This window comes from Rubripirellula tenax (assembly GCF_007860125.1).
GTDB lineage: Bacteria > Planctomycetota > Planctomycetia > Pirellulales > Pirellulaceae > Rubripirellula > Rubripirellula tenax.
On record NZ_SJPW01000001.1, the window covers coordinates 1,301,900 to 1,417,242 of the forward strand.

The 115,343-nt window shown below is 57.2% G+C and carries 81 protein-coding genes (1 of these 81 cut by a window edge); 28 read left to right on the top strand and 53 right to left on the bottom strand.

The window, feature by feature from the left end:
• Window positions 1-512: 512 nt before the first annotated feature.
• Window positions 513-1,376: an HDOD domain-containing protein gene (locus Poly51_RS04875; RefSeq protein WP_146454747.1), complete on the bottom strand. Its 864-nt coding sequence runs from the start codon at window positions 1,374-1,376 to the stop codon at window positions 513-515.
• Between the two features lie 333 nt (window positions 1,377-1,709).
• Between Poly51_RS04875 and Poly51_RS04880 the strand changes: the two genes are divergently transcribed.
• Both Poly51_RS04880 and Poly51_RS04885 read left to right on the top strand, forming a co-directional pair.
• The gene (locus Poly51_RS04880; protein ID WP_246114262.1) at window positions 1,710-3,293 is read left to right on the top strand and encodes an AAA family ATPase; all 1,584 of its coding nucleotides are present in this window, start codon (window positions 1,710-1,712) and stop codon (window positions 3,291-3,293) included.
• Between the two features lie 44 nt (window positions 3,294-3,337).
• On the top strand, window positions 3,338-3,577 hold the full coding sequence (locus Poly51_RS04885; protein ID WP_186775343.1) for a thioredoxin family protein: 240 nt from the start codon (window positions 3,338-3,340) through the stop codon (window positions 3,575-3,577).
• A 292-nt stretch (window positions 3,578-3,869) separates the two neighbouring features.
• On the opposite strand, the gene Poly51_RS04890 is transcribed toward Poly51_RS04885, so the two are convergent.
• From Poly51_RS04890 to araD, 3 genes are all read right to left on the bottom strand, one after another.
• On the bottom strand, window positions 3,870-4,991 hold the full coding sequence (locus Poly51_RS04890) for a hypothetical protein (RefSeq protein WP_146454752.1): 1,122 nt from the start codon (window positions 4,989-4,991) through the stop codon (window positions 3,870-3,872).
• 220 nt (window positions 4,992-5,211) lie between these two features.
• Window positions 5,212-6,117 (bottom strand): dihydrodipicolinate synthase family protein, encoded by a 906-nt coding sequence (locus tag Poly51_RS04895; RefSeq protein ID WP_146454754.1) that lies wholly within the window; start codon window positions 6,115-6,117, stop codon window positions 5,212-5,214.
• A gap of 35 nt (window positions 6,118-6,152) precedes the next feature.
• On the bottom strand, window positions 6,153-7,886 hold the full coding sequence (araD, locus tag Poly51_RS04900) for an L-arabinonate dehydratase (RefSeq protein ID WP_146454756.1): 1,734 nt from the start codon (window positions 7,884-7,886) through the stop codon (window positions 6,153-6,155).
• Window positions 7,887-8,563: 677 nt separating this feature from the next.
• Here araD and Poly51_RS04905 point away from each other — a divergent pair.
• On the top strand, window positions 8,564-10,336 hold the full coding sequence (locus Poly51_RS04905; RefSeq protein ID WP_146454758.1) for an Ig-like domain-containing protein: 1,773 nt from the start codon (window positions 8,564-8,566) through the stop codon (window positions 10,334-10,336).
• 109 nt (window positions 10,337-10,445) lie between these two features.
• Here the strand turns inward: Poly51_RS04905 and Poly51_RS04910 are convergent, their stop codons facing one another.
• The 6 genes from Poly51_RS04910 to Poly51_RS04935 all read right to left on the bottom strand — a co-directional run bounded on the left by Poly51_RS04910 (window position 10,446) and on the right by Poly51_RS04935 (window position 18,103).
• The gene (locus Poly51_RS04910; protein WP_146454760.1) at window positions 10,446-11,702 is read right to left on the bottom strand and encodes a PQQ-binding-like beta-propeller repeat protein; all 1,257 of its coding nucleotides are present in this window, start codon (window positions 11,700-11,702) and stop codon (window positions 10,446-10,448) included.
• Between the two features lie 664 nt (window positions 11,703-12,366).
• A complete protein-coding gene (locus Poly51_RS04915; protein WP_146454762.1) occupies window positions 12,367-12,960 on the bottom strand; it encodes a class I SAM-dependent methyltransferase in 594 nt (197 codons plus the stop codon).
• 31 nt (window positions 12,961-12,991) lie between these two features.
• Entirely contained in the window at window positions 12,992-13,228 is a 237-nt protein-coding gene (locus Poly51_RS04920) for an RNA 2'-phosphotransferase (protein WP_146454764.1), read from the bottom strand.
• A gap of 57 nt (window positions 13,229-13,285) precedes the next feature.
• Window positions 13,286-13,768, bottom strand: coding sequence for a tRNA (adenosine(37)-N6)-threonylcarbamoyltransferase complex ATPase subunit type 1 TsaE (gene tsaE / locus Poly51_RS04925; protein ID WP_146454766.1), 483 nt, complete (start codon window positions 13,766-13,768; stop codon window positions 13,286-13,288).
• Window positions 13,761-16,037 carry an efflux RND transporter permease subunit gene (locus tag Poly51_RS04930; RefSeq protein ID WP_246114264.1) on the bottom strand — a complete coding sequence of 759 codons (2,277 nt, stop codon included), beginning with the start codon at window positions 16,035-16,037 and terminating at the stop codon, window positions 13,761-13,763. The genes tsaE and Poly51_RS04930 overlap by 8 nt, the downstream gene beginning before the upstream one ends.
• A gap of 77 nt (window positions 16,038-16,114) precedes the next feature.
• Window positions 16,115-18,103, bottom strand: coding sequence for a redoxin domain-containing protein (locus Poly51_RS04935; RefSeq protein WP_246114265.1), 1,989 nt, complete (start codon window positions 18,101-18,103; stop codon window positions 16,115-16,117).
• A gap of 115 nt (window positions 18,104-18,218) precedes the next feature.
• Here Poly51_RS04935 and Poly51_RS04940 point away from each other — a divergent pair, with 115 nt between their 5' ends.
• Window positions 18,219-19,502, top strand: a complete 1,284-nt coding sequence (locus tag Poly51_RS04940) for a Gfo/Idh/MocA family protein (RefSeq protein WP_146454770.1) — start codon at window positions 18,219-18,221, stop codon at window positions 19,500-19,502.
• A gap of 13 nt (window positions 19,503-19,515) precedes the next feature.
• Here Poly51_RS04940 and yidD read toward each other — a convergent pair whose 3' ends face one another.
• On the bottom strand, window positions 19,516-19,737 hold the full coding sequence (gene yidD, locus Poly51_RS04945) for a membrane protein insertion efficiency factor YidD (protein WP_186775344.1): 222 nt from the start codon (window positions 19,735-19,737) through the stop codon (window positions 19,516-19,518).
• A 129-nt stretch (window positions 19,738-19,866) separates the two neighbouring features.
• Here yidD and Poly51_RS04950 point away from each other — a divergent pair, with 129 nt between their 5' ends.
• The gene (locus tag Poly51_RS04950; RefSeq protein ID WP_222435785.1) at window positions 19,867-21,186 is read left to right on the top strand and encodes a 3-keto-disaccharide hydrolase; all 1,320 of its coding nucleotides are present in this window, start codon (window positions 19,867-19,869) and stop codon (window positions 21,184-21,186) included.
• Window positions 21,187-21,439: 253 nt separating this feature from the next.
• On the opposite strand, the gene Poly51_RS04955 is transcribed toward Poly51_RS04950, so the two are convergent.
• The 6 genes from Poly51_RS04955 to Poly51_RS04980 all read right to left on the bottom strand — a co-directional run bounded on the left by Poly51_RS04955 (window position 21,440) and on the right by Poly51_RS04980 (window position 30,036).
• A complete protein-coding gene (locus Poly51_RS04955) occupies window positions 21,440-22,819 on the bottom strand; it encodes a hypothetical protein (RefSeq protein WP_146454772.1) in 1,380 nt (459 codons plus the stop codon).
• Window positions 22,816-24,852 carry a hypothetical protein gene (locus tag Poly51_RS04960; protein ID WP_146454774.1) on the bottom strand — a complete coding sequence of 679 codons (2,037 nt, stop codon included), beginning with the start codon at window positions 24,850-24,852 and terminating at the stop codon, window positions 22,816-22,818. The genes Poly51_RS04955 and Poly51_RS04960 overlap by 4 nt, the downstream gene beginning before the upstream one ends.
• A complete protein-coding gene (locus Poly51_RS04965; RefSeq protein ID WP_146454776.1) occupies window positions 24,852-25,487 on the bottom strand; it encodes an RNA polymerase sigma factor in 636 nt (211 codons plus the stop codon). Before Poly51_RS04965 ends, Poly51_RS04960 begins: the two co-directional genes overlap by 1 nt.
• Window positions 25,488-25,646: 159 nt before the next feature.
• Complete coding sequence (locus Poly51_RS04970) at window positions 25,647-27,224, bottom strand: MBL fold metallo-hydrolase RNA specificity domain-containing protein (RefSeq protein ID WP_146454778.1); 1,578 nt, start codon at window positions 27,222-27,224, stop codon at window positions 25,647-25,649.
• A gap of 232 nt (window positions 27,225-27,456) precedes the next feature.
• Entirely contained in the window at window positions 27,457-28,374 is a 918-nt protein-coding gene (locus tag Poly51_RS04975; protein ID WP_146454780.1) for a hypothetical protein, read from the bottom strand.
• 129 nt (window positions 28,375-28,503) lie between these two features.
• Window positions 28,504-30,036 carry a C25 family cysteine peptidase gene (locus Poly51_RS04980; RefSeq protein ID WP_186775345.1) on the bottom strand — a complete coding sequence of 511 codons (1,533 nt, stop codon included), beginning with the start codon at window positions 30,034-30,036 and terminating at the stop codon, window positions 28,504-28,506.
• A 117-nt stretch (window positions 30,037-30,153) separates the two neighbouring features.
• Here Poly51_RS04980 and pdxA point away from each other — a divergent pair, with 117 nt between their 5' ends.
• From pdxA to Poly51_RS05005, 5 genes are all read left to right on the top strand, one after another.
• Window positions 30,154-31,125: a 4-hydroxythreonine-4-phosphate dehydrogenase PdxA gene (gene pdxA / locus Poly51_RS04985; RefSeq protein WP_146454784.1), complete on the top strand. Its 972-nt coding sequence runs from the start codon at window positions 30,154-30,156 to the stop codon at window positions 31,123-31,125.
• 4 nt (window positions 31,126-31,129) lie between these two features.
• Window positions 31,130-32,722, top strand: coding sequence for a DUF6798 domain-containing protein (locus tag Poly51_RS04990; RefSeq protein WP_246114266.1), 1,593 nt, complete (start codon window positions 31,130-31,132; stop codon window positions 32,720-32,722).
• Between the two features lie 111 nt (window positions 32,723-32,833).
• Complete coding sequence (locus Poly51_RS04995) at window positions 32,834-33,805, top strand: CPBP family intramembrane glutamic endopeptidase (protein ID WP_146454786.1); 972 nt, start codon at window positions 32,834-32,836, stop codon at window positions 33,803-33,805.
• A 50-nt stretch (window positions 33,806-33,855) separates the two neighbouring features.
• Window positions 33,856-35,274, top strand: a complete 1,419-nt coding sequence (locus Poly51_RS05000) for a sulfatase family protein (RefSeq protein ID WP_246114267.1) — start codon at window positions 33,856-33,858, stop codon at window positions 35,272-35,274.
• Between the two features lie 202 nt (window positions 35,275-35,476).
• Complete coding sequence (locus Poly51_RS05005; protein ID WP_186775346.1) at window positions 35,477-36,409, top strand: CBS domain-containing protein; 933 nt, start codon at window positions 35,477-35,479, stop codon at window positions 36,407-36,409.
• 45 nt (window positions 36,410-36,454) lie between these two features.
• Here Poly51_RS05005 and Poly51_RS05010 read toward each other — a convergent pair whose 3' ends face one another.
• The 5 genes from Poly51_RS05010 to Poly51_RS05030 form a co-directional block, all read right to left on the bottom strand.
• Window positions 36,455-40,963 (bottom strand): choice-of-anchor Q domain-containing protein, encoded by a 4,509-nt coding sequence (locus tag Poly51_RS05010; RefSeq protein ID WP_186775347.1) that lies wholly within the window; start codon window positions 40,961-40,963, stop codon window positions 36,455-36,457.
• A gap of 160 nt (window positions 40,964-41,123) precedes the next feature.
• On the bottom strand, window positions 41,124-44,252 hold the full coding sequence (locus Poly51_RS05015) for a PVC-type heme-binding CxxCH protein (protein WP_146454792.1): 3,129 nt from the start codon (window positions 44,250-44,252) through the stop codon (window positions 41,124-41,126).
• Between the two features lie 253 nt (window positions 44,253-44,505).
• Window positions 44,506-46,290 (bottom strand): lamin tail domain-containing protein, encoded by a 1,785-nt coding sequence (locus Poly51_RS05020; RefSeq protein ID WP_146454795.1) that lies wholly within the window; start codon window positions 46,288-46,290, stop codon window positions 44,506-44,508.
• A 157-nt stretch (window positions 46,291-46,447) separates the two neighbouring features.
• Window positions 46,448-46,801 (bottom strand): hypothetical protein, encoded by a 354-nt coding sequence (locus tag Poly51_RS05025; protein ID WP_146454797.1) that lies wholly within the window; start codon window positions 46,799-46,801, stop codon window positions 46,448-46,450.
• Window positions 46,802-46,852: 51 nt separating this feature from the next.
• On the bottom strand, window positions 46,853-47,857 hold the full coding sequence (locus Poly51_RS05030; RefSeq protein WP_146454799.1) for an AAA family ATPase: 1,005 nt from the start codon (window positions 47,855-47,857) through the stop codon (window positions 46,853-46,855).
• A 234-nt stretch (window positions 47,858-48,091) separates the two neighbouring features.
• Between Poly51_RS05030 and Poly51_RS05035 the strand changes: the two genes are divergently transcribed.
• The gene (locus Poly51_RS05035) at window positions 48,092-49,282 is read left to right on the top strand and encodes an alpha/beta hydrolase family protein (protein WP_186775348.1); all 1,191 of its coding nucleotides are present in this window, start codon (window positions 48,092-48,094) and stop codon (window positions 49,280-49,282) included.
• A gap of 28 nt (window positions 49,283-49,310) precedes the next feature.
• Here Poly51_RS05035 and Poly51_RS05040 read toward each other — a convergent pair whose 3' ends face one another.
• Window positions 49,311-51,038 carry a DEAD/DEAH box helicase gene (locus tag Poly51_RS05040; RefSeq protein ID WP_146454803.1) on the bottom strand — a complete coding sequence of 576 codons (1,728 nt, stop codon included), beginning with the start codon at window positions 51,036-51,038 and terminating at the stop codon, window positions 49,311-49,313.
• A gap of 1 nt (window position 51,039) precedes the next feature.
• Window positions 51,040-51,603, bottom strand: a complete 564-nt coding sequence (locus tag Poly51_RS05045) for a hypothetical protein (RefSeq protein ID WP_146454806.1) — start codon at window positions 51,601-51,603, stop codon at window positions 51,040-51,042.
• A gap of 334 nt (window positions 51,604-51,937) precedes the next feature.
• Between Poly51_RS05045 and Poly51_RS05050 the strand changes: the two genes are divergently transcribed.
• Window positions 51,938-52,396 (top strand): hypothetical protein, encoded by a 459-nt coding sequence (locus tag Poly51_RS05050; protein ID WP_146454808.1) that lies wholly within the window; start codon window positions 51,938-51,940, stop codon window positions 52,394-52,396.
• Window positions 52,397-52,449: 53 nt separating this feature from the next.
• Here Poly51_RS05050 and Poly51_RS05055 read toward each other — a convergent pair whose 3' ends face one another.
• Window positions 52,450-54,306, bottom strand: a complete 1,857-nt coding sequence (locus tag Poly51_RS05055) for a cation:proton antiporter (protein WP_146454810.1) — start codon at window positions 54,304-54,306, stop codon at window positions 52,450-52,452.
• A gap of 272 nt (window positions 54,307-54,578) precedes the next feature.
• On the opposite strand from Poly51_RS05055, the gene Poly51_RS05060 reads away from it, so the two are divergent.
• Complete coding sequence (locus tag Poly51_RS05060; protein WP_146454812.1) at window positions 54,579-55,454, top strand: glycosyltransferase family 2 protein; 876 nt, start codon at window positions 54,579-54,581, stop codon at window positions 55,452-55,454.
• A 42-nt stretch (window positions 55,455-55,496) separates the two neighbouring features.
• On the opposite strand, the gene der is transcribed toward Poly51_RS05060, so the two are convergent.
• Window positions 55,497-56,834: a ribosome biogenesis GTPase Der gene (gene der / locus Poly51_RS05065; protein ID WP_146454814.1), complete on the bottom strand. Its 1,338-nt coding sequence runs from the start codon at window positions 56,832-56,834 to the stop codon at window positions 55,497-55,499.
• A gap of 117 nt (window positions 56,835-56,951) precedes the next feature.
• Between der and Poly51_RS05070 the strand changes: the two genes are divergently transcribed.
• Both Poly51_RS05070 and Poly51_RS05075 read left to right on the top strand, forming a co-directional pair.
• Window positions 56,952-57,878: a uracil-DNA glycosylase gene (locus tag Poly51_RS05070; protein ID WP_146454816.1), complete on the top strand. Its 927-nt coding sequence runs from the start codon at window positions 56,952-56,954 to the stop codon at window positions 57,876-57,878.
• Window positions 57,879-58,101: 223 nt separating this feature from the next.
• Window positions 58,102-59,634 (top strand): Mur ligase family protein, encoded by a 1,533-nt coding sequence (locus Poly51_RS05075; protein WP_186775349.1) that lies wholly within the window; start codon window positions 58,102-58,104, stop codon window positions 59,632-59,634.
• Here the strand turns inward: Poly51_RS05075 and Poly51_RS05080 are convergent.
• Window positions 59,631-60,017: a response regulator gene (locus tag Poly51_RS05080; protein ID WP_186775350.1), complete on the bottom strand. Its 387-nt coding sequence runs from the start codon at window positions 60,015-60,017 to the stop codon at window positions 59,631-59,633. The two genes, Poly51_RS05075 and Poly51_RS05080, sit on opposite strands and share 4 nt — an antisense overlap.
• Window positions 60,018-60,128: 111 nt before the next feature.
• On the opposite strand from Poly51_RS05080, the gene Poly51_RS05085 reads away from it, so the two are divergent.
• Both Poly51_RS05085 and Poly51_RS05090 read left to right on the top strand, forming a co-directional pair.
• On the top strand, window positions 60,129-61,127 hold the full coding sequence (locus Poly51_RS05085; RefSeq protein ID WP_146454819.1) for an AAA family ATPase: 999 nt from the start codon (window positions 60,129-60,131) through the stop codon (window positions 61,125-61,127).
• 15 nt (window positions 61,128-61,142) lie between these two features.
• The gene (locus tag Poly51_RS05090; protein ID WP_146454822.1) at window positions 61,143-62,543 is read left to right on the top strand and encodes a DUF58 domain-containing protein; all 1,401 of its coding nucleotides are present in this window, start codon (window positions 61,143-61,145) and stop codon (window positions 62,541-62,543) included.
• Window positions 62,544-62,685: 142 nt separating this feature from the next.
• Here the strand turns inward: Poly51_RS05090 and tyrS are convergent, their stop codons facing one another.
• From tyrS to rpsL, 9 genes are all read right to left on the bottom strand, one after another.
• Entirely contained in the window at window positions 62,686-63,969 is a 1,284-nt protein-coding gene (gene tyrS, locus Poly51_RS05095) for a tyrosine--tRNA ligase (protein ID WP_146454824.1), read from the bottom strand.
• Window positions 63,962-64,705 carry a 2-C-methyl-D-erythritol 4-phosphate cytidylyltransferase gene (gene ispD / locus Poly51_RS05100; RefSeq protein WP_315853656.1) on the bottom strand — a complete coding sequence of 248 codons (744 nt, stop codon included), beginning with the start codon at window positions 64,703-64,705 and terminating at the stop codon, window positions 63,962-63,964. Before ispD ends, tyrS begins: the two co-directional genes overlap by 8 nt.
• Window positions 64,706-64,755: 50 nt before the next feature.
• A complete protein-coding gene (locus tag Poly51_RS05105) occupies window positions 64,756-67,563 on the bottom strand; it encodes a DNA translocase FtsK (protein WP_146454826.1) in 2,808 nt (935 codons plus the stop codon).
• 173 nt (window positions 67,564-67,736) lie between these two features.
• On the bottom strand, window positions 67,737-70,814 hold the full coding sequence (locus tag Poly51_RS05110) for an FG-GAP-like repeat-containing protein (RefSeq protein ID WP_146454828.1): 3,078 nt from the start codon (window positions 70,812-70,814) through the stop codon (window positions 67,737-67,739).
• 150 nt (window positions 70,815-70,964) lie between these two features.
• Entirely contained in the window at window positions 70,965-72,689 is a 1,725-nt protein-coding gene (locus Poly51_RS05115; protein ID WP_146454830.1) for a GspE/PulE family protein, read from the bottom strand.
• Window positions 72,686-73,168 carry a hypothetical protein gene (locus Poly51_RS05120; RefSeq protein ID WP_146454832.1) on the bottom strand — a complete coding sequence of 161 codons (483 nt, stop codon included), beginning with the start codon at window positions 73,166-73,168 and terminating at the stop codon, window positions 72,686-72,688. The genes Poly51_RS05115 and Poly51_RS05120 overlap by 4 nt, the downstream gene beginning before the upstream one ends.
• 181 nt (window positions 73,169-73,349) lie before the next feature.
• Entirely contained in the window at window positions 73,350-75,443 is a 2,094-nt protein-coding gene (fusA, locus tag Poly51_RS05125) for an elongation factor G (protein ID WP_146454834.1), read from the bottom strand.
• A 193-nt stretch (window positions 75,444-75,636) separates the two neighbouring features.
• Window positions 75,637-76,113 carry a 30S ribosomal protein S7 gene (rpsG, locus tag Poly51_RS05130; protein ID WP_146454836.1) on the bottom strand — a complete coding sequence of 159 codons (477 nt, stop codon included), beginning with the start codon at window positions 76,111-76,113 and terminating at the stop codon, window positions 75,637-75,639.
• A gap of 37 nt (window positions 76,114-76,150) precedes the next feature.
• On the bottom strand, window positions 76,151-76,519 hold the full coding sequence (gene rpsL / locus Poly51_RS05135) for a 30S ribosomal protein S12 (RefSeq protein ID WP_146454838.1): 369 nt from the start codon (window positions 76,517-76,519) through the stop codon (window positions 76,151-76,153).
• 504 nt (window positions 76,520-77,023) lie between these two features.
• Here rpsL and Poly51_RS05140 point away from each other — a divergent pair.
• Window positions 77,024-77,206: a hypothetical protein gene (locus Poly51_RS05140; RefSeq protein WP_146454840.1), complete on the top strand. Its 183-nt coding sequence runs from the start codon at window positions 77,024-77,026 to the stop codon at window positions 77,204-77,206.
• A 95-nt stretch (window positions 77,207-77,301) separates the two neighbouring features.
• Here Poly51_RS05140 and hisA read toward each other — a convergent pair whose 3' ends face one another.
• Window positions 77,302-78,105, bottom strand: coding sequence for a phosphoribosylformimino-5-aminoimidazole carboxamide ribotide isomerase (hisA, locus tag Poly51_RS05145; protein WP_146454842.1), 804 nt, complete (start codon window positions 78,103-78,105; stop codon window positions 77,302-77,304).
• An 89-nt stretch (window positions 78,106-78,194) separates the two neighbouring features.
• Here hisA and Poly51_RS05150 point away from each other — a divergent pair, with 89 nt between their 5' ends.
• Genes Poly51_RS05150 through Poly51_RS05160 form a run of 3 tightly spaced genes read left to right on the top strand, consistent with a single transcriptional unit; the run spans window position 78,195 to window position 83,360 of the window.
• The gene (locus Poly51_RS05150) at window positions 78,195-80,519 is read left to right on the top strand and encodes a polyketide synthase (protein WP_146454845.1); all 2,325 of its coding nucleotides are present in this window, start codon (window positions 78,195-78,197) and stop codon (window positions 80,517-80,519) included.
• A complete protein-coding gene (locus Poly51_RS05155) occupies window positions 80,516-82,234 on the top strand; it encodes a hypothetical protein (RefSeq protein WP_246114268.1) in 1,719 nt (572 codons plus the stop codon). The genes Poly51_RS05150 and Poly51_RS05155 overlap by 4 nt, the downstream gene beginning before the upstream one ends.
• A 46-nt stretch (window positions 82,235-82,280) precedes the next feature.
• On the top strand, window positions 82,281-83,360 hold the full coding sequence (locus Poly51_RS05160; protein ID WP_186775351.1) for a hypothetical protein: 1,080 nt from the start codon (window positions 82,281-82,283) through the stop codon (window positions 83,358-83,360).
• Here Poly51_RS05160 and Poly51_RS30945 read toward each other — a convergent pair.
• Window positions 83,340-83,489 carry a hypothetical protein gene (locus Poly51_RS30945; protein WP_222435786.1) on the bottom strand — a complete coding sequence of 50 codons (150 nt, stop codon included), beginning with the start codon at window positions 83,487-83,489 and terminating at the stop codon, window positions 83,340-83,342. The genes Poly51_RS05160 and Poly51_RS30945 overlap by 21 nt on opposite strands.
• A 94-nt stretch (window positions 83,490-83,583) precedes the next feature.
• On the opposite strand from Poly51_RS30945, the gene Poly51_RS05165 reads away from it, so the two are divergent.
• On the top strand, window positions 83,584-87,204 hold the full coding sequence (locus Poly51_RS05165; protein ID WP_146454847.1) for a S1 RNA-binding domain-containing protein: 3,621 nt from the start codon (window positions 83,584-83,586) through the stop codon (window positions 87,202-87,204).
• On the top strand, window positions 87,201-87,695 hold the full coding sequence (locus tag Poly51_RS05170; protein WP_146454849.1) for a hypothetical protein: 495 nt from the start codon (window positions 87,201-87,203) through the stop codon (window positions 87,693-87,695). The genes Poly51_RS05165 and Poly51_RS05170 overlap by 4 nt, the downstream gene beginning before the upstream one ends.
• Window positions 87,696-87,873: 178 nt before the next feature.
• On the opposite strand, the gene Poly51_RS05175 is transcribed toward Poly51_RS05170, so the two are convergent.
• Together Poly51_RS05175 and Poly51_RS05180 are read right to left on the bottom strand one after the other, a co-directional pair.
• Window positions 87,874-88,800 carry a sugar phosphate isomerase/epimerase family protein gene (locus Poly51_RS05175; protein WP_146454851.1) on the bottom strand — a complete coding sequence of 309 codons (927 nt, stop codon included), beginning with the start codon at window positions 88,798-88,800 and terminating at the stop codon, window positions 87,874-87,876.
• A 54-nt stretch (window positions 88,801-88,854) separates the two neighbouring features.
• On the bottom strand, window positions 88,855-90,468 hold the full coding sequence (locus Poly51_RS05180; RefSeq protein ID WP_146454853.1) for a hypothetical protein: 1,614 nt from the start codon (window positions 90,466-90,468) through the stop codon (window positions 88,855-88,857).
• 368 nt (window positions 90,469-90,836) lie between these two features.
• Here Poly51_RS05180 and Poly51_RS05185 point away from each other — a divergent pair, with 368 nt between their 5' ends.
• From Poly51_RS05185 to mutS, 3 genes are all read left to right on the top strand, one after another.
• The gene (locus tag Poly51_RS05185) at window positions 90,837-93,734 is read left to right on the top strand and encodes an Ig-like domain-containing protein (protein ID WP_146454855.1); all 2,898 of its coding nucleotides are present in this window, start codon (window positions 90,837-90,839) and stop codon (window positions 93,732-93,734) included.
• 261 nt (window positions 93,735-93,995) lie between these two features.
• Entirely contained in the window at window positions 93,996-94,742 is a 747-nt protein-coding gene (locus Poly51_RS05190; protein ID WP_390621744.1) for an NIPSNAP family protein, read from the top strand.
• Window positions 94,743-94,905: 163 nt separating this feature from the next.
• Window positions 94,906-97,539 carry a DNA mismatch repair protein MutS gene (gene mutS, locus Poly51_RS05195; protein ID WP_146454859.1) on the top strand — a complete coding sequence of 878 codons (2,634 nt, stop codon included), beginning with the start codon at window positions 94,906-94,908 and terminating at the stop codon, window positions 97,537-97,539.
• A gap of 55 nt (window positions 97,540-97,594) precedes the next feature.
• Here the strand turns inward: mutS and Poly51_RS05200 are convergent, their stop codons facing one another.
• The gene (locus Poly51_RS05200) at window positions 97,595-98,404 is read right to left on the bottom strand and encodes an MBL fold metallo-hydrolase (protein ID WP_390621738.1); all 810 of its coding nucleotides are present in this window, start codon (window positions 98,402-98,404) and stop codon (window positions 97,595-97,597) included.
• A gap of 658 nt (window positions 98,405-99,062) precedes the next feature.
• Here Poly51_RS05200 and Poly51_RS05205 point away from each other — a divergent pair.
• Complete coding sequence (locus tag Poly51_RS05205) at window positions 99,063-99,998, top strand: TIM barrel protein (protein WP_246114269.1); 936 nt, start codon at window positions 99,063-99,065, stop codon at window positions 99,996-99,998.
• Window positions 99,999-100,084: 86 nt separating this feature from the next.
• On the opposite strand, the gene Poly51_RS05210 is transcribed toward Poly51_RS05205, so the two are convergent.
• The 11 genes from Poly51_RS05210 to Poly51_RS05260 all read right to left on the bottom strand — a co-directional run bounded on the left by Poly51_RS05210 (window position 100,085) and on the right by Poly51_RS05260 (window position 113,787).
• Complete coding sequence (locus tag Poly51_RS05210; protein WP_146454863.1) at window positions 100,085-101,350, bottom strand: hypothetical protein; 1,266 nt, start codon at window positions 101,348-101,350, stop codon at window positions 100,085-100,087.
• Between the two features lie 170 nt (window positions 101,351-101,520).
• Window positions 101,521-102,021, bottom strand: a complete 501-nt coding sequence (locus Poly51_RS05215) for a hypothetical protein (RefSeq protein ID WP_146454865.1) — start codon at window positions 102,019-102,021, stop codon at window positions 101,521-101,523.
• A 314-nt stretch (window positions 102,022-102,335) separates the two neighbouring features.
• Window positions 102,336-103,439 carry a 3-oxoacyl-ACP synthase III family protein gene (locus tag Poly51_RS05220; protein WP_146454867.1) on the bottom strand — a complete coding sequence of 368 codons (1,104 nt, stop codon included), beginning with the start codon at window positions 103,437-103,439 and terminating at the stop codon, window positions 102,336-102,338.
• A complete protein-coding gene (locus Poly51_RS05225; RefSeq protein ID WP_146454868.1) occupies window positions 103,436-103,906 on the bottom strand; it encodes a PaaI family thioesterase in 471 nt (156 codons plus the stop codon). Before Poly51_RS05225 ends, Poly51_RS05220 begins: the two co-directional genes overlap by 4 nt.
• A 140-nt stretch (window positions 103,907-104,046) precedes the next feature.
• Window positions 104,047-104,970, bottom strand: coding sequence for an SMP-30/gluconolactonase/LRE family protein (locus Poly51_RS05230; protein WP_146454870.1), 924 nt, complete (start codon window positions 104,968-104,970; stop codon window positions 104,047-104,049).
• A gap of 146 nt (window positions 104,971-105,116) precedes the next feature.
• A complete protein-coding gene (locus Poly51_RS05235; protein WP_146454872.1) occupies window positions 105,117-106,100 on the bottom strand; it encodes an NAD(P)H-dependent flavin oxidoreductase in 984 nt (327 codons plus the stop codon).
• Window positions 106,097-106,582, bottom strand: coding sequence for a DUF4442 domain-containing protein (locus tag Poly51_RS05240; RefSeq protein ID WP_146454874.1), 486 nt, complete (start codon window positions 106,580-106,582; stop codon window positions 106,097-106,099). The genes Poly51_RS05235 and Poly51_RS05240 overlap by 4 nt, the downstream gene beginning before the upstream one ends.
• Window positions 106,579-108,435 (bottom strand): acyl-CoA dehydrogenase family protein, encoded by a 1,857-nt coding sequence (locus Poly51_RS05245; protein ID WP_146454876.1) that lies wholly within the window; start codon window positions 108,433-108,435, stop codon window positions 106,579-106,581. Before Poly51_RS05245 ends, Poly51_RS05240 begins: the two co-directional genes overlap by 4 nt.
• On the bottom strand, window positions 108,432-110,585 hold the full coding sequence (locus Poly51_RS05250) for a 3-hydroxyacyl-CoA dehydrogenase NAD-binding domain-containing protein (RefSeq protein ID WP_146454878.1): 2,154 nt from the start codon (window positions 110,583-110,585) through the stop codon (window positions 108,432-108,434). Before Poly51_RS05250 ends, Poly51_RS05245 begins: the two co-directional genes overlap by 4 nt.
• Window positions 110,586-110,741: 156 nt before the next feature.
• The gene (locus Poly51_RS05255; protein WP_146454880.1) at window positions 110,742-112,025 is read right to left on the bottom strand and encodes a thiolase family protein; all 1,284 of its coding nucleotides are present in this window, start codon (window positions 112,023-112,025) and stop codon (window positions 110,742-110,744) included.
• Window positions 112,018-113,787, bottom strand: a complete 1,770-nt coding sequence (locus tag Poly51_RS05260) for an AMP-dependent synthetase/ligase (protein WP_222435787.1) — start codon at window positions 113,785-113,787, stop codon at window positions 112,018-112,020. Before Poly51_RS05260 ends, Poly51_RS05255 begins: the two co-directional genes overlap by 8 nt.
• A 553-nt stretch (window positions 113,788-114,340) precedes the next feature.
• Here Poly51_RS05260 and Poly51_RS05265 point away from each other — a divergent pair.
• A complete protein-coding gene (locus Poly51_RS05265) occupies window positions 114,341-115,297 on the top strand; it encodes a helix-turn-helix domain-containing protein (RefSeq protein WP_146454884.1) in 957 nt (318 codons plus the stop codon).
• A 43-nt stretch (window positions 115,298-115,340) separates the two neighbouring features.
• Here the strand turns inward: Poly51_RS05265 and Poly51_RS05270 are convergent, their stop codons facing one another.
• Window positions 115,341-115,343 carry the end of a hypothetical protein gene (locus Poly51_RS05270; protein WP_146454886.1) on the bottom strand. It continues 1,365 nt past the right edge of the window, so only the last 3 of its 1,368 coding nucleotides appear in the window; its start codon lies off the right edge, out of view; it ends in the stop codon at window positions 115,341-115,343.

Genomic DNA, 115,343 nt, shown 5'->3' on the forward strand with positions numbered 1-115,343 from the left:
AAGACTCCAGCGATTCGCCATTTTTTCGTTTCAACCAACCCGAGCAAGCTCGAGTCAGCATCACGAGAAATGACCTCGCAAATCTGAACTCAACAGAAGTTTCATCACCAAATTGTCAAAGATCAATAAACCTTCGGGACTGGTTGATTCGGCTCCGTTAAGAACCGGCCAGGGGGCCGAAGGTTGGTGCCGTAGTATCCGGCGTTTTGTTTTTTCGTCAACCGGCTGAAGCGTTTAAAAAGCAAGAAACTTTCGCGTCACTTCAGCTGACTTTCGCTAACGTTGATTCCCCGTTCCAAGTCTTGGCGGCGGGCAACCGGTGTCAGCGAGGCGGAAAGATAGAGGGACATCTTCGGACTCGCAAGAGGCATTGAAGCAATTCTCGCGAATTTTCTAAGAAGACGGTTTTGAAGGCCCATTCCATCGGTCCTGAAGCCTTACAGATCGGTCCGTCAATGGGATGACGCCACAATATTCTGGGCGTTTTGTTGACAAGTCTCGAAGAGAATGTGCTACCGCAAATCGGAGACCGAATCGAGTGCCAACGACAATTGGGTCCACAGCACGGTCAACAATCCGGCGTCGATACCCAAGCGTCGAAATACGCTTTCGGCCGGCGCAATGATCGCGTTTGACCCCGTCGATGCCCAACCGCTTCGGCTGCAAAGGTAGTTGGCAACCGCAACGCAGCCCACGGTGGCGGCGTGTTCGGAATCGATGACTTGTTCAGGGATGTGGTGATAGCGAGCGGAATACTGAATCGCTTCGGGCATCCCCCACTGATCCAAGATCGCGGCGCCGAGTTGGCTGTGGTCCCAACCGAGCAAGTCCTTTTCGACTTCGTGCGTCGGGGACAATTCATCGGTTTGGCTGACCACTTCGCGAAACGAATCGGGGTCGAGTCGTTCGCTGGCGCAAAGTCCGATGTCATGCAGAGCGCCCGCGATGAAGACCAACCCGGGATCGCCGGCGTTGCACGTGCGGGCGATCAACATCGCCACCGCGCCAACGGCGATGCTGTGACTCCACAGCCCTTCGCGACTGTAGATGTCAATTTGGGCATCGGGCAGAAACATGCGTCGGACCCAAGCCAACACAGCCAATCGGGCCAAATCGCAGCCGTCCATCACTTTGGCGGCTTCTTCGAGCGACGGGTAAGGACGCGATAGGTTGTACAGCGGCGTGTTGCACCATCGCAAAAGCCGCTCGGACAGTTCGGGCTCGCTGCTTAGCCAAAGCACCAAGGTCTCGTTGTCACGCCCGTCGAAATCGCCAGATGCGATCAACCGCCGCGCACCATCGGGCAGTGCGAGCTGCCATTTGGCTTGGTCGATTCGCAATCCAAGGCGGGCGGAACTGGAGACGGGCTTCGACATAATTTAGCGGTTGCCGAGGATGAGAGGGCACTAACGGAACTGTTACACACCGTTGGCACCGCGGCAGCCTCGTCTTGCTTCGCTGACCCTCGCGGGGAGACAAAGCTTGCTGGATCGACCGAATCTAACCCCCGTTACGGTTGTAGGGACTGCGTGGGGTGTTACGCCCCGTGGCTTGTCGTCCACCGAATTTGTGGAAACGACGCACCTGCCCGGTCGATGAATCAAGAAGATTCTTGCAACGCGGGGCGGCGTACCGATCACTGAGTCAGCGATCGCATCGAAAAATGGAATCCGTTCACCCTATTCGATAGCTGGTTTTACGAGGCCATCATGAGCAGCGACGTCGACAGCAAGCTCGATTCACTGATTTCTCGCATCCAATCGCTCAGCAACGGCGGCGGAAGTGGGGGCGATGCGGTGGCCAGGTCATCCGCCCCCGCCACAACGGCTGCTACAACCGCTGCCGCGACGGTTGGTCCATCGGCATCCCCGTCCGCCGGTCTGCCATCGCCTGCACCCGCCGGTTCCGGCACCGCGGTGGCCGCGGCAAATCGCCCGAAGGTGGAAACATTGGGGAAGGACGGCGACGACGCATCCGAATCACGGCCGGTTGCCCGCGTCGCGTCGCCGATGGGTTTCAAACCGTCCCGCGACGAACCGTGGCGTCCGGCCGAACCGGCTGACCTGGCGAGCGCCGGCGTCAACGAAACACTGCTGGAAGCAATCATCTATCGCTTCATCCGTAACATCGGGGAAGCTTCCGGTCGCCGCATCTCGGACCAAGTCAAGCTGCCATTCGGCATGATCGAACCGATGCTGACGCGATTGAAGATGGAGCAAAACGTCGCTTACAAGAGTGCGACGACGACGAACGACTATGTCTATATGTTGACCGAGAATGGCCGAAACATCGCCCGCGGTCACATGCAGGACTGCACCTACTATGGTGCTTGCCCGGTGCCGCTGCGTGATTACATCGCCAGCGTGAAAAAGCAAACGATCGAGGGCCAGTATCCTAAGAAAAAGGATCTGATGACGGCGTTCAAGGATCTGCTGATCAATCCGGCAATGCTGAACAAACTTGGCCCGGCGGTCGCCAGCGGTCGCGGAATGTTTCTGTTCGGGTTTCCCGGCAACGGCAAAACGTCGATCGCCGAACGGGTCACGGGCGCCTTCGGAAAGTACGTTTGGATCCCACGTGCGATCGACATCGACGGTGACGTGCTGCGAGTTTTCGACCCCATGTGTCACGAATTGGCAATGCCAGAGTTGAGCACGGGATTGTTGGACGTGGGCGGGTTCGACAAGCGATGGGTGCGCATTCATCGACCCACCATCATCGCCGGTGGCGAGTTGACGATGGACATGCTGGAAGTGCAAAGCAACAGCGAAAGCAACATCAGCGAGTCGCCGCTGCAACTGAAAAGCAACTGTGGAACGCTGGTCATTGACGACTTCGGACGACAACGAATGCGCGTCGACGAACTGCTCAATCGCTGGATCGTACCGCTAGAAAAACGTTATGATTTTTTGAACATGGCCAGCGGAAAAAAGATCCAGGTCCCGTTTGATCAATTGGTTGTTTTCAGCACCAACCTAGAACCCAAAGACTTGGTTGACGACGCGTTTTTGCGCCGAATCCCTTACAAAATCGAAGCCGAAAACCCTCCGGAAAGCGACTTTCGCAAGCTGTTCGAAATCATGTGCAAGGTCGTCAAGATCCCGCACGACCAAGACTCGATCGACTACTTGATCGAGAAACATTACAAGGCGGTGGATCGCCCGATGCGGATGTGCCAACCGCGTGACTTGCTGCTGCAAGTCAAGAATTTCTGCCTCTACAACGACCTACCCATCGAACTCAAGCGTGAGTACATGGACTTTGCCTGCGAAAACTACTTCTCGGTCATGTAGGGGGAAGGGGAATAGGTGACAGGCGTCAGGAAACAGGTTACAGGTTGCTGGTAAAGCTCGGTTCAACTTCGTGCGGGCCGTGTAACCGTTTGGACACGGAGTTGGCACCCTTGCAATCCTCGGGCGTGAAGGACTTAGAAATTCGCTGTTTGAGCGTGAGTGCCAACAAGGACATGGCCGAAAAACATCAAGTCAACGGTATCCCACGCATGATTCTATTTCGCAACGGCGAAAAGCTCAGTGACGTTGTAGGCTTTCAAAGCCAGGACCAAATCCTGCGTTGAGTCTCGGCCCACGGGGCCGCTGGCAAAGATGCCGGCGACGTTCATTCGAACCCTTTTGCTACGTAGAACGCTCGGGGGCGAAAGAGAAGACCGCCCCAGCCTATCGAACGACGTGCGATCGCGAATGACGGAGCAGACGAGGTGGCAGGCAACAGGAGATACTTGCGCGGCATCCCTGCTACCTGCTACCTGCTACCTGCTACCTGCTACCTGCTACCTGTTACCTGTTACCTGTTACCTGTTACCTGTTACCTGTTACCTGTTACCTGTTACCTACTCTCGTTACCTACACTCACGGGGCGCGCATCAGAACGCCGACGGCCTCGAGGTATTTGGCCACGACTTCGATATCGACCTTTTCCCATTTGTTGGATTTGTGACGAAGGATCGCCAACTTCATCATCTCGATCGCGTCGGCTAGGTCATCGGGCAATTCCGGTAAGCCCGCGAACGGTTGCACCAACGAGGGTGCCGCTTCGGCATTCTCAGGCGGTACACCGAGTCCGCCCGGGTTGGGCAATTCGGTACCGCCGGCCAAGGATTGCAGTTCTTCTTCGTCACCGAAGTCAGCGTCCTCGTAAGTCTTGCCCATCGCCGTGCCCGGTTCATCGCCGTACTCGCGAGTGCCACCGGCACCCTGAGCCGGCTCGACGACGTCTTCGTCGGTGTCAACCGAAACGATCTGGCTGGCCGTCGGACGCTGGGAGTCGACGGCGCCGTGAGCCTGCCATCGCTGTTCACGCATACCGGCGACACTCCACCCGGACTGCACCGCGCCTTCTAACCAAAGAGGCGCGTCTTCCCACTCAAGGGCAGCCAGAAAGTGACTCCAGTACAGCCCCGCGTACGTCGTGAACGTTGACCCGAAGTGATCGTACACGCGGCGCAATCGTCCGACGTGTGGCGCCGTAACACCGCCGACTCGGCGAGCCCACGCTTCGTCGCTGTATTGGTCCGATCCGACACCCGAAGCAATCAACGCGCCTCGCCAATCACTGATGATCCGGCCTTTCTCCCAATTCGTCGTGCTGATCAGTTCGTTCCAGCGACCGACGAACGGCGTCGCCAGTTGGGCAAGTTGTTCTTCGGCGTCGTCGTCCGCGACGCTCTCGACGGAACCCTCTTCGGCTTCGCCAACTTCCGAGGTGACAGCTTCGGCGGCGACGGCTTCCACTTCGGTGGCTTCAACTGCAACGGACTCTTGCACTTCGTCGTCGACATCCTCGTATGCATCGTCGTCGGTTTCAAAGGCGTTGCGTGCCTTCTGTACTTCTGGATCGATAGCGGACTTATCCGCCCTATCGATTTCAGGGCTTTCGCCCTCATCGCTGATTGCGGCCTCGGCATCAACCGAGGTAACGCTGTCTTGGCTGGCTTCGTCAAACGGGGCTTCGTAGGAATCGTCGGCGGTCATGTGCATCCATCGCGGAGAAAAAGAATCTGCAAACGAGAGTCACACTACGCTACCGACTGGCCCACCGATTCGTGAAGTCTTGATGCGTCCAGATCGACAATCCATGGCGAATTCCAGGCCGATCAAGCCGCGTGCGGAAAATATGACGTGTGGAAAAGATGTCGGGTCAGCGACTTTCGCCATTCCGCAACCCGTTCACCACGCCAAGCGGTGAAAACGCCTACTCGACCATGCCCTTCACCGCCGCCGAGATCTTGGCAACCTGATCCGCCGACAAATCGCTTAGCATCGGCAGCAGCGGCCCCGTCTTGGCGATCCCCGCCGCTTCCACGGCATGGTGCAGCACGCGGATCGGGTTGATGCCGTTTCGCAAATCTTCCAGCGGCAAGAACCACTTGCGAATCGACTCGGCGGTATCCAAATCGCCCGCGTGGATCGCATGCATCATCTCCATCGACTTCGCCGGCGCGACACAAACACATCCGCTGGTGAACCCGTGCATGCCCATGTGGTGAACATGCTCGATCGCCGGTTGCTCGCCGATGCCCGAGACCATGCGTTCTTTCGGAAACACGTCCATGACTTCCTTGGCGTACGGATCGTCCATCGGATCCTCCAACACCACCGCATACTTGATCCACGAAATCACTCCGTCGGCTTCTAGCGACTTGATGATCGACGGATCAAGCCAACGATCAAACTTCAAGTACAACACGATCGGCTTGCCAAGCTTTTCGGCAATGTGACGAATGCCCGACGCGATACCGGCTTGGTCGACGATGTCTCGCGACGGCAACAACATCACCGTCGGAAAATCAAAGTCATTCAGCACGTCGACTTGGTCCATCGACAATCCGTACGCTGGCCCAACCGAAGGCACCACGACCGTGTCATCACCAGCCGCATCAGCCAACATCGACAAAAGCGCCGCGTACTCGGAAAGCCGTGCGTGATAGAAGACTGCGTTGCCGCCGTACAGCAAGCTACGAACGCCACCGGCTTCGATGTGACGGATGATCTTTGCGTTCTCGGCAGCATCAATCTTCAAATTCGCGTCCCTCGCAAGCGGAGGAACGGCGATCACGGACTCGCGAAGTTGGGCAGCGGAAAAGGGTTGTGTGTTCATGTTTTCAGTTCAGAAGGGAATGGTTTGTTGGCAGTTTAGTGAATGCTCGGTTCCGCGCCGGGGCTGCGTCCGACAAGGAAGTCAAAGTCACATCCCTTGTCGGCCTGCGTCACGTGCTTGGCGTACAAGTGGCTGTAACCCCGCTCGGGCAACGGAATCGACGTCGGCATGGTCTCGCGCCGCAATTCGATCTCGGCATCCGATACGTGCCAGTGAATCGTTCGCTCGGGAATGTTGATCTCGATCTCGTCGCCCGTCTTCACCAGCGCCAGCGGACCACCCGCCGCACTTTCGGGCGCAATGTGAAGCACGCACGTGCCGTAACTGGTGCCGCTCATCCGCGCGTCGCTCATCCGGACCATGTCGCGCACGCCTTTGGCCAACAATTTTTGCGGAATCGGCAACATGCCCCATTCCGGAAAACCCGGCGCGCCCAACGGACCGGCGCTGCGAAGAATCAACACGCTGTTTTCGTCAACATCCAAATCGGGATCGTTGATGCTGGCCTTCATCGCCGGATAGTTGTCGAACACGACCGCGCGACCGCGGTGTTGTTTCAGTTTCGGATCGGCGGCCAAACTCTTGATGACGCATCCGCTGGGAGCCAAATTGCCTTTGAGCAAGCACGTGCCACCGGCCGACGAAACCGGATTCGATCGTGGCCGAATGACTTCGTCGTTGATCACTTCGGCGCCCGCGATCTGCTGGCCCAACGTGACTCCGTTGACCGTTTGACAGTCCGTGTTGATCAAATCCGTCATGCGCAACAGCATCGCGGGCAACCCGCCCGCGTCTTGAAAATCTTCCATCAAAAATCGGCCGCTCGGACGAATATCGGCCAACACCGGCGTGATCCGCGACAGTTCGTCGAAACGATCCAGCGACAAGTCGATCCCAAGCCGTCCGGCGATCGCGATCAAGTGAACGATCGCATTGGTGCTGCCCCCGATCGCAAGTGAAGTCATCAATCCATTGTCGATCGACTTCGCCGTCATGAACGTCGATGGTTTCAAGTTCTCCCAAGCCATCTCAACCGCTCGGCGGCCCGTTCGTGTTGCCAAACGGCAATGTTCCGCCATGACCGCCGGGATCGTTGCCGCGCCCGGTAAACTGAACCCCATCGCTTCGGTCACGCACGCCATCGTCGACGCGGTCCCCATCGTCATGCACGTGCCGGCCGACCGGGCGATGCAGTTTTCGATGCCTTTCCAGTCGCTGTCGCAGAGGTTGCCCGCGACACGTTCGTCCCAGTACTTCCAGGCGTCCGATCCGCTGCCCAGGGTCACGTCCTTCCACAACCCCTTCAACATCGGGCCAGCCGGGAAAAAGATCGATGGAATGTCGGCGCTGATCGCGCCCATCAACATCGCGGGCACCGTCTTGTCACATCCGCCCATCAACACCGCCGCATCGACGGGATGACAACGCAGAACTTCCTCGACCTCCATCGCCAACAGATTCCGATACAGCATCGTCGTCGGCTTCATCATCATCTCGCCAAGCGACATGACAGGAATCTCGACGGGAAAACCACCGGATTGAAGAATCCCACGCCGCACTTCATCGGCCCGGTTGCGGAAGTGCGAGTGACACGTGTTCATCTCGCTCCACGTATTCAAAATCGCGACCACCGGTCGATCAGTAAAGTCGATGTCGTCGAATCCCATCCCCTTCATCCGCGATCGATGCCCGAACGAACGAACGTCGTCCGGCGCCAACCAGCGATGAGAACGTAACTTGGTCGGGTCGCGATCGGGTGAGTTCGTCATGGGAACGGCAATCGAGGAGTCAGGGCGGGTTTTGCGAGGGCAAGTTTAACGGCCTCCCGTCACAGCCGCGATTGCCCATGTAGCTCCATCTCTGCTTCCATCCAAAGTGAGTCACCCTAAGTGGACCCGCGACTCCGTTCGCGGGACATAAGCTGCAAAGCAGCTTATGAAACGAGGGGTACACCCAGCGAACGGAGTCACAGAGCCACAATGGGTGATCCCAAAACGGGCCACCCGATGTGGACCCGCGACTCCGCTCGCGGGACGTAAGCTGCAAAGCAGCCGACGAACTCGGGGTACACCCAGCGAACGGAGTCACAGGGCCACGAAGGGTGATCCAAAACGGGCAACCCTACGTGGACCCGCGACTCCGCTCGCGGGACGTAAGCTGCAAAGCAGCCGACGAACTCGGGGTACACCCAGCGAGCGGAGTCGCAGGGCCACGAAGGGTGATCCAAAACGGGCAACCCTACGTGGACCCGCGACTCCGCTCGCGGGACGTAAGCTGCAAAGCAGCCGACGAACTCGGGGTACACCCTGCGAGCGGAGTCACAGCGCCACGAAGGGTGATCCGAAACGGGCAAACTCCCGCGAAAAACACTTGACCCCACTTTGCAATCAACCTAAAACAGACGTAGCGTCTTTTCTGTGTCAATGCTTCTCTCGGGGGCCGTCCGATGATCCGTACTTACCTGTTGCTCGCCAGCCTCGCTGTCGGGGCGTTCACCTTCGCTGGCGACCTGATCGATTCCGTTGATGACGCGGCGATGGCCAAACTCAACGGCGGCCAGCTGACCAAGTCCTTTGACGTTCGAGTCACCGACGGCGACGGCGAACCGATCGCCGGCGTGACGGTAACGCCGTGGGCGCTGCGATCATCGCAAGGACATGGCCGCTGGCCCGACGGAGACGACCGCGCCGACATGTCGCCTGAACCGGTGACCACGGACGATAATGGCATCGCAACGATTCGATATCCGTTCTATCGCGACATCGCTGAACTCACTCGCGTGTTCAGCGTGTCGGTGAACCTCTCCCACCCGAACTTCACTATCGAAGATTCCGTTGACATCGACGTGCCGATGATGGACGACGGACCGCACAAGATTGAAATGAAGCAAGCGGCTTCGATCGCCCTCGTTCCGCAATCCAGAGCGGCAGACTTTCATATCGACCAGATCCATGTTGTGTCTTCCGACGTGTTGAACACGAATAGCAACTCACCCAAACGGTCGTCTGGGCAGATTGTGCTAGAGACACTCAGTCCCGCTCCGTTTCGTGCGATGTTGGTTCGCCTCGTTGATGGGAAGGCGGTCGAGTTTAGTGATCCGATCGAGCTGACCTTAAAGTCTGGTCGCAACGAGGCGGTCACGCTGGCCATGCACCCGGCCGTCAGTATCCGCGGACGATTCGGCGACGAGGTGCCGCGTCCCGTCGTGGCCGGACGGGTTTGCGCGATCGCATCACCTCGCAAACATCCGCTGCCGAATTTTGATTGGACCCAATGGGCGCCGGTCGATGAGCACGGCGACTTCGTAATTGAGGGTTTCCCGCGGTCCGAGACAATGCAGGTGATCGCGCTTTGCGAACACTTCATTGCGAAGAATGGTTACGAACCCATTGCGGACGCTTCCGCTGCAGATGCGAACCAATCCAATCCGTTGGGCGGTTTGCAAACGATGTTCGAGATGGCCAAAGAACTTGCCAAGCCAACTGCCAAACCATCCACGCGCCCGCAAGTATTCGGGCCGAACCCGGAGCAACCCATCACGATCAACATGTCGCCACTGGTTCGATGTGAGGTTTCTGTAACCGACCCCGATGGCAATCCGTTGCGAAACATCCTTGTCGGTGCTTGCCCGAACGTATTCTGGTGGAATTGGGGATCTCAGCTTTATGGCGTCCAACTGATGCGATCGACCGAATGGTTAATGGGGATCGCTGTCGAAGAACCCTGGGATAGCGATTCAGTTCGCGGCTACGACATACCTTTTTTCGATCATAGCAACGACGATGGGTTCGCGACTCTGTACCTGCCGCCGGGCAATCAAGACATGCTCGCAGAATCCAAGGCCAAGGACTATCGATTGCCGATCTTCATGGGCCGCCGCGACCATCAAGTCACCATCGTCCAAGGCGAAACGTTGGACGTAACGTTGCAGCTCGAACCGGCCGGCACCGAAGCGTTGGGCGAGTACGACAAGCTGGCCGGCGTTGTCTTTGGATGCTCCACCCGCGAAGGCAAGCAAATTTGTGCCTTGCCCGAGGTACGTCAAAAGATGGATGACTTTGCTCGCCGACTGCGTGAGGCCAAGAACCCACGCGACCCCGCCGTGCTTGCCGAAGCTTTTGCCGTCGTTGCCGAAGCATTCGACAACGCCGGCGACGCGAAAGAATCGGCAAAGTGGAAAGCCAAAGCGGACGCCGAAGCCGCCAAGGCGAAGCTTTAACGAGTGGCGTAGGCTTCTAGCCTGCGATTTCCAACATTTGCGCATTGGCAGGCAAGATGCCCACCCCACATTCAAATCTGGATGAAGCACTACGTCGCTTCAAAAACCATCATTCGCCAATGCAGTGCAGATGCTTTGCCCCGCGGATGAAAATTTGATTCCCTGCGATCGCCGGCGTCGCATCGACACCTTCGCCGACCGAATTGACACGGACGACGTTGAACTTCGCCGCATCATCGATCACGACCGTCGCGCCGCTTCGACCCGTCAAATAAACGTGACCACCGGCCGCGACCGGTGATGCGTACGTCGTGCTGATATCGGGCAATCGAACCGTTTGAAAATGCGACTCGCCGGACTTCGCATTCAAGCAAGTCAGCAATCCCGTCTTGGCTTTGAAAAAGTACAAGCGGTCACCTGATAATAGGGGCGATGCAATGTCCGGCGTGTCACGATCGACCGACCAAACGATTGCATCGGTGCCTTCGACATCGCCTCGCCCGTCCGGCTTGAACGCAGCCAAGAACGAACCGCGGAAGCCGCTTCCGACGTAAACGACTCCATCGTGAAAGACTGGCGAAGCGACGGGCCGCTGAGTCTGGCCGCCACACGCCCACAACTCTTTGCCGGTTTCCAAATCGTAAGCCCGAGCCATCGTTTGTCCGTTCATGATCACCTGAGGCCCCGAAGCCGACGGGATCACCATCGGCGTCGCCCAACACGTGGGTTCGTCGCGCGGTGTCCTCCAGATTGTTTCGCCAGTCGCTTTGCTCAGCGCGTACAAGAACGAAGGACCTTCGTGATCCCATGGCACTAAAATCTTGTCGCCAGCGATCGTCGGCGAACTGCCTTCGCCAAAATCGTTTCGCGTGGTCATGTTACCGAAGTCATCTCGCTTCCAAACCAATTCGCCATCCATCGTGTACGCGTACAAACCGCGTGAACCAAAATGCGAATACACATGCTCGCCATCGGTACATGGTGAAGCCGATGCGAATCCGTTGGTTTCATGAGTCGCTTGGTGAGGCGTCGCTGTCGTCGCCGTCTGTTTCCAAAGCAACTTTCCGTCCGCCCGATGGAAACAGAAAGTCACGAAGTCCAACTCGGGCAACCGTCCCGACGACTTTCCCGTCGGCACGCCCGAAGTAACAAACACCCGGTCTTCCCAAACCACCGGTGACCCCGATCCGGCGCCAGGCACTGCAACTTTCCACTTCACATTCTCAGTCGCCGACCATTTCACAGGCGGCGTGGCGTCGAGCGCAACTCCATTCCCGTCGGGCCCCCGCCAATGCGCCCAATTATCAGCCGACGCGGAAACCGAAAAAGCGACCATCAACAGGGTCACACTTACCAAACTTCGCATGTCTTCTTATCCCAAGAAAGAAACTCAAAACATAAACTAAAACGTCCGCTCCATTGACAAACGGCCTAGCACACCGCGTACGTTAAAACTTCGATCGCGACTTGACCAACAAATCCGCCGACAGCAAACGCCATCAACGCCCAGGATGATTGCCATGACGTGATCCGTTGTCAGTCAGAGAGGTGGGAATTGAACGGCTGTCGTACGACGCCAAGTCAACAAGAAACCACACTGACCATCGACAACCAGTCTAAGGCAAAGACCGCACCAGCTTTCGGTAGTGACAGACTTATTTCCTGCATCGCGAAGGCTCCGACTGCCATCCGAGCCCAGAGTCGAGCCGTCAACGAGGTTCGTATCGCAATTGTTTCCAGTGCGTTGTCGGAGCTTGATTTTAGATTTGGCACTTTCGATCGGGGGTAGGCTTCCAGCCTTTTTATACCCCACAACTCGTGCAAGCGATTTGGCTCACGGTTTTCCGGCCCAACGGGCCATTGGTTTGCCTAGCCCAGGCCATCGGCCTGGGAAACGATCGGACCGATACGCCGCCCAGGGCCAAAGGCCCGGCAGTTTGCGATGGATGACGTCACGTTCATCATCGGAAAACTGACGCGGATCAACGATCGATTTTAGATCGCCATCGATTCCTCGTGCAAATCGCCATCTATTCGTTGCGTACCAGACGCATTCCGGTTCGGCCTTGATACGTCATCAGTAGTGTTCCCTTGGCGGTCAGGGATTCCATCAGGGCGTCGAAGGCGGCGCGTTCTTCGGGCCAGGGGTAGGCGAAGATGAAGTGCATTCCAGTTAAAGGGATGCCGATCTGTTCGTAGATGTCGGCGCCTTGGTTGATGTTGCCGGCGGTGTCTTTCATGCCTTGCGGGATGTAGCTGCCGCAGTGGAACTTGGCGGCGCTTCCCAGCTCGCTTGCCAAGCGAACGGATTGCTCGACCAAGATGGGTTCGATCTCGATTCCGATCGCCTCCATTCCATGGATCGTCGCCAGCATCGCGCCGACGCCGAAGCCGGACCCGAGTTCACAAAATCGGTTACCAGCCATCAAATCGTTTTGCACGATCCACGTGATGGCTTGGTCGAGCAAGTGAAAATCACATGCCACAAAGTGCTCGAACTCAGCATCGCTGTTTAGCCAGAATGCTTCGATCGCGTCGTTGGCGACGTCGATCAAATGCTCGGCTTCGGCGCGAATGGGAGTCTGTTTGATCGACGCCGGGATCGGGATCGGTTGCCACGCCATGGATTTCGATTCGCAATGCCTATGTAGGTGTTCAGACGGCGCGGATTCGCGAACCGTCGGCGGTCAATTCAAACAACGGCGGCTCGTGGCCGGCAACGACTTCCGCGACTTGGTCTCGAGTGATCGTTTTCCCCGTGGCGTTGGCTCGCCCCACCAATTCATCCACATTCAAATAGCGATCCGCGTCCAGCTTCAGTCCGATCGAACCCGGCTCGTGACGCAGAATGAAGGTCAAGTACTTGCTGATTTTTGTAAGTCGTTTGTTCATCCGAGGCAGCTTAATCCAAGAATGCTTTTCAGTCGCGGGGATACCGGCCGACACATGCTAGAGTTCCATTTTCCCAATCGATTCGGCCACCCCGGCATCGGTCGTCCAGGCGGTGACATGACGAGTATCAGAATCACGGGTCAGCGAAATTTTGAGCCAGAGGCTTTCATCGGGCAAGCACGCCCGAACTCGATCGGCCCATTCGATGACGGTCCAGGCGTTGTCTTCGTCGAACAATTCTTCCACGCCCAGTTCGATGAATTCGTCGTCGTCGGTGATCCGGTACGCATCTAGATGATGCAGCGTGATTGGGCCCAACTTGGAATGGTTGCCTTGGTGACTTTGCAGCAGCGTGAACGTGGGGCTGGTCACGTCGGCCGATTCAATCCCGATGGCTCGAGCGATCGACTGCGTCAGCGAAGTCTTGCCGGCGCCCAACGTGCCGACCAAACCGATCGTGACATTGGCAGGCAATGCCGTGGCCAATCGATCAGCGAACGTTTGCAGTTCGTCGAGGCTTGCGATTTGAAACTCAATCATTGGGACTGCTTTTGGGTTTGGCGAATCGAACCAGCATCGCGGGCAAAAAGACTAAGTCGGCGAACAGCGCGCTGCCGATCGTCAAAATCCCCATCGACGCAAAAATTCGGTGGTCGCGTGCGTCACTGATCAGCGCGGTGGCAAAACCGACGATCAACACGATCGTCGTCATCACCAGTGCGGTACCGACGCCGATGAAGGCGCGGCGGATCGCGGCGGCTTCGTCATCGCCTCGCGACAACTCTTCTTGGTAGCGCGTCAAAAAATGGATGGTGTCGTCGACGGCGATCCCCAGGCAAACGGTAAAGGCACACACGCTGACAATTTCAAGGTTCATGCCGACCATCCACAACAGGCTGCCCGTCATCGCCAGCGGAAACAGATTCGGCACCGTCGAAATCAACCCCAGTCGCAGCGATCGATAGACAACCGACAAGACACCAAAGATGATCAGGCTTGCCGTCCCCAGACTGAGCGCCAGGTCGACGACGATTTGGTACAGATTCTTCCATCGCCAAACCGCGCCGCCATCTAGCTTGATATTCAGCCGTGGATGCCGACTCTCGATTTCGGCCAACTGAACTTCAATTCTTTCGAAGACTTCACCGTACGCCGCGATGCCAAGGTCTTGCAGCCGAAACCGTACCGCCGCCCGGTTGTTGACGGGGCGATAGTAGGCCTGCTTCAGTGGTGGCGGCAACAATTCGAGCATCGACATTCGCGCCGACGTCTGGCCTTCGCCCGGCAATGCCGCGATTAAGTTGACGATCGATAACGGGTTACCGATCAACGGTTCGCTTAACAAGACTTCGTTAACTTCGTCGGCGACTTGTCCGATTTCGGGATCCCCCGCCGCGACCGATGAGTCCCACGAAATGTCGACCTCGGCGGTTTCCATGCCTCCGAAATCGCGGTCGATCTGGGCCAGTGCCCGTGTGGCTTCGCTGCCGGCGGACAAATTGCTGGTCAAGCGTTCGTCAGGACGCAATTGCAACGTGATCAAACTCAAAACCGCGGTCGCGGCGATGGCAATGATGCTAACGCTGCGCGGCCGGGCTAGCACGAAGTCGATGATGACCGAAATACGACTGAGGTTCTTGTCGATCAGGTTCTTTCCGTATCCCGAATGCACGCGGCGTCCCAGCGGCGTCGCGCACGCCAGAGGGATCACGGTGATCACCGACACGAACGTCATCAGCACGCCGATCACGCAACAGTACCCGAATTCACGAACGGTTTCGTGGTGGGCCAGCGCGAGCGATCCGAAACCGATGGCCGTGGTCAACGAAGTCAGCCAACACGCCAGACCGACTTCGCGGATCGAACGCTTGGCGGCATCACCGGCCGACATCCCATCGGCGCGATGACGACGAATCTGGACCATCATGTGGACGCCGTCGGTGAACCCGACCATGCACAACAGCACCGGCACGATGACGCTGTTGAACGGGTTGTCATCCAGGCCGATTAAGTGCAGCAGCCCCAACGTCCAAAACACGCCCATCGTCGGCGCCAGCGCCACGATGACGACACTGGAGAGACCGCGAAACAGAATAAATGCGATCAGCAGGGCGATCGAGTAACCGATCGCTTGATACTTGCGTTCATTGGACCGCGTGCTGGACGCACGGCTGACCCGAATGGGAACCTCGCCCGTCACCGCAAACGAGATGTTCGCGCCGGGAACCTTCGCGGCGGCCGCCGCCGCGACGTCGCGCAGCCGATCGGTGGCGTCGGCGTCTTCGGTCACAAACAACCAATCGATCGTCACCATCAACAACAGCGTTTTGGTATCGCGTGACATCAATTGGCCGGCAACCAACGGATGATTCAGCGCCCGCTCGCGAGCATCGACGAACCGCGTGGCCGACGCGTTGCGTCCCGGCAGAATCGGTTCGGGCAAACCGAAGATGTTCAGCGGCGGCGCATCGTCCATCCAAAACACGCTTTCGACGTGATCCAGGGACTCGAGCGCCGCAACGGCATCGCGAATGCCTTCGGCTCCGTCGGGCGTGAAAAAGTGATCGCTATGGGCAACGACAATCACATCGCCACTTGCGACACGGACGGGGTTGACGTTCGATCCGACGGATGCAGGCAGCGGTGCGGATTTCGATTGAGCCTGACGACGGTCTGGTTCGAATTTCGGCTCTGGCAAAATCAGCCGCGGATCATAGTGCCCGATCGCCATCAATACGGTCCAAGCGGCCAAGAGCACCGCCGAGAGCCAGCGGTGGTCGATGATCCATTGGGCGAGTCGAGAAAACAAGGGGGAGGAGCAGGTATTAGTGTTTAGGTGCTGGGAATTAGGTATCGAAGACTTGCTCTGCGACGATCGCCGTTCAACTACTGATTTCGCCAGTCCGATTCGGATTGGATTTCATCTTTGGTGATGCTTTGGTCGCGGTTGTGGTCGAAGCTGTGGAAAGCGAAGATTCGGACGCTGTGGGGCAGCTCGTCCTCGTGAATCGCGCCGTCATCGTTTTTATCGAACTTGGCGAAGTAGTCGTCGGCAAAACGAATCGCTTTTTCACGACGTTTCGTCTCGGCGACGGGATCAGGCACCGATCCAGCGACAACCGTCTGCACCGGAGTCGCATTGCGATGCACTATTTGGCGAGGCACAGCGACGGCGACGAACGTGACCGCCATTTCTTGCCACGTCTGATCGCCCCATGTCACGTATTCGGTCGGGTCGGGGTTCGTCGGATTGTCGGTCGAATTGTCGAACGTTGCGGTGAACGACAGTTCGTCGACGTCGGCGAGCTTCACCGAATCGGCGAAAGCGTAATTGTGTTGCCAATTGAAATCGTAGGCGGGAACTTCCAGCAACGTCCGCGACTGCGTCCCGCGAACAACCGCAAACGAAAACGATTTGCCACGCAGGTGCATGTGGGGCATGATCGACAACAATTCTCCGTTGCGAGGAAAATACCCGATGGTTCCGTTCACCGTATAACGAGCTTCGCCGGGTGGAATTTCGAAATCCTGTTCGATACCACCCAACGTGACCACTTCGTGCGTCACATCGGATTCTTCGGCAAACACCAAACCGATGCGAGTGATATCCGTTTCCGGTTTTCCCGTGGGCGTGTAGTGCATTTGGAAGATGATTCGCGAACCAGCGGGAATTCGTTGGGCATAACCATCGGGCAGTTCGCTGCGTCGTTGGCCGGGCACGTACGCGGACAACAATCGAATCTCGCGAAAGTCGGCACCGTCGGGCGGGCGGACGAAAGCGATCGAATGATGCACGGCAGCGCGGTTGCCCGGAATGACTTCGGCGGCTTTGACCCAACGATCGGTTTCAAAGTCAGCGTCGACGACATAGTACTGATACTCAACGGTCTGGTCCGCCGGAATCTCGAACGGCGTTTTGGACATCGCCAAGACCAGGTCGGGTTGCTGCGGCAATTGCCAACCGTCGACATAAGTTGTTGGCTCGGGTCGATCGGCAGCGCTGCCATAGGGCATACCGGCGTCCACCCAGTCCCGCAGCAATTTCTTGTCCGACTCGGGCATCGATCGGGCGTTGGCCAGCGGCGCGTGACCTTCGGCGGCGTGCCATGGCGGCATGCGGTGCTGGTCAATGACTTCAAGCGACATGTCCGCCCAACCGACGACTTCATCATAGTCGTCCAGCGCGAACGGTCCGATCTCGCCGGCGCGATGGCATTCGACACAATGCTTTTGCAGCACGCGACTGATTTGGTCACAGTACGTCACCGACGCATCTTGTTGCACGGTCCGCGGCAATGCGATCAAACAACCGACTGGCGTCGTTGTGGGATCGGCAACAACCTTGCCGGCGACCAACGATTCGATCGCGTCGCGCAAGTCGTGCCTGGTGGCTTCATCGCGAGCGATGCCGGGTTCATATTGGTCGTCGATCCGACCACGATAGCGCACGACACCGACGCGGTCGATCACGATGACTTCGGGCGTGCGTGTCGCGGCGACGGCAAGGGCAACGGATCGGTCATAGTCTTTGGCGAGCGGAAACCGAATCTCGTGAACCTTCGCATAGTGGCGAATCTCGTCCATCGAGTCCTGAATGTTGCTGTTGACGCCTACGAAACGTACGTCGGCGTCTGCGAATTGATCCGCCATCACTTGCAAGCGAGGACCGTACAACCGAGCCAACGGACACTCGGTGCCCAGGAAACACAGCACCGTAAAATCGGCCGCATCGTCCGGAGAAACCGTAACGATCTCACCGTTAATATCGGGCAACGAAAACGGCTTCACCACCGATGGCAAAATGGGGTTTGCGTCGGTTGCGAAAACGGTGGCCGATGCAAGAAGCATCAAGCCGAAGCAAACGAGCGTTCTCATGATGGGGTATATTTGGGGTGCACCGAAAAGGGATTGACCGATGGGACAGGCTGTCCACGCGAACGACACAGAGCAAACTTTTCCCAAACCCTTTGCCGTATTGGACTCTATTGGCATGTCTGAAAGCTTGAAGTCTACCCCGAATACGGATCGCCGTAAGTTCTTAAAATCGGCATCCATCGCCGGTGGCATCTTGGCATCGGGATTGCCGAAAGTCCATGCTGCATCGAGCGAGGTGATCCGCGTGGGCTTGATCGGCTGTGGTGGACGGGGAACCGGTGCGGCGGTCAACGCGATGGAGGCCGATCCGGCGGTCCGAATCGTTGCACTGGCGGATTTGTTCGGCGCCTCGATGCAGAGTTGCCGTTCGTCGCTATCGAAGCGAAATCCAGATCAGTTTGTGGTCACGGACGAAACATGTTTCGAGGGATTCGACGGCTACAAAAAACTTCTCGACAGTGGCGTCGACGTCGTACTGCTGGCTTCGCCGCCGCATTATCGACCGGACCACATCGAAGCATCGGTGGATGCGGGCAAGCAAATTTTCTGCGAAAAACCGGTCGCAACGGATGCCGTTGGCGTTCGCCGAGTCGAGGCGGCTTGCAAGAAAGCTGACGAAAAAGGGTTGAACGTCGTCAGCGGACTGTGTTGGCGGTATGCCCAGGGGATGAAAGAAACGATCGCCCAGATTCACGATGGCCGATTGGGCACGATCGTATCCACGCAAACCAATTACTTGACCAGCCCGCTTTGGATTCGGCCGCGAAAACCAGATGAATCCGAAATGGAGTACCAGTGTCGCAATTGGTACTATTTCAATTGGCTCTCGGGCGACCACATCGTCGAACAACACATCCACAGTCTCGACAAAATGTTGTGGCTGCATCACGATGTTCCGCCCGTCAAAGCGTACGGTTTGGGCGGTCGTCAATTGCGAAACGATGTGACTCAGGGCGACATCTACGATCATTTCTCGGTCGTCTTTGAATGGGCCGACGGGACTCGCACGTTCGCGTACACGCGCCAGATGGCGGGCTGTTTCAATCAGACCGAGGACTTTGTCTACGGGACCGAAGGCGTGGCTCGCTTGGTCAAGCACCAAATCGAAGGCGGCAAAGCGTGGAAGTTCCGAGGCAAGGAAGTGCAAATGCACCAAGCCGAACAGAACGAATTCTTCAAAGCGATCCGCGGCGAGCGTGAACGCATCAACAATGGTGACTACATGTGCCGCAGCACGCTGATGGCAATCTTAGGCCGCGAGGTGTGTTACAGCGGACAGGAACTCGCCTACGAACAAGTCGCCACCAGTAACCAAGACCTTTCGCCAAAACAATACGCTTGGGGCGACGCGCCGCCGGTCGACGTGCCGCAACCCGGTTCGTATCGATTCCCTGGCTAGCGCGGCCGAACGATTACGGCGGGTCGTATCCGCCAGGGTTCCAGGGATGACACCTCAGGATGCGGCGGAAGCCACGGTACAGACCACGCAGGACGCCGAATTTGCGTACCGATTCGATCGTGTATTGGCTGCACGTCGGCGAAAAACGGCAATTCGGCCCCAGCATCGGGCTGATCGCGAGTTGGTAAAACCGAATCGGCGCGATGACCAAATTTGAGAAAACACGTCGGATCACCGCAACATTCCGCTCTTAAAAATTGTTCCTGGAAGTCCCCATCGTACCGCACCCGGCGAAGCCGACTACAATCCTCGATCGGAAACTTATCGTCTCCACCGTGTCCCATTGCTTCTGACCGGAAACATCATGCTCAATCGATCCTTCGCCACCCGTTTTCACTTTGCCGCGATGCTGTGCGCTGGCACATTCACCTTGAATGCGTTGGCCGATCATCCGCCCGCTGGGTTCGCACCGATCTTTGATGGAACGTCGCTGGACGGGTGGCATGCCCAACCGCACATCGGACCGGCCGCGCTTGCAGAGATGGCGGACGACGAACGTTCTGAAAAAATGGCCCAGTGGATGAGCGAAGCGAAGCAGCACTGGAGCGTCGAAAATGGCGAATTGGTCAACGATGGCAAAGGCCCGTACTTGGTCACCAACAAGGACTATACCGATTACGAATTGAGACTCGAGTATAAAACGGTCCCCTTGGCCGACAGCGGCATCTACTTGAAGGGGACGCCCCAGGTTCAGATTTGGGACTACACCGACGAAGCCAAATTCGACATCGGTGGTGATCTCGGCAGCGGCGGACTGTGGAACAACAGCGACCGCACCGACGGTAAAGACCCGTTGCTTCGCGCCGACAAGCCGCTGGGCGAGTGGAACGCGTTTCGCATCGTTCAAGTGGGCGCCCGCACGACGGTGTACTTGAATGACGTCTTGGTGGTCGATAACGCGATCATGGAAAATTACTGGGACCGCAAGTCGCCTTTGTTCCGCAGCGGCCCGATCGAATTGCAGACTCACGGCGGAGAGATTCGGTGGCGTAATTTGGCGGTCAAAGAACTTTCGGCTGACGAAGCCAATGCTTGGCTTTCCGACAAGAAAGCGCAATCCTTCACGTCACTGTTCAATGGCAAGGACTTGACCGGGTGGCAGGGCGCGACCGACAACTATGAAGTCGTGGACGGCGCGATCGTGTGCAAGAAGGGCAGCGGTGGCCAACTGCTTACCGAAGACGAATACGCCAACTTCGTCGCGCGGGTCGAGTTCCGGCTGCCTCCGGGCGGCAACAACGGGCTGGCGATTCGATCCGACGGGAAGGGCGACGCGGCTTACGACGCGATGACCGAATTGCAGGTGCTCGATTCCGAACACGAGAAGTACGAAAACCTCGACTCGCGACAATATCACGGCAGCGCCTACGGGATGGCCGCCGCCACGCGAGGCTTCCTACGTGACGCTGGCCAATGGAACTTCCAGGAAGTCACCGTGGATGGATCCAAGATCAAAGTCGAACTCAACGGCACCGTGATCCTGGACACCGACTTGTCGACGGCCAAGGATTTTCTTGCCGACAAAAAGCACCCGGGGCTGACGCGAACGAGCGGCTACTTCGGATTCGCTGGCCACAATGACCCGGTGGAATTTCGCAACGTATCGATCAAGCGACTGCCCTAGTCAAGCGTCAACTTGGTTTCCGTTCAAGCCACTGCGAAGTCCGTAGCAGCCTGTTGAAAAAGGGGTCTGACCCTTTGGAGACGCTGCTGAAACACTGTGAATTCGAAACGTCGGAGAGGGCCAGACCCCCTTTTTAACAGGCTGGTAGGCCGTTTCTTGGATTGAGCGAGCCGCGACGCGTAAGCGACCGGGTGCCCGACGATACCCGAGGCTTTACGGCCGACGGCTCAATCATTTCAAAAATCCAGATAATTCAACGCACTGGCGTGAACGCAGTCACCACCCTTGCGGCGATCCAGGCTGGGATGAAGATCGCAGCAGCATCGGCGAATCGTCCCAGCGGCGGACTGGTCAGGATCACAAAACCGATCTGGACCACGAAGTACGACAGCCCCACCAAGAACAACATCGCCAAACCGGGTTCGAAACCGGCCGGGATGATGGGCGAGGCAGTCAGCAAGCGAAACGTCTGCCAACAAACGGCCAAGCCGATCGCCAGCAGAAAAATCGGATGCATCACAATGTCAGCCGTCGATGCCCAAGCCGCCCGCCGCGCCGCCATCGCAATCCATTTGACGTACCGCAACGGATACCGCTTGATGATGTCGCGGTTGAGCTCGGCAATCGCATTGTGATTGGTGATCGTATCCGTGCCATGCAACTTCATCGCCGCCGGTGTCACGGTTTGATAGATCAAATCGTTCCAACGTCCTTCGATCGTCATCGTTGACGCGGGGTCACCGTCGGTGAATCGAAAACCTTCGTCGATCTTTGCATCGCGCCAGCGAATGATTTCCGCGGCCAGTTCTCCGGCGCGTCCTTCCGTTGCGATCAACTCGTCGTCGCTGACCAATTGGATCGTGATACCGGCCAAGTTCTGGTGACCGAACGGCAAGATGCCAAAGTCACCGACGCCCCAACCGCGAAGCCCGATCCACGAGATCAACCCGACGGCGACGATTGCGGGTGCGACCATCCATCCGAATCGATGCTTGACACTGTCCCGCGTGATCGGTGCATAGCGAAGTACCAGCCCGACCAGCACCATCCAAGGTGCCAACGCCAAATATGCCGGACGAAACGAGATCGCCAACAGGGCGAGCACAGCAATCGGAATCGCCGCACGTGCGGTTTGCCCCAAGCGAGCCCAACGCATCATCGCGACGGCCGACATGACGCCGATCGATGCACCCGGCGCATCGGTCGCGATCGTCGAGACATGATCCATGAACGTGCATCCCAGCGCCACGGCCAGCGCGGCTGCCGATGCAGCCGCCAGCGCAACCCGCCATCGCCGCAGCTCGATCCACAATGTCCAAGACGCGACGGCATGAAGTGCGATCTGCACCCATGGAATCGCCCCCACGCCGACCAAGGACATGATCGAACGGATCATGAAGGGATAGCCGGGCGTGCGCGTGTCGCGCAAGACAGCATCAAGCGAATCGAAGGAATAGTTGACGTAGCTGGGCGTGTCGTCGACCGAGTGTGGCTGTAGTCGTCCGGTCAGCCCCGCAAGACTGAACATGATGACCAACAGCACAAAAAGTCCCAGTGCAGCCTGCGCAAACGGAACCGCCTGTGCGGGCCGATCCCCACATGGTGTGCTGGGTTGGGTTGGATCGTGAATCAAGGATCCGCCAGTTGAGTTTGGTAGCTTTGTTTGGTTTCGCGAATTTGTCCGTCGTCGGAGTTGGGGTCAAATTCCGGTGGATCAGAAACGTAATAACGCAGCATGACATCGCCAAGACCTCGTACGGCCGGGCTTGGCGAATCCAAACTGCGAAGCATCGCCTGCAATTGCGTCGAGTTCGGTTGGCCGCCCGTTCGAACGAGTCGCATCCAACTTTCGACTTGCGATCGCATTGCGGGATTCGCAACCGATCGCTCGATCGTGGCCCAGACCGTCTCGTAACGAGGATCGTTCTTCGACAGCAAGGCGATCGATTCCACAGCCGCACGACGCACGCCATCGAAACGATTCGCGACCAACCCAAAGATGCGATCGCTCGACAGCGACAGTCGCATCTGGATCAACTTTGCAAGTTCCGTCGTTTGCGAATCGGTCAACCTTGCCGACGCAGAGAGACGATTGATCTGTGTCGCAAGCGAAGCGGCCAAGTCAGACGAGTCGCCGATTTGGCCAAGGTAAACTTTGTCCAGCGTCACAGGGCCTTTTGAAATCCACTCGGCCGATCGATCAAAATCCCCAGCAATTTTTGTCGCACCGGCCGCTGTCACGCGAAGCGCCGGGCCACTGAACCAACCGTCGTCCGTTTTGACCGACGCACCGGCAAGTGATAACTCGATACCACCTGCGATTGCTCGTGCGATCACCATCGCATCGGCATTGAACACGATTGTGCCCAGCGGTGTTGCACCTCGTCGAATTCGCAGTGCGGACCCGAGGGGCACGTCGCGGATGGCGATTTCTCCATGCCCGACGTCCACTTGCATCGACGTTTCGGCGTCGCCTTGACCGATCGTTACCAACGTATCTTCGTCCAACACGATCTGGCCGCCGCCCGGGATTCCGGCAACGGCTCGCGACAACTTCGTGGTTTGAAAACGCTTCGGCGAATCAAACGCATGTTCCGCATCGACCATGACTCTTTGATACTGGGGTACCACAAGTACCGCGAGCGTTTCCGCCGCCCCATCGCCGGCGACGGGCGGCTTGGGATAGACGGCAGATCCGGCCAATCCTGTCACCTCGGACCACTGAACCCCGGTCCAACGGGGCACATCGGCGATCGCATAGTCGGGCTTGGCGAGACGAGTGCCTTCCTTAGGCTCTGATTTCGCCGGAGGCAAATCGACGACACCCACCTCGGGTGCATCCCCATGGTTTTCGGTTGCACCAGGAGCCATCGGCAACGCGACATCCTCGGCCAAACCGACCTTCTCAGAAACGACATCCTCGGGAACAACAGGGTCCGCGTCCGGAGCAGCTTTCGCCGGTTCCATCAATTCGCTTTCCTCAGGTTCACCCGCCAGCGGTTCGCTCGGAAGCAGGGCGTCCGCCACGAGCTCTTCGACAACGACCTCGTCGGTTACAGTAGGCAAAGGGGCAACACGGTCGGCTGAGTCAACGATCGCGTCAGGATCAACTGGATCTGCCACCAAGTCGACCGACGCAGTCTCGACAATGCTCGCGGGCCCCGCGGTCCATTGCTTGAATAGGACGATGCCCGCGATCACCGCTGCCGCCGCCAATGGCAACAACCACCGAAGCCAAAATCGTCGCTCGGATGCGACCGGTTCGTGCATCATCCTTGCGATGTCCTTGGATGAAATCAGTTCCGCCGGATGCGTCGCCATCAATCGTTGAGTCAACGATTCGGGGACAGCGGGCAAATCGGCCATGGGTGTTGAAGTGGTTCGCACCGCCGCGATCAATTCCGCCAACACACCGTTGTCGATCAAGACAGCACGACAAACGGCGTCGATACGTTCGGCGTCTAAATTGCCATCGACGAATGCGGCGACCTGCTCGATGGGTATCACGCGGGCCACCGTCGCGGGATCCGGCTTTTCGCGGCGCAGTTCACCAGCGACACGGACGACCAGATCGCTAAGCGACACAGGACGAGAGGAAGTGGTTGACTCGCTGGCGACTTTTTTTAGTTGTCGTTGGATCGTTTCGATAATCGTTGTGCGTTTCATCAGCCCTGATCCTCCATCAAACGCCGCAAACCCTTTTCGGCTTGTCGCAGTATTGGGCCGATCGAGCCGATCGGAATTTCCAACTTCTCGCTGATCTGGGCATAGCTTTGACCCTGCAAGTGAAAGAGCGACACGACGCTGCGCTCTTTGGGTGGCAAGCGGTCGATCAGTTTTTGAATGCGTTTTTGCTGACCGGCATTGATGACGCGAGCGACGTGATCCTGGTGATCGTGATTTACCCCCGATTCCTGTTCGCCTTCGCTCGTGTCGGGTTCATCGTCGTGTATGACCAAGCGATTGCGAGCGAAATACCGAGTCGCGCTTCGCGTCGCGATAACGGCAACGTAAGTCGCCAGCGATGACTGTCCTTGATACGCCCGCAGCGGAGCAGATTCGTGCGAGACGAGAGCCGCAAACACTTCGGCTGTCGCGTCGTCGATCGCTTCGTCATCTTCGCCACGCCCGAATGCCGATGACACGTCCGCAACTCGCAATCGCACAAGGGATTGGTAACCGTGAACGAATCGCCGCCAAGCCGCCGCATCCCCACTGACCACATCGCCGACCATTTCTCGATCGGCGGAATGCAGTGGTTTGGAAGCGGACCTTTCGGCGGGCGCTGGAGCGGTAGACATAGCAAGGAACTCAGCTGGGGAAGAAGCCGCAGAGACAAGAACCTCATTCTACACCGACCGATCACGGCATGCTCTGAACAGCCGAAAAGACGACGATTTCGCGTCGTCCTTCGGATCCCCGCTCCAACCCACCCGAATGTCCCAGACCGCCAACGCGACCTATTTCAGTACCTCGCTCAATCGGGCGATCAAGGCTTGTCGATCATGGGCCGTATCGGTCGACTGCAACTTGTTGCTGAGGCTCATCATGAAAGCGGCGTAATCATTGTGCCAATCGCGTTCCAATTGAGTCGTATCGATTCGCGGTTCAGGGCGATCGACGGACGTCGTTGGGCCACCGGCGACCAAGTCAAAACTCTCGTCAAATTGTGGCATATAGATTTTGCTGCGGTCATAACCCTTGGTCGCCGCCAAGTCGGCCAACACCGCGCGCGAATCGTCTTCACCGTGGTTCAAGAACAGTCCACCCGTCACCGGCCCTCGCTCGACCAACCATTGCAACAATTCCGGTTGGTCGGCGTGTGCGCTGTAGTTCCCCAAACGACGAATGTCGGCGCGAACTTTGTATTCTTTGCCGTGGATCCGCACGGCCTTCGCGCCGCTGGTGATGATGTCACCGAGAGTCCCGGGCGACTGATAGCCGACAAACAAAATCGTCGACTCGGGACGATGGATATTGTTCTTCAAGTGATGCTTGATTCGCCCCGCCGTGCACATGCCGCTTGCCGAGATGATGATCGCGCCCTTCTTGACGTTGTTGATCGCTTTGCTCTCGTTGACGCTTTCGACGATGCGGAAGTTTTTGTGGCGAAACAGTTCAGCCGGCTTCAACTCGATGTCTTCCATCTGGCCGGCGTACTTGATGAACACCTCGGTTGCTTTGCTGGCCATGGGCGAATCCAGAAAGACCATCGCGTCGGGAATCTCGCCCGAATTTAGCAACACAGCAATGTCGTGCAACAGTTCCTGGCTGCGTTCCACCGCAAAGGACGGGATCACGACGTTTCCGCCTCGCTTCAACCCGCGGCAGAGTTCGACCTTCATCGCTTCGCGACGCTGCTCCAGCGTATAGGCTTCTCGATCACGGTTTCCGTAGGTGCTTTCGCAAACGATATAGTCGTATCCGCTCGGCGCATCGGGTTCCGGGTGAAACGCTTTCTCTTCGGGGCCCAGGTCGCCGCTGAACAGCAGACGCAATGTGCTGGTGCCCTCGGTCACGTGGACTTCCGCCGACAATGAACCGAGCAAGTGTCCGGCATTCCAAAATCGAGTTCGAACACCGTCGACGGGTTCAAACCACGTCTCGTATGGTTCAGTGCGAATCTGCTTGAGCGTATTCTTTGCATCTTCGATCGTATAGATCGGTTCGACCGGCGGTTCGCCTCGGCGCTCGTTCTTCTCGCTCTGGCGAATCGCGTTGGATTCTTGGATGTAGGCCGAGTCCAGCAACATGAACTCCAACAAATCCTTCGTTGCGGGCGTCGTATAGATCGGGCCGTTGAAACCCGCCTTGGTCAACTTGGGCAGCAAGCCACTGTGGTCGATGTGCGCATGGGTCAAGATCAGAAACTCGACCTTCGTCGCGTCGAAGGGAAATGGGACCAGGTTCAGTCCCTGCGTTGTGCGATTGCCCTGGAACAATCCGCAATCGACCATGAAGGTCGCCGGCTGAGTTCGAAGGTGGCTGCAAGACCCGGTCACCGTGCCCGCGGCGCCGCAAAATTTCAACGTGGCCATGTATCGCTCGAAAGAAGGAACTGAAATGCGGAACCCAACTGTGTGGTTTCGTTTGAGTCATTGTAAGTCAAACGCACCGCTCGCAGGACCACCTGGACCTTGACGTCTTGAATCGCTCATTCGTTGATCGATGCGGGCAGACGAGACAACGAGGTCGCCGAATTTTCGTGATTTTTACATGAACCGAAGACTGGCTACGATCGCGAGCGTCCATTCGCATACTTGCCGAAAACTAACTGGCATCGCGATGTGCTTGGTGGCATGACATGCATTCGCTTTTGATCTGCGAAAGGATAGCCGGCGAATCTGGCGATCCCGATCGAATGGCCGACTCCAATTCGTTCGATTTTTCGAGTGATCGCGCGAACCGTTTTCGAAATTCTTGAGCCGCATCGTTGCCATGCTCGCCACGCAGCAGTTCGGTGAAGTGCTCGCGCAGCAAGACGGCTTGTGGAATCGATTGCTCGCGATCGCCTGACTTCACCAACGTGGCGAGCTGATCAAATGTCTGCTCGAGCTCCACCATCCAAGTCGTCAATGGCGGCACGGGAGCTTGCGGAAGAAAATCCGTTTGAATCGACTTCAGCTCGTCCACGTCAACAGCCTGCGCGCGCTCCACGGCCTGGTAAAGCCCGACATATTCCGCACCCGTCCCCGCGATACGAAGCAATTCAATGCCGTCGTCCGGCGTCATTCGTCCCGACGTGATACAGGCCACTGCCGCGGCCGCCGGCGATCGATGTTTGCCGTGATGACAATGGATGTAGATCGGCGTGGGCAGTTCCAAGATCGCTTTGGCCAACTCCTTCGCGCGAGTCGATCGGATTCCATCGTATCCATGCGGAAGATGGATGTAACGCAAACCATGCCGATCGGCGGACTCGACATCGGGACGGGCACCATCGACGCTGATGATGGTTCGGACACCCAAATCGACGAGCGCCGCAAGACCCGCGTCGCCATCGGGCACCCCACCCGAGATGACACGATCGCTAACGCGATAGGCATTGGGAAGCGTCGCGATCGAAAGCGGCGTGACCGATGGCGAAACGGAATCGTCGGCGCGGACGACGCCGACCGCCGTCGACAACGTGACAACGTGACAACCAGCAACCAGCAACCAGCCGAACCAAGCAGATGACGTTTTCATGGCCAGATTATAGCTGAAAATGCCAACCAAACAGCCCGTTGAAAAAGGGGTCTGACCCACTCCGACGTTTCGAATTCACAATGTTTCAGCAACGTCTCCAAAGGGTCAGACCCCTTTTTCAACGGGCCGCTAAGGTGCTCGCATGATCGTTTGCGTCGCGCCCGCCGCCCACGAGTATTCGCCCGCCACCGACACTCGCACGATCAGTGGCCCGATAGTATCCAGCGGCAACTTGAAAGCCATGATCATTTGCTTGCCGGCCAACGCTTGGGTCTGAATGCTGGCGACCGTCGTGTCATTGGCGTCGCCCTTTGTCGCCGCACCGAGCGGTCGGTCGATGCGGATTTTCACCTCGCCCGAAACGGGACTGCTCCAACCTACGACCACATTGTCACCGGCTTGGTGGCTTGCCGGGACATTCAACTTGATCGTTTGCGGATGATGCATGGTCAGGGTGGGATCGCCGATCAGGTTATAAAGCAGCATGTGTTCGCGGCGTTCGTCGGAAAGCACCGTTCCGGCCGGACTGATCATCGTCGCCAGCGCGTCGATCATCATTCGCGAGTTCGCCGGATCGGGCTCCGTTTCGCGATGCATGTCCCCGAGCGTGCTTAGCCAAGCGTCGCCAAGTCGCGGCAATCGCTGGTCAAACACGCCGTCGATCAGCCCCATCGCCGCGGTTGTATTTCCATAGGGCATCGTCACACGACTGCCGGCGATGACAGCGATCGGCCCACCCTTGGCCAACCACATTGACTCGGCGATCGAGTCATCGGGCGCGTCCATCGCGCCGGTGTAACACGCCAACAGCACCGCGATCGGTGATGCAGCGGCGCGACAATCCAGCCGCGCCGCGCTGGTTGGGTCCAGCACCGGAATCCCGTCTTCGGTTTGCGGGAACCGATCCAATTCAGTCACTTGACCGTGCCCGGCATAGACCCAAAACCTTGCACCGGAGCGATAGTTCGCAAGCACCGATTCGGTGAACGGTTGTCGAACCGGACAAAACGGATGCCCTTCGCTGGCGTAAGCCACATTGGTTCGCGTTGCCATAGGCAGAACGCCGGTGATGACGCTTCGCGTGACGGACTCGATCGCTGCGTCGGCCATCATGCCGAACCCGCCCATGCCGCAAACCAACTGAACTTCGTTTCGCCAATCGCCAAAATCATCACTGGCTTCGTAGGCGATGATTCGCTTGATCGCTTGCTGCAATTCAACAGGCGTGTCGACCGGCATCCGTCCCACCACCGCTTCGGGAACTCCATCGTCGTCGAAGTCGCCGTAGCTCAGGTCGCTCGATAGCGTCGGCGTGGATCCCCATTTTGCCGTGACCGTTGTCGGCCAATAATTGATCGGGATACACTTGGCCGGGTCGCACGGACTGCCGATCACCGGTGCATCCCCAACCAGCACGACGTAGCGGGTCGAATCGTCCGCCGCTTCGCGAATCGATCGACGGACTTGGTGGACGTCCGACGACGACGCGACGACTGAAATTGTCATGCCTTCGCCCCGACGATGTTCTAGCCAGGGTTGCAGATCTGGCTGGAACGATTCAGCGCAAACGACAATCGTGTCGACGGCACGGGCCGAACCCAGCATCCAGGTTTGAAACAGGATCAAATGCGCTAGTCCGAAAAGGATTCGCGAAGTGGTCATTGGGAGCTCGCCGGGGAATGAGTTAAGCTTGGCCTTTTGATTGTGACGCATCACGTCCCCGCTGCACCAGACCAATCACGATCCTCCTTAGCCGAATGCGTTAGCACGCTGCCCACCATGCCACAAGAACTCGATTCCCATTCGGAACGTCGACCGCGCATCGCGATCTCGGTTGGTGATGTTGCCGGGGTAGGCCCCGAATTGGCGATCCAGTGCGCCCAAATGCCGGCGGTGACCCAGCGCTGCCAACCCATTCTATACGGCCCGCAAAACGTTCTCGTACGTGCCGCGGATCACTTGGGCATCGCGTTGACAGCGGAGATTCATGACGTCGGGGAACTGGACGCGGCGAGCGTTGTTCCCGGACAGTTCAATGCCGCCACCGGCCGCACGTCGTTCGAAGCGTTCGACAAAGCGATTACCGATGCGATCCGTGGCGATGTCGCGGGAATCGTGACGGGTCCGATCCAAAAAGAAGCCTGGCACGCAGCCGGAATCCGTTTCCCCGGCCACACCGAAGTGTTGGCCGATCGCACGGGAATCGCCGACGCGTGCATGATGTTGACCAGCAACATCATTTCCTGCGTTCTGGTGACGGTACACATCCCGTTGGCAGATGTGGCAGAAGCACTTTCGACGGAATCGATACTGCGCGCGATTCACTTGGGCGCGTCCGCGTTGGGGCGACGCGAGAAACGACCGGCGCGCGTGACCGTTTGCGGACTCAACCCACACGCCGGCGAGAACGGGTTGATCAGCCACGGCGAAGAAACCGCGATGATCATTCCGGCGATCGAATCGGCACGCGCCGCTGGTATCGCCGTCACTGGTCCGCTACCGCCCGACACCGCGTTCACGCCATCTAACCGCGATCGCACCGATGTCTACGTTTGCATGTATCACGATCAAGGTCTGATACCGCTGAAGGCACTTGCGTTCGACGACGCCGTTAACGTGACCCTTGGGCTGCCGATCGTGCGGACCAGCGTCGACCACGGCACGGCGATGGACATCGCATGGCAAGGCAAGGTGAATCGAACAAGTATGTTGGCGGCCATCGACATGGCGATCGACTTGTCCGATGGTTGATGCGATGACGAAACCAACGACGCTCGCGTCCCAGAACGATGTGACACACCCGAGCGTCCTTGCGCCGACGTGCCTGCTTGTGTTGCTTTTTTTCGTCTACGCCGGCGACGCCGCACCGATGATCAACGAGGCGCACTATTTGGTGAAGGCCAAGAACTTCTGGCAACCCGATTGGTGCCAGTACGATCTGTTTGCTTCGTCGGGTAAAGCCCATGCCACTTACTATGTCGCACTGGGTTGGTTGACGAAGTTCGTATCGCTGGAAACGACCGCATGGGTTGGTCGTTTGATCGGATGGTGTTTGGTGGCAACGGGATTGGCTCGACTTTGCCGAGCGTTATTTCGCAATCGTTGGGCATCGATCGTCGTCGCCATCGTCTGGATGGCGGGCGTCGAGTACGGCAACCTGGCCGGTGAATGGGTGATTGGCGGCACCGAAGCAAAAGTACCGGCGTACGGATTTGTCTTGATGGGCTTGGCCGAATTGGTTCATCGTCGGTGGAATCGAGTTTGGGTGTATCTGGGGGCCGCGTCCGCGTTTCACGTTCTGACCGGCGGTTGGTCGGTCGTCGCGGCTATGTTGGCGTGGTGTTTGACCGAGCGAAATCGGGACGACCGATACCCGTTCTGGACAACAGGCTTGTTCGTCGGCGGCGGCTTGTCGCTGTTCGGTTTGGTGCCGGCGATCGCGTTGTCGATGGGCGTTACCGATGCCGAGTCCATCGCGGCGGCGAAAATCTATTCCTACTTTCGGATTCGCCATCACTTGTTGCCCGCCGATTTTGATGGGTGGTGGTATGTACGGCATGGCATCACGCTAGTGATATCGTCCGCCGGCATCGCGATCTTCTTACGACAGTCACGAAAACTGCAACGACTGTATGCGTTCGCCCTTGGCGCCGTTTTGATTGCCGGCGGTGGCTTGGTCGTCGGATCATTGCCCGCGGCGATGCCCGACTTGGCGGCGAAACTGCTTCGTTTTTACTGGTTTCGATTGTCCGATGCGATCGTTCCGCTGATTCTGGGCGTGTTGGTGATGCAGGCAATCATCGATCAACGCACGTGGTTGCGAAGCACGGGATTCGGCTTGTTTCTGATCGCCATGGGATTGGTCGGATTCAGCGTCCACGATCGAACGCGAATTCCCGTGCCGCCGTCGACCGACAATCGAACCTTGGGATGGGACGCCGACGCGAGTGCGGAAACGCAGGCATCAACGTTTACCGACTGGTTGAAGGTCTGTTATTGGGCAAAACAATCGACGCCCGCAAGCGAAGTCTTTCTGACGCCTCGCCATCAGCAGACGTTTAAATGGTATGCCGAGCGGGCCGAGGTCGTGAACTGGAAAGATGTTCCGCAGGACGCGAAGAGTCTGTTCGAATGGGACCGACGATTCGCGGATGTGTTTCCGACGCGATTGGGAACGATCCGCGTGACGATCGGTTACCGAGCCTTGCGGGACTACCGAGACCGCTATGGCGTCCGGTTCATGATCGTTGATCGCCGCGTCGTTGGCGAAGATCTGCCATTGGTGCGAGTCTATCCGCTGCAAAGCGAAGACAATCCGACATACGCGGTCTATGAACTTCCCCGATAGCCGGTCGACAGCCTTTCAAACAGTTATCTTGGCACACGTGACCAGATGGGCCTGCCGAAGGTACGACACCGCCGCACCATCGAACGCGATTTACCGAAGAAAGACGACTGAATGCAGAAAATCATCCGACTGTTTTGGAATGCGAACGAGCGAAGACTTCGGAGTTTTTGGAGACTCGCGATCCACGTCGTTTCGTTGATTGCCGGACTGATCGTGTTGATGGTGATCACCCAAGTGTTTGTGGCGTTGATCGACGAAGTGGATTATTTGGCGTACATCTCTTGCCAAGCGATTCTGCAGAACATCATCGTCGTGGTGTTGGTTGTGTTTGCTTGTGTGTGGCCCGACCGCCGACCGATCACAGCACTCGGTTTGCGTCTGGACAATCGATGGTGGGCGAATCTGGGTTACGGATTCACGCTCGGCGCCGCACTGATGACGGTGATCTTTTTGATCGAATTGCGGATGGGATGGATCACGGTCGAACCGACAGATGCATCGACAGGCGGCCTGATTGCCGGACAAGCGTTTTGGATTCTGGCGATGTTGTTTGTCGGCTTCGGCGAAGAAATCCTATCACGCGGTCACCACTTCAAGAATCTATGCGAAGGCTTGCGTTTCCTCGGACTCGGCAGCAGCCTGGTGATCGCGTCGGTGTTGTCGTCGCTTTTTTTCGCGATGCTTCACTTCTTCAACCCCGGTTCGTCGATCGTCAGCATTTTAGCGGTCACTTTGGCGGGCGTGATGTTTTGCATCGCACGAGTGACCACGGGCAGCTTGGCGGCGCCGATCGGAATGCACTTCGCGTGGAACTATTTTCAAGGCGGCGTGTTCGGGTTTCCCGTCAGCGGAAACCAGGTCGGCGGCAGTCTGCTTTACACGACACAGTTGGGTAATCCGATCATGACCGGCGGTGATTTTGGCCCCGAGGCTGGCGTCCTTGGTATCCTAGCCATTGTTTTGGCCATGGCTGCGTTTGCGTACTGGCCGAAGACCGAACAACCTGCACTCGCCAACGCGATCGAATTGACTCGACCACCGCATCGCAAGGCATCGACGTCGGTTGGAAGTGAACTGATTTGATCGCCCGTAAAACTGTGCCCTTACCGTTTTCACACTCAAGAAAGTTTATCGTGATTCAAAAACTACTTGCTTCTTGCTTCCTCTTTTTCGCAGTTGCGAGCGTTTGGGCAGACCGTCCACACATTGTGTTGGTGATGGCAGACGACCAAGGCTGGGGGGAAATGGGCTACAACGGACACCCGATCCTGAAGACACCTCACTTGGACGCGATGGCAGCCAACGGGATTCGATTTGATCGGTTCTATGCCGGAGCGCCCGTCTGTTCACCGACACGTGCGGCCGTGCTGACCGGACGCACCAACGATCGCACCGGAGTCCTCAGCCACGGATACGCCCTTCGCCGCCAAGAGCACACCCTTGCCAAGATGCTTCGCGATTCGGGCTATGTCACCGGGCACTTCGGAAAATGGCATCTCAACGGATACCGAGGTCCCGGTGTACCGATTCTGGACTCCGATGATCACAATCCCGGTGAATTTGGTTTTGATCATTGGTTGTCAGTCACGAATTTCTTCGACCAGGATCCGATGCTCTCGCGGCGAGGCAAGTTCGAAGAGTTCACGGGGGATTCTTCCGAAGTCGTCGTCGACGAAGCGTTGAAATTTATCCGTCGCCAAGTGCGTGCGAACCAGGCATCGTTCACCGTGATCTGGTTCGGCACTCCGCACAGCCCGTTCAAGGCCTTGGAAGCCGACCAGGCGGATTTCAAAGATCTGAATTCTCAGTCACGACACCACTACGGCGAACTGGTGGCACTCGACCGCAGCATTGGTTCGCTTCGGGCGGGGCTAAAACAACTCGACGCCGATGCCAACACGCTGGTCTGGTACTGCAGCGACAATGGCGGACTTCCAAAGATCGAACCGGCGACAACCGGTGAACTGCGCGGCTACAAGGGTGACGTATTCGAAGGGGGCCTGCGTGTACCAGCGATCATCGAATGGCCGGCCGTCATCACCCAGCCCAGCATCACGAAGTACCCCGCCAGCGTCGTCGATATCGTCCCAACGCTGCTGGAGATCACGGGAACAGCCCACTCTGCCCCCCAGCGACCCGCCGACGGAATCAGCCTACTGCCATTGATTCGTGGCGAAGCATCCCGTCGCGATCAACCGATCGGATTTCGATTCGGCAAAGCGACTGCCTGGATCGACGACGAGTGGAAACTGGTTTCACAGAACTTCGCCGCGGGGAAATTCCAACTCTACAACCTGATGAAAGATCCCAAGGAAACAACTGACCTGTCCGCAAGCCAACCCGAAGCACTGGCTCGTTTGCAAACCAGTTGGCGAGCATGGAACGTATCGGTCGAAGCCAGCTTTGACGGCGCCGACTATGACGAAAATTCGGTCGACCCGAATGAACCCGAACCACGATTTTGGAAAGACGCCGAAGAATACCGGCCCTATCTGGATCGATTTCGACAGCGTTGGGAATACAGCGAATTGACGAAACCGAACAAACGATGAGTTTATGTTCAGCTTGCGTAATGTTTCACAAGCCAGTTTCGACAATTCGTTTGACCTTGTATCGAGACACCTCTACGGTGAACAGAGTGCGTTGGACCAACGCACAACCGCTTCCCAAAAACATTTCCATTGTTCTCGCCCAACTCAGGTGCATCGCCTTGCAATCGCGTTTTTAACACTTCCCCCATCACAGGTACTTACCATGTCGACCGTTCTTACAGCATCCGAAATCATGCGCCGATCACTCGTGACGCTTGCACCCGAGGATGACGTGTTTACGAGCGTCGCACGACTGTTGAAGGACAACATTTCGGGTGCGCCGGTGATCGACGACAAGGGCAACTACCTGGGTGTCTTCAGCGAAAAGTGTTCGATCGCGGCACTCACGACAGCCGTCGAAGCGGCTCGCGAGGTCGGCTTGCATGTGGTCCAGGTTCGCGAGTTCATGACACGCAACTTGGTCACGTTGTCGGCCGACATGTGTGTTTTCGATGCGATCGATCACATTCTTTCGCGACGCATTTCGGGTGCACCGGTACTGGATGACCGAGGAAATTATGCGGGCATCTTTTCCGAAAAAACCGCAATGCGAGTTTTGGCATCGGCGCTGCTAGATCACTTACCAGGAACGAATGTGGGTGCCTACATGAATCTGGATCGCAATCGAATCATCAGCGAAGACGACATGCTGTTGGATGTCGCATACAAATTTCAAAAGACGCCGTATCGGCGGTTGCCGGTGTTGCGGGGAGAACGGCTTGCGGGGCAGGTCAGTCGCCGCGACGTCTTGAAAGCTGAACATCGCTTAGCCAACGAAGTCGTTTCGCAGGCAGGTACATCGACCAACGAACTCGTCCTGGCGGCGGCAACACCGAAGTTTGTCGGCGACTTCATGGACCGAGCGGCGTTGACGGCGGCGCCGAGCACCGATCTTTTGGGCATCACGCAAATGTTTTTGAATTCGCCCTATCGTCGATTGCCGATCGTGACTGACGAAAAATTGGTCGGCCAAGTTAGCCGCCGCGACCTGTTAGGCGCGGCAGCGAAGATCATGAAGCCGATCAAACCCAAACTTCGCGCCGAAACGCTTTACCTGTCGACCGTCGCGAAATCCGCGCCACCAATGACTCGATAACGCAATCGGCCGGAACAGGCACTCACCGTGTCTCGGCGATTGAGATTAGAAAAGTGTCGCTAAAAAGGATTCGTCGGCGATCAGTTCGTCAATGTTTCGGCCCGTTCGCTTGTCATCGAATGGATCGATCGCAACAAGCGATTCAGCTTCAGCCGAACCGCTGCCTGCGTTCGCCTGGCGTGCCAGTTGATTGATGACGCGAAGCGCGTCCAATGCGGTGGCAAGCCCGTCGCCGTTTTGGTCAAAGTAGAACCCAGGCCAAGGATCAACGGTCGCCGGGTCAACCAGCGCGCCGCCGTTGCGATTCGAATAGGCGCGACGGCCCAATTCGTTGATCACAACCAGGGCATCGTTGGCCGTGACGGTGCCGCTGTTGTTGACATCGCTCACGTTGGCAAGATTCTGCCATCCATTCCCGAAATCGGTTTGGATGAATGTGTCGCTTCGCGTGATGACGCTAAACAGATCTCCGACAACCGACGCGGGTTGCCCCATACGCCAAAACTCAGCGTCTGCAATCGTAACAACGTCGCTCGGTTCGTTTTCCACCGGCGGTGATGTGGTGATGATGATGCCACCGCCATCGGGGTCCATTTGTTGCGCGGCCGCCGAGTCAATCAAAACCGATTGAGCTGATGTATCGGTCAAGTCGATCGCGTTGACGTTGCGAAAAACAAGATTGCCCGTTGGGGTGAAATCCAAATCGCCGGCTGCACCGACCCATCGGACAGTGTTGACGCGGTCGCCACCATCAAAGACGAGGCCTCCAACGGGAATGGCATCGCCACCGGACTGATCGATCGTCAAGACGTTACTGAATTCATCGCCGTTGATGGTCAATTGATTGACCGCCGCAATCTCCGCTCGAAAGACTTCCACGTTGCGGCGGCGGACGACGACTTGCTCTCCATCACGAACCAGTGTGATCTGGCTGCCCGTAACGGTCACGTCGACATCGCTTGGCGTCGAATCGGACAAAATCGAAACCGCATAGTCCTCAACTTCACCATCGCCAGCGTCGCCCGTCGGCCCCAAGCCGCCCGTGGTGGACAAACGGAATCGAGCGTACGTGTTGCCCGCGACCGCGGCTGCGGGAACCGCAAACGGGATGACGTTCTCACCCGGTTGAACATCGAACGACGAACCGCCAACGATGCTTTCGGTCGCAATGTCAAACGATCCGTTCCCGTCAAAATCGATCCAAGCATCCAGTTTTCCAGCTTCGGAAGCGATGACCACAATGCTTGAAACGGTCCCGTTGGCCGACGCAATCAGCGGCGCCGCAAACAGCACCCCATCCTCATCGGCACCATCGCCATCGGCGGCCAAAGTGGGTTGACCGTCGACGTCACGATCGATGGTCGATCCGAGCAAGAGCGTCGTCACTTGGTGCGTTGGACCGCTCGATGCGGCCAATGTTCCGTATGTATCGGGTGCGTCGCCGCGATCAAACGGCTGTGCGACGTCGATCATGACTTCGGCGGTCGCTTCGTTGTAAAGATCCGTATCGTCAGGCGTGAAGGTGACCATCAAGGTTTGATCGTCGCCCGCATCCAGGACTGTATCAATCGCGGGTGTGTAGACGAACGTGCCAGGAATGTTCGTGGTCGCGTTGAGTTGCAAATCGCTCAGCGGCGTGCCAGCGAAAATGACCGCTGGATCATTCCAAACGATGATCGGCGTCGCTTTTTGAAACTCAAATGCGCCCATGTCGACGGTTGAATTGAATCGAACGAATGGCAGACCGCGCGCGTCGAGATCCAATGGGTTTCCGAGGGCATCAAGCGAGAATGCATCGCTGCCAGCATCGATGGCGGGGCTTAGCGCATCGAGTGCATGAACCAACATGCCACCCGGCCCCGACACAGCCAGGGGCGCGACCCGCGGATCGATCACGCCGTCAACCGACGCATCACCGATCAAATTTCCATTCGCATCGGGGGTGATCGATTCGGCGAGACCCGTGTCCGCGTTATCGCCGATCAGGGAAAACGATATCGTCACTGCACCGGATACCGTCGGCAAGGAAAGATCGGGGTTCGAATCGGTCGCAGAGTTCTGGGCAATGATCGAGTTGACGATCGAAATGTCATCGACCACATCCGCACCGATGAAGACACCGCCGCCGACCGCTGCGGCATTGCCCACAATCGTTGACTGCACGATCGACATCGGACTGGTTCCGATCAATCGAATCCCACCACCGTCTTGGCCGCTGTTGCCCGATACCGTTGTATTGATAAAAAATGCGGCCGAGCGATCGACATCGATGCCAGCGCCAAGGTTTTGCGAAACGGTCACTCGGTCCAACGTCAGTGGATTCTGCCTGACCCCGATTCCGCCGCCCCGGTTTTGATCAATGACGGAGTCTTCGACCACCAAGGTCCCCGATTCGGCCCACACCGCACCGCCGGTCGAATTTTCGCCAGCGGTTTCACTATCCACCACCGCCACGTCTCGCAGCGTGACCGTTCCCGTCGATACCGAACGGATGCCTGCGCCATTGAAACGCGTCGATACCTCGCCGCCAAAGTTGGTTGACACGCTATTAGCATCGATCGTTCGGCCACCGCGAATGGTGACTCCTTGGATCGTCACATCTGAATTGCCAATGATCTCCATCGCCCGCGAGAGCCCCACTGCGTCAATCGACATCTGACTGCGCCCCGGCCCCGTGATGATGACCGAATCGGTGATCAACAGTTGTCCGCTTGCCAAAGTAATCGCGTCGCTTGCGGACCCCAGACCTTCTCGAAACGAGATCGTTTGCAGTCCCGGTTGTTGGTTGGAGGCTAGGATCGCTTCCCGCAGGCTGACGTCGTCGTTCGTCAAATCCAGCTCGTCGATCAACGTGGTGACCACAAACGATGTGGCGTCGATCGCCTGTTGCTCGGCGCCGCCGATATCGATTTGCAGACCACTGACGCGATCGAACAATAGCCCGCGCTGATCGAAAAGTGTTTCTGGGGACAGCACGCTGTTGCCAGCGTCGATCGCGATCGAGTCCGTCACGAACGGGTGAATGCGAGTCGATCCGGCGATGATCAAGTCATCCAACCCGGGATCCAATCGAGTCGCTTCGGTCGCACCACCGACCAGGTTACCGTCGGCGTCCGGCGCCGAAGCAGGATCCAGCGGATTGCCGATGCTGGACCCGATCAAACTGGATTGAATGGCCAAACTTGGTGGCGTCTGAGAAAAATTCAGATCGGGACTAGCTGTTGCCATGTCGTTGGTGACTTGGTTGCCGGCAACGATCGCATGAATCAAAGAGAGCGAATCGGTTTCTCGGCCGGCTAAAAAATGGATCCCTCCGCCATTTTCATTCGCAGTATTGCGAGACACCGTGATGCCGTTTGCCGTCATTCGCGTATCCTCGGCGACGATTGCGCCGCCGACGGAACCACTGCCGCCCGCAACGTTACCCGATAGCGTCACTTGATCGATCGTGATGTCCGTTCGGAACGTCATCATCCCGCCACCATCAGCGTCTTCGCCTACGGTTTGATTGTTGGTGATGGATGTGGCCGAAATCGAACCGCTCGATAAATCGATATACAGTCCGCCGCCGCGCGAACCGTTGCCAAGCGTTCGGTTGTCATCAATATCGGAATCGGTGATTTCGAAACCACCGGCCAGTGTGTCGACTGCTTGAAAAACCAAAACGGCGCCACCGTCCGCGTTGATCCCTCGTGTCTGGTTACCGATCAACCGACTTGATTCGATCGTCAATCGCCCCGTTGCAAAGATCGCTCCACCGGCCGCGTTGGATCCCGACGTGATATTCTGTTCTAGGGTGCTGCGCTGAATCGTAAGGTTTCCCGTGGATCGAATGGCACCACCGGCGCTGATCGTCCCACTTGTGAAATTGTCGAAAATCTGGCTGTCAACGATCGTCAGCATTCCGGTGCTGTTGATCGCCCCGCCGCCGGCGTCAACTTGGGTGGTCCCATTGCCGGCGACGACGCTGTTTCGGATCGTCAGCTTGCCCGCCGAGGATATCGCGCCTCCGTTTGCGTTCGTGGCCGATGTTTGGTTGTTGATCAGCGCGACGCCGTCGAGCACCAACTCCGTCGCCCCCGATTGGCGGATCGCGCCACCGTTTTCATTGAAGCCGAAGGATCGCCCGCCCGTGATCGTCAGCCCCTCGATCGAAACTTGATTCGCCTGTGCACCGACTTCGAACACGCGCACGTCGATATCGAAGACTCGCGACGCCGACTGAGCATCGATTGCCAGCCGATGACGTCCCGGCCCCGTGATGTTCAAACCGCTGGTGATCGGCAGCACACCGCGAGTCAAAGCAATCGTGGTTGCCCCAGAAAAGACGGACGCGTCAAACGTGATTTCATCCACGTCGGTGTTCTCGTTTGCCGTCGAGATCGCCTCTCGCAAACTGACCAAACCGTCGTTGGCATCCACGACGTCGGACGGAGTCGTGACGACCAACGACGCCAAAACTCGCCGCATTTCAAGCGACTCCATTCGCAGGCGTCGTCGACGGTTGCTTGAGATGTGGGTCGAGGCGTGGGCCGACTTCCGGTTCTGAATCATCGCTCTAAACTCACCAAGGCTGGAAGGGCACATATGCCGCGGGGCAGTAACCACCGCACTGGTAAGACGCCGGGCGGGGGTGTTTAGATCCCGCCGGGGACATCAAAATACTTAAAAAGCAGAGATACTGCGGCTCGCACCCCTCGCTGGCGACGACGACTCACGACTGTGAGGCGATCGCTTGGAGCGCCGACTTCTTGGACTCATCGTCAAAGAAATCGAGCGCGCGGAAGTAGCGTTCTTGCTCAGCCGATGTTTTCGCTTCTTTGATCAGTTTCGCCAAGTACTGACACGCTGCCTGCGTCCTCGCCCGCCAAACGATGTCGCACCCACCGACGGAATCCCATTGATCACCGACACGATCGATGTAACTTGCGAAACATGCGTCCCAGTTACCTTCGGCGGCAACGCCCAAGGCTTCCAAGTACCATCGGTCGGCACCATCATGCTTGACTGCCAAGTCGGTCCAAAGCGCCGTCGCCTTGGCCGAATCTTCGCCGCGAAGCGCAATTGCCAATTCACGCCGCACCTGAGGCGATGGGTCGTCGACCATCGACGCGACGACTTCCACCATGTCACGTCCCGCTTGCCGTGCCGCGCGAATCGCCGTAATTCGCAAATTCACATCGCTGTCGTTTATCCCACGCTCGATAGCTTCGTCGGACACCGACTGTGTTTTGGACAACAACCACAACCATCGCGCACGCATCGGTGCCGAAGGAACTTTGGAAGCATCCAAGAGATCGGCAACGTTGGGTGGCGTCGTTTTCCAAAACTCGGTGATCGCTTTCCCGGCCAAGTAGCGAGTCGATTGATTCGGGCTGGCAAGTGCCTCGCTTGCGCCCGAAAGTGTCGCCAAGTCCATTGCGGGAAACGAGTATTGCTCGTGACCGGGAACGGTGATTCGATAACAACGTCCGCGCTCGGTATCACCCATCCGGTGTCCGCCGACACCCGGATCGTACCAATCCGCCACAATGACCGATCCGTCGGGTGCGGTACAAACGTCGACCGGACGAAACCATTGATCGCGAACGCCCTTGATCATGTTCTCGATCGTCGCCGAGTAACCAGCACCTTGGTCGGCGATGGGATAGGCGCGCACCACGTTGGGACCGGGATCGGTGTGAACGATCTGATTACGAAACGGTGGCGGCAAAAGTTCGCCTTCGTAGAACATGATGCCCGTCGGTGAACCAGCACCCGTTTGCAACAGGTTGGGAACCACGCCCGGATCGTTGAGGTGCCAATGCCGCTTACCGATCGAGTCTTCCAAACCGATGCGATTGCTTTGCCAATAGTCACCGGTCTTTTCGTTGCGATACCCGTAGTTGCCGTACTCCATTACATAGTTGATGCGAGTACCCTGGTTCCCATCGTCATCGTTATCGGACTGCCACATCGTGCCGAACGAATCGACACAGACTTCCCAGTTGTTGCGAAAATTCCAACCTAGCGTTTCGACGTTTGAACCGTCCGCGTCGCACCGAAACACCATGCCCATTTGATAGGGCTGCCGAGAGTCGTTGATCTCGTTACCGGCCAAGTCAATGATCGGTTGCCCGTTCGCATCGCGAATCTGTTTGCCTTCGTTTCCAAAGTTAAAATACAGCTTCCCGTCGGGACCTGGCATGAATGAATGGATGCCGTGATCGTGTTGAACCCCGGAAATACCCGTAAACAGCAGTTTCTTTTCGTCAGGCTTCAGGTCGCCATCGGTATCGCGGAACGAAAAAACGTTGGCGCCCGCGGAAACGATGACACGATCACCAAGCACACAGACACCGTGCGGCGAATCGATATCGTTGCCCTGATAGAAAACCGTCGTCTTATCAACGCCGCCATCGTGATCCACGTCCTCCATCACCAGGATGCGGTCACCTTCGGCGCGTGCTTGATTGTGCGGGTTTCGGAAAGCACGATAGTTGATTGCTTCACATACCCAAACGCGGCCCAAGTGGTCCACATCGATGCTGGTCGGACTGTACATCTGCGGCTCGGATGCAAACAGCTGTACCGTCAAACCAGACGCGACATCAAAACCCTGAATCGAGCTTGCCGCGTCGTGCGACCTTTCGCCAACAGCAGACTCCGTGGCGACCGCGTTGAATCGTTTCTCGTCGGGTTTTAGCAAGAGGGAAAGGTAATCGACGAGGTCAACCAAGTTTTGCACCGTCATTGCTTTTTGCAAATCGGCGGGCATCAGCGAGACTTCTTGCTTTTTTATTTCTTCTATGTCGTCAGCCGCGATCGTCTTCAGCACCGCATCGGCCGTCTTGATCGTCACACCTTCATCCGTTTGATTGACCAAGATGCCGTTGATCAATTGGCCATCCGCAGTCAGCACGGCATAGGTTTCGTAGTTGTGGCTTATCGCGGCGCTCGGATTCAAAATCGCCACGTGCATGTCCAATCGCGAAAGCTTGCTTCCGATTTCGGACAAGTCGGGCCCCACTTCTTTGCCTTCGCCCAACACCTTGTGACACTTGTTACAGGTTCCAACCGTGTTGAAGACGACCTTTCCAGCGTCCGGATCACCGCTCATCTGCTGCAACTTATTGACCGGCGGAAACGTTTCCCCGGTGCTGGTGACGGGAGTCTGCAAGCTGGCCAAGCCTTTTGCTTCCGCGGCGATCTCCTTTGTCCACGAACCCAACAACGCATTGCTGATCTCGAACTTCAATTCATCAGGAACCTTGTTCGCCCGTGCTATCTTCAATAGTTCCTGTTGTCCGTGCCATCCGTGCCCTAGTGCTTCGGCGGCGGCGGACCGAACGGTGGAGTGACGCGACGCATCGTTCATCACCGGCATCACCATCGCCGCGACGGTTTCGCCACCGGCATGCCCCATCGCCGTGAGTGCCCGAATCATGCGCGCTTCATCGTCGCCGGCAAGGATCTCGTTCATCAACGCCAACTGACCCGACTTTTCTAGCAATCGAACGGAATCGATTGCGGCTTGGCCACTGTCGATTCCGGTCGCAATCGCCAGCAATGACCGCGCGTCATCGGTGACGCCCAACCGGCCCGCGATCGAAACGTACTCCGAGGGATTCGCGTCGGCCAAGCGACGCAAGTGTCTCGACACGGTAGCTTCACTGGCCGGGTAGTCGCTCATTTTCGCATCCGGAATCCGAAGCAGCGCCTGAACGACGGCATGGTCCGCGGCCGCTTGTCGGTTGTCCTCGCCCGAAGTCGATGCGACCGGAACGGGTTCGGCAATCGCGGAACGACACAGAACGAAGATCGTGAAAAGACACGCGGTGGCAGCCAACCGAAACATGTTCATAGATAGATTCCTGGGCTTCAAAATCGATAGAGCGAAGTTCTCTATCGTAACCACAGGAAGCAGCGAGCGGCTACCGACGGCGAATATCGGCCTGGTGAAAGCACCCGATTAAAACGGTGGATCGCAGCTTCATAAGTACGGAACGCCAGTGCTTCAGCCATGTTTCAACGCTGGGCGGGCATCTTGCCTGCCAAGTCGCAGACTAGAAACCTGCGATACATGTGGCGGGCCCAAAACTTGGTTTAGCTGTGCACTACCCCGTTTTCAAAGTCGCCATCGCGTTCACGACGCAAGGAATTGCAGGAGGCATTCGCAGCATGGCGAGTTTTCGCGATGCCGGACGAATCGATAGCGAATGTTGATCCGAAACTGCCGAAGACCGTTCGAGCGTTTGGTTGCCCAGATAGAAGACATCATCCGCGAACAAACCCGTTTTGGGCGAAGCCCGCATCGTCACCTGTAACCATTCGTTCGTGATCGCATGGTCTGCCCACGTGACGATGATTCGGTGCGATTGATCTTCACCACCACGTTCGATGATGCGAATCGAAGACGGGACCGGTGCGTCTCGCCAGTCTCGTAGTTCGCTGCTATTTCCAACCAGAAAACGGAAGTCATCGAAAGAGACGTTCAAATCCGGCATCCGGGCGACATCGACGAAGATTCCGTTGATTCCGCGGACATAGTTGGTGTAGTTCTTGCTGGTCGCGACTCTACCAGGCAGCAATCCGACGACATTGACCGCGACGACATCTTGGCCCAGCGCGGCCGGGGCATCGGCATAGACGACGCCGCGTTTGACGACCCGTGCATGAGACTCCATGCGGATGGAAACGGATCTTTCACGTATCGGCTTCGAAGCGTTTCGCGTTCGCTTGATAACGGGTTCGCGTTTGACTCGAACCAACGACAGCGTGTCATGGTTGCGCGCCGCTGTTGCAATCCGTTTCCACTTCTTCGAAGCCGGATCGATCGACAACGAATCGATGACCGATCCATCGTCGCCGATCACCGTGATCGTTGCGTCACCAGGAAGGCCGGTCGTCATGGAAGTCACACGGAACTCGCCGGCGATCGAGACACCCTGACCGGTGCGGCGACGAACCTTGGAAAGGTTACGGACAACGGTGACCGTTTCACCGGGACCGAGACACGAAACGTTGCTGTCGTTGAAGTGAAAAGTAACACCATCGACCAGCGATACGCCTGCCAATGAAATCGAATTTCGTCCGACGTTTCGCAGTTCGATGCTTTGCAGACTTCCGAAACTTGAATCGGTCGCCGAATCACGGCCTTCGCCAACTTGCGAAGAACCTCGATTGCGAAGTGACTTGATCCGTAAACTCTGGCTCGTCGGACGCATCGGTGTCGTGATCGACTGACCGATCGGAAATGGGCTCTCCCAACGCTGTCGGCAATCCGGTGTGCGATCGACGTAGGTGCAACTGGTCGCATCGGACATCACCAACGACCAACGGACAATGGACGGCATCATCAACAGTCGCAGATTGACGAAACCCGGTGCCGAAGCATCAACCGTGTAAACATCGGACCATGCACTCGCTGCATCTTCATCAAAAGTGTCGAACCAGAACGCAGCATTCCAATCCGTCGCTTCGCCGTTTTGACGAGGCAACCACGTTGCGTGCAACCATCGGATCGGATCGCTTGCGTCGACCATCTCGACGCAATCGGTCCTGGCGAATGCGGAATGATCCTGATTCGACGATCCCAATCGAGGCAGTGTTGGCAAACTGCCGGCGACGCATTCGATGGGGGCGCAGATTTCTTCACAGGAAGATTCTACGACCTGGGAACGTGTCGCCGCGGGATGCTCAACGGCATACTTTTTCGCTTGCCCGATCAGGGCGATGGGGGCCACGAGAGCAAAGTGGTGCGATGGTGCTGGCTTCTGAACGAAGGTCATGCCCGCAGTTTCGCTGATCTGATCGGCGACCAAGGTCTTCAGGTCATAGTCCGATCGAAATGAGCGAAGCCAACGCCCACCGTACCGAACATCCATGGGAAAAAACGACATCAATTTGCGATCCTTCGAATAGTATTGATGCCCAGATGTTAAGCCATCACCCCGGATCGGCAATAGACGAGTTTTTCAGTTGCTATCAATAGAGGCATCGATTGCCACCCACGAATTCATCGGCGATTCGGGGATACGCGAAATTGGGATGTCGCCATCAACGCCTTACCGTGACCGCCGAAATCGCTCCGCCGATGACCGCGCCCACGAAACCGCCGAACGGGCCTAGAAAAAAGATGAGAGCCAGCGCGCCGACCACTGGATTTCCGCAAGTCGCCGTTCCGGGGGGCAAAGAAGCGTTGTAAACCGAAATCGAGTGCAGTTGGAACAAGCCCAACGCGACGGGGAGAGAAGCACCGACGACAAACCCCCAAATGACGAACAACGGCCAAGCCGAACGGCGGACGTTCTTCACGAAAACATCACTCGCCTGATCCCGCGGATCCGATCCAAGCAAATCGGACGCCGGTTGGTACGGGTTGTCATGGAACACGTTCGACCTGCCTTTCATGGGAGAAAGATCCGCCGTGTCGTTCTACGCGTGCCTGGATCGAACCGTTCGTCAGTCGGCTTTCTCGGGCACCTTTTCAAGGATGTCCAGCAGCACCGTATCGGGATCGATGCCTTCGGCTTGCGCTTCGAAGTTCAGCAACACCCGGTGTCGCATTGCCGGCAAGAAAACACGACGCACGTCTTCGAACGAAACGTTGTACCGTCCATCCAATAGCGCGCGGACTTTCGATGCCAGTGCTAAGGTCTGTGCACCGCGCGGGCTGGCGCCCCATCGAACATAGCTGTTTGTTGCATCGACGCTGTGCGGTCCATCGGGATGCGTGGCCAGGTTCAACCGAACCAAGTAATCTTGGACGTGCGGCGCCAAGATGACTTTCCGAATCATCGCTTGCCACTTCATCAATTCGCTGCCGTCCATGACTTTGTCCAGCGAAATGGTTTCACCGCGAGTCGTTCGGTCGACGATCACGTTCAGATCTTCTCGACTGCTGTAGCCGACGACCAGCTTGAACATGAACCGATCCAACTGGGCTTCGGGAAGCGGATATGTTCCTTCTTGTTCGATCGGGTTTTGCGTTGCCAACACGAAGAACGGCTTCGCCAACTCGAATCGTTTTCCGCCGGCGGTCACCGTGCCTTCTTGCATGGTTTCGAGCATCGCCGATTGAGTCTTTGGCGTCGCCCGGTTGATTTCGTCGGCCAACAGAATCTGTGTGAAGACGGGCCCTTTTTGAAACTCGAACTTTCGCCGACCGTCTTCGTTTTCGACGATCATGTTGGTGCCCAGGATGTCGGCGGGCATCAGGTCCGGCGTGAATTGGACGCGGTTGAAATCCAGATCCAGAACTTCGGCAAGGGTTCGCACCAGCATCGTTTTGCCGAGCCCGGGAACACCTTCAAGCAAACAGTGACCGCCGCAAAGGATCGCCGTCAGCACGCCGTGAACGATATCGTCGTGCCCAACGATGACGCGACCGATCATTTCGCGAACGGCGTTGTAACGATCGCGAAACTGCGCGGCCTCGGCCTGCATGGATTCTACAGAGGTACTCATCGCTTTGGCGTGCTTCCAAGAAGGAGTCTTTGTCCCGAACGGACCGATATCTTAGCCGAAACGCGGTTGGATCGGGGAAGCAAGCATCATTCCGAATTGCGACCTAGGCTTTCGAAAGACGAATCCCCATTCTCACTCGCCTACCCGTCCGCCGTCCATCGATGGCCGTCCGCAGTCCCCACTTGAACGCAACGATTTCCCATGCATCGAAATACACGTTCCCTCGGCCGATTTATGGTTCGATTTCTAGCGGTCGTATCAGTCATCATGGTCACGGGCTGCAAGATCGATTTTCCGGAGATGGATCCCGTCGCTGAACGCAAAATCGAAATGGAAGCCTTCGATTTATCGGATGTCCCATCGATCGCGACGCCTGAAAGGCCGCAAAGCGAAGAGTTTTGCCCGGGCGTTGACCAATACACCGTTCGACTGCCTGTCGACGAGGGGCAACCCGGTCAAGCTAGCGAGGTCCGCGTGCTATTGCCCCAACGGCTGGCAAACGGGCCGCTGCCGGACGGACCGCTGCCGACGCTCGTCATGAACGGATCGGGCGCCTATCTGTTTTCGGGTATGAGCCTGACCGACGAAGACATGGAACCAATGATCGACTACGTCCTCAAAGGCTATGCCGTGATCGGTTACGAAACCGATGGCTGCCAGCCCGACTTCGAGAATGATCCGTCGCTGACCGAATTCACCCAGATGGCGAAAGACTACGTCGCCAGCAAAGCAGGGCTGGTCAATGCCAAGCGGGCCATCGACTATGCCGTCGAGCGGTTTGCCGAAATCGATGCCGACAATCTGTATTCGATCGGCCACAGTTCCGGCGGAAAGCAGGCGTTGCTGCTGGCCCAACATGACGAACGCATTCGCGGCGTTGTCGCGTTTGCACCGGCGTGCCGCATGGACATCGGCAGCAAGATGACGATGGCCCGGATGCAAGGCGCGGACACCCAACGCTTGATCAACGAAGTCAATCGGTCGATGCCCATCACACACGCTTCACGATCGAAGGTTCCGATGGTGCTTTTCCATTCACGCCGCGATCAAATCACCACGTCGGCCGAAGTCATCGCGTTCTCGCTTGTTGCCGGGAAGGATGCCGTCGCCATAGAAGTCAAAGCCAGTGGCCACGGATCGGTTCCGGTAGCCGCATTCGAGGAATCGATCGAGTGGCTTGCAAAGCAAACCGGCGGCATGAAGAAAGCCACCGATAAAGACTCCGTCAACGACGAGTCCGTCGCCGCGGTTGCGACAGCCCTGCCCGCACCGGTATCGCCCGGGGTCCCCAACGCACAACATGCATTCGAAGCAACGAACGTCTTCTTTCGTTCCGAACCGAATGCGTCAACGGGATCGAACGCCGCAATGAATCGCGAGATCGAAAAGACGGGAGTCCGGATCAACCCGTACGCGAATCAGTAACGACACAAGAAAACGAGACTCGGCGGCATCACGCGACTTTCTTGCCGCCGGGTGCTCTCAAGTCGAAAAGGCCGAAAATTTCGTCGCGACTAAGTCCGCCGCCACTGCCAACCTTTGGGCCACTGGTGTCACTGAACAGCGTTTCGAACATTTCACGTTTCTGGTCCAACACCGCCGCGATCCGCTGTTCGATGGTATTCATCGCCAACATGCGAGTCACCGTCACGGCACCGCGTGCGCCGATGCGATGGGCGCGATTGATCGCTTGATCTTCGATCGCGGGATTCCACCATCGATCAAACAGAAACACGTACTCACAGAACTGTAGATTCAAGCCCACACTCCCCGCACCATAGCTCATCAAGATCACGCTACAGTTCGGGTCGTTCTTGAACTGGTCGATGACGCCATCGCGTTTCTTGTGGGGCACCCGTCCATGGTATTCCAGAGGTCCGAACGGCTGCATCGCGGGCAACATCTTATCGATGCTGTTGACCCACTGGCTGAACACGATCGCCTTTTTCCCGCTGGCGACAACTTCTTCCATGTCGGCAACCATTCGTTCTAGTTTGACGCTGGCGCCGGTCGACGGATCGAAGTTGCAGATCTGCTTCAGACGCAAAACGAGTTCGAAGACGTGCTGGATCGTCAGCTCTTGATCCATTTCTTCCAACTTGATGATGCCTTCTTTTTCTGCGGACTCATACGTCGCCCATTGTTCGGGCGTCAGATCCAGTTCGGCGTCGCGATACAGTTTGGGCGGCATGTCGTTCATCACCATGTCTTTGGTGCGCCGCAAGATAAAGTCTTTCGACAACTTTGCCATCTCGCCCATCGGCATGCCCGTTTTCAGGTAGCCGGGCGAAAGGTAATCGAAGATGCCAACCAAGTCGTCGGGCGAATTTTCGACCGGCGTTCCAGTCAACGCCCACGATCGCGTCCGGGGGATCGCACGGACGATTTCGCTGGTCGTCGAATTGCGGTTCTTGATGCGTTGGGCTTCATCCAGAGCAACCAGATCGAAGTGCAAGCCGCTGTCGAGGACGGTCTCTTTGTCACGCATCAACAGTTCGTAGTTGGCAACCTTGACGGGAATCTCGGGCGAGCGCCACGCGTGCTCGCGAGTGGCCGCGTTGCCTTCGATCGCAGCGATTGGGATCTCGGGCGCCCAAACACGAAACTCGCGTAACCAGTTCGTAACCAGCGGTTTCGGACACACCAACAACACGCTGCGGACTTCGCCGCTGCAAAGCAGCAATCGAATCGTGCTGATCGCTTGCATCGTTTTACCCAGCCCCATTTCGTCGGCCAGCACGGCGGCATAGCGGGGAAACAGAAACGCGATCCCGTCCAACTGATACGCAAACGGATCAAACGGAAAGTTCAGCTGGCCGCTTCCCACCAACAAATCCAGCGGTGGCTGCAGCAGGTAGTACAACCGGTCGTGCAGCTTGACGACGTCGTTGGGCGGTTTGATCCGATGGTGCTTGATGGTCTTGTAACGCTTGCGAACGTTTTCGACTTGTTCGCGATCCTCGGCGGCCGGTGGCCTGGGCGGCGTCCACTGGTTCGCCTCGGGAAACAGAAACCCTGTCACGCGAGTCGTCAGCGGTGACACTCGGATGGGAAGCGAACGGGGTGCAATCGGTTCAATCGCTAGCGCATAAGTATCCGACGGGACCAGCGAATCGGCCGACCAACTGTTCGCCTCGTCGATTTCAGCAATCAGATCGGGCGCAGAATTTCGTTGAAACATTTTAGGCAGCTTCGGCGCTGGGAACGATCACGGGCTTCTGAGCACGCGCGATCTGTGACTGCGCCTCTTTGATGGCTTCGCGGATTCGATCGAACGGCTCGATCGCGTCTGGTAAATCGACAAGCCTTTTCGCCATTGCGGCAACCGCTTCGACTTGTTCCATCGGGACTCGCAAACGCGAACCGGCCAACGTGACTTCACCGGATCCGATCAATGTGTCGTCGGTGATCGGACCTTCTTCAAGCTCAGCGGCTTCGACCACAATGCCGATCGGAAACGAAACCGATTGGCTGATCACCAATGCTTCGGGTTGGTCGACACACAACAGCCCGATCGGCGTGCGACACTTCTTGACCAACAATGGACCGATGATCTCGCCGATCAAGTGATCGCGAAGTGTAGGGCCGAAAAGAATCTCATGAGCACGAGACGGACGCACCGGCAGAGTGCATTGGAATTCGAGCGGACGACCGCCACTGTTTAAGAGCAACAATCCGCCTGTCCAACCAGTGCGTTGGTCTTCGACGACCGTGAAGTATGCAATGGTGGTTTCCGAATCGGCCATGCGTTGCGGCAACCCTTAAAACGAGAACTGGAAATCGAGAGCAGCAAGGTGCAGTTTCACGCGATCGATTTCAAAATCGGTAACGCCCGTGTGAAGATCCGTAACCACGAAAGTGTTTTCGGCGTTCAGGTTGTTCCGACTTTAGGGGTTGTACCAGTAAAGGTCCGGAGTCGCCGATGCAAGTAAAAAGGTGAGGATTATTCCAAAGTTCTGTTTGCTTGCTAACAAAAATTCAACTTGCTCCGAGATTGCTCGACAAGCCAATTTTTCGTTGGTTATACTCATCGTTCGTTCCCAGCGAATTTACTCGAAGCGACTCAGAGCCCACCTCGATATGTCATACGATCACGAGCCCATCTCGCCCATGTTCCGAATCGACGTTTCGGCGGAAACCAATTCCAATCCGCCGGCATCGAACGATCGGGTCGCTATTGAGCTACTGCGTCAATTGGTCGCTGGCCAGCAACAACAGAACAAGTTGCTTGAAAACTTGATTCAACAAACGTCGGCTGCCAACACGCAACGAGTCAATGAGTTGCAGCAATGGAAGAATGCCAATCCGCAATTGGCCGCCTCATGCCGCCAAGCCGCCGAAACGCTTAGCCGCGTTCAAACGGAATTCTTGTCCACGCTGACGGAAGAAGTTGCCGATAGCGAAGATCACTTGATCGAGGGCGAATACATGCTGAATGAATTTGTCGATCGTTTCGGACCGCGTCTGGCGCACCTGAACGGTGTCCTTCAAGTGCTGGCCCAATTGGGCAGTGCGGACCCCGCGCCGGCGAAGAGCTAACAGCCCGTTGGGGCGACATTCGCCAGCCCCGACCTTTCAATCTTCTCGTACGACTAAGTTGCATTGGCAGCGTGGTCGTCTGGTAGGGCGACCGAAGCGACCATCGCAATGATGGTTTGCCCGGGAACGGGCTTCAACGGTTCAGCCACCGTGTTCAGTTCGAAGCTCTTGTCTTCTTTGATCAACCCGATCAGCGTCGAGCCACCTTTGTACTTTTCCAAAAAGTCGGCATAGGTGAATTCGTCGGCCAACGTGGTCGTCTTGAAGGCTGCCCCCAACATGTGCGATTCTCGCATGCGTGTGAACGTCAACCCTTCGCCGAAGAGTTCGCGACCCATCAAGTGTTTGGTCATCCCGCGACGGACGTGTGAATTCTGGACATTGAATGTCAGCTGATACGCGCCGGCACGACCAAACATCGATCGGCATTCACGAATGGCAAGCGAGTTGACCTCGTCGTTCGGCGTCATTGCTAAGACTTTTCCGATCCCAGCCAACGGCAAATCAGCTCGCGCCGTTTCGTTGAGAACATTGGCACAAACGCCTTCGAGTCCGGCGATCCTGGCCTTCGAAATTTTGTTGTAGTTCGTGTCGATCAGCAGCACCGGAAGATCGGATTTCTTGAGTTCCAAGGCAAAGTCGCGGACCCAGGGTTCCGCGCCAATGATCAGCACTCCGTTCGTTTTTTGGTCTGCCAAACCGAGCCACTTGGCCAGCGGCGCGGCACAAACACCGTAAACCGCCACGGTTCCAACGATGACCAGAAAAGTGACTGTCGCAAGCTGATCGGCACCGGGAATGGCAACGGTTCCCGCGTGGCGTTCCAGTTCGAGTGCGAACACACTGCTGACGGCGGCGGCGACGATGCCACGCGGTGCGAGCCCGGCAATGAAGGCTTTTTCTCGCCACTGCAGCGGCGTACCTAACAAGGAAACAAAGACGGAAATCGGACGCACCAAAAAAATCAGCACGCCAACGAAGGCCAGTCCCGGCCAACCGAGGTCCGCCACATCGGACAAGTTCACCCGGGAACCAAGCACAACGAACAGACATCCGATCAATAGCGTCCGCAAGTTTTCCTTGAACTCGACGATGTGTTCGATGTCGAATCGGTGCTGGTTCGTCAACCAAAGCCCCAACACGGTAACCGTGATCAATCCGGATTCGTGAGCAAGGTGATTGCTGATCGCGAACAACAACAAACCCACCGAGAGCGCCGAAACACCGTGCAGGTGATCGGGAACCCAGAAGCGACGGAATGCAGTCGTCAATCCAAAGCCTCCCACCGCGCCCAGAATCGTTCCGACGGCAACGGTTTTGACCAACATCAACATCGCGTCGAGCGAAAAGGCGTCTTCAACACCTCCGCCGATCACATGTTCGAACACCAATACGGCCAGAATCGCACCGATCGGATCGATCAGAATCCCTTCCCACTTCAACGTCGCGGCGACTCGGCGACTGGGGCGAACTTGCCGCAGCAACGGCCCGATCACCGTCGGCCCGGTCACCACCAAAATGGCGCCTAGCAGAACGCTCACCTGCCACGAAAAATGGAGCAGGTAGTGAGCCGCCATCGTGGCGCCCACCAAAGTGATCAGCGCGCCCACCGTACACAAGCGCAGCGTCGCGCTGCCCGCGTCGCGAAGCTCGCCGAGTTTCAGCGATAACCCGCCCTCGAACATGATGATCGCGACGGACAACGAAACCAAGGGAAACAGAATCTCGGGGCCGGCGCTGAGGTTGCCGCCCGTCAATTCTGCCAAATAGGCATCCGGCTGAACGAATTGCCCCAACAGCACTCCGAACAACAGCAGCAGCAGGATGCCTGGCAGATTCGTACGCCATGCGATCCACTGGGCCGCCAATCCAAGAGACGGAACGATCGCGAGATAAAGTAGAAAATCCATGAAAGATACAGACGAAACGTGATGCGGTTCGAATTCAGTTCGGAGCCGCGATTGTCTCGACAGCCTGGCGATAACGCCACCGGTGACGGAAAAGTTCGGCGCGATCGGAATAATCCGAACCCTTGACCCAACCGCTCCATCACTTGCGATGGAAATGATCACCCAGGTCGATTCTGGCCTACATGCGTCCTATTTGTGTCCCATCGTTGCATAGCAGGTTTGCGAATCTGCCAAAAACGATTCTTCCCGGGGCAGTGACGAGCAGGCTAGACATGACGACGACTACGGCAAAGACAAAAACGACGAATCAAGAAATCGCCGACGATGTCGCCTTTGGCGTCCAACGAGACGAAACGACGTGGCAGCCCCGGTCCGACCATGACCTTGCGATCGAACGGATCGACGACGCACTTGATTTGATCGCCGAAGCGAACGCGATCGCTTCGGACGCAATCCCCGTGACCCGCTATGACGTCACCGTGATTGTTCCGGTCTACAACGAAATTCGCACGATCGAACAGGTCATCAAGCGCATCGAAAAAGTGATGCCGCCGGCAACGGAAATCATCATCGTTGACGATGGCAGCACCGATGGCACAGCCGAATACCTGCAAACGATGCCCTATCGCGCTGGTTGCCAAGTGATTTGCCGACGCGCCAATCACGGCAAGGGTTCCGCCGTTCGCTTGGCGATCCGACACAGCCGCGGCAAAGTCGTTGCGATCCAGGACGCCGATCTCGAGTACGATCCCGCCGATTTGCTGAGAGTGATTTGGCCGATCCTTGATGGCGATGCCGACGCGATTTACGGTTCGCGTTACATCGACGGTTGGGACGATTCGTCGCTGGTACACCGCTTTGGCAATTGGGTACTGACATCGATCAGCAATTTGATGACCGGACTGCGGCTGACCGACATGGAAACATGCCACAAAGCATTCGACGGTGACATGCTGCGTTCACTCGAATTGAAAGAATGCCGCTTCGGTTTTGAACCCGAGATCACGGCAAAGATTGCGGCCGACCACTGGGAAATCTACGAAGTCCCCACCGGATACCAAGCCCGCACTTACCAAGAGGGCAAGAAGATCGGCATCAAAGATGCGTTCTCGGCCCTGGCGTGCATGTGGCGTTACCGCAAAGGGTAGTTCTGGAAAACATTTTCCGACAACTCGTTGCGACACAGATGCTCAATCGTCGCCCGGGCCTTCATCGGTGCGATGCCGCTTGTGCAAATACAGCTTGATCGGCACTTCGCCGAACGGCAGATGGTCGCGGATCACGCCCAGCAGATAGCGTTGATAGTCATTGCCGATCGATTTGGGATCGTTGACGACCAAGACGATCGTTGGCGGTTGGGTCGCAACTTGCGTGGCATAGTAAATTTTGGGGCGGCGGCCCTGGTGCAACGGCGGAATGTGCGCCTCAACGGCGGCGCGAATGACGCGGTTCAACACGCCCGTTGAAACTCGTCCACTGGACTGTTTGAACAGCATCGTCGCGTGATTCAGCAATGCCTTGACGTTCTTGCCGGTTTGCCCGGTGATGAACGCGATCGGCGCATAGGCAAGAGTCGGGAATTGGCTACGCAGGTAACGCACCCAACGATCCGTTGGCACCGTGTTGTGCAACTTGTCCCACTTGTTGATCACGAACACGCACGGCTTGTGATTCTCCATCACGTAACCGAGCAACTGCTTATCGACCTTGCTGACGGTTTCCGACGCGTCGAAGAACATCAGCACCACGTCGGCCCGTCGCACACTGCGTTGGGCGCGGTGCATGCCGTAGTATTCCAAGTCAGTTCGTTGGCTCTTTCGTTTTCGCAAACCGGGCGTATCAATTGCCATGAACGTTTGCCCGTCCATTTCAAAACGAACGTCCACGCTGTCGCGAGTCGTTCCGGGCACTTCGCTGACGATCATTCGATCCGACTCGGCCAACGTGTTGACGAAGGTGCTCTTGCCGACGTTGCGGCGACCGACAATGGTGACCTTCATCTGCGTTTCGGCATGAACTTCATCGTTCGGATCGGGCAGTCGGTCAACGATCAAATCGAGCAGGTCGTCGCGGTGACGGTTTTGCGTCGTGCTGATTTGGATCATGTGACCGCGGCCGAGTTTGTGGAACTCCTCGGCCTGTATGTCCTGGTGCGGTTGGTCGGCTTTGTTGCAGACCAAAACGACCGGCCGTTCGACACCACGCAGACGCTCGGCCACATCTTCGTCCAGCGGCATCATCCCGCTTTGCACGTCGACGACCATGACAATCACGTCCGCCGAATTGATGGCCAATTCGATCTGGCGGCTGACGTCGGCCGTCAGATCGTCGTCATCGACGATCCCAATACCACCGGTATCAATCAGTTCGAAAAAGCGATCGTTGTGTTCGATCAACGTCATCATGCGGTCGCGAGTCACGCCGGCGTGATCGTCGACGATGGCCAGGCGGCGGCGAGCGAGCCAATTGAACAGGCTGCTTTTGCCGACGTTGGGGCGGCCGACGATGGCGACTTGAGGAACTGGCATGAGACGGGGGCAAAAAGGGTGGAAAACACGGACTGGGGAATCGAACAAGGTACGCCGGATCGGCCGTTTCAGACAGACCCGGTAACCTCGCAAACTGGCACCCGGTACAATCTGGGTATGACGCAAACGCCCCCCATCACCGCCCAAGGCGAATCGCCCGAACCACTCGACGCGTTCGAGATTCGCGACCAGGCGACCGCGCTGGCGGCTCATTTGCAGCGTGCCGGCGTTACGTTCCTGCCTCGGGCGGATGCCGCGGCCGTTGAACTTTGGTCAGCCAGATTCGAATCGGCGACCGCCACCGAGGAATCTGATGAAGCGGTTCAAGAGGCCCCCGCACTTGAATCACCGGCCCCGACCCCGCCTGTCGCAAACGAAGAATCGCCAAAGCGGGCTGCCGTTGCGACACCCCGCCGAGTCGATTCGGTCGCCGCTTTTTCGTCGACCGACGGCCCCTACCCGGGACCGGCGCTGCCAGCGGCCGAACGTCAGACTCAGTTGGAAACATGGTCCGCCGAAGTTGCGTCCTGCACCAAATGCGACGTCCTTTCGAGCTGTCGGACGAAAACCGTGTTCGGCGAAGGCAACGTCGCGCCGCGATTCGTGTTCTTTGGGGAAGCCCCCGGGGCCGACGAAGATCGCGAGGGCCGGCCCTTCGTCGGCAAGGCGGGCCAACTGTTGACCAAGATGATCCAGGCCTGCAAGTTCGACCGCAGTGACGCCTACATTCTGAACACCGTCAAATGCCGGCCGCCGGGAAACAGAAACCCCGAACCCGAAGAAATCGCCAACTGTCGACCGTTCTACGAACAACAACTTTCCATCCTTCGCCCCGAATACATCGTGTGCCTGGGCGCGATCAGCGCCCAAGAATTGATGAAGACCAAATTGTCCGTCGGTCGCTTGCGAGGAAAGTTGCATCAGTATTTTGATAGCAAAGTGTTGGTCACGTATCACCCGGCATATTTATTGAGAAATCCGGCTGCGAAAAAGGCGGCGTGGGATGATTTGCAATTGATGATGCGCGACGCCGGATTGCTTTGAACGCCCCGGTGAACCGGCACTCACCGCGTCAACGGCGGCGCGGCGAAACCGTTTTTCGCACGCTTGAATGGGTTTCGCACGATGACGGGTTCGCGATTTTTTCCTATTGACCGTTTTCGCTCGATGGGAACAATCACGACATCGGTGGAGCGAGGACTGCTCTTTCCGACGGCGGTGGAACCGTCGTGAAACAAATTTATCTGCGATGTGCACGGAGGCCATCATGCGTCACGGGATCAAATCAGCTCGTACAAGTGCAACCCAAGTTTCGGTTGACGGTTCGAACGAATTCGGCTCACCCCTTTCGCTTCGTCAAATCTTGCCGTCGGCGCGACTGACCACTTCGGACGACATCGTCGTCACCTCCATCGCACCATCGGCGGAACAAGCCGTACGCGGTGACATGATCGTTTACCGGATCGGCAAAGACGATCCGGCGAAATTGGTCGCCCAAGCGATGGCTCGCGGTGCTGGGGTCATCCTGACCGAGCAATTGTTGCCGTGTCCGGTTCCCCAGTGCATTGTCGGCGACATCGAATTGGCGATGGCTGCGATCACTGCCAATCAATTAGATCGCCCGGACCGAAAACTTTTGACCATCGGCGTGATCGGCTCTGCCGGCAAGACGACGACGTCGTTGTTGTTATCGACGCTACTCAAGTCCAGCGGCGTACGCGTCGGATTCCAAACGGACTTGGGGACTCACGACGGCATTGTGCAATCGACTGCACCGGAGTCGCTAGCCAGCAGCGCGTCGTTGATCCAATGGCTCGGCGAAGCCGTCGACGCGGGTGCGAACGCAGTCGTCGTCGAACTATCCGATGACGAAGCCCGCTACGGACACTACGATTCGATCGAGTTTGATGTTTTGGTCGTTTGCGGTTCCGCGATCGGCGGCAATGACTTTGGCCCGTCCGGATTGCAATGTGCGCTGGAACGATTGACCGATGACGGTGTCGTCGTCTCGCCGGCCGACGATCCTCGTGCGATGCAGATCATCGAAGAACACGATATCAAACACGTCACCTATGGCGTTCGCAAAGCAGCGGACTTGACCGCCAAGATCATCGATCATGCCGATGGGATGACGACACTGTTGGTGACTCACCACGACACCACCGCCGTGATGGAAACATCCCTATGCGGCGGCGCGATGGCAGCCAATCATGCGGCGGCCGTGTTGGTGGGACTGTTGCTTGACCAGCCGTTGCACGAAGCGGTCGAAAAGGTCAGCTCGCTGCGAAGTGTTCCCGGTCGTGGTCAACGACTTTCACGATTCGGACAGGCATCGGTGGTACTGGACCTTGGCGGAACGGTCGATCGAGTCGCCGCGTCGTTGCGAACATTTCGATCGATGAAAGGAGCCGGTCGCCTGTGGTGTGTCCTGGCCATCGACGGCGGCGAACAACCTGAAATCCTGGCTCGTTACGGGCATCTGATCGAGCGGTTCGCCGACAACTGCGTCGTGACGTCCGATCCGGCAACGCGTCAATCGTTTTTACCCGCTTCCCATGCGGTGCTGGACGGCGTCGAGCAATGCGTTGCGATGCGATTGGTCGCCGACCGCGATCGCGCGATCCAGTGGGCGATGTCGGAAGCTGGCATCAACGACACGATCCTGGTGATCACCGGCCAACGTCACCAGACACCGCTGGCGGCAAGGACTGAACTGGGCGAATTAGAAAAACTTGTCGAAACCGCTTGGACAAAATCAGAAGACAACGACCCCAAGCCGAAGCTCAAGATTTTTGGCTAAGAGGGGCGCCAGCCGTACACTTCGGCGAGCGCTCCGCACACGACGTCGCTGAGTTGTTTTAACCGGACCGGCTTATCGAGTATCTCGTAGGCCAACATTGCCTCGGCCTCGCGCCGGATGTCGTCGCTCAGATCGGCGCTCATCAGCACGCATGGCAGCCTGCTGCCGCTAGACCGAAGCTGGCGAATCACTTCCAAGCCCGACAGCCGAGGCATATGGAAGTCGATCAGGCAGACGTGGACTTCCCCGGCACCAAGAACTTCCAGGGCCTCTTCGCCATCGGTTGCTTCGGTCACCTGGAACCCGCGCCGCACCAAGCCTTCACAAACGACGTGGCGAAACGCCGCGTCATCGTCGGTCACCAATAGGTTCGGGATCAGCATGGTTTGCACCGGCTACAGTTCCGGACTGCCACCACGGCAGCCTCTGGCAGACTATCATCATAATTGCAATTGTAGTGCCGAATCTTATCCCGCATCGGATCATGGTCCCGAATGAATCAACCGGCAACGCGTCCCAAAACCGATAAATCCGGTCAAATCGATTCTCCGGCAGCCGTCAGCGAGCTGGCAAAAAGAATTATTGGCAATGTCGAACTGGCAATCGTCGGCAAACGGAAGCAATTGGTATTGTCGCTGGTGACATGGTTGTCGGGCGGCCACATCTTGCTGGAGGACGTCCCCGGCGTGGCGAAAACCATGCTCGCACGCGCCTTGGCGCGCAGCGTGGGATGCCACTTCAAGCGGGTTCAATGCACCCCAGACCTGCTGCCCACCGACGTCACGGGCACTTCGATTTTCAACCAAAAGACGGCCGAGTTCGAATTTCGTCCGGGCCCCGTCTTCACGCAAATTTTGTTGGCCGACGAAATCAATCGCGCCACGCCACGAACGCAAGCCTCGTTATTGGAAGCAATGGCCGAAACCCGGGTCACCGTCGACGGCACAACGCACACGCTCAAACCGCCGTTCATTGTCATCGCGACCCAGAATCCGGTCGACCATGAGGGCACTTTCCCATTGCCCGAAGCCCAGCTTGACCGCTTCATGATGCGGTTCAGCCTGGGGTATCCGTCGATGGAAGAAGAACTGCGGATGCTGGAGTTGCTGCAGCACACGCACCCGGTGGACCGATTGAAACCCGTCGCCACGGCCGACGAGATCGTGGCTGCGTCGATCGAAGTTCGCAAGGTTCACGTCGACCCACGAGTTCGCCAATACTTACTGCAGATCGTCAACGAGACTCGAAACCATGACGACTTGGCGCTCGGTGGCAGCCCGCGTGCGACCATCGCCTTGTTTCGATGTGCTCAAGCGATGGCGGCGATTCGTGGTCGCAATTTTGCCATGCCCGACGACGTCAAAAAGATCATCGCACCCGTGATGAATCACCGATTGATCATGCGTCCCGAGAGCCGCTTGCGCAAATTGACGACCGAGAAAATCTTGGACGACATCGTCAACGAGATCGCCGTGCCGACCATCGAAGGGTGAGTGTGAGCGACGATCATGCCCGATGATGTGCTCGAACAAGTCGACCAGCAACTGCTCGACCGCGTCGAACAACGCGTTGCATCAGAATCCGCGGCGTCGCCGAAGTTCACGGTCATGGCTGGCATCGCGACGGTTCTGTTGTTCGGAATGCTGTTCGGCGCATCGCTTTGGGTCTTGGTGGCCGTTGCGGCGGGGCTGATGCTTGCGGCCAACTATTTTCTGGCCAAAGTTTGGGCGACCGCAACCATCGCAACTCGCGGCGGCGCCGACAACGACGAAGTCAAGATTGGATCGCAAGTCGCTGTCGAATTGAGCCTACACAACCGCAGCCGCATTCCCGTGCTTTGGGTTCTAGTTGAAGACCTGCTGCCGCGTTGGACGACAACGACGGAACATCCGACGCTTGCCGTCGAAGGTGACCGAGTCGGCGTGATGCTGCTGTGGCCCGATGAAACGCGAACGATGAACTACGAAGTCAAATGCCATCGCCGCGGCTATTTTCAAATCGGTCCGACCGTGCTGGAGACCGGTGACATGATGGGACTGTACCGTCGGTATCGCGTCGGCACCGAGCCTCAGTTTGTCACCGTGCTTCCCGAGGTCGTTCCGCTGACCAGCTATGAGATCGGTTCACGTCGTCCCATCGGTGAAATCCGCATGCGTGCGAATGTGATGGACGACCCGACTCGCTTGCGGGGAATCCGGCAATGGCAGATCGGTGACCCGATGCGAAGCGTCCACTGGGCCGCAACGGCGCGAACCGGTGTGCTGCACAGCAAGATCTACGAACCATCATCGATCGTCGGTGCGACGCTGCTGTTGGACTTGCACGAATCGACCAACCCCAGCAAGCAAGAACCGTATCGCGTCGACTTAGCCGTCACGGCCGCCGCATCGATCGCCGCGGCACTGCACGATTCCGGTGAACCGTTCGGGCTGGCAACCAACGGTCGCGATGCTTCGGATCGTGTTCGCGAAGAAGGTTGGACAGGCGACCACCGCGTCCGCGGCGCAGCAGCCGAAGCAGCGTCGATGCGAGAAGAAAGCGATCGACTGCGACCTGTACTGATCGCACCTGGTCGCGGTCCCGTTCAATTCAAAGAAGTGCATCGCACCTTGGCTCGCTTGGAACGAACCAGCGGATTAACGTTCGCGGAATTCTTGATCGAGTGTGAATCACGAATTTCGTCGGAGACCACGATGCTTGTGATCGTGCAGGACACGCCTCCCGAAACGATCGCATCGCTCGTATCGTTGTCGCGCCGCGGCCGAGCTGTGGCCGTGATCATCAACACACACGACATCAACGACTACAGCGCATCGGCGGGCCCATTGATCGCTAGCCGCATCCCCACGTTTCACCTAGCATCCAAAGAAGCGATCGCCGAAGTGTGCCGTCAAACGCTTGTCCGGTAAAAGCTGAGGCCCCAGGTTGCCCTGCGACTCCGCTGGGTGGCTCTGCGACTCCGCTGGCAGTTTGTACCGTGTGCTTGTGAACTGCTTTGCAGTTCATATCCCGCGAGCGGAGTCGCGGGTCCACATAGGGTTACCCGAAAACTTACGTGAACCTCAGCAACGCATACTTCCGTTTGCCTTTCCGCAGCACCATGACGGTCTCGCTTGCCAAATCCGAGGTCGTCAATCGTTGTTGTTCGTCGGTAACGCGAATGTTGTTGACATACACGCCACCTTCTTTGATTCCACGACGGGCCTCACCGCCGCTGGAAACCAAGCCGGCGGTCTGCAAGGCTTCGACGATCCAGTAGCCCTCACCATCGAGCTTACTTCGCTCGACATCGCTACTGGGGACATCCGCAAAGATTGCACCTAGCGAAGCATCGGTTGCTTCGCCGATCTCGCCGCCGAACAGGATATCCGAGGCGCGTTCGGCCGTCTTCAAACCTTCGTCGCCGTGCAGCAACGTGGTAATCCACTGGGCCAACCGAATCTGTGCCGCGCGTTTGCCCGGATCGGACGCTGTTGCTTCCGCCAACGCGTCGTACTCGTCCCGTTGGATCTCCGTTAGGTAAGCGATACAGCGCATCACGTCGGCATCGTCGACCGTTTTCCAGTACTGATAAAATTCATAGGGACTCGTTCGATTCGGATCCAACCAGATCGCACCCTTTTCCGTTTTCCCCATCTTCTTACCGTCGCCAGTCGTCAGCAACGGCGCCGTCACGCCGAACAATTGCTTGCCCAACATGCGTCGTCCCAAATCGATACCGGCTGTGATGTTGCCCCATTGGTCACTGCCGCCGGCTTGGATCGAACAACCGTGCGTCTTCGACAGATGCACAAAGTCGTACGCTTGCAACAGCATGTAACTGAATTCGGTGTAGCTAAGTCCGGCTTCGCTTTCCAAACGTGACCGCACCGACTCTTTGCCCATCATCGCGCCAACGGGAAAGTTCTTACCCACGTCACGCAAAAATTCCAAGTAAGAATAACCCTGCATCCAATCAAAATTGTTCAGCAACATCGCTCCATCGGTTCCGGTGAAGTCCAGCAGCATCCGCATCTGGGCGGCCACGCCGTCAACGTTCTCTTGCAGTTGCTCGGCCGACAACAGGTTGCGTTCTTCGCTTTTTCCGCTCGGATCACCAATCATGCCCGTCGCACCACCGACCAAAGCGATCGGGCGATGCCCGGCTTTTTGAAAACGGCGCAGCATCATCAACTGCATCAACGAACCGACGTGCAAACTGGACGCCGTCGGATCAAATCCGATGTAGACCGTTTGCGGTCCCGAGGCCAGCAATTTGCCCAACCCCGCCTCGTCGGTGCATTGGTGAATCAGTCCGCGCCATCTCAGGTCGTCTAGCAAGTTTGTTTCAGGCATCGTGCTTCTTTGTTTGCCGAGCGAAAATCGCTTCGGCGACCGCCAGGTCTTCGGGGTAAGTGATCTTCAAGTTGTCGGCGCTGCCGCGAACGATCGCGACGGCATGCCCGATCCGTTCGACCAACTCCGCATCGTCGGTCGCCGGTCGACCATTGTGCTTTTGATATGCGTTTCGTAACACCCCGGCGTCGAAAACCTGGGGTGTCAGCGCCACGTACAAGTCACGGCGATCGACCGTTTCGGTTCGCGCCGTTTGGCCAGAAATTCGAATTTCGCGGCGAATCGTCCCAGGTACCGGAGACGCTAAAATTGCCGACCCTGACTGGGACGCCGTCGCAAAAACGGCGGCCAGATCGGCTTCGCTGACCAGCGGACGGGCCGCATCGTGGACAGCGATCCAGCGAACTTGGGGATCGTCGCCGATCGCCTGGATCCCCGCCCAGACGCTGTCATAGCGTTGGTCACCCCCACGAACGATTTCGATTCGAAGCTCGGCGACCAGATCGGAAAACTCGTTCTCGAAGGCTGCATGATCGGTATCAGACACCGGCATCACGATGCGGCCGACCAGTGCCGACGACGCGAGACGTTCGGCCGATCGAAACCACAGCGGCTTGCCCGCCAAGGTCGCGAATAACTTGTTGTGTTCGCTGCCGAATCGAGTCCCGCTGCCTGCGGCCGGCATCACAACGGCGATCGAACCCAGGGTTGGCGGCTGGTGAGAGGGATCTTGCACGGCGATTTCGAATGAACGGTAAGTGACTGTATTGCCCGCTAGCCTACCTTTTAATCTTCGTCGTCGTAATCCTCGTATTCTCCGTCGCCCTCGTCGCCTTCGCCGGACTGTTCCTCTTCGACGTATTCCTCGTCGTCATCCTCCTGGACATCCTCATCGGCTTCGACGTCTTCTTCCGGTTCTTCTTCGACATCCAAGCCCTGCAGAGCCTGCCACTGGGGCATCGTCATCACGACTTCGCGAGCCTTGCTGCCGTTGTAGTCTCCGACGATTCCGTCCTCGGCCATGAAGTCGATCAGCTTTGCGGCGCGGCCGTAGCCGATCCCCAAGCATCGCTGCAGCAGCGAACACGAACCGCGACCTTCGCGAATGACGACCTCGATCGCACTGTCATACAGTTCGTCGCGTTTCTTGATCGCATCCATCGACGTGCCCTCGCCGGGCTCGCCTTCGGCATCCACTTTCAACTCCATCAACTCGCCGACAAAGTTCTGCTCACTCTGGCTACAGTGAGCACACACCGCATCGATTTCGTCATCCGAAAGATAGGTACCTTGGCCGCGAATCAAGGTGCTGGTGCCCGGCCACAGGAACAGCATGTCGCCGTTGCCCAGCAACTTGTCGGCGCCGTTTTCGTCTAACACAACGCGGCTGTCCGTCTTCGACGCCACTTGAAAACTTAATCGGGCCGGCAGGTTACTCTTGATCAAACCCGTGATGACGTCGACCGTTGGTTTCTGAGTCGCCAAAATCAAGTGGATTCCGACTGCACGGCTTTTCTGCGCTAATCGAATGATGTGAGTTTCCACATCCTTGCCCGCCGTCATCATCAAGTCGGCCATTTCGTCGGCGATGATGACGATGAACGGCAGCTTGTCCGGCACGTCGCCGGCGCCGTCAGCTTCGTCAACTTCCAAACGTCGCAGAATTTCTTCGCGACCCAGATCGTTGAAACTGTTGATATGACGGACACCGACCTTGGCCAGCAGCGAATAGCGTTCTTCCATCTTCTCGACCGCCCACGCCAAGATCGCTTCGGCCTTGCGCATGTCGGTGATCACCGGGTGCATCAGGTGCGGCAACCGTCCGTAACCCGACAACTCGACCATCTTGGGGTCGATCATCAACATCCGCACCTCGTCCGGTCGACAGCACATCAGAATGGACGAGATGATCGTGTTCAAACACACCGACTTCCCCGTACCCGTTCGACCGGCGATCAACAGGTGAGGCATCTTCGCCAAGTCGACGACCATCGGATTGCCCGACACGTCTTTGCCAAGGAAGACGGGAATATTCATCTTGGCACTGCGCGTGTCGGATTCTTCGATCACATCGCGAAGCATCACCACTTGGCGAGTCTCGTTGGGCACTTCGATGCCGACGGTGTTCTTGCCCGGGATCGGCGCCACGATTCGAACGCTGGGAACCCGCAGCGCGATAGCCAAGTCGTCGGACAGTCCCGTGATCTTGCTCAGCCGCAGACCGGCTTCCAATTCGATTTCGTACTGCGCGATAACCGGGCCGGTTTCGATCTCGACGACGCGAATATTGAAACCAAAGTCCTTGAACGTCTCTTCCAGAATGTGTGCCTTCCGGCGGACCTCTTGCAGCTGGTCTTCGTAACTGATGTCGTCGCTTTGACGCAGCAATTCCAACGGTGGAAGGCGGTAGTCCTCGATGCCCTTTGGCGCGGATTCTTTGACAGAGTTAAGAAACTCTTGCCGCGGATCCCGCTTGGCTTTCGCCTTGGGCGCGCGGACTTTCGGTTCGGACTTGGGCTTTGGAACATCTTCCGGACCGTCCTGGCGAAGGGTGACCGTCTCGCCTTCAAACTCGACGTCTCGCGTGGGAGCCGGTGCTTCCGCCTGCAGTTCTTCCTCTTCGTCTTCCCAGTCGCCGTCGTCGTACTCGTCACCTTCATAGTCACCGTCACCGGTCGCAGCCGACTCGGTCGATGGCGATAGCGCGCCGGTTGCCGCAGCAGCGAGCCCGGCTGCGGTGGCAGCCGCAGCGCCGACCATGCCCAGCCGCTTGGCGCGGTTGAACTTAATTTTCGGCCCGTCGTTGGGACGGTCTGGATCGACCACGTCCACGCGCGATGAATCGGCGACCGAATCTGACGCCGCATCCTCGGCGATCGCTTCGGCGTCCAGTGTGATCGGTTGTTCCAAGTCCGTGAATGGTTGACGCGATCGGCGTGCCGGCAATGCACCAGCGGCTCGCTGCATGCCCAGGCGAGACGCATTGGCGCCTCGCGCCACGATCTTTCGACCTGCATACAAAAGCGCATAGTCGGTGGTAAGCAGCAACCCGACGGCCAGCGTGGTCAGCGTAAGGATCCAACCGCCGGCCGGTGCAAAGTGCTCCAGCAACCACGTCGACGTCATTGCTCCCAGGTAGCCGCCCGCGCCCACCACCGGCATTCCTTCGAGCGCTATCGGCGAAAGCGCCGCGGCCGTTGCCGCACCCACGATCGTGATCGTCCCGCCAAGCGAGCGCAGCACGGGCGCGTTGAGTTTCCCGCGAATCAGCAGCGCCGTCGCAACGCCGCCCATGGCCGCAACCACCAAAGCCGTTGCCAATCCGACCGCGTCAAAGAGCGCCGATGACAATAGTGCTCCCCAGTATCCGCAAGCGTTCGAGATCGCTTCGTTGGCGGGATAGACGACGGCATCGGGCGTGTAGAACTCGCTGATCGGCCAGAACGGTTCGCTGACCGGATCGGCCGCATTTCGCGTGACGACGGAAACCAACATGATCAACGTGGCAGCCACCAAACCGATCGCGGCGATGTCGCGAGTCAGGTTGGGCTGTCGTTCGTTCTCGTCAGATGAATCGATGGGAAGGGCCGACATCGAATCGCCGCCTGCAAGTGAAAAGGCAAAGGAATACGGTCCGAGCGCGCAACGGCGTCCTCGGCGTATCCCTTCATTCGGCACAATGTGGCGACCCGGGCAACCCGCCCGCATCCAATCGATACAACCGTTACATCCGGCCAGCTCCATGACCGGCAATCAACGAACGGTGCTTAGCGGCGGCGAAACACTTCGGGGTCCGACTGAATGACTAGAAATCCGTTTCCCGGCACCAAACCATCATGCGACTGGTGCGTTCCGTCCGGCCAATGAACCGAGATGCTACATTGCGAGTTCTTTGGAACCGCGAACCGCAGACCTCGCTGGTTGCTGGAAAGATAACCATCGCCGGCAAGCAGAGTCGCCACCGCATACGGTGACTTCTTTACCGTTTGAATCGATAACTCGACCCTGGTGCCAATGGCATCCCGGCTTACACCAACGCCGCTCAATCCGATTTCAATCCAACCGCCCACACTCGGGCAACGATTTTGAAGCAAAGCCACGGGTTCGGTTTGGTGAGTGACGACCACATCCAATCGACCGTCTCGATCGGAATCAATTGTCCACAACCCGCGGCCCACGTGAAATCGTCTTAGATAGTCTCCAGCGACGAAAGATCCCACGGAATCGAATACACCACTACCCCGCTGCTTAAAAATTTGCATCGGTTGGGCGTAAGTCGACGGCTCCCCCATGCGCGAGAAAACATCGACATGACCATTGGCAATGATCAGCTCGCTCCATCCATCCAAGTCGAAATCGATCGCTTCGGTCCCAAAACCAACCATCGACAAAGTTGGTCGGGCGAGCTTGGCCAGCGACGTTCGATCCTGCCACGTTCCAGGCGAAGTTTGAACATGTAGCGTGTTGTACTCTTTGTCAAAGTTGGTGACGTAAAGATCCAAGTCACCGTCACGATCAAAATCGCTCGCGGCTATCCCCATCGATCCTTGCGAAAGAGACCTGCCATCGGTCGCGATCCCTCGGATCATCGCCGACTCGATGACTTTCATTTTTGATGACGGCTCGTCGCGAGCAACGGTCCAGCAATGATTATTGGTCATGTCATTGACCACGAACACTTCGAGTCCGGGCTCCGAATCCAAAGCGCCCACGACAACTCCTAAGCCTCGTCCCGGTACATCCGGATCCATGCCCCAGTTCTCCGTTTGATTGACGAGTCGCGAATCTGCTTGTCCTTGCAGAAGCCAATCTCCATGACTGGCGAACTTCACCGGCGAGCATGAACGGGCAACGGTCGCGTCACCCGACGAGCAAACTTCCGTCACCGGTTCGAGACCCTGGCAATAGTTAGCGATGAACACGTCGGACAACCCATCGCCGTCGATGTCCGCGATGGCGGCGCTGGTCGACCAAGTGATCATGGAATCCTTATCGAAGTTCAAATTCCAGGCCCGCGTTTGATCCGAAAACGTGCCATCACCATTGTTGATCAACAGGGTGTTTGGCCCGTAGTTGAGGATGAGCAAATCGAGAAAGCCATCCTCGTTTATGTCCCCGACCGTAACGCCTTGCCCGAATCCTTGATCGCCCGTTGACGATGATTCAGTCACGTCTGAAAAAGTGCCTCCGAGATTGCGGAACAAAGCATTCGCCGCCGAATCCTTCCATGGCGGAGTCCCGCCCGCAGCCATCAGGTACAAATCCGGCCAACCGTCCAAGTCATAGTCGATCGTACCGCCGCCACAACCGAGCGTCTCGTGCAACTTGATTCCGGGCTGATCCAGCCGGTCACTCGTTCGTCCGAAAAAGTCGATACCCAGTTCCTTTGCGCGATCGTCCAATTGCCAACCTTTGATCAACGCTTCATCCACGCGACTCGTTCCTGGCGCAGATACGACAGGTTCTGCTCGTTCGCTCGCTATACCGCCTGACGCCTGTTGACTTGACCGAGCATTCATCGATGCAAGCGTGGGAAACGAAATCTGCGAAAGATCTAGCTGCATTTCCGGATAAGGATCCGTCAATTGCCAGGGCGTGTTTCGACTCAGGCTAGAGACGATCTTACTGCGAAGTTTCTCGATCGATTTATTTCCCGATGCCACATCCGATTCGGGGAAAGTCGTCGCGACAGACGCCCATGCTTCGGCTTCCCATGGACGCCCCAAATCGAATAATGCGTTGACGATTTCCGATGTAATTTCACGAGACTGTTTGCCGTCCCGTTCAAACCGAGTTTTCCATTGACTCAATTTGCTTAGGTTCGCAACACGTGATCGAATCGAGTCGATCGTTTTCAAAGAATTCGCCGGTAACAGGTCTGGGGTGAGACGCCGTGTTTCGGCGAGTGCATCGCCCAATTTTGTCCACGGCTCCATCGAGTCGGGATCGATTCGAACGGATTCCCAATACGAGCGCGCGGCTTCGGCGTTTCGTCCCTCGGCGAGGGCCCAGTCACCCAACGCAAGCCAATAGCCCGGTTGCGACTCGATACCCTCAGGCACTTGATCGAACCAACGAACCAATTCGTTGGTTCGACGTGCCAATGCGAGCGATCGTCCCAGCAGCACTTGCGCTGGCAGGTATTGCGGGTGCGTGTCGACGATCGACTTTAACATTTCGATCGCTGCATCCGTATCGCCTTCATCGAACTTGACCTTCGCGATACCAATCATTGGTCGACGATCCGATTCATTTCGCTCTGACATCGATGCCAGGACAACCGGGTCTAAACTGCGTTTTTCTGTGTTGCCCAGCATCAGCAGTAAACTCAAATCAAAATTCCGACTCAGCACCAACTCGCGACCGTGCGGGAGTGCTCGTGCCCGCTCTTCGCTGTTCATCGCAAGTTCGAATAGTGTTCGTCGCGAGGAAACCTGGTCTGGGTGTTCCGCAACGGCGGATTCCAGTAAATCCATCGCGTCATAGAGACGACCGACTTCGATCAGTGAAACCAAGGCTTGCTGGACTCGCGCCTCTTTCGCATAGGATTCCGCGCGGCAAGCTCGTACAAGCAACGACGCAGTCTCATCCGGCTTGCCAATGGCGTAGGCGAGCTTGGCGATGCGTGCGATGACCTCGGGATCATCACCATGCAAATCGAGGACATCCTTGGAGAGCACCCAGGCTTGCTCGTTCAAGCCGCGATTCATCAACGACGTCAACTTGCGCAGCGGACGCTCGGCCGACGCAGCGGGAGGCTTGTTCGACGAAGTCGGTTGACTACACCCGATGAATGCAAAAGCGACCACCATCAAGATCGCCGCAATAGTCAGGAAACGGGGCACAAGCCATTCTCGCCGGAAGGTGCGTCAACCAATGATCGGAACTGCAGTGTTCGATGGTTTCCAAGTCAGGCAACCGATCGTATCAGTCCACATTCTAACGGACTGACGTCGGATCCGAGTATCGGTGATACAGAACACATCGAGGGTCGATTACCGAGTCCCGAACGTTGCCACGGCGGCCTTCAAACTGGTTTCGCCGGCAATGGCCTTGTCGATCGCCGATTGACGCAGCAGACGCACGCCATTGTCCACGACCGCGCGGCGGATCATTCCGGGACCTTCCTGGTTCGCGATCATTTCGGCGATCGGACGGGTGACCCGGATGACTTCGAAGATCGGCACTCGGCCTCGATATCCCGATTGACGACACTGATCGCAACCGTTGGGACGATACAATTTTTCGCCCGGCGCAATTGCGAATTTTGTGGCCCAGGCCGGATCGACCGCGTGAAGTGTCTTGCAGTTGTCGCACAATCGACGTGCCATCCGCTGGCTGACGATCGCACGAAGCGATCGCGCAGCGGTAGTGGGCTTGATCCCCAGTTCTGCGAGTCGATCCACGCACCCGATTGAATTGGCGTCTCGCATCGACGTCAAAATCATTCGCCCACCCGATGCCGCGCGAAAACAAGCATCGGCAGTTTTTTCGTGATCTAATTCGCCGACCATGATGACGTCGGGATCCTGACGCAATAGCCCACGAAGCGTCGCGGCGTAGGTGAGTCCGCAGTCGTTTTGAAGGCGAACTTGGTGAACGCCAGGAATCGGCAAGTCTATATTTTCTTCGACTGCATAGATATTCGATTGCTCGTTTTGTAACTCGCGCAAACAGGCGGCCAACGTGGTGCTCTTTCCGCTGCCCAATGGGCCGGCAACCAGCACGATTCCGCCTTCACCGCGTAGCGCGTCTGACAAATCATCGCGTTGGCGATCCGTCATGCCCAGATCGACCAGGTCGACGGGAACAGATTGGCGATCAATCAAACGAAGCACCGTCTTCACGCCCACAAGCGTGGGACAAGTATTCACGCGCACGTCGACCAACCGAGTCTCGCCGCGAAGTTGAAACGAACCTTCGCGAGGAACATCGTCGGAGTCCTCCACGATGCGTCCGAGCGATTCCAACTGCTGGACGATGTCACCCGACCACGTCGGCGACGGGTGGTCATAGTCTTCCAGCGTCTGGTCGAATCGCAAACGTACGCGGTGACCTTCGGCGACCGGTTCGATATGAACGTCTTGAATGCCGAATGAGAGTGCGTGATCGACAAGCTCGTTCATATAGTTCGCTGCCGCCAGCGGCAAAGTGATTCGGTGATCCGAAACATCAAACCACGGTGCACACGACTGGATCGATGGCAAGCCCGTCGTCAACGTTGGCGATGTTCCTTGACAAACCTGTTGCTCGTCGTACATGACATCCAGCAATCGGCGAATCACCGACAACGTGGTAAACATGGGCCGCATCTGGCGACCTGCCGCTAGCCTGATTTCGTCGGCCAACAACAATGAATCAGGCGAGAACATCGCGATCTCGATGGTTTGTCCATCCACGGACAAAGGCGCGATCCTATGCCGTCGACAAAATTCAGCCGGCAACATTTTGCTGACCAATACATCGACGGGTACCGCCACGTCGGCCGGCGGATCGAACATCGGCAGCAAATAGTGTTTCGCGTATGTTTCGGCAATCAAGCGTTCGTCGGCCAAACCGCTGTCGACGGCTAGTTCGTCGAACGAAATATCGTTCTCTTCGGCTGCTTGGTACAGCATTTCGAGACGCGCGGGTTCCAAGCAATTCAATGTGTTGATCAGACGCACGATCAATGGATCGTGGACAACTTGCTTGGGCGGCGCGGCAACCATTTCGTTCATCGTTGATCCGTTGTCTGTTCGCGGCGGTCATCGGCGCGGTACCGGACGACGTGGAGAGGTGTCGCTGATTGGTGCGGGTTGATTTGATCATCGATGCGGCTTCTGACTTCATCGAAACCGCGTTCGTTGAACACCAGCTCGTATTCAGAACATCCCAACGTCGCGCCGACGCGTGCCAACTTGAGCGACCATCCGCAGCCGGCTTCGATTTCAATTTTTCCGCACGAAAAGTGCGTCGGAATCGGCCGGGGCAGATCCAGTGGATCGATCGATTCCGCAAACTTGCCGTGTCGTTCGAAGTGATCGTATTGAGCCGCCCGCACGTCGCAAAGAAACGAGTAGGCTTCTTTGGCACGAGCGACCTCGACCGATCGCTTGTAACTCGCCACGGACCACCACACCAATAGTCCCAGCGTTACGGTCGCGAAGAACGCGATCGCAGAGACTTTCAAACGCTGTGGGAGGGGAACGGTCAACATGGCAACGAAAACGTGGGAATGCCCGTCGGGATTCTTCGGGATACCAACGATTAGCCCACGGATAACGTCGAGGCACGATCGACCGCGTAATTGCCCCGGCGCGACTGGGGTGCGAGGGCAAAAGAATGGGGTTGCAAGGGTTGTGCGGGTTCACTTTACCGGGAACATCGCACGCCGACGGCTACATCAAAAACGCGTCTGCATCGGCCTTGGGCGCCGGCTGATAATTCAACGGCTCCATGCTGCTTCCGGCACGGCCCTGGCTGAGGCTGCGCACGGCCCCGCTGTACCCGAACAACTCTTTCAGCGGCGCGTGCGCCGTGATGACGGTCATTTGACCACGAGTTTCCGTCGCCGCGATGATCGCCCGACGCTGTTGCAAGTCACCGACCAATTCGCCCATGTATTCGTCCGGCGTGGTCAACTCGACCCGCATGACAGGTTCCAGCAACACCGGCCCGGCTTTTTCGAGTCCTTTGTCGAACGCGTCGCCGGCCGCGATCCGGAACGCGACTTCGTCGGATCCTTCCTCGGCCACTTCGGCGCCATAGACTTCGATCCGAACGCCCGAAAGTGGGAACCCGGCCAACATGCCACCACCGGCCGCCCGTTCTCGCATCTCATCCATCGCGGCCTGGCGAACGGCATTGGAAAGCGGTGTCTCGGGCGGCAAGCGATCAAACACTTGCACCGGAGCAGACGTATCCTCAAGCGCCGATACTTTCACCTTCAAACGAGCGAACATTTGTGTGCCGCCCATTTGCCGGTTGCAGACACCGACCACATCGGCTTTTCCGCCGATCGTTTCGCGATAATTGACACGTGGCTTGTAGAACTTGACGTTCAATCCAAAGTCACGGGTCAATCGGTGCTGGATGACTTCGAGGTGTAGTTCGCCCATACCGCTGATCAACGTTTGTCCCGTCTCGGCATTTTCAACCGCGCGGAACGTTGGGTCTTGGCGACGGATCATGTCGAGCGTTTCTTCGAGCTTCTTCTTGTCGCCTGTGTTCTCGGATTCGATCGCCATCGAGATGACCGTCTCGGCAAACTTGATGCTGGGAAGCTCGATCGGGCTTTGAGTATCACACACCGTGTCGCCCGTGATCGCGAAACGAGGACCAATCACACAGGCGATGTCGCCGGCCGATACGGAATCGACTTGCCCGTCGCGATCCTTCTTCGTCGCATGAATCTGCCAAATCTGGGCGACGTTTTCTTTCTTGTCACGGTTGGGACATTGCAGCCGCGAGTTTTGCAAGAGCTGTCCGCTATAGACGCGGATCCAATAGTTATCGCCCGTCTTGGCGGGCAGAATCTTGAACACCAAACCGCAGAACGGTTCCTTTGCGTCAGGTTTCCGGACCAACACCTTGTCTCGATTCTTCGGATCGACACCCTCGACCGGCGGCCGATCGAGTGGGCTAGGCAGGAAGTTGCCGACGGCCGTCATCAACGGTTGAACGCCGATACCGTGCAGCGCAGACCCACAGAGCACGACTTGAATCTTCAAGTCGATGACGCCTTTGCGAAGTGCGGCGATGATCAAATCGCGGGGGACCTCTTTGTCCTCGAGCGCAAGACTGGCCGCCTCTTCGCTAAGGTCGTAAACCGCATCGAGCATCTGCTCGCGCCACAGCAGCGCATCATCGCGAAGCTCAGCGGGTACGTCGGTTTCTTTGACTTGCTTGCCTTCGGTTTCGGGATCGAACTCCAACAGCTTCATGTCGATCAAGTCGATCACGCCACGGAAGGGATCGGCGACGTGAGGCGGCCCTTGCCCGACCGGCAACTCGACCGCCACGGGCTTGCCGCCCAGTCGCGGTTCGATGTCATTGAGGACGGCTTCGAAGTTCGCACCTTCGCGGTCCATCTTGTTGATGAACACGATGCGAGGCACCTGATAGCGATCGGCTTGCCGCCATACCGTTTCACTTTGTGCTTCGACACCCTCGCGCGCCGAGAACACCGTTACGGCGCCGTCGAGGACTCGCAAACAGCGTTCAACTTCGGCTGTGAAGTCGACGTGGCCCGGCGTGTCCAACAGGTTGATGTTGTAGTCCTGCCATCGGTACTTCACGCAGGCAGAGAAGATCGTGATCCCGCGTTCTTGTTCTTCCGGATCGTCGTCGGTGTCGGTCGTCCCATGGTCGACGCGGCCGACTCGGTGCTTGGCACCGCTGAGGTAGAGCATCCGTTCGGTAACGGTCGTTTTGCCGGCATCGATGTGGGCGATGATGCCGATGTTCCGCAGCTTGGATATGTCGGTGGCCATGAGTCAGGTATCGAGAGAGCGGTTGGATCGCGGTTTGGAATCGATAAGTATCCACGTTCGCGACGGCGTTACCAGGGACGGACAATGACCGATCCACGCCGAGAAACGCGTCCGGCGCGGCGGCGCACAAAAAAACCGCGGCATGGCCTGGACGACCAACCGCGGTTTGGTTGTTTCTTGAAAACGTTTCTGCTTACCAAGCGAAGTGAGCGAACGCCTTGTTGGCGTCGGCCATGCGGTGCGTGTTTTCACGCTTGGTGTAGGCAACGCCTTCTTTCTTGTAGGCAGACATCAATTCGTCGGCCAACTTCAAGTGCATCGGGCGGCCCTTCTTGTCGCGAACCGCGATCAGCAACCAACGCAGTGCGAGGCTCTGCTGGCGAGCTCGGTTGACTTGCATCGGGACTTGATAGCTGGCACCACCGACTCGCTTGCTGCGAACTTCGATGTACGGCTTGATGTTCTCGATCGCGGCTTCGAAAACTTCGATCGGTGTCAGGTCGGCGATTTCGCCACGACGTCCGATTTCCTCGAGCGCGTCATAAAAGACTCGCGTCGCGGTCGTTTTCTTGCCGTCCAGCATCAAACAATTGATGAACTTTCCGGCCAGCTTCGAGTTGTGCCGCGGGTCGCCTTTAAGCTGCGTGCGGCTGGATGTGATACGTCCCATCGATGACTTCTATTTTCTATGTAAGTTTGGTGTTGAATTACTTCTTCTTCGCGCCATAGCGGCTGCGAGATTGCTTACGACCCTCGACACCCAATGCGTCACGTGAACCACGAACGACTTGGTAGCGAACACCCGGCAAGTCGCGTACACGACCACCGCGGATCAACACGATCGAGTGTTCCTGCAGGTTGTGACCTTCACCGGGGATGTACACGGTGACTTCTTTACCGTTGCTCAGACGCACCCGCGAAATTTTTCGCAAAGCCGAGTTCGGCTTCTTGGGGGTCATGGTCCGAACTTGCAAACAAACGCCCTGCTTTTGCGGGCATTTTTCCAAAACCGGCGACTTGCTTTGGCTCTTCTTCAGTTTGCGTCGTTTTCGGACGAGTTGATTGATCGTTGGCATAGAAAATAAGTAAGTACGGCTTTGGTCGGCGTTGCTTCGCTGCGAGGCCCCACCGTCTGCACTTGGCAAATGCGGTAGAGCGTCCGCACGGTGGGTGAATCGGACACGTGGCCGATCAACAGCGGGAAATCACCACCAGGCCCAAGGGCTGGGCGGCGAATCGGCAAAGTATCGCCATCGTGAAATTTCTGTCAAGAGCTGACTGGGGACCGCTGGGTAGGTTCTTTGCCGGTCTGACGACTTATTTCGGAACATCCCCACTCGCAAACTATGAACAAACGAACAGTCAAGGACCCGAAATGCGAAAGAAGTCGTACTTTTTGGTTTTCGGAAGTTTTTTTGGGCGGTTTGCAGAACGGGTTCTCGCTGTTTCCTTTTAGGGCGACGACTGGAACCGATCGATTCCCAGCCACCGTCCCATTTTTGCTTTTTCCTCATTCGACTTGACCACCGCGCGACGTCGCGGTCGGCACCTTTGGGCCCACCCCTTCGAAGGAACATGAAATGAAACTCACCATGGCACCAGCCGCATCGGCTCAAACCGCAGCCAAAACCCAACCGGCGGCGAAGACAGTCGCCAAACCGCGGCCAATGTTGGCCGATATCGTCGCTTCGATTCGCGCCGACGCTCGGAAGGACTCGCTCAAGTACGTCCTTCGCAGCAACACGTTCCACGACGGCGAATGATTGCGGGCTGAGCAAAAAAACGACTCAGCAGTCAAACGACTGAACAAGAACTGCATCCAAACACGGCTTGGTGATGAATCACCAGACCGTGTTTTTCATTTGCCGTTTCGTCGTAGCAAGTCGTCGTAACGAATGCCGCGACCGCCAAACAGGTCCAAAGCGCTCCCGACCGTGACATCGACGGCCCCGCCGCTGGCAGTCGCGATTTGATCGATGTCCGCCATCGTCGTCACGCCGCCGGCATAGGTCATGGGAATCGCCGCCGGACTTTGGCTGGCCCAGTCACCCAACCGATCGACCAACGAAGCGTCGATTCCCTGGCAAAGTCCTTCGACATCGGCGGCATGGATCAGAAATTCGTCACAGAACGCGGCCAGACGGTCCAATTGCGCCGGCACGATTTCGATCTCCGTCTGCGTCTGCCAGCGATTCATCGCAACCCGCCACGCGGGTTCAGAGGCTTGATCCGCCGGCGAATCGACGCGCCGGCAACTCAGGTCCAGCACGATCCGCTGGCGACCGACGGCGCGGACAAGGCCAGACAAGCGAGACTCGATCAATTTCCCCACTTTGTCGAACAGCCAACTGGTCACGATCACGTGACTGGCACCTGCGTCGATCCACTCGGCCGCGTTTTCCGCCGTGATCCCGCCACCGATCTGCATTCCGCCGGGGTACGCCGACAGCGCCGACCGGGCGGCGGCGTCGTTGCCCGGGCCGAGCTTGATGATGTGCCCCCCACCCAGGCCATCCCTGCGATATTTCGCGGCATACCATTGAGACGGTTGCTGGGCGACGAAGTTTTCGACCGGACCGTCGCCGACATCACGCAGCGATCCGCCCACGATTTGTTTGACGCGGCCGTTGTGCAGGTCGATACAGGGTCGAAATTTGGTCACGGAATGACAAGCAAGTTTGATTGGACTGATCTGGTATAAATAGAGTGCCGCCCGATTGGCTGGACCCATTCTATTTGAACACGACTTTGATGCCTGCCAACCGACCGCTCGATCCGAAACTGACCTCGCTGTTAGAAAACCTACGATCACGGGTTCGTCGCTACGTCGTCTGGGATTCTGTCCTGGCACTCGCCACGGTGATCTTGGCCGCGTTTTGGATCGGTCTAGCACTCGATTATTTGCCCGTCCAACTGGGCGGCACCGAAATGCCGCGACTGGCCCGGATGATGTTGTTGGCCGTGGTCGCCGCTGTGGTGGTCGCGATTGCGACTTTGATGTTGGTGGGACGGTTGCGCCGGCCGTTACCCGATGACAGCCTGGCGTTGCTTGTGGAACGCCATCATCCGCGACTGGGCGGCCGATTGGTGACCGCTGTGCAACTGAACCGCCCCGATCGTGACGGCGACTCGCATTCGAGCGTGCTTTTGGATCACGTTCATCGCGAGGCGGCGCAAGCGATCGACGAAGTCGACCCGGGCAAGGTTTTCCGGTGGCAACCGCTGGTACGCAAGGCGATGGTGGCGGTGCCGCTGGCGCTGCTGTCGATCGCATTTTTAATCATCAGCCCACAGGCGTTTGCACGAGCAGCATCGCGGCTGACATTGCTGTCCGATGAACCCTGGCCACGGCGTGCAAATCTAGAAATGGTTGGCATCGAATTGCCGATCGTAACGGCGGTGGACGGTGACATAGCACCACCGAATTTGGTCGCGTTCGACCAGAACCAGACCGTCCGATTGCCTCGCGGCAGCAGCCCGACGCTGCGGATTCGGGCGGAAGCCGAAACGTCAGAGTTGCCAATCGTTTGCACCGTTTACTATCGGACCGATGGGGGCACGCGCGGCCAATCCAACATGCGACGTGTCGGCCGAGTGACCGATGGGTACCAGTCCTTTGTTTTGGACGGACCGCCGCTTAGCGGACTCAGCGAATCGATGACGCTGGATGTCCGAGGACTCGACGATCGGTTGGATGATTTTCGCATCGAAGCGATCACACCGCCGGCGCTGACGGAGATGAACGTGACGGTTCGGTACGCCGAGTATTTGCGCGGCGACGGTAGCGGCGAAACAGATATGCAGACCGATTATCAATCGGGACTTCGAATCCGCGAAGGCAGCGAAGTGACATTGGTCGCAGCTTCAAGCGAACCGCTGGGCGACTGCGAAGTGGTACTGAAGACGGCGAACGAATCGGCAACAGATTTTCAGTTGGCGTATTCGGATGACCGTCGACAATTGAGACTGCTGATCGATGATTTTGATACGGCAACCACGGTGGCGATCGTGCCTCGCGACGCCGACGGAATCTCGGCCCAGGCACCGTATCGATACTTCTTGGGCGTTGTGCTGGACGAGCCGCCGGAATTGAAGATGCGGCTGGACGGAATCGGCAGCGCGGTGACGCCGATCGCACGAATCCCCGTCGAAGCCGTGGTGACCGATGACTATGGAGTTGACCAATTGGTCGTTTCGGTGACACCGTCGAAAGCGGAAGCCGACAACACAGATCAAAATTCGATACCGGAAGTATCAGCCAGCGTCCTTCCAAAAGTCGATCGTGATGGCAACGCGACAACCGAGTTGGATCTGCGTGAGTTGGTTGCCGGCGGCAAGCTGGCCGAATTGGTTCCCGGCGGTGCGATCAACGTGATCGGGGAAGCAAGCGACCGATACGACTTGGCCGGCAAGCACGTGACGCGAAGCGAAGTCTATCGCTTGGAAGTCGTTACTGCCGAGCAATTGCTGGCTCGATTGGAACGGAGCGAATTGGCGCTGCGATCTCGGTTGGAACAAACGATCGACGAGACGCGGAACCTGCGAGAATCGCTGAATCTGCTGCGTCGCAATTTCGACGAAGACGACGGCGGACTCGACGAAACCGAAAAGACTCGGCAACAGCAAATTCGCCGACTTCGTGCCCAACAAAGTGGGCTGCAGGCGAGCAAGACGTCGGAGGAATTGTCGGGGATTGCGGCATCGCTGGACGACATCCTACGTGAGATGACAAACAATCGAGTCGATTCGGTGGACCGTCAAGAACGGATCGGACAGGGTGTGCGTGACCCGTTGCGAAAGATCGTTGACGAACCGCTGGCGAGGCTTCGCGAACAGATCGTCGACGTCGAACGCAGTGTCGATGATTCGGCGGACGCTCAAGGCAAGACGGTTGTCGCGATCGAAACGGCGGACGAAGTGCTGCTTCGGTTGACCGAAGTACTGGACAAAATGCTGGATCTGGAGAGCTACAATGAGATTCTTGACATTGTTCGTGAACTGATCGACGACCAAGGCAAACTGTTAGACGACACAAAGAGCGAGCGGAAAAAGCGAGTCCTGGATTTGTTTGAATGAGCGGCGCGGTTGGTTCGATGACGGACAATCACTCGAAGAATAGAGATGCAAATATGATGATGCGAATCGTTCTGGCAATCGTTCTTGGGTGCTCCTTCGTTATCTCTCAAGCCGACGCATTACGAGCGGACGAGACGCCGCTTAGCCAGCGGCAAACCGGCGTGGCCGAGCGGTACCAGCGACTAGAAGAGCTGCTGCTGCGATTGGCGGATGTCGAGTCGGTGGAGAACCCCGAACGCTCGGCACTGCTTCGACGGGCGGCCCGCCAATCAAGAGACAAATTTGTACTCGAGCGTTTGCGGACGGCATCCAGTTCGCTTCAAAGCCTGGAGTTTCAGAAGGCCGTCGATGAACAATCGGCAGCGACGGAGGAGTTGGCGTCGTTGCTGAAATTGTTGCTAAGCGAAGATCGATCCAAGCGAATCCGGGATGAAAAAGAACGCTTCACCAAGCTGGTCAAGGATCTGAAACGGAACCTGAACAATCAACGAAGCACGCGTGCCCGCACCGAGAACGGCGCGGACATGAAGGAGGTCGAGGCCGAACAAAAGGCTGTCACCGAGAAGAGCGAGGAATTGAAGTCGCGCTTGGATGAAGAGGAAGCGGAATCCAAGGAGAACGACGAACCTTCAACGTCGGATCCCGAATCAGATCCTTCAGACTCCAAACCTTCAGACTCCAAACCTTCAGACTCCAAACCGTCAGACTCCAAACCGTCAGATTCAAAGCCGTCAGATTCAAAGCCGTCAGATTCAAAGCCGTCAGATTCAAAGCCCTCAGATTCCAAACCCTCAGACGCGAAGCCGTCAGATTCCAAGCCCTCTGACGCAAAACCTTCGGAGTCGAAACCTGCGGACGGCCAGGCTCCCCCGTCCGGTCAACCGCCGTCGGCCGAGCAGGAGGTGCAGGAGCAACTGGACAAGGCCATCGAAAAGATGAAGCAGGCCGAGAAGGAACTCGAGGAAGCAAAACGGGAAGAGGCGACCGAAAAACAACGCGAAGCGGAAGAAAACCTGCGGGCGGCCATCGATCGGCTCGAACGGATCCTCCGCCAACTTCGCGAAGAAGAGATGCAAAGGGAACTCGCCAAGCTGGAAGCACGTCTTAGAAAAATGGCGGCGATGCAAACGAAAGTCCTCGAGGACACCATCAATTTGGCGGCAACACCGGCAAGTCAACGGAGTCGTCAAACGGATTTGAAGGCCGGCGATTTGGCTTTTGAAGAGAAGAAGATAACCATGGAAGCCGACAGGGCGATGCTGTTGTTGCGGGAAGAAGGCTCAAGTGTCGCGTTCCCTGAGGTGGTTTTACAAATTCGCAGCGACACTGCTCGGGTTGCCGACCGATTGGCCGAAACCAAGATCGACGCGGTGACTCAGGGGATCCAAGAAGACATCTTGGCGGCCTTGGCGGAGATGATTGAGGCCTTACAGAAGGCTCAACGGGATCTGGAGAAGCAAAAACAGGAAGAAAGCCAGGGACAGCCCGGCCAATCCGGACAAGGCGAACAACCGTTGGTCGAGGCTTTGGCGGAGCTAAAATTGATACGAACGATGGAAACACGGATCAAATCTACGACGAACCGCTATTCGGGGCTGCTAGAATCAGGCGAGTCGTCGGGCGACGAAGTGCTGCCGTTATTGCAGGACTTGTCGGAACGGCAAAATCGTCTGTACCGGATCACCCGAGATTTGGTATTGAAGAGAAATCAGTAACCGAGAGGTGAATGTGAATCGATTGACGTCAGCGCCCCAAGGCACCATGAAACGTCTCTGCCGGATCCCTGCGATGGCCATCATCGCGATCGCGGCCCTGCTCGGTTCTCATCCATCCAACGCCAGGGCCGAAGATGCCCTGAAGCGCCAGGCGAGCTGGGAACGCTACGACGCCGCCACGATGGCCAAAATGTTGCGATCGGCACTCGACGAAATCGGTGTCGTCCCCGACCAAATGGACCGGATCGCCGATCGATTCCTGTCCTCGATCGAATCTGATGACGCCGATCCGCTGGACGCCTATGTGGCGGCAACCAGCCCCATGGTGCCCGTGGTCGACGAGGTCGTGTCCACGACGTCCATGAACGCGTCGCTCGCAGCCGCGTCGACGGACCCCAGCACGCCGACCTACGGCGCGATCGAGTCACTACCAAAATCGATGCGGATGACGCTTCGCACCTGGCTGGGACGCGAATTGGTGCGGGCTCGCATGTATGACGAGGCGCTGCCGGTGATTGCCGAAGTCGACGCGACCGAATCGATCGACCCTGCGGCGGCGCTGTATTACCGCGGGGCCTGCTATCACGCGCTGATGATGAAGACCGAATCGCTCGCCGATTTGCGTCGTTTGCTCGAACTGCAGGACGATGTTCCGGTGCGATTCACGCGAACGGCACAATTGATGGTCGCCGACATCAAGGGTCTGGAGGAAGACTCGTTGGACGAAATCTCGCGTCTGATGACGGACGTGACGCGGCGTCTGGACCTTGGTCGTGCCAGCGAAACGGTCGAAAAACAAGAACAGAAGATCATCGACAAGCTGACCAAGTTGATCGAGAAGATTGAAAAACAGCAGCAGCAACAGCAACAACAGATGCAGCAGCAGTCCGGCGGCAGCCCCAGCGGCGGCCAGGATCAGGGCAACCCGATGCAGGACAGCAACATCGCCGGTGGCGGTGGCAACGGCGACGTCGACCGCAAGGGCATCGATCCCAAAGACGGCTGGGGCAATCTGCCACCAGCCGAGCGGAACCAAGCGTTGCAGCAAATCAGCCGCGACCTGCCGACCCATTACCGTGAAGCGATCGAAGCGTATTTCCGCAAATTAGCGACCGACGGCTCTTAGGAAGCTGGCGGTGGGCAGCGTGCCTGCGATTTCACTTTGGTCATTGAACGCGACCGTGATTGCGGATATCTTCGCGGACTTCCAATGATGTGCCTGAGGCTGCGCCGCGATTGATGCGGCTTTGAACATAGCGGCTACAACCAAGGCACCCGTCCAATGCGACCCGATCGTGCACCGTCTCGGTCGCCGGTTGGGACTCACCAGGTAAAGAGAACGACTCGGTATGAGCGTCGATTTAGAAGCAATTGCCCAACGCGGGCGTTGCGAAATTTCAAGTTTGCGTCTGGCTCTTCCGCTGCTCGAACAAGGGTACACGCCGCCGTTTTTGGCACGTTATCGGCGTGACGAGCTGGGCGGATTGGACGAGTCGAGCCTCTGGGGGCTGTCGTCTGCCGTCCAGACTGAGAAGCAAATCGCCGATAAACGCGAGCATCTTCGCGAAATTTGGCAGGCGACGTCGCTCCAGGACCCCGCCATCGGTTACGCCATCGGCAAAGCGAACTCGATTCGCATGCTGTCGCGTTTGGCCCGTCGATTGAAGCACGAATCCAGCGAACCGCCGACCGATGCGACGCGACTAGCCGTTCGAGTTCTGAACCCTAGCAAGGGCGATGGAAGCGATTTCGCAACGATCGCGTCGAATGTCGAGGGCATCGAAAGCGTCGATGCGGCATTCGAAGATCTCGACAATGCATTGGTCCAACGATTGGCCGGTGACCCCCGAGTGATCAGCGCCGCGGTCCGCTGGCTGGCCAAGAATGCTCGCATCCATATCGCAAAAATCAGCGATCCGCACGTGAGCGGCGAAGACGAAGACGCCCCCAAAGCGAAAAAGAAAAAGAAGAAAAAAGCCAAACCGGCCGAAACGGACGCAGCTGCGACCGCACCAACGGCGGTTGCCCCGACCGCGGAAACGGGCACCGAGGCTGTCGCAACGCCCGAAACCGTCGCAACGCCAAAAACTGAAGCGACGCCCGAAACCGAAGCGACGCCTGTCGCTGACGTGACGGCCGAAGCAGCCGCCACACAAGAACCAATCGCTGAGACCCCCGAGGTCGCTGCGGTGGATCCCGCCGTCGAAACGCCCGCGGTTGCCGAAACGCCACCCGCGACCGAAGCGGTCGCGCCGGCGACCGAAAGCCCTGCCGAAGGCCAAACTGAAACACCGGTCGGCTTCGCTGCTGATACGGAAGCGGAGAAGCCCGCCGTGGTTGTGAAAGCCAATCAAGCGGCAAAGAAACCCAAAAAAATCTCGCCACGGCAACGCCGTCGGCGATGGTTGGTCGGGGTCCTCAAACCGCTGCAAGGCAAACGTTTCACGTCCGACAAACTCAGTTCGTTTCAATTGGTAATGTTGGGCCGAGCCCTACGAAGCCAAGTCGCCGAGTGCAGTTTCGAATACGACGCCGGCAAGCTGGTTGCCGAGCTTCAACGAACGGCCGCCGGTTTCAACCATCACCTCGAAGATCAAATGCGAGACATCGTCTTGCAGAACGAGGCGAGTATCCGTGAAGCCGCTGAAATCGCTTGGTGGGATGACGTTCAAGAACGCGCGTCGGCGCGACTGGTTGCGATTACCGCCGATCATCTGCGTCGTCACGTCAACCGTGGCCCAGTGGATGCCAAAGTCGTCATGTCGATCGATGCCGTCGGCCCTCGTACGGCCGCAACGACAGTCGTCTCGGCGGACGGTCGGGTGTTGCATACCGAAGACTTGCCGTGCCAATTGTCGGCGTCCCAACGCGGCCAAGCCGTCGCGCGAATGGGCGAATTGATTCACACCCATCACGTCGATTTGATCGTGATCAGCAACGGTCCCGCCCGGCGTGCAACGATGATCGCTTTGGGCGATTTGATTGCCGCGTCGCCCGAAAAGTCCATTCGCTGGACACTTGCCGATCGCAGCGGCGCCGACGCTTACTCGGGCAGCAGCGTTTCAGACCAGGAAATGCGTTCGACTCCACGACGATTCCGCGCCGCAGCCTGGTTGGCATTTGCCGTGCTACAACCGGCCCAATCGATGGCCAAGGTCGACCCGTTGAAACTGCGATTGAGTTCGTTCCAACGCGAATTGGCGGACGAAGCGCTGGCCGAAACGTTGGAAGACGTCATGGTTAGCGGTGCGTCACGAGGCGGCGTTGATGCAAACTCGGCACCCCAATCGTGGCTCCGCCGATTGCCCGGTTTGACGCCCGACGTGGCGTCGGCGATCGACAAAGCCCGGCGGCAAGAGCTGTTCACATCACGCGAAAAAATCAGCGAGATCGCGAACTGGCCCAGCGCCGTCGAGAGTCGCCAATCGTTGCCGTTCTTACGCGTCTTCGGCAGCACCGAATCGCTGGACGGAACCCTGATCCATCCCGACGACTATCCGCTCGCAAAAAAGCTTGCATCGACGTTGGGCTTGGAACTGCCACCGGCGACACCGCCGGGCTATATTGTGCCCGATTTCACCAGCGGCGCGACGACCGAAGAGATCAAGCCGATCGAGGTCGCGACAACGGCGAAGCCGACGGTGGTCGAAGACTTCACCGCATCGGGCGAGAAATCACCCGACTTCACAATGCCGACCGAATCGGCCGAAGAACCTGTGGCGGCTTCCCAAACCGAAGACGCCACCGATGGTGCAACCCAAGCGTCGGCCGAAGTGACTCAAGAAGTCGCGCCGTCCGAACCGGCTGCCGATGAAACGTCCGCGGTTGAAGAAACACCCGCCGGCGAGACTCCCACTGCCGAACCGGCGACTGCGGAGTCACCCGCAACCGAATCACCCGCCGATGCCAGTGCCACCGTCGATACCAATGCCACCGTTGATACCAGTGCCACCGTCGATTCGATGCGTCAACCGCGACCCGAGCGAGCCAAAGTCGACAAGTGCGTCAAAGAGTGGCAAATCGGTACTCGTCGCGCACACCAGATCGTCCATTGGCTTTGCGATCCCTTCGGCGATAGCGACGCCAGCGGTTCGCCGCCGGCCGTTCTTTCGACGATGCCGTCGACCAAAAGCCTTCGCCCCGGCGACGCGGTAATTGGCGTTGTTGTCGGCGTGATGCCATTCGGTGTGTTCGTCGAACTGGCACCCGATTGCAGCGGCTTGATCCACGTCAGCCGCGTGTCCGATTCCTATGTCGAAGATTTGCACGAGGCCGTCCAAATCGGCGACGTCGTCACCGCATGGGTCACCGGCATTGACGAAAAACGTCGCCGCGTCGGCTTGAGCGCCATCTCGCCTGAGCGTGAACTGGAGCTGGAAGAACAACGCCGAAACCGCGACACACGCCCATCGCACGGTGGAGGACAACGCAGCGGTCAACAACGTGGTGGAAACCGATCGGACGGAGGAAGCGGTGGCGATCGAGCGGCCGGGAATCGAGGTCAATCGACCGGGGCACCGAATCGTGACGCACGCCCTGCCCGCAGCGGCCAAGGCGGCGGTGGAAACCGATCGGGCGGCAACCGAGGCGGCGGAGGCGGTCGCCCCAATGATCGCCGTGGCGGTTCGACGGGTGGCGGTCGCGGCAAGAAGCCCGAAACGTATCGCGTGGTCGCCAAGGCCGACGCCAAACCGCTGACCGACGCAATGCAGGACGGTAAAGAACCGCTGCGATCGTTCGGCGACCTGATGCAGTACTTCGGCAAAGACAAAAAGACGGTAACGGAAACGCCGAAGCCAGAACCATCGACCAAGAAAGATAAACCGGCCCCCGCGGCCGAAGAAGTCAAGGTGGATGCCAAAGTGGAGCCAACGCCGGAACCCAAATTAGAATCCGCGCCCAAACAAGACGCTGCACCCGAGCAGTCATCACCGGAAACTGCATCCCAAGCGGACACGCCTGAAGCATGAGTGACGACTTCGATTCACGACTAGAATCTGCCATCTCGCGTGGGCAGAAACGAGCCGATCAGAAAGCGTCGGCCGAGCGTGCCAAAGAGATGAGCGAAGATGAGATGCGACGGATGCACACGTCGCTTCGGCTGTCGCTGTCCGAGCGTATCGAACGTGCCGTCCACAAAGTGGCAGATCACTTCCCCGGTTTCCGCGAGGAATCACTGTTCGGCGAAGTCGGCTGGGGTGCGGCGTGCTATCGCGATGACTTGAAAATCGTTTCTGGTCGGCGCGAGAACCAATACAGTCGCTTGGAAATGATGATCCGCCCGTACAGCGATTCGCGAGTGCTGGACTTGAAGGGCAAAGGGACAGTCATGAACCGAGAACTGTTCAACCGATCTTTCTTTGTACCGATCGCCGAAGCCGACTCGGAAGAGTTCGAGCAACTGATCGACACCTGGGCGATCGAGTATGCCGAGGTCTACGCCGCCAAGACGCGGGCGTAACAGCCTGTTGAAAAAGGGGTCTGACCTTTGGAGACGTTGCTAAAACATTGTGAATTCGAAACGTCGGAGAGAGTCAGCCCCCCTTTTTTAGCAGGCTGGTAAGCCCGGGCGTCGCCGTTGCAGTAAACCCGGGCGTCGCAGAGCAACGCCCGGTGTGGTATCGATGCCGAAGGCCCGATTAGGCCAACTTCTTACCGACCTTGATCAGCAAGTCGCGGCTCTTCTTGATGCCTTCGAATTCGCTGACGCCGCTGCCTTCGTATTCGATGCCGACGTATCCGTGGTAGCCGGCCGCAAGCACGATCCGCATCATTTTTTCGTAATCGGTATGCGTTTCTTCGCCCGATTCGTCGAAGTCGTGTGTCTTGGCACTCACAGCCTTGGCATACGGCATCATCGCTTGAACACCGTGGTAACGATCGAACATTTCTTCGTTCTTGCCGCGCGTGATATAGAAGTTGCCGAAGTCGGGAAGCGTTCCGCAGTTTTCAAGACCGACTCGTTCGATCACAACCGCCAACCATGCCGCATTGCTGCTTAAACCACCGTGGTTTTCGACGATCACGTTGATTCCGTGCGGTTGGGCAAACTCGCTGAGTGCACGTAGGCCATCCGAAGCGTACTTGATCTGGTCCAGGTATGTACCGTTGCTGGCCGCGTTGACGCGGATCGAATGGCAACCCAAGAACTTCGCCGCTTCGACCCATTGGTGGTGATTTTCGACGGCCTTGGAACGCTTCGTCTCGTCGGGGTCACCCAAGTTGCCTTCGCCGTCGACCATGATCAACAGACTCTTCACACCTTCGCTTTCGGCGCGATCTTTCATATCGGCCAAGTACGTTTCGTCTTTGCCTTTGTCCTTAAAGAATTGATTGACGTACTCGATACCGTCGATACCAAATTCTTGCTTCGCGATTCGAGCGAAATCCAAGTTGGTGATCTTGCTCGCCGGGTCTCGCAACGTTCGGTGCAGCGACCACTCGGCCAATGAGATCTTGAACGGCAATTCGCTCGACGCCGCTTCATCGGCATGAGAACGCTGGGTGCTCATCGCGGAAGCAAAAGCAATGGCGGCGGAAGTCTGCAAAAATTGTCGTCGATACATCAAGTCAATCTCGTGGAGGAAACAAAAGGAGGGGAGTAGGGAAAGGATCTTTTTCTATGGCTTGGCGGACGGCGCTGACCTGCCAGCCCACTTACGAGCCATCGCCAACCGTTCTTCACGCGGCCCGTGCAAGAACAACAGGGCTTCTGAGCCGCCGACGATATCGAACGCCATCTCAACCTCTTCCGCCGTCAGCAAACCCATGGTTTGGTACAGACGAATCTCGGCTAAGGTGTGAAGCGACTTCGCCTTGGGACTACCCAGAAGCATGGCGACACGACCTTTGGCCGCTTCGGCCGAAAGGTTCTGCGGCATCGAAACGGCTTTGGTGTCACGATCCATGATACCCAGCAGAGCGGCAATTTGATCGTTGATGTAAGCCCTTTCGTCGGCCGAACGACCTGTACCGACCATCTGAGCGGCTTCTAAATTGTCGATGCCCTTGGACAACGCCATTTGCTTGCCCGAGGCGACATGGAACATGCGACATCGAGATACGTTTTGAGTCTTATCGCCGCGACCGGGCTTCAGCAGTACATCGAAATGCAGCAAAAATTCGATCCCTTCACGCTTGGCAACCAACAGCATCTCGTCCGAAGCCCCCATCCCGACGTAGGACAATCCTGGCTTCCACATCGTCAAAGAATCGGGTGCGATCGAAAGCAGTTCATCCAGTTCAGCCGACATTTCGGGATTGGCCACGACCGGCGCCGCGATTGGGCTTCGCACCATGGACGCTCGCGGGTCCGCCGGCGCGGGTGCTGTGACGCTCTTGAACAGCGGGCCATAGTCACCCGCGGTGAAACGCTTCGTGAATTCTTCGGCAATCATCTCGGCAACCAATCCAAGATTTTCGGACATCACCGTTTCGGCTTCGGCGTTCAGCATGTCGCGCGATTTGATGACGGGTTTCTTGGCACTTGGCGTCATCGACATGGAATTCATATCGTCGTAGCCCGACATTGCTGAATTCATTTCTTCCATTTCCATCTGCATCTGCATTTGCATTTGCTCCTCCATGGCACCGGAATCATCATACGACGGTCCACCGCCACCCCCGGCCATGCGTCGTCCGGGCGTCGTGGCACCTTCGCGGATCGGGTCGGGATCGGAAACATCCTCGCTGCCTCGCACGGCAATCGACACGGCCCAGCGAACGTTCCAAACCGGACGGCGCAGTGCTGGGCTGAACTGCACCGATCCGATCACGGGACCAGCCTCGTCAAATTCGGTCGCCATGTGACCGCACATCAACGCCAGCGCGATCGCCGGATTCCCCGCCGCAAATGCTTGATCGGCTTCGCGGCTAAGCACCGGACCGGTCTGGACATCAACATTGGCGTCGGGGGCGAACAAGGGCGAAAGCTTGAATCCATCGACTAACGAGACAAGGTCGGCCAAGTACGTTTGAGTGGCGTCCGACTGGGCGCTGCCGCCGCCGTAGGGCGAACCGTAGCCGCCGCCGTAACCGCCGTATCCATCCATTTCTTCGTATTCGGACCCGTACTCGGCGGATGCAGCCATTTCGGCTTCCATACGCGCCTGTTCGGCGGCCATTTCGCCGGGCGATTGTGCTGCTAATGGGTGGAACGATCCAAATGCGATCATCCCAACGCACATCGTGGCAATCCAGGCGAGTTGGTGTGATCGAAATTGCAAACGGTACATCGGCTACCTACTTCACCGATCGAGCGAGGCTGAGTCGATCGAGCGGAAAACGGGGATAAATGGCCGGGCTAGAGCGAACAAAATGTCCGTGCCCTGAACGACTTCGCGTATCATAAATCGTCGGAAGGTGTCGGTGGGATGCTTTTTTGACAATCGGTGATCCAAATAAGACGAGATTTCTCGCGGATCCACCCGATTGAGGGAAACTTTTTAAACCGTCGCAACGTCGTAGACAGTGGTGAAATCCAGACGTTTGGTTGTGATCACGGCCAAATATTCGACCCTTTGCCTTGCAGAAACTGATCTGACCACCGAATCGCTACGTCCTCCCTACTTCTCAAGTCGAATCAACCCAGTCGATATTCAAGATGGCCCAACGCCCCAAACGTCTTCGCCAGCATCGCCTCGACATCCGCCGCCGATTGCACGTCGAACGATTGACCGATCGACGGGTGCTGGCCGCCATCACCGGTGCGGTTTTCGAAGATCTGAATCGATCGATGGCCCAGGACTCCGGCGAAGTCGCGGCGGCGGCTCGCTTGATCTACCTGGACACGAATGCCGACGGCCAATTGAACGCCGGCGAGTCACTGTCGTTGGCGGGGCCGGATGGAACATTCCGCTTCGATGACTTGGCCGATGGCGAATACCGCGTCGCCCTGTACAACGCGGCCGCGACCCAGTCACAAACGTTCCCGGTCGATGCCCAAGCGTCGCCCGCCCTTGCCGTCGGCAATCAATTGACTGCCGCTGCAGCGCTGCCCGATGGACGCCAACTCGTCGTTGGATCCGACATCACCGGCGACCAGTCTTGGATTGTCGATGCGGATTCCGACACCGTGACGCCGCTGGCGTTTCACAACGGTGCCTTTGGCGTCACCGTTTCGGCGACCGGGTGGGGCCAATTGGCCATCGATGGTGACGGCAACGGAGTGATTCTGGAACACGTCGCAAACCCATCGTCGGCGGCCTCAATCCCGGTTCGCGCCGTCGATGCGACGAACGTCTTGTCGCGGATCGAAGTCACGACGACAACCACTTCCGTGCCCGCCGACACTCAAGTCCTGTCGTCCGCCACGGGCGTGCGTTCAGTGTTCGCGTGGTCCAGCACGGACGGGCTAGAGCTATCGCTGTGGAGCAACGCGACATCCACATTGATCACCTCATCGCCGATCAACGTTCCCGCCGCGGTGGAATTATTGGCGTTCGATGACGCGGCGGGCTTGGTCGCCCTTCGATCGTCCGACGGCAGCGTCAGCATCCACGATGTCGACGGTAATTTTGCATCGCTGTATTCGATCACCGACGACATCGGTGCCATCACGATCGACGGCGAACGTGATCGACTGATGGCGTATTCGGCGGCCGATGCTGCATTGAAGGTCTTCCGATTGCAAGATGCCGATTTGATCGCCGAAATACCTTTGGATTTGTCCACGCTGGGCTCAGTCACCTCGATCGACATGGAACAGCAACCCGATGCGTTGATCGTCCTGGGCGATTCCGCTGTCCAACAAATCAAACTCGATCAACCGACGTCACACCGTGTCACGATTGCTGCGGGTGCCGATGTCGGGGGCCTAAAATTCGGTGTTGTAGTGGCGGGTGCCAACGCGGCGCCGACCTATTCCCAGTTGCCGATTTTTTCCGCGGTCGAAGACCAAACGCTCAATCGCGACGCACCGCGAGCGCTCGTCGGTTCGTCGGATGTCGACGGCGACGCCTATGTTTTGGTTCAAACGGGCGCGGCCGCCAACGGCATTGCCGAATTCCGAACCGATGGCTCGCTGACTTACACGCCATCGGCCGATTTCAACGGCGCCGATTCGGTGACGGTCGTGTTGCATGATGGCCAATCGGTTTCCGAGGCTTACACGTTGACCATCAATGTCGCCCCGGTGGCCGATCCGCCCATCGACATCAACGTCGATATCGGTCCGATCCGCGAAGACATCGCCGCCGGCACGCCCATCGGAACGGTCGAAGTGATCGATGTGGACGGTGGTGGACACATCATCGCGATCGATGATCCACGTTTCGGCGAACAGAATGGCCAGATCATTTTCATCGGCGGAGACATCAACTTCGAAAACGAGCGACTCATCCCGCTGATCATCACTGGCACCGACCCCGAGACGGGCGAAACGATTTCAGAGAATGCGTCCGTTCAAGTCACCGACGCGAATGATCCGATCACGGGCATCACTCCCACCGAAGCGTTCGTGTTTGAAAATGCCCCCGGTGACATCGTCACTGAATTGAAGGTACTGGACGAAGACGAGGAACAGTTTCACACGTTCACCGTCGACGACCCCCGGTTCATCGTCGACAGCTATGACTTGCGTTTGGCCGATGGCGTCGCCGTCGACTATGAAACCGAACGCGAGATCATCGTTCGCGTGACGGCGACGGAATTCGGCACCGGCGGCACTTACACTGAAACGATCACGATCACGGTCCGGGATCTCCCCGAGCAACCGTCGACGCTGGCGCTGACCGATCACGCGGTCGTCGAATTGACACTCGGCGATGTCGCCGGCGACGTGTTGATTGATGGCAGCACACCCGATCCACGTTTCGACTTGACCGTCGACGACCAACGATTTGAAATCGAAGGCACGACGCTGAAATTGAAAGAGGACGTATTTGTCGAACTGGCCGTCCAATCGGAAATCCAAGTCGTGATCACGGCAACGGATTCACAAGGCGAGTTCGCGTCGATCGAGCGAACCTTCATCATCGCGGTACTTCCCAACGAAACGCCGTTGCACAACCGCAACGATCCCTTCGACGTCGACCACGGCGGATCGGTGACGGCCGCCGATGCGTTGGCGATCATCAACTACTTAAACGTTTATGGACCGGGTCCAGTGGGATCGGGCGGCATGGGCTTTTGTTACGACGTCAACGCCGACGGCTTCATCACTGCGTTGGATGTTTTGTTGGTTCTCAATCGGCTAGATGAATTGCCCAGCGGAACCGTGGGCGGTGAAGGCGAAGGCGAACAAATCCCTGCACCGGAGCAACAAACGCCCATTCAACAGAGACTTGACCAACCGACCGGCGGGCTTCAAATCGCCGTCGATTCCAGCACGCCCGCGGCCGATTCGTCGCCCAATCAGCCGCGAGACGCGATGTTTGTCCAGTGGCAGCGTGACTTGTCCCGCGACGACGACGCGATTGCCTCATGGGCGAATAACGATTCCGTCGCCTCGACTGCTGATGTGGACGAATCACTGCGTTTGTTGAGCGACGAGAACGCATAGCAGACTGTTGAAAAAGGGGTCTGACCCTCTCCGACGTTTCGAATTCACAATGCTGCAGCAACGTCTCCAAAGGGTCAGACCCCTTTTTCAACAGGCTGACAGGGGCAAACCCCGCTTCCGAGCGGATCGCAGTTTGCCGGTGTCGCTCGGTTGCCTCCGCCGACGCGCTTCGGGGTATGATGTCCGGTGAATCGGCGCCCGCGCCGGGTTGTTCCCCCTCCCTCCATTGAGTCGACAATGAATCGTTTTCTTGCGTTGTTCATGTTGTCCGCTTTTGCGGTCATTCCTGCCTTGGCCGCAGATTCGCACCAGTACTACGAAGTCCGCAGTTACGTCCTTGGTGAAAAGGGCGATGCCAGTGCGATCGACGGATACTTGGAAACCGCCTATCTGCCTGCACTAAAGCGACACGGCGTCGGCCCCGTCGGAGTCTTTGCAAACGCGTCGAACGACGAAACCGGCAGCCCGCGAATCATCGTTGTGGTCCCGCATGATAGCGCCGATGGGATCGCGTCGTTGGAATCCAAAGTGCAAGCCGATGCTCAATTTCAAACCGATGCAAAGACATACCTGGATCGCGGCCCAGGAAAATCACCCTTCGCACGCATCAGTAGCGAATTGTTGGTCGCGATGGATTGCATGCCCCAGTTGGTTGTGCCCGACGGATCGCTGGCCAATGACGATCGAGTTTACGAGTTGCGGATTTACGAAAGCCCCAACGAACGGCTTGGCCATTTGAAAGTCGAAATGTTCAACTCGGGCGAAGTCCCCATTTTCCTGGACTGCAAAATCACCCCGATTTTCATCGGGCAAGCCATCATCGGACCGCAAACGCCAAGCCTGACGTATTTAACGATGTACCCCAGCGAAGCCGCTCGAATCGAAGCGTGGAAGGCATTTCAAGTCCATCCGGATTGGCAAACGTTGAAGGTTGTCCCGAAATACCAGGGCACGGTCACCCGCATCGACAAGTTCGTGCTGGTGCCGAAACCCTATTCGGAAATGTAGTCGACCTCGCTGACACGATCTGCCTGCCATCGCGACGCCATTGACGCCGCCGACGGATCAAATTATCCAGGCCGAACGATCGTCATCGGCGAAATGGTCTTGTCATGTTTTTCAGCGCCCTTGTGTCTGTCCTGGCGACTTCGCCTGGGGTACGATCCTGGGCATGACACCAATGATGAAACAGTACCATGAGGCCAAAGCAGCATGCGGCGACGCATTGCTGTTTTTCCGCATGGGTGACTTCTACGAATTGTTTTTGGACGACGCCAAAGTCGCGGCGGGCGTGTTGGGATTGAACCTGACCAGCCGCGACAAGGACAGCGATAACCCGACCGCGATGGCGGGTTTTCCGCACCACCAACTCGACTCGTATCTTCAAAAGCTGATTCGCGCCGGCTATCGCGCCGCGGTGTGCGAACAGATGGAAGACCCCAAGACCGCCAAGGGTTTGGTCAAGCGGGAAATCACGCGAGTCGTCAGTGCCGGAACGCTGACTGACGACGGTCTGCTAGATCCTCGCGAAGCGAACTATGTCGCGGCAGTGTGCCTGCATCGCGACAAAAAGAAATCGAAAGATGGCACGCCGCCGCAAGTCGGGATCGCGTGGGCCGAGCTTTCGAGTGGCCGTTTCGAAGCCGGAACGTTCCCCCAGTCTCGCATCGAAGACGAGTTGGCCCGAATCGGACCGGCCGAAGTGATCTACCGCGAAGACGACGTCCACTTTTCGCCCGACACTTCGGCGTCTTGGTCGTGGACCGCGCGACCGGCGTGGTCGTTCGCCGAAGACGCGGCCAAAGAAACGTTGTGCAAACAGTTCTCGGTCCAATCGCTCGAAGGTTTCGGTTTCGAAGCGGACGATACCGCCGCGGTTCGCGCGGCCGGCGCCGTGCTGACTTACTTGCAGGAAACCCAACGCCGCGATCTCGATCACTTCCAAAGCATCTCGGCCCACCATCGCACCGGCTTTTTGCAAATCGATGCCGCCACGCGGCGCAGCCTGGAATTGACGCGTACGATCCGCAGCGGTTCTCGCGAAGGTTCGTTGTTGGGTGTGATCGATCGCACGTGTACGCCGATGGGTTCACGCTTATTGGGCGATTGGATCGCAGCACCGTTGATCGATTCAAATGCGATCGGCGCGCGATTGAATGCCGTCGATGAGTTGACCAACGACGGAAAACTACGCGGCGACCTGCGCGGCACGCTCAAAGAAACATTCGACCTAACGCGTTTGTTGGCAAGAATCGCGACCGGTCGAACGGGACCGCGAGACTTGCAACAGGTCGCGCGAACGTTGGCCAGCCTACCGACAATGAAGGCACGTTTGACCCAACGATCGAGCGAGCGACTTGCGGCGATCGAATCTCGATTGCACCTGTGTCCGGAACTGAGGTCACAGTTGGAAACGGCACTGGCCGATGATTGCCCGTTGTCAGCGATCGACGGCAACTTCATCCGTGCCGGGTACAGCGAAGAACTGGACGGACTGCGCCAACTGGCCAAGGGCGGTAAACAATGGATCGCCGAGTACCAGAAGCGGCAGATGGACGAAACCGGCATCAATATGAAGGTCGGCTACAACCGCGTGTTCGGTTACTACTTGGAAGTCACCAACTCGCACCGCGACAAGATTCCCGAATCGTTCATTCGTAAACAGACGCTGAAGAACTGCGAACGTTACATCACGCCGGAGTTGAAAGAGTACGAAGAGAAAGTCTTATCGGCCGACGATAAAGCGTCGTCGTGCGAGCAATTGATTTTTCAAGAGCTACGCGCGCAGACTCATCGGCATCTCGCGGTCCTTGGGGAAGTCGCCGCAGCGATCGCTGAATTGGATGTGTTGGCGTCGCTTGCCGAGATCGCGGTCACTCGTCGCTGGGTGCGTCCGGTGATCACGGACGATTCCATCTTGAAGATCGAAGCCGGTCGGCACCCGGTATTGGACGTGACGTTGCCGCAGGGCGAATTCGTGCCCAACGACTGTATCCAGTCGCCCGAAGCCGGCATGATCCTGCTGATCACCGGCCCGAACATGGCCGGCAAGAGCACGTACATCCGACAAGTCGCGTTGATCACGCTGCTAGCGCAGGCCGGTTCATTCGTGCCGGCCGAGAGCGCCGAAATTGGCATCGCCGATCGCATTTTTGCACGCGTCGGCGCCAGCGACGAACTGAGCCGCGGCCAAAGTACGTTCATGGTCGAAATGGTCGAAACAGCTCGAATTCTGAACACGGCGACGTCGCGCAGCTTGGTGATCCTGGACGAAATCGGTCGCGGAACCAGCACCTATGACGGGCTATCGCTTGCGTGGGCGATCACCGAACACTTGCACGAACAAATCGGTTGCCGCACATTCTTTGCAACGCACTATCACGAACTGACCCAGCTTGAAGAATCACTTCCGCGGGTCGCCAATCTGAACGTGGCGGTCAAGGAATGGAACGACGAAGTGATCTTCTTGCACCGCATCGTTCAAGGCGGCGCGGACAAGAGCTATGGAATCCACGTGGCTCGCTTAGCAGGCATCCCGACGTCAGTGAACGAACGCGCCAAGGATGTGCTGGCCCAATTGGAAGCCGATCACCGCGACGCACTCGATCGGCCGACGATTCAAACGCCGGGCGCTTCGTCGTCCGACGCCAACGGCAAATTTCAATTGACACTGTTCGGCTTCGCGGACCATCCGTTGATCGATCAAGTCGAAAAACTGGATGTCAACGCGATGACGCCGATCGAGGCGCTGCAGTTCTTACAGAACGCCCAACAATCGATGAAGTCGCCGGCCAAGAGTTCTTGATCACCATCGATGTGTCACGTCGGGCATATCGTGAACCGGCACATCGTCGCTCGGTTCACAAGCGAATGTCGACCCGCAATCCGTCGTAGGCCAAATCGATCCCATCGGGTAACGACTGTGTGGTCGGCCCGTGGTCCAGGTCGTGACAAATGTGAGTCAACCAAGTTTGCTGGGCACCGACTTGCCGGGCAACTTCGACAGCTTGTTCGACATTGAAGTGAGTCGGATGCGGCTTGTGGCGAAGCGCGCCGACAACAAACGTCTTGACGCCTTTCAATCGCTCCATCGACGACGGCGGAATCTCGTTCGCGTCGGTACAGTACGCGAAGTCACCGAACCGGAATCCGAGCACGTTGAAGTTCGGGCCGTGCTTCAGCGGGATCGGAGTGACCGAAACGCCCAGCACGTCGAACGGTTCATCGGGCCCGATCGTGCGACATTCCAGTTGCGGCGTCGCACCGGGATGCGTCGGAACTCGCTCGGTGAACGCGTAGTCAAACGACTTTCGAATGCGTGCTTCCACGTGCGGTTCGCAGTACAGCGGCACCGGACCGCCCAATCGAAACGGGAACAGCCGCAAATCGTCCAGCCCGAACAGATGGTCCGCGTGCTCGTGAGTAAAAACGACCGCGTGGACGAGCGGAATTTTTTCGCGAAGCAACTGAGTCCTGAGATCAGGCGGCGTGTCCACCAGAATCATATTCTCCCCGACATGGACCGTGATCGCGCATCGCGTCCGATTGTTACGTGGGTCATCACTTTGGCAGACATCGCAAGTACACCCGATCGCCGGTACACCGACGCTGGTGCCGGTACCCAAGAAAGTCACTTGGGCAGAAAATCGGGGGGAAGTTGTTTCGGACACGTGATGCTTGTATCGGAGTGTGTTGGCTTACGAAGACGACGGTGACGAATCCGTTTGCCTACGGCTGAGTGGTTGGCAATAGCGAGTTTCGCAATCGAACTCGCAATCGGCAACCCGATGTGGAACCGCGACTCCGCTCGCGGGACGTGAACTGCAAATGCAGTTCAGGAGGCTAGCACCGTACACCCTAAGAACGGCGTCGCAGGGCCACGTTGGGTGATCCGAAACCTCAGAACCTCTCTGATATCGACACAACCCGAACTCCATAATTCACCCTCCCTCGGGAGGGTCGCGGAGGAGCTTGCGACGACGCGGGGAGGGCTCAAAAGCATCTCGAGAGGGGCGGCCCGACCTGGACCCGCGACGGAGTGCATTGACCGGTGTGCATTTACCGGCGTCGCAGGGCCACGTTGGGCGGCCGGTTCTCAACAATGCTTCGAAAAACGCATCGATGGATCCTCCCGGAAGCCCCTTGGCCGCAGAGGCTTGATTCTGCGATACTCTCAGACTTGAAAATAGGACCCTCCCGTGATTCCACCGTCATTTGAAGGCCTGATCACTCGGTAGAACGGTGCCCAGTGGTGATCTTGCTGCCCCCACGTTAGCGACGCTTTTGTCGTGACCCCCACCAAAAAATCAAATACGAAAGAATCTTACGATGAAAATGATCAAGAACTTTTCGCCCGGATCGCTGGGAATCAACGGTCGTCAAACCGAACTGCTGGAATTGGCGCTGACCTACGCGTTCAACGGCATCGACATCGACATGCACGAAATGTTGCGTCGCAGCCTGCGAACGGACGTTGCCGATGCGGCGAAGTACTTGGAAGCCGCTCGCAAAGCGTTCAAGATCCGCATCGGCGGCTTCGACCTGGGCATCAACTTGGACGCCGACGAAGAAACGTTCACCGCGGCGCTGGCCGGGCTGCACCCGATCGCCGAATTGGCGAAAGAATTGGGCATCAAGCGTGCTTACACACGTTTGCCCGCGGCAACGGATCGTCTGCCCTACCACGAGTACTTCGAAGTTCAAAAGAACCGCTTGTCGCAGGTCGCTGATCTGTTGGCGGTCCGTGAAATCAAGTTGGGCATCGGTTTTGCCGCCGGCAAAGAATTGGAAGAGGGCAAAGAGTTCCCGTTCATCCGCAACGTCGAAGGCTTCATCGCGATGGTCAAGGGCGTCGGATCGGCCAACGTCGGCTTCTATGTCGACACCTGGGACTGGGTCGTCGGCGACGGTGCCATGGACCAGTTCAGCGAATTGACGGCCGATGAAATCGTTGCCGTTCGCTTGTGCTCGCTGCGTCCCGAAAGCGATGCGGCCACTGCAAAATCGAACGAACGCGTCCTGCCAACGCTCGAAGGAGGACTGGATCACGTCAAAGTCATCACGCATCTGACCGAAATCGGCTTCAGTGGCCCCGTCAGTCCCGGTGCGTCCGGTTCGAGCTACAAAGGCCAGACTCGCGAGAGCATCGTTCAACGCGGACAAGTCGCGATCGACGAGATCTTCACCGCAGCCGGTCTGACCGTCGCGCCGCTGCCGAAGGACTTGATCGAAGACATCCCTTACGAGCCCAACCCAATCGGCTAGGGGAGTAGGGAATCGGTTTTAGCGATTGGGTTTTAGGTATTAGGATTTGGGACTTTTCCTAAAACCTAACGCCTAAAACCTTACGCCTATCTCAGCTGCAAGACCTTTCGCAGTCTTGCCGCGACGATCGGGTCCGATTCGTCGATCATCAGCTTTTGCAGATGGTTTCGCGCGTCGCGATCGTTCATGGTCGCGATGACTGAAATCACTCGCAGACGAACTTCGCGACTCTCATCGCGGCTCATCATCCACAACCAGGGCCGCGGATCGATCGAAGGTTCGCGTGCGATCCGGTCGACCAACTCCATTCGCGTCGGAACGTCGGCCGTCGCGATTCGAGCGGCCAAGCGGAGGTCATCCCGGCTGAACCCGCGCGACATCAATTCTAGCTTGGCTTTGTCACGCAGTTCGCCGTGCTCGCTAGCCAACCAGTGAATCACGGATGCGTCGTCGTACGTTTCCATCGGCGAATCGACCAACGTGGGCTGCATCCCGGGATTTGTAGCCTGCACCTGTTCGACGAAGTATTCCGTTTCTTTTCGGATCGGCGGCTTTTCAACGACTGCGGGCTTTGCCGCCTGAACATCACGAAGCACGATCGTTTGATCCGGGTTGACCGGTTGCAGTCGCATCGCGGCCGATTTGTAGATCGACGGCGGGGGCGGATCGTTTGCATTCACGACGGGCGGTTCGTTTTCGATGCTGACCGGATACGGCCGACCGCGAACCTGCAAGCGTTGCGGCGACGAAGGGTCAAACGCGTCGTCGTCGATGATGCTTGGACCGCTGCGGTTGGACAACGTCAGCAAATCCAAGGTCTCGCCAGCGCGTCGATAGAGGTCTCGCGAGGATGCATCGGTGCGAGCGACGACTTCGGTAATGGTTTGTTGGATCAACGTCACCGCCCAACCGGTTCGGTCGTCGGGCAAAGCCGCTGAGACAGACGAGATCGCAGTCACCAATTCCCGGTGCCGGGTCTGTTGCTGTGACGGCGTCAGAACCGTCCACTTGTTTTGCAAATTGCGAAGCAGGTCATAGGCCGTTCTCGCCACATCGATATCCGAATGCGCCATCGCAGCGGCCAGAGGCTCGATCGCCGGCGATCCCATCTCGGCCATCTGCACCAACCGGTTCTGCTTGTCAGCAGCCGACAGTGAATCAAAATCCGCAGTCAATCGGTGCATCAAATAACGCTTGCTTCCAACGCTGATGCCCAACACGATTGCGAAACAAATGGCGACCAAAATCAAGAACTTCAGCGCCGACCGAACCGCCGAGTGACGCGGTTTGCTTTTTCCGGCCGCAGCCATCGCGAACGGATTGGGATAGTCGGTGAGGTCGCCGGATTGCATATCATTCTGCCTGGGTAGATGCCGGCGCGATTGTCGCCACAGCATCGAGTCCGAGGCAAGATCATTTGCCGTGAAACGCGCTGGCAAGCCGTAAAAACCAATTAAAAACCGTATCCATCGCCCTCCACGCGGTGAAGCCCGACCGAACCACGCGAATCGTCATGGCGGGACTATCGCCAGATCCGAACGCGATAGGTACCGTTGGGTCCTCGCGCGACGGCATCACCCACCAGAATCGTGCCTGGCGCCCCGGCGTGAGTACCGCGTGCCAAGCGGCTGTACCTCGAATAGCCCGCCACGCTTGTTCCGACGGATGACCTTGACGCGTATCGATTTCGAGTCCATCCGATCCCTTCGAATCTGCCGACGCTACCAACGTTTCCGATCCCACGAGGTGCGTGCGTTCGGACGTCATACCGAGCCATGAAGTTGGCACGAACCTGGGCCACCGCCTGGCCACGGCCAACGCGACGCACCCGTGGTGCGAAGCGAACCGTCGGAGTGCGGGACGGGTAAACACGACTGGACCCCAAACGCAGCGGCGCTTGCTGAGCAAAGGAACTGCTTTGCAGCAACAATAAAAAAACGATCGATGCGAAGGCGCCGCAGAATCGATTGACTTTCGGGTTCGTCGCTGAATTGGCTCTTATGGGAATGGATGGGAAGCTCATCGTGGCACCGGAGGGTTTGAGTGAGTTTCAGGTCGAAATCGAATCTCAACGTGTGGATCGCGTTGTGTAGATCCGCCATCGGTTTCGCGAACCGGACCAAATCACTCCACGCGCAGCAACGGAATCGAAGTCGCTGCAGTCTTATTCTCCAGCGCTGACACGTCTGGTCAAACGACGACGTTGCGGGACGCGCCAGAATTCAGGCCGCTTGAGAGGTAGCCCGCGTCGACCGCAACGAAACCGACGCTATCGCCAAAACGGCTAACAAATCGGCATAACTTCTAGAACTTCTGGAACCAGAACGACCAATCCGCTCACAAGCGAACCAGTGCAGCACCCCAAGTAAAGCCTGCGCCGAAGCCCATGAACAATACCAAGTCGCCTTCGTTGGCTCGGCCTTGCTGGATCGCCGCATAGAGAGCCATCGGAATCGAAGCGGCGGTCGTGTTGCCGTACTTCGCAATGTTATGCACGATCTTTTCGGGTGGGAGTCCCAGTTTTTCGGAAATGAATTCGTTGATGCGGACGTTGGCCTGATGGGGCACAACTAAATCAATGTCGTCCAGCGACACACCGTTTCGTGCCATGACCGACAATGCACATTCCGGCATCTTGCTGGTGGCCCAACGGAAGACCTGCTTTCCGTTCATCGACGGAAAGACGGCACGGTTGTCGATCATCTCTTTCGTGATCCGGGGAATGCTGCCGCTCGCGGGAGCTTCCATCCACAGCTCTTTCGCGCCAACACCATCTGCATGGACTTCGACATCGATAACGCCTCTGTCCTCTTCCGTAGCAGCCTGTTGAAAAAGGGGGCTGACCCTCTCCGACGTTTCGAGTTCACAATGTTTCAGCAACGTCCCCAAAGGTTCAGCCCCCTTTTTCAACATGCTGGTAGGCCCGAGGATGGTTGCCGCAGCGCCGTCACCAAACAGAACGGCGATGTCGCGTCCTGCATCCGAGAAATCCAACGCGGTTGAATGAACCTCCGCGCCGACCAAGCAAACGCGTTCGTACATGCCACAACGAATCCAAGCATCCGCGATTTGCAAACCATAAAGGTAGCCGCTGCACTGGTTGCGGATATCAAGGGCGGGCACACCGGGCAGTTCAAGTTTATGACCGAGAAAACAGCCGCTGCCTGGAAAATCATGATCGGGTGAGAGCGTCGCGAAGATGATCGCATCGATGTCTCGCACTTCGATGTTGGCTTTTTGACAGGCTTCTTGCACCGCAGGAACCGCCAAATCGCTGGGGGCAATTCCGGCATGTTCAATGAAACGACGCTCTTCGATTCCGGTCCGTTGGCGAATCCACTCGTCGCTGGTGTCGAACATTTCAGCCAACTCGTCGTTGGTGACGACTCTGCTGGGCACATACTGTCCAACACCTAAAATCGCAGTTCTTGTCTTCGTCATCGAATCGGCCCCTTCCGATATCCTGGCGTGCGAATGGCAACACTGCACTGGATCCCTGCACAGGGCGTCCCGTCGGTCAAATAGTAGGCGTACTCGAAAGTCGGTGTGCTACGTTCTTTCTCTTGCAGTTCTTTTTCAATCATCCGTTCCAACTCGATCGGAAATTCGAAACGCAATTCCAAGTCGGTTGTTCCTGCGCGTACGAAATCGATCGTTAGCTTTCGCGTCCAAGCGGCGTAGTTCGGATAGAGTTTGCCACAAGCGAGCGCAGCAACGGGGTCTGCCAGCGAAGCCATGAATCCGCCGAACATTGTGCCCTGTCGATTCCTGGCGGCTGCCGACAATGGCAGGAGCAAACGAATGCTGCGCCAATCAGGCGACAGATGCAGAATTTTCACTTGCATCATCTTGAACGGCTCAAAATTCTCGAGCCGTTTGATTGCGCCACCTAGCTCGACATCTGTCATTGAAGGTCCTTTCCTCTTCCGTGCGAAAACACAAATTTAGAAACTCAACCGTGCACCCGCTTCATACCGTGGCGTGTACCACCACAGAAGCCTGTCGAGCTTCAATTGTCTCAACTACTCTGTCAAGCTTGTCACACGCCTTAGAAAGATGGCAGGCCGGCGATGGGCATCTCAACCCGATAAAGTCCGGTGCGAGCGGTGGCGTACAACGTTTTGAGATCCGCTCCGGCAAACGTGACGTTCGACGGCTGCTCAGGAAACTCGATCAAGCCGACGGGTTTTCCAGCAGATGAGAAAATTTGGACTCCGAGCGAACTTGTGATGTAGACGTTGCCATCTTGATCCAACGTAAGCCCGTCTGCGCCGGTGATCTTCGTTGCTCCCTCGGGTTGCTTCAGCGTGCAGAACGTTCGCTCGCCGGAAAGCTTGCCGGGATGATCGATGTCGTAGACCAGCATCTCGGCTTGGTCACTCGGACCCACGTAAAGGTGTTTGCCGTCGGGTGATAGTCCAACACCATTGGGAACCTTCAAGTCGCCGGTCACGCGAGTCACCGTTCCCGAGTTGTCGGCGTAGTAGACGGCCAATACGGTTTGCGGCCATGGATCGGGAGCTCGATAGTGTGGATCCGTGAAATAGACCCCTCCATCGGCGTCGAATACCAAGTCGTTGGGCGCGTTGAACCGCTTGCCGTCGTGCTGTGCGACATACACTTCCGAGTTGCCGGTAACGGGATCGAACTGCGCGATCTGGCCTTCCATTTGGCATCCCAGCAGTTGCCCGTCGGCGGTCATGATCAGACCGTTCGCCGTTCCCGAGTCGCTGGTTAGCGAACTGACCTTGTCGTCGCTGCCGAGGACGTGAATGGTATTCGTCTTGATATCCGTGAAGTACAGCACGCCACGTTTGGAGTCCCAAGCCGGTCCCTCGGTGAACGAGAATCCATCGGCGACCTTCTCAACTTCGCCGACGGGACGAATCGTGCCATCCGGCGTCGCATCATCAGCAAAGGATTGGACGGTCCATCCCAATAGAAGCAGAAACAAAGTGAGTATCGATTTCATCGGTGTATCTCTTTCGACGTGAGGTTTAAGTTTGAGAGCTTCATTTCTAGCAGCCTGTTGAAAAGGGGTCTGATCCTCTCTGACGTTTCGAATTCACAATGTTGCAGCAACGTCTCCAAAGGGTCAGCCCCCTTTTCAACAGGCTGCTAATGATTGCGCAGTTCGTCGTAGATTTCGGCAACGGACATCACGTTGTCGATCTTTTCAACACTCTTACCGGCCTGGAAAAATTTCTTGTAGCTGGCTCCCTTCAAGTTGGATTTTTTCAACGTCAAAAGCGAGACAAGCATGTAGTACGATCGCATCCAATGCTTCGTCCGGCGACCTTGGAGCATCTTTCTCGCAAGCCAACCTGCCTTCAGCCCCATTCGCTGAATGTACGGCGTGTTGATCACCGACACGGGCACTCCCGAAATTTTATCCGTCAACACGATGTCGGTCGCCTTTGCTTCGATGATCGCGTCTTTATAGTCCGCATGCACCTCTGCCTCTCGACTGGCGATGAATCGTGTTCCCATCTGCACCCCTAGGTAGCCAATATCCAAAGCCTCGTGAAAGCCTTCGCGATCGGCGACGCCTCCGGCACAAATCGTCGGCTTCCCAAGCGGCGCGATTTCGTCGAATAAGCTACGAGGATCAAGCTCGCCTGCGTGCCCGCCCGCGCGATCGTTCACGCAAATAAAACCGTCCACGCCGTTGTCAAGCGCCTTGCGAGCGTGCTTCACATTGGTCACATCGTGAAAAACAATGCCGCCAACTTGATTCGCTTTGTCAACCACCCAGCGAGGATTCCCGAGCGCGGTGACAAAGAAACGAACGCCCTCTTCCAATGAAATATCCATCCACTGGTCCAGTCGCTTGCGATAGGTTGCGTTGCTTCCTTCCACCAGCATATTGACTCCGATTGGCTGGCTGGTCAGATCCCGGATCCGGCGCAGCCCCTCGCGATATTCATAGCCGTAGACATACGTCAGACTGATTGGCTGGACGATCCCGATGCCGCCTGCCTCCGACGCCGCCGCAACCAGTTCGGGGTTGGAACATGGATACATGGCCCCGCAAATCGCCGGAAACTGGATGCAGACCAACCGCGTGAACTCGTTTTCGTTTGGATTCAATTCATTGCTCATGTGGTCGTTTTCTCCGGGCCGATCACCCACAACGCAGAAACCACCGACACGATGTCCCCGGATTCGTCACGAATCTCGGCTTGAATCGTGTGTTCGGCATTCTCGCTTGGGCTAGTGATGTCGCAACGACACGTGCTGGTCAGCAGCCCGCGTGCTTTCTTGTCGTAAGAGGCTTCCATGCGACGAAGAATGCAGCGAGTGTTCGGCGGCAGTCCCGAAACGACGGCAAGACCGGTGGTCAGCTCGCCAAGGTTCGCGATCGCAATCGCATGCACGCTACGCAAATGGTTGCGGACCTTCTTACGATCTTTCAGTGTTAGACGAACATAGCCGGGACGAAGCTCTTCGACGCGGGCACCGATGCTGCCTGAATACCGCACGAACCTGCCAACGGCCAAGCTGAACAAGAACTTTCCGCCAGGCTTCGTTTCGAGCACATTCCAATAGCCCAGCAGACGTTGGCCGAGAGAACGCTTACTCATACGATTTCATCTTCCATCCATTCGAATTCGCCTTGCATGAATTGCTTGTTCAGCTTCACTGTGGCTTTGTCGTTATTGGAACCGATATCACGAAAGAGTTGGTCGATACGACGCTGTGCTTCGCGGCAATAGTAATCGGCCAAGTCCGGCGCGCCTGCACCTTCGTCCGATTGGCTGGACAGCAAACTGTGTGCATACGAACAAGCTGCCGACATGATAAAAAGCTCTGTCCCGATCTGTACGAACCGGTTGATCAACAACTGTTTCTCAGCCATCTTCTTTTGGTGGACGGCCATTTTATGGAACAGCACTCGCGACATCTTTTTGCTCAGTCTCGCCACGGTTCTCATGTGCTTGTTTAGCGGCGGCGACATTCCGAAATGACCCGACGATAAGACGGGCAGCCACAATTTTGGATACCAGAGTGAGTAAGTTTTGGTCATGTTCAGCAGTGCGCTGACTTTCCCGCCCATCGTAATCCCAGGCTTGAACAGGGCTCCGATGTGCTGCAGGTGAAAATCCAGTGCTTCGCGAGCAATGAAGAGATGCATGATCTCCGTGGACCCTTCAAAGATCAGGTTGACTCGCGAATCTCGTAGTGCACGCTCGATCGGGATTCCCTCTTGGCCGCGAGCTTTGAGCGAGTCAGCGGTTTCAAATCCGCGACCGCCTCGAATCTGTAGCGTTTCCTGCAATATCGCGTAGTGGGCTTCGGTGTTGAACAGCTTGGCCACGGCGGCTTCCAGCCGAATATCAAAACGCTTGTTGTCAGCCATCGACGACGCCAGCTTCCAGACGGCGTCCATCGCAAACGTATCCGAAGCGATCTTGGCCTGTTTGCCGGCAATCGTCTCGTGCTCGCCGATCGGATGCCCCCATTGCACGCGTTCGTTCGACCACTTTCGAATGATCTTCATGCACCACTTGCTGTTACCCGTACACGCCGCGGGAATCGACAGACGTCCTGTGTTCAGTGTTTGAAGGGCCAGTCGTAGTCCATCGCCCTCACCAAGCAACATATTCTCTTTCGGAACTTTGACCTCGGTAAAACGGATGACGCCGTTGTAGAGCGCCTTCAGGCCCATAAAGCGACAGCGATGAACGACTTCAACACCGGGCGTGTTCATCTCGACGATGAACGCCGTAATCTGCTTGCGTTCTTTTCCTCGAACAACTTTCGGAGCCGTGACCGCCATCAAGATGATCAGATCCGCCTTGGTGCCATTGGTACACCACAATTTCTCGCCACTTATGACGTAATGCGAACCGTCTTCGCTAAGCGTCGCGCTCGTCGTCATCGCGCGCGGATCCGAACCGGCGTCTTCTTCGGTCAATGCGAACGCGGAAATCGCGCCTTCGCGAAAACGCGGCAGATACTTGCGTTTCTGATCGTCGGTGCCAAACATCAGAAGCGGTTGCGGAACACCGATGCTTTGATGTGCGGACAGAAGTGCGCACAAGTTTCCGCAGTAGCTACCGGCAAGGTGCAGGACGCGGTTGTAATTGACCTGACTCAGTCCCAAGCCGTTGTATTCTTTGGGAATTTTCATTGCGAAGCACCCCATATCCGCGAGGCCCTTCAACACATCGTCGGGTATTTCGCCCGTTCGATCGACGGCATCCGCATCGAGGTGTTCTTCAATGAACTTCTGAAAATTCGCGATAAATTCATCGCCGATTTTCTTGTCTTCGATTGGCTGCTGAGGAAAGGGATGCAGCAAATCCCATTTGACATTCCCTTGGTAGAGCAGCGCTGAATAACTTGGGTGCTGCCACTCAGTGTCGCGTGAATCCTCGGCGAATTCCATGGATGCGCGAGCTTCTTTTCCCATGCTTTTATCGTACAAGCTCATGATGTACCTTCATTGTTGGTTGGGGCGTAGAAGTTGACGCCGCTGTCGGCCATCTTCTGCAAGAGTCCGCTCGGCTCGAAACGCTGCTGATCAAACTGCGTTTGAAACGCCCGCAAGTCAGCCAAAATGTTTTTCACACCGACACTGTCGGCATATTTCAACAGTCCACCGCGGAAGGGCGGAAAACCGGTTCCGTAGATCATGCCCACATCAATCGTCGCCGCCGCATCCACGACGCCTTCCTCCAAACATCGCGAAGCCTCATTGATCATCGTGTAGATCAGACGCTTCGTTGCGACCTCATCACTGTGCTTGAAGTCGGCGCTCGGACGCATGCCTAGAACCTTCGGGTTCACGGATGCTTTCTTGCCCTTGTGGACATAGAAACCGCTGCCCGATTTCTTCCCAAAGATGCCCGCGTTGTCGACGTCGGATAGGACGGGAGCGACTCTCATCCTGGGTCCGTACGCGGTTTCTAAGATCTGTGCCACGTGGAAACCGACGTCGATGCCCACTTCGTCGGCAAGCTCAAGAGGTCCCATCGGCATTCCGAAACCCTTTACGATCTTGTCCAGTCGCTCGGGCTCGATCCCTTCTTGAAACAGGTAGGCGGCCTCGTTCATGTAGGGGAGCAAGATTCGGTTGACGATGAATCCTTCTTTGTCGCCAACCACAATCGGCATCTTTCCCAACTGTCTCGCAAACGCGACGGCGATCACGATCGTTTCGTCGCTCGTCTTGTCCGTCTTGATGATTTCGAGGAGCGGCATCCGATGCACTGGATTGAAAAAGTGAAAGCCGCAAACCTTTTCCGGACGGTTGGTACTTTCGGCAATCTCGGTCACTCGCAACGACGACGTGTTCGTAAAGAGACAAGCGTTTGGCTGGACGACTTCATCGAGCTCCTTGAACACTTGCTGCTTCACATCCATTCGCTCCACAACCGCCTCGATCACCAAATCAACGTTCCCAAAACCAGCGTACGTTGTGGTCGGTGAAATCAAACTCATTTGAGCATCGACTTGCCCCTGCTTCATCCGACGCGTTTTGATTTGATAGGCGTATAATTTCTTGGCCGTCTTGAGTGCGAGGGCCAGCGCTCCGTAATTGAGATCTTTGATGCGGCAGACAATATTTTTCTTGGCCAGCAACTGAGCGATGCCACCGCCCATCACACCGGCGCCGACCACACCCACCTTTTCTACTTTCGCGGGAGGCGTCGTCGCGTCCGTCCACGATCTTTTTCGGTACGCTTCATCCAGATAGAAGACGTGGATTAGGTTCTTCGAGATTTTGGTCACCGCCAACTTCCCAAGCCAATCGCTCTCGATCCTAGATGCCTCGGCGTGCGACTTACCCACCATCGCTTGGATCGCGTCGAGCGCAGCAAGTGGCGCCGGGTAGTGGCCGGAGGTGGTCTTCCATACGTTCTTGCGCGCCTGTCGGAACAAGATGCTGCGGCCGATCGGGTTTCCTTCTAGCAGTTTCTCGACGAGCTTCGGCTTGCGCGTCTTCACCTTGTCCCGACCCGCCAAAATATTGCGTCCGAACTTCGACGCTTCATCGACGAGCACCGGATCGTAGAACAACCGTTCGACCAACCCCATTTTCAAAGCCGTGCGAGAGTCGACCAACTTCCCCGGTAAGATCATCGCCAACGCTTTTGAAATTCCGATCCGTTTTGGAAGGCGAACGCAGCCGCCGAATCCGGGCAGAATCCCGAGCTTGACTTCGGGTAGCCCGATCTTGATCGAATCGGCAAAGCCAGCAACGCGATAGTCACAAGCAAGTGAAAGCTCGTAGCCGCCACCGACGCAGGCCCCGTTGATCACAGCGATCGTGACCTGGGGAAGCTTTTCCAACTTGTCAAAGATTTGTTTTCCGAGTTCGCATTTATCGCTCGCATCTTGGGGGTCGCTCAATGATTCGATCTCCTTGATGTCGGCGCCGGCGATGAAGATTGACTTCTTGGCGCTCGTGATCAGCAATACACGAACATGCTCAAGCGCAGCGATCGCGTCGAGTTGCTGGTCAAGTTCCTTCAGTGCATGACTACTGAGGATATTTGCGTTGGAATCGGGAGTATCGAATTCCAGGATTCCGATTTCGTCGCGCTGCGTGAAGGTGAAGTGGTTGATCGTGTTTCTCATTCAATGTTGTGCGTTCGTTGGATGACAATCGGGGAATGTTTGTGTGATCCGTGGACCGTCAGGCACAGTTTTTTTGCATGCCACCGTTCGGTAAATACTCGGCCACTGACGCGGCGCGTCTTACACGGAAGTGAATTATTGTGTCACGAACCGGCTCTACACGCGTTCCAAAATCACAGCTCCGCCTTGACCACCGCCGATGCAAAGTGACACGATCGCGTGCGAATCATTGCGTCGATTCAGTTCTCGCAGAGCTGTTAAAATCAGGCGATTCCCCGTCACGCCGACTGGATGGCCCAGCGCGATGGCACCGCCGTTGACGTTCAGCCTTTCGGGTTCGAGCCGGCCGATTGCTTGATCACGCCCCAGTTCTTGTTTCGCAAAGTCGTCCGATTCAATGAGCTTGACGCAGCCCAAGACTTGAGCCGCAAAGGCTTCGTTGATTTCCACGAACGACATCTGGTCGAGGCTCATTTGAGCCTTCTTGAGCGCGGTCGAAATTGCGTAGACGGGGCCGAGTCCCATCACGGCTGGGTCCAACCCTTCATACGCATAGGATTTGATATAGCCGAGTGGATTCATCCCCAATTCACGGGCCTTCGATTCTTTCATCATCAGAACCGCACTGGCCCCGTCGGTCAGCGGGCAGGCATTACCGACCGTTACCGTTCCGCTATGCCGATCGAAATACGGCTTTAGCTTTGCCAAGGCCTGCAACGACTGTCCTTCACGCGGTCCATTGTCTTGCTCGCAAGTGCTGTCGTAGCCAGGCTCGACGGGGACGGGCATGATTTCTTCGGCCAGTTTGCTGCGACTTGCAAGAGCCCGATCGTGGCTTTCGAGCGCAAACGCATCTTGTTCTTCACGCGTGATTCCACATCGCATGGCAATGTTCTCGGCCGTCTGCCCCATGTTCAAACCGCAGACCGGATCCGTCAAACCACAGACGACTCCAATCACCGGCTTCAAAAAGTGCGGACGAAACGAGGCGATCGTCTTCAGTTTCTGAAACGCCGTCTTCGATCGCATCAGGTTGGCGAACAGGCCGGTCATGTGTTTGTTGTAGATCAACGGGATGTTCGTCATCGACTCAGTACCACCCGCGATGACAACTTCCGCTGCACCGCTAATGATCTTTTCGTAGCCGCTGGTGACCGACTCGAACCCCGAGGCACAATTCCGCGAAATCGTGTACCCACGAGACCGATGGGGCAGTCCAGCCATCAGCGCGGCGACGCGGCCGACGTTGGCAGCATCGACGGGGTTCGCAACACAACCCAAAATCACCTCGTCGACCAATCCCGGATCGATCGATGTCCGTTCCAGCAATTCACGGATCACTAGCGCAGCAAGTTTCTGAGCGGGGATGTCTTTGAGGTCAGTACCGGCTTTGCAGAATGGGGTTCGTATTCCGTCAACGATTGCTATTCGATCAGTCATATTGAACGTTGATTGCTCGCTTGGGTGATTCGGCATACAGATCTTCAATCTCAGGTACAAATTTTTCAGCGATCTTTCGACGTTGAAGTTTGAGCGTCGGTGTCAGCAATCCGTTGTCCTGAGAAAATGGATCAGCGACCAGAGTGAAACGCTTGATACGTTCAAAGTTCGAGAGGCCAGACATCCCCGTCGCGAGCGCCTTTCGCATGACTTCGGTGACGCAAAGATCGTCGACGGAAGGCGTTTCCGCCAGATCGAGCGATCGACCGATCGCGCCCAAGTCGGGAACCACCAGCGCCGCTGTGAATCGTCGGCGGTCACCGATCGCACAAGCGCTGATCACAAAAGGCGTGCTCTTCAATGCGTTTTCGACCGCCTGTGGAGCGACGTTTTTCCCAGTCGAAAGCACCAAGATCTCGCGCTTACGATCGACGATGGTTAAGTATCCATCTTCGTCCAGAGTGCCAATGTCGCCGGTGTGATACCAACCATCTGCGTCGAGTACCTGCGCCGTTTCTTCGGGTCGCTGCCAATACCCCTTCATCACGATCGGACCACGAACCAAGACTTCGCCGTCGCTAGCCAGCTTGATTTCGACGCCGGGAACACTCTGACCAACGGTTCCCGGTTTCATTGCCTTTGGAAAAGTCAGCGCTGCGGTGCAGGTCAACTCGGTGGCTCCGTAGCCTTCATAGACGGGTATGCCGATGCCCCAGAAAAACTCAATGCTTGTCCGGTTGCTGTTGGCCCCACCGGTCACGACCAACACAAGATTGCGACCCATTTTTTCGCGAATCTTCTGCAACACAATTCTGTCAAGAAGCCTGTTGATCGAGCCAAGTCGAACCTCGCCGACTGGCCCTCCATCACGGATCGCCGCCAAACGAGGCTGGCGACAACGCTTCAATGCCAGGAGCGCCAGGCTTCGCATGACGAAGCCCTTGGAGCGAATCGCAGCCATCGAGAGTTCTGTGAATTTATCCAACAGCAGCGGGACGGTTGGAAACCCATGTGGCGAAACGTCGGCAAGGTTCGCGATCAGTTTTTCGCGAGCAGGCTCGGCGATGACCAATCGTCCACCCGAGAGCAAAGTCCCGGACACCGTCGTGTTTCTCGCCATCACATGGGCCAACGGCAAGTGCAGCAATATTGTCTTTTCGCGTTCAGTCAGCAGCTGCGAAATCGTATTGTCCGTGTTCGCAAGCAAATTAGCATGAGTCAGCATCACACCCTTGGGATCGCCAGTAGTGCCGCTGGTATAGAACAGTGCGGAGAGGTCGTCGGGACCGACCGGCGGCATTCGCAAGTGTTGTGCGATGTCCGGCTGCGCCTCCAATGCCCGCTTACTCTCCTCGATCACCGTGGCGAAGCATTCGCCAATCTTGCCTTCGTCTTCGGAAAAAACAGCGATGGCAAGGTCATAATCGGTAATCAATCCAGCAAGTCGCTGTTGGTTCGATAGAACCGCCTTGGCCTCAGAGTCGCGTAAGAGCGAGGCAGCTTGCGACGGAATCAACGTGTGGTAGATCGTTGTCGTGACCGCCCCAATCAGTTGTGCAGCGAGATCACAAACGATCCAGGACCAACCGTTGTCTAGCCAGATCGCGACACGGTCCCCCTTGGTGATACCGCGATTCGAAAGTGCCAAACCGCATGCGATCACGCGACGTTCAAGTTCAGCAAAAGTAATGCATTGCCATTCACCGGCCTCTTTCCATTGCAAAGCGGGCAGCTCGGCGAAGCGTTCGGTAGCTTCGAGCAAGCGATGAGCATATGAGTCACCTTGAGGATGGCTCGCGTTCATTGGCAACGCGCGGTGTCTGAGATCCGCGACGCTTTGGCTAGTCACACTCATGTTAGGACACCGCCTTCTGCCACTTCAACAAGGGTCGCATCCGGCGCGGGCAAGTGCGACGGTAGCGTTCAGCCCACCGGGCCCGATCGTATCGAAGCCGCTCACTTCTGCCTGTTTGGCCCGGCGGTTGCTACCAGAATGCTGAAATGCAAACCGACTCGGGCCTTCAACAAGAGTCCCAGCGTTACAACATTGGCGAATCAGAACTATCGAAATTCCGCAATCACGTTGAGTTCAATAGCGATTCCGGATGATCCCGACTCGTCGAAGCTTCGTTCGACTTTTCCCGTTCACGCAGCCTGAGTGAGCCCGACGTCCAACGACGTTACATCAACGATGTGGGCGGCCGAGTGTATGGCTACACTTCAATTGAACACCTCAACAGGATATAGTGGTTTCTGCTCGATCGGCACTTGGTAGACTTCCGTCGCGTCTACAGCATCTTCTTAATGGCGGCCACATGAAACCGCTCACACATTCCGAAACGATCACCGACCCGGCTGAGTGGGACGGGTCGATATTTGGCACACAGCTCGAGCTCGTGCAGCTCGCTGGCCCTGGCTTTGTGAGCACACAAACGGTCACCGAGCTTCGCGACGGCGTAAAGCTGTTGCGGCTGACGGTGAACCAGCCGATCACGGTGCGTTCACGCCCGCTCTCCAAACGCTACGCAGTGACTTCGTTTGACCGAACTCACGAAGGGCATTTCGCAGGCGTGCCAATCAATGAAAATCAACTGCTGATCTTTCCGCCCGACTTCGATTTCGATGCGTCCATCAAAGACTCTGGATTTCGATGCAGCACGATCTTCGCGCCACCCAAACCATTGCGGCGGTACTACAAAACATTGGTAGGTGAAGAAATCGAAGAGTTTCACTCGACGCTGATTGCGAATCCACCGCCAGACTCAGTCGAGTGGTTAGCCGCGTGGCCGAGTCTAGTTGATGATAAAATCACCGAATCACTCGAAACTCAACAACGCATTGATTTTCAAGAATCGCTAAGAGACGAGGCGCTGAACTTACTTGTATGCGCACTTCAAACAGCTGCGAAACCGGAGTTCTCGGAAGAGATGCCGCGACTGTCGAAAGCACGACAGCTGATTCGAATCGCCGAAGACTATGCGAACGGAAATCCCGAGCACGGATTGCGGATGGTTGACCTCTGCAATGCCACAGGCGTCAGTGAACGAACACTGCAATACGCCTTTCAAACATGCTTAGGAATTTCGCCAATCAATTACCTAAAACGGATGCGATTGCAACGTGCTCGACGGCAATTGAAAGTGTCGAACTCGAAGCAGACAACCGTCGCCGCGATCGCATGTCAAATGGGTTTCTGGCACTTCGGTGAATTCTCGAAGGCTTACAAAGCCCAGTTTGACGAGTCCCCATCAACGACGTTACGAGGGCACTAGCAGCCTGTTGGCGTCGCAATGACGCGGATTCGCGTTTGAATGGCTA

Coding starts and splice junctions, on each gene's coding strand:
- Poly51_RS05190 (WP_390621744.1), top strand. CDS start 93,996: ATGTTGTCCGCTTTTGCGGTCATTCCTGCCTTGGCCGCAGATTCGCAC.
- Poly51_RS04875 (WP_146454747.1), bottom strand. CDS start 1,376: ATGTCGAAGCCCGTCTCCAGTTCCGCCCGCCTTGGATTGCGAATCGAC.
- Poly51_RS04890 (WP_146454752.1), bottom strand. CDS start 4,991: ATGACCGCCGACGATTCCTACGAAGCCCCGTTTGACGAAGCCAGCCAA.
- Poly51_RS05220 (WP_146454867.1), bottom strand. CDS start 103,439: ATGACGAAGACAAGAACTGCGATTTTAGGTGTTGGACAGTATGTGCCC.
- Poly51_RS05070 (WP_146454816.1), top strand. CDS start 56,952: ATGACGCAAACGCCCCCCATCACCGCCCAAGGCGAATCGCCCGAACCA.
- pdxA (WP_146454784.1), top strand. CDS start 30,154: ATGCCACAAGAACTCGATTCCCATTCGGAACGTCGACCGCGCATCGCG.
- Poly51_RS04880 (WP_246114262.1), top strand. CDS start 1,710: ATGAGCAGCGACGTCGACAGCAAGCTCGATTCACTGATTTCTCGCATC.
- Poly51_RS05230 (WP_146454870.1), bottom strand. CDS start 104,970: ATGAAATCGATACTCACTTTGTTTCTGCTTCTATTGGGATGGACCGTC.
- Poly51_RS04895 (WP_146454754.1), bottom strand. CDS start 6,117: ATGAACACACAACCCTTTTCCGCTGCCCAACTTCGCGAGTCCGTGATC.
- Poly51_RS05225 (WP_146454868.1), bottom strand. CDS start 103,906: ATGACAGATGTCGAGCTAGGTGGCGCAATCAAACGGCTCGAGAATTTT.
- Poly51_RS05160 (WP_186775351.1), top strand. CDS start 82,281: ATGAAACGTCTCTGCCGGATCCCTGCGATGGCCATCATCGCGATCGCG.
- Poly51_RS05080 (WP_186775350.1), bottom strand. CDS start 60,017: ATGCTGATCCCGAACCTATTGGTGACCGACGATGACGCGGCGTTTCGC.
- Poly51_RS05215 (WP_146454865.1), bottom strand. CDS start 102,021: ATGAGCTTCCCATCCATTCCCATAAGAGCCAATTCAGCGACGAACCCG.
- Poly51_RS04920 (WP_146454764.1), bottom strand. CDS start 13,228: ATGAACAAACGACTTACAAAAATCAGCAAGTACTTGACCTTCATTCTG.
- Poly51_RS30945 (WP_222435786.1), bottom strand. CDS start 83,489: ATGTTCAAAGCCGCATCAATCGCGGCGCAGCCTCAGGCACATCATTGG.
- Poly51_RS04995 (WP_146454786.1), top strand. CDS start 32,834: ATGCAGAAAATCATCCGACTGTTTTGGAATGCGAACGAGCGAAGACTT.
- araD (WP_146454756.1), bottom strand. CDS start 7,886: ATGACGAACTCACCCGATCGCGACCCGACCAAGTTACGTTCTCATCGC.
- Poly51_RS05075 (WP_186775349.1), top strand. CDS start 58,102: ATGCGTCACGGGATCAAATCAGCTCGTACAAGTGCAACCCAAGTTTCG.
- Poly51_RS05210 (WP_146454863.1), bottom strand. CDS start 101,350: ATGCAATCCGGCGACCTCACCGACTATCCCAATCCGTTCGCGATGGCT.
- der (WP_146454814.1), bottom strand. CDS start 56,834: ATGCCAGTTCCTCAAGTCGCCATCGTCGGCCGCCCCAACGTCGGCAAA.
- Poly51_RS05205 (WP_246114269.1), top strand. CDS start 99,063: ATGAAAATGATCAAGAACTTTTCGCCCGGATCGCTGGGAATCAACGGT.
- Poly51_RS05050 (WP_146454808.1), top strand. CDS start 51,938: ATGTCATACGATCACGAGCCCATCTCGCCCATGTTCCGAATCGACGTT.
- Poly51_RS04910 (WP_146454760.1), bottom strand. CDS start 11,702: ATGCGAAGTTTGGTAAGTGTGACCCTGTTGATGGTCGCTTTTTCGGTT.
- Poly51_RS05015 (WP_146454792.1), bottom strand. CDS start 44,252: ATGAACATGTTTCGGTTGGCTGCCACCGCGTGTCTTTTCACGATCTTC.
- Poly51_RS05240 (WP_146454874.1), bottom strand. CDS start 106,582: ATGAGTAAGCGTTCTCTCGGCCAACGTCTGCTGGGCTATTGGAATGTG.
- Poly51_RS05155 (WP_246114268.1), top strand. CDS start 80,516: ATGAGCGGCGCGGTTGGTTCGATGACGGACAATCACTCGAAGAATAGA.
- Poly51_RS05020 (WP_146454795.1), bottom strand. CDS start 46,290: ATGTCGTTTTTTCCCATGGATGTTCGGTACGGTGGGCGTTGGCTTCGC.
- fusA (WP_146454834.1), bottom strand. CDS start 75,443: ATGGCCACCGACATATCCAAGCTGCGGAACATCGGCATCATCGCCCAC.
- Poly51_RS05055 (WP_146454810.1), bottom strand. CDS start 54,306: ATGGATTTTCTACTTTATCTCGCGATCGTTCCGTCTCTTGGATTGGCG.
- Poly51_RS05105 (WP_146454826.1), bottom strand. CDS start 67,563: ATGTCGGCCCTTCCCATCGATTCATCTGACGAGAACGAACGACAGCCC.
- Poly51_RS04990 (WP_246114266.1), top strand. CDS start 31,130: ATGACGAAACCAACGACGCTCGCGTCCCAGAACGATGTGACACACCCG.
- Poly51_RS05025 (WP_146454797.1), bottom strand. CDS start 46,801: ATGAAAGGCAGGTCGAACGTGTTCCATGACAACCCGTACCAACCGGCG.
- Poly51_RS04905 (WP_146454758.1), top strand. CDS start 8,564: ATGATCCGTACTTACCTGTTGCTCGCCAGCCTCGCTGTCGGGGCGTTC.
- Poly51_RS05115 (WP_146454830.1), bottom strand. CDS start 72,689: ATGAACGAAATGGTTGCCGCGCCGCCCAAGCAAGTTGTCCACGATCCA.
- Poly51_RS05010 (WP_186775347.1), bottom strand. CDS start 40,963: ATGATTCAGAACCGGAAGTCGGCCCACGCCTCGACCCACATCTCAAGC.
- Poly51_RS04960 (WP_146454774.1), bottom strand. CDS start 24,852: ATGAAACGCACAACGATTATCGAAACGATCCAACGACAACTAAAAAAA.
- Poly51_RS05045 (WP_146454806.1), bottom strand. CDS start 51,603: ATGGCCGATTCGGAAACCACCATTGCATACTTCACGGTCGTCGAAGAC.
- Poly51_RS05170 (WP_146454849.1), top strand. CDS start 87,201: ATGAGTGACGACTTCGATTCACGACTAGAATCTGCCATCTCGCGTGGG.
- Poly51_RS05120 (WP_146454832.1), bottom strand. CDS start 73,168: ATGTTGACCGTTCCCCTCCCACAGCGTTTGAAAGTCTCTGCGATCGCG.
- Poly51_RS04950 (WP_222435785.1), top strand. CDS start 19,867: ATGCTCAATCGATCCTTCGCCACCCGTTTTCACTTTGCCGCGATGCTG.
- Poly51_RS05150 (WP_146454845.1), top strand. CDS start 78,195: ATGCCTGCCAACCGACCGCTCGATCCGAAACTGACCTCGCTGTTAGAA.
- tyrS (WP_146454824.1), bottom strand. CDS start 63,969: ATGCCTGAAACAAACTTGCTAGACGACCTGAGATGGCGCGGACTGATT.
- Poly51_RS05245 (WP_146454876.1), bottom strand. CDS start 108,435: ATGAGCTTGTACGATAAAAGCATGGGAAAAGAAGCTCGCGCATCCATG.
- rpsL (WP_146454838.1), bottom strand. CDS start 76,519: ATGCCAACGATCAATCAACTCGTCCGAAAACGACGCAAACTGAAGAAG.
- Poly51_RS04935 (WP_246114265.1), bottom strand. CDS start 18,103: ATGAGAACGCTCGTTTGCTTCGGCTTGATGCTTCTTGCATCGGCCACC.
- mutS (WP_146454859.1), top strand. CDS start 94,906: ATGACACCAATGATGAAACAGTACCATGAGGCCAAAGCAGCATGCGGC.
- Poly51_RS04940 (WP_146454770.1), top strand. CDS start 18,219: ATGTCTGAAAGCTTGAAGTCTACCCCGAATACGGATCGCCGTAAGTTC.
- Poly51_RS05180 (WP_146454853.1), bottom strand. CDS start 90,468: ATGTACCGTTTGCAATTTCGATCACACCAACTCGCCTGGATTGCCACG.
- Poly51_RS05030 (WP_146454799.1), bottom strand. CDS start 47,857: ATGAGTACCTCTGTAGAATCCATGCAGGCCGAGGCCGCGCAGTTTCGC.
- Poly51_RS05090 (WP_146454822.1), top strand. CDS start 61,143: ATGCCCGATGATGTGCTCGAACAAGTCGACCAGCAACTGCTCGACCGC.
- Poly51_RS05085 (WP_146454819.1), top strand. CDS start 60,129: ATGAATCAACCGGCAACGCGTCCCAAAACCGATAAATCCGGTCAAATC.
- Poly51_RS05235 (WP_146454872.1), bottom strand. CDS start 106,100: ATGAGCAATGAATTGAATCCAAACGAAAACGAGTTCACGCGGTTGGTC.
- Poly51_RS05250 (WP_146454878.1), bottom strand. CDS start 110,585: ATGAGAAACACGATCAACCACTTCACCTTCACGCAGCGCGACGAAATC.
- Poly51_RS04970 (WP_146454778.1), bottom strand. CDS start 27,224: ATGGCCACGTTGAAATTTTGCGGCGCCGCGGGCACGGTGACCGGGTCT.
- Poly51_RS05005 (WP_186775346.1), top strand. CDS start 35,477: ATGTCGACCGTTCTTACAGCATCCGAAATCATGCGCCGATCACTCGTG.
- Poly51_RS05185 (WP_146454855.1), top strand. CDS start 90,837: ATGGCCCAACGCCCCAAACGTCTTCGCCAGCATCGCCTCGACATCCGC.
- Poly51_RS04975 (WP_146454780.1), bottom strand. CDS start 28,374: ATGAAAACGTCATCTGCTTGGTTCGGCTGGTTGCTGGTTGCTGGTTGT.
- tsaE (WP_146454766.1), bottom strand. CDS start 13,768: ATGATTGAGTTTCAAATCGCAAGCCTCGACGAACTGCAAACGTTCGCT.
- Poly51_RS05040 (WP_146454803.1), bottom strand. CDS start 51,038: ATGTTTCAACGAAATTCTGCGCCCGATCTGATTGCTGAAATCGACGAG.
- Poly51_RS05265 (WP_146454884.1), top strand. CDS start 114,341: ATGAAACCGCTCACACATTCCGAAACGATCACCGACCCGGCTGAGTGG.
- Poly51_RS05165 (WP_146454847.1), top strand. CDS start 83,584: ATGAGCGTCGATTTAGAAGCAATTGCCCAACGCGGGCGTTGCGAAATT.
- Poly51_RS05140 (WP_146454840.1), top strand. CDS start 77,024: ATGAAACTCACCATGGCACCAGCCGCATCGGCTCAAACCGCAGCCAAA.
- rpsG (WP_146454836.1), bottom strand. CDS start 76,113: ATGGGACGTATCACATCCAGCCGCACGCAGCTTAAAGGCGACCCGCGG.
- Poly51_RS04965 (WP_146454776.1), bottom strand. CDS start 25,487: ATGTCTACCGCTCCAGCGCCCGCCGAAAGGTCCGCTTCCAAACCACTG.
- Poly51_RS05255 (WP_146454880.1), bottom strand. CDS start 112,025: ATGACTGATCGAATAGCAATCGTTGACGGAATACGAACCCCATTCTGC.
- Poly51_RS05175 (WP_146454851.1), bottom strand. CDS start 88,800: ATGTATCGACGACAATTTTTGCAGACTTCCGCCGCCATTGCTTTTGCT.
- Poly51_RS04980 (WP_186775345.1), bottom strand. CDS start 30,036: ATGACCACTTCGCGAATCCTTTTCGGACTAGCGCATTTGATCCTGTTT.
- Poly51_RS04915 (WP_146454762.1), bottom strand. CDS start 12,960: ATGGCGTGGCAACCGATCCCGATCCCGGCGTCGATCAAACAGACTCCC.
- Poly51_RS05035 (WP_186775348.1), top strand. CDS start 48,092: ATGGTTCGATTTCTAGCGGTCGTATCAGTCATCATGGTCACGGGCTGC.
- Poly51_RS05060 (WP_146454812.1), top strand. CDS start 54,579: ATGACGACGACTACGGCAAAGACAAAAACGACGAATCAAGAAATCGCC.